115 protein-coding genes, 4 pseudogenes and 5 other annotated features (2 of these 124 running past the window's edge) are annotated in these 115,343 nt (G+C 36.2%); of the genes and pseudogenes, 26 read left to right on the plus strand and 93 right to left on the minus strand.

The window, feature by feature from the left end; all coding sequences use genetic code 11:
- On the plus strand, positions 1-617 hold the 3' portion of the coding sequence (fhuB, locus tag ACX9TM_RS22945) for a Fe(3+)-hydroxamate ABC transporter permease FhuB (protein WP_065382222.1). The gene continues 1,420 nt to the left of window position 1, outside the view; the window shows 617 of its 2,037 coding nt (coding positions 1,421-2,037); its start codon lies beyond the left edge, outside the window; it ends in the stop codon at positions 615-617.
- A 186-nt stretch (positions 618-803) separates the two neighbouring features.
- On the opposite strand, the gene ACX9TM_RS22950 is transcribed toward fhuB, so the two are convergent.
- Complete coding sequence (locus tag ACX9TM_RS22950) at positions 804-1,703, minus strand: tetratricopeptide repeat protein (protein ID WP_065382221.1); 900 nt, start codon at positions 1,701-1,703, stop codon at positions 804-806.
- Between the two features lie 153 nt (positions 1,704-1,856).
- Between ACX9TM_RS22950 and ACX9TM_RS22955 the strand changes: the two genes are divergently transcribed.
- Entirely contained in the window at positions 1,857-2,360 is a 504-nt protein-coding gene (locus ACX9TM_RS22955; protein ID WP_065382220.1) for a DinB family protein, read from the plus strand.
- A 64-nt stretch (positions 2,361-2,424) separates the two neighbouring features.
- On the opposite strand, the gene ACX9TM_RS22960 is transcribed toward ACX9TM_RS22955, so the two are convergent.
- The 7 genes from ACX9TM_RS22960 to ACX9TM_RS22990 form a co-directional block, all read right to left on the minus strand.
- Complete coding sequence (locus ACX9TM_RS22960; RefSeq protein WP_065382219.1) at positions 2,425-3,117, minus strand: ABC transporter permease; 693 nt, start codon at positions 3,115-3,117, stop codon at positions 2,425-2,427.
- A 24-nt stretch (positions 3,118-3,141) separates the two neighbouring features.
- On the minus strand, positions 3,142-4,011 hold the full coding sequence (locus tag ACX9TM_RS22965) for a DUF4097 family beta strand repeat-containing protein (RefSeq protein WP_065382218.1): 870 nt from the start codon (positions 4,009-4,011) through the stop codon (positions 3,142-3,144).
- Between the two features lie 37 nt (positions 4,012-4,048).
- The gene (locus ACX9TM_RS22970) at positions 4,049-4,753 is read right to left on the minus strand and encodes an ABC transporter permease (RefSeq protein ID WP_000475536.1); all 705 of its coding nucleotides are present in this window, start codon (positions 4,751-4,753) and stop codon (positions 4,049-4,051) included.
- Positions 4,754-4,787: 34 nt separating this feature from the next.
- A complete protein-coding gene (locus tag ACX9TM_RS22975) occupies positions 4,788-4,949 on the minus strand; it encodes a hypothetical protein (protein ID WP_000931815.1) in 162 nt (53 codons plus the stop codon).
- Positions 4,942-5,865 carry an ABC transporter ATP-binding protein gene (locus ACX9TM_RS22980; protein WP_065382217.1) on the minus strand — a complete coding sequence of 308 codons (924 nt, stop codon included), beginning with the start codon at positions 5,863-5,865 and terminating at the stop codon, positions 4,942-4,944. The genes ACX9TM_RS22975 and ACX9TM_RS22980 overlap by 8 nt, the downstream gene beginning before the upstream one ends.
- Positions 5,866-5,990: 125 nt before the next feature.
- Entirely contained in the window at positions 5,991-6,926 is a 936-nt protein-coding gene (locus ACX9TM_RS22985) for a HAMP domain-containing histidine kinase (RefSeq protein WP_065382216.1), read from the minus strand.
- 1 nt (position 6,927) lies between these two features.
- Positions 6,928-7,620 (minus strand): response regulator transcription factor, encoded by a 693-nt coding sequence (locus ACX9TM_RS22990; RefSeq protein WP_000018035.1) that lies wholly within the window; start codon positions 7,618-7,620, stop codon positions 6,928-6,930.
- A gap of 168 nt (positions 7,621-7,788) precedes the next feature.
- On the opposite strand from ACX9TM_RS22990, the gene ACX9TM_RS22995 reads away from it, so the two are divergent.
- Together ACX9TM_RS22995 and ACX9TM_RS23000 are read left to right on the plus strand one after the other, a co-directional pair.
- Positions 7,789-7,962: a hypothetical protein gene (locus tag ACX9TM_RS22995; RefSeq protein ID WP_001293578.1), complete on the plus strand. Its 174-nt coding sequence runs from the start codon at positions 7,789-7,791 to the stop codon at positions 7,960-7,962.
- Positions 7,963-8,157 carry a YwbE family protein gene (locus ACX9TM_RS23000; protein ID WP_065382215.1) on the plus strand — a complete coding sequence of 65 codons (195 nt, stop codon included), beginning with the start codon at positions 7,963-7,965 and terminating at the stop codon, positions 8,155-8,157.
- Positions 8,158-8,195: 38 nt separating this feature from the next.
- Here ACX9TM_RS23000 and ACX9TM_RS23005 read toward each other — a convergent pair whose 3' ends face one another.
- Positions 8,196-9,395 (minus strand): class I SAM-dependent rRNA methyltransferase, encoded by a 1,200-nt coding sequence (locus ACX9TM_RS23005; RefSeq protein WP_065382214.1) that lies wholly within the window; start codon positions 9,393-9,395, stop codon positions 8,196-8,198.
- A 295-nt stretch (positions 9,396-9,690) separates the two neighbouring features.
- Here ACX9TM_RS23005 and isdG point away from each other — a divergent pair, with 295 nt between their 5' ends.
- Positions 9,691-10,014 carry a heme oxygenase gene (gene isdG, locus ACX9TM_RS23010; RefSeq protein WP_000587818.1) on the plus strand — a complete coding sequence of 108 codons (324 nt, stop codon included), beginning with the start codon at positions 9,691-9,693 and terminating at the stop codon, positions 10,012-10,014.
- Positions 10,015-10,086: 72 nt separating this feature from the next.
- On the opposite strand, the gene srtB is transcribed toward isdG, so the two are convergent.
- The 13 genes from srtB to zapA all read right to left on the minus strand — a co-directional run bounded on the left by srtB (position 10,087) and on the right by zapA (position 25,877).
- A complete protein-coding gene (gene srtB, locus ACX9TM_RS23015; protein ID WP_001086126.1) occupies positions 10,087-10,851 on the minus strand; it encodes a class B sortase in 765 nt (254 codons plus the stop codon).
- A 32-nt stretch (positions 10,852-10,883) separates the two neighbouring features.
- On the minus strand, positions 10,884-11,654 hold the full coding sequence (locus tag ACX9TM_RS23020; protein ID WP_000403758.1) for an ABC transporter ATP-binding protein: 771 nt from the start codon (positions 11,652-11,654) through the stop codon (positions 10,884-10,886).
- A complete protein-coding gene (locus ACX9TM_RS23025; protein WP_001036848.1) occupies positions 11,644-12,627 on the minus strand; it encodes a FecCD family ABC transporter permease in 984 nt (327 codons plus the stop codon). Before ACX9TM_RS23025 ends, ACX9TM_RS23020 begins: the two co-directional genes overlap by 11 nt.
- 27 nt (positions 12,628-12,654) lie before the next feature.
- The gene (gene isdE, locus ACX9TM_RS23030; protein WP_002182955.1) at positions 12,655-13,536 is read right to left on the minus strand and encodes a heme ABC transporter substrate-binding protein IsdE; all 882 of its coding nucleotides are present in this window, start codon (positions 13,534-13,536) and stop codon (positions 12,655-12,657) included.
- Positions 13,537-13,605: 69 nt separating this feature from the next.
- Positions 13,606-16,506: an NEAT domain-containing protein gene (locus ACX9TM_RS23035; protein WP_202837900.1), complete on the minus strand. Its 2,901-nt coding sequence runs from the start codon at positions 16,504-16,506 to the stop codon at positions 13,606-13,608.
- Positions 16,507-16,530: 24 nt separating this feature from the next.
- Positions 16,531-16,989 (minus strand): NEAT domain-containing protein, encoded by a 459-nt coding sequence (locus ACX9TM_RS23040; protein ID WP_000476164.1) that lies wholly within the window; start codon positions 16,987-16,989, stop codon positions 16,531-16,533.
- Positions 16,990-17,012: 23 nt separating this feature from the next.
- Complete coding sequence (isdC, locus tag ACX9TM_RS23045) at positions 17,013-17,726, minus strand: heme uptake protein IsdC (RefSeq protein WP_000757944.1); 714 nt, start codon at positions 17,724-17,726, stop codon at positions 17,013-17,015.
- 496 nt (positions 17,727-18,222) lie between these two features.
- Entirely contained in the window at positions 18,223-19,548 is a 1,326-nt protein-coding gene (gene brnQ6 / locus ACX9TM_RS23050; RefSeq protein WP_000842635.1) for a branched-chain amino acid transport system II carrier protein BrnQ6, read from the minus strand.
- Positions 19,549-19,663: 115 nt separating this feature from the next.
- Positions 19,664-19,919, minus strand: a binding site (T-box leader).
- Positions 19,920-20,027: 108 nt separating this feature from the next.
- Complete coding sequence (locus ACX9TM_RS23055; protein ID WP_000700729.1) at positions 20,028-20,717, minus strand: 23S rRNA pseudouridine(2604) synthase RluF; 690 nt, start codon at positions 20,715-20,717, stop codon at positions 20,028-20,030.
- A gap of 195 nt (positions 20,718-20,912) precedes the next feature.
- Positions 20,913-23,273 carry an endonuclease MutS2 gene (locus ACX9TM_RS23060; protein ID WP_000893715.1) on the minus strand — a complete coding sequence of 787 codons (2,361 nt, stop codon included), beginning with the start codon at positions 23,271-23,273 and terminating at the stop codon, positions 20,913-20,915.
- Between the two features lie 19 nt (positions 23,274-23,292).
- Complete coding sequence (gene polX, locus ACX9TM_RS23065; protein WP_000867532.1) at positions 23,293-25,011, minus strand: DNA polymerase/3'-5' exonuclease PolX; 1,719 nt, start codon at positions 25,009-25,011, stop codon at positions 23,293-23,295.
- 55 nt (positions 25,012-25,066) lie between these two features.
- Positions 25,067-25,606 carry a CvpA family protein gene (locus tag ACX9TM_RS23070; protein ID WP_000565409.1) on the minus strand — a complete coding sequence of 180 codons (540 nt, stop codon included), beginning with the start codon at positions 25,604-25,606 and terminating at the stop codon, positions 25,067-25,069.
- Position 25,607: 1 nt separating this feature from the next.
- Positions 25,608-25,877: a cell division protein ZapA gene (zapA, locus tag ACX9TM_RS23075; RefSeq protein ID WP_000082701.1), complete on the minus strand. Its 270-nt coding sequence runs from the start codon at positions 25,875-25,877 to the stop codon at positions 25,608-25,610.
- A 124-nt stretch (positions 25,878-26,001) separates the two neighbouring features.
- Here zapA and rnhC point away from each other — a divergent pair, with 124 nt between their 5' ends.
- Positions 26,002-26,937, plus strand: coding sequence for a ribonuclease HIII (gene rnhC, locus ACX9TM_RS23080; protein WP_065381898.1), 936 nt, complete (start codon positions 26,002-26,004; stop codon positions 26,935-26,937).
- A 168-nt stretch (positions 26,938-27,105) separates the two neighbouring features.
- Here the strand turns inward: rnhC and ACX9TM_RS23085 are convergent, their stop codons facing one another.
- From ACX9TM_RS23085 to ACX9TM_RS23110, 6 genes are all read right to left on the minus strand, one after another.
- Positions 27,106-27,240, minus strand: a complete 135-nt coding sequence (locus ACX9TM_RS23085; RefSeq protein WP_000039591.1) for a YuzL family protein — start codon at positions 27,238-27,240, stop codon at positions 27,106-27,108.
- Between the two features lie 82 nt (positions 27,241-27,322).
- Positions 27,323-28,225 carry an SDR family oxidoreductase gene (locus ACX9TM_RS23090; RefSeq protein WP_000503910.1) on the minus strand — a complete coding sequence of 301 codons (903 nt, stop codon included), beginning with the start codon at positions 28,223-28,225 and terminating at the stop codon, positions 27,323-27,325.
- Positions 28,226-28,402: 177 nt separating this feature from the next.
- Positions 28,403-29,794 (minus strand): asparagine--tRNA ligase, encoded by a 1,392-nt coding sequence (gene asnS, locus ACX9TM_RS23095; protein WP_065381897.1) that lies wholly within the window; start codon positions 29,792-29,794, stop codon positions 28,403-28,405.
- Between the two features lie 52 nt (positions 29,795-29,846).
- Positions 29,847-30,098 (minus strand) — a binding site (T-box leader).
- 154 nt (positions 30,099-30,252) lie between these two features.
- Positions 30,253-32,673, minus strand: coding sequence for a phenylalanine--tRNA ligase subunit beta (gene pheT, locus ACX9TM_RS23100; RefSeq protein ID WP_000498186.1), 2,421 nt, complete (start codon positions 32,671-32,673; stop codon positions 30,253-30,255).
- A gap of 18 nt (positions 32,674-32,691) precedes the next feature.
- A complete protein-coding gene (gene pheS / locus ACX9TM_RS23105; RefSeq protein WP_000388219.1) occupies positions 32,692-33,726 on the minus strand; it encodes a phenylalanine--tRNA ligase subunit alpha in 1,035 nt (344 codons plus the stop codon).
- A gap of 44 nt (positions 33,727-33,770) precedes the next feature.
- Positions 33,771-33,999, minus strand: a binding site (T-box leader).
- A gap of 48 nt (positions 34,000-34,047) precedes the next feature.
- The gene (locus ACX9TM_RS23110; RefSeq protein ID WP_002026395.1) at positions 34,048-34,845 is read right to left on the minus strand and encodes a TrmH family RNA methyltransferase; all 798 of its coding nucleotides are present in this window, start codon (positions 34,843-34,845) and stop codon (positions 34,048-34,050) included.
- 82 nt (positions 34,846-34,927) lie between these two features.
- Here ACX9TM_RS23110 and sspI point away from each other — a divergent pair, with 82 nt between their 5' ends.
- From sspI to ACX9TM_RS23130, 4 genes and pseudogenes are all read left to right on the plus strand, one after another.
- Complete coding sequence (gene sspI, locus ACX9TM_RS23115) at positions 34,928-35,137, plus strand: small acid-soluble spore protein SspI (protein ID WP_000009509.1); 210 nt, start codon at positions 34,928-34,930, stop codon at positions 35,135-35,137.
- Positions 35,138-35,313: 176 nt separating this feature from the next.
- Complete coding sequence (locus ACX9TM_RS23120; RefSeq protein WP_000554786.1) at positions 35,314-35,871, plus strand: HD domain-containing protein; 558 nt, start codon at positions 35,314-35,316, stop codon at positions 35,869-35,871.
- Positions 35,872-35,945: 74 nt separating this feature from the next.
- A pseudogene (locus ACX9TM_RS23125) lies at positions 35,946-36,026 on the plus strand (CPBP family intramembrane glutamic endopeptidase); the annotation flags it as partial.
- A gap of 58 nt (positions 36,027-36,084) precedes the next feature.
- Positions 36,085-36,240 (plus strand): annotated as a pseudogene (locus ACX9TM_RS23130) (DNA-binding protein); the annotation flags it as partial.
- A 37-nt stretch (positions 36,241-36,277) separates the two neighbouring features.
- Here ACX9TM_RS23130 and ACX9TM_RS23135 read toward each other — a convergent pair.
- Both ACX9TM_RS23135 and ACX9TM_RS23140 read right to left on the minus strand, forming a co-directional pair.
- Positions 36,278-38,077, minus strand: a complete 1,800-nt coding sequence (locus ACX9TM_RS23135; RefSeq protein WP_000095295.1) for a DHA2 family efflux MFS transporter permease subunit — start codon at positions 38,075-38,077, stop codon at positions 36,278-36,280.
- 12 nt (positions 38,078-38,089) lie between these two features.
- Complete coding sequence (locus tag ACX9TM_RS23140) at positions 38,090-38,743, minus strand: HlyD family secretion protein (protein ID WP_001071419.1); 654 nt, start codon at positions 38,741-38,743, stop codon at positions 38,090-38,092.
- Between the two features lie 297 nt (positions 38,744-39,040).
- On the opposite strand from ACX9TM_RS23140, the gene ACX9TM_RS23145 reads away from it, so the two are divergent.
- Positions 39,041-39,658, plus strand: a complete 618-nt coding sequence (locus ACX9TM_RS23145; RefSeq protein ID WP_000023672.1) for a TetR/AcrR family transcriptional regulator — start codon at positions 39,041-39,043, stop codon at positions 39,656-39,658.
- Positions 39,659-39,698: 40 nt separating this feature from the next.
- Here the strand turns inward: ACX9TM_RS23145 and ACX9TM_RS23150 are convergent, their stop codons facing one another.
- The 7 genes from ACX9TM_RS23150 to ytxC form a co-directional block, all read right to left on the minus strand.
- Complete coding sequence (locus ACX9TM_RS23150) at positions 39,699-40,784, minus strand: M42 family metallopeptidase (RefSeq protein WP_000163555.1); 1,086 nt, start codon at positions 40,782-40,784, stop codon at positions 39,699-39,701.
- Positions 40,785-40,854: 70 nt separating this feature from the next.
- Complete coding sequence (locus ACX9TM_RS23155; RefSeq protein ID WP_000365050.1) at positions 40,855-41,346, minus strand: dUTP diphosphatase; 492 nt, start codon at positions 41,344-41,346, stop codon at positions 40,855-40,857.
- A 441-nt stretch (positions 41,347-41,787) separates the two neighbouring features.
- Positions 41,788-42,144 carry a 50S ribosomal protein L20 gene (gene rplT, locus ACX9TM_RS23160; protein WP_001138362.1) on the minus strand — a complete coding sequence of 119 codons (357 nt, stop codon included), beginning with the start codon at positions 42,142-42,144 and terminating at the stop codon, positions 41,788-41,790.
- A 37-nt stretch (positions 42,145-42,181) separates the two neighbouring features.
- Positions 42,182-42,382: a 50S ribosomal protein L35 gene (rpmI, locus tag ACX9TM_RS23165; RefSeq protein ID WP_001125945.1), complete on the minus strand. Its 201-nt coding sequence runs from the start codon at positions 42,380-42,382 to the stop codon at positions 42,182-42,184.
- Positions 42,383-42,403: 21 nt separating this feature from the next.
- The gene (gene infC, locus ACX9TM_RS23170; RefSeq protein WP_000973215.1) at positions 42,404-42,907 is read right to left on the minus strand and encodes a translation initiation factor IF-3; all 504 of its coding nucleotides are present in this window, start codon (positions 42,905-42,907) and stop codon (positions 42,404-42,406) included.
- A gap of 63 nt (positions 42,908-42,970) precedes the next feature.
- Positions 42,971-43,091 (minus strand) — a sequence feature (ribosomal protein L20 leader region).
- A gap of 210 nt (positions 43,092-43,301) precedes the next feature.
- On the minus strand, positions 43,302-45,239 hold the full coding sequence (gene thrS / locus ACX9TM_RS23175) for a threonine--tRNA ligase (RefSeq protein WP_000786083.1): 1,938 nt from the start codon (positions 45,237-45,239) through the stop codon (positions 43,302-43,304).
- A gap of 47 nt (positions 45,240-45,286) precedes the next feature.
- Positions 45,287-45,515, minus strand: a binding site (T-box leader).
- Between the two features lie 31 nt (positions 45,516-45,546).
- A complete protein-coding gene (ytxC, locus tag ACX9TM_RS23180) occupies positions 45,547-46,428 on the minus strand; it encodes a putative sporulation protein YtxC (protein ID WP_000569629.1) in 882 nt (293 codons plus the stop codon).
- A 234-nt stretch (positions 46,429-46,662) separates the two neighbouring features.
- On the opposite strand from ytxC, the gene ACX9TM_RS23185 reads away from it, so the two are divergent.
- Entirely contained in the window at positions 46,663-46,860 is a 198-nt protein-coding gene (locus ACX9TM_RS23185; protein WP_000464456.1) for a DUF4177 domain-containing protein, read from the plus strand.
- 31 nt (positions 46,861-46,891) lie between these two features.
- Here ACX9TM_RS23185 and dnaI read toward each other — a convergent pair whose 3' ends face one another.
- The 17 genes from dnaI to ACX9TM_RS23270 form a co-directional block, all read right to left on the minus strand.
- On the minus strand, positions 46,892-47,830 hold the full coding sequence (gene dnaI, locus ACX9TM_RS23190; RefSeq protein WP_000400104.1) for a primosomal protein DnaI: 939 nt from the start codon (positions 47,828-47,830) through the stop codon (positions 46,892-46,894).
- A 33-nt stretch (positions 47,831-47,863) separates the two neighbouring features.
- Positions 47,864-49,273, minus strand: a complete 1,410-nt coding sequence (locus ACX9TM_RS23195) for a replication initiation and membrane attachment family protein (RefSeq protein WP_065381896.1) — start codon at positions 49,271-49,273, stop codon at positions 47,864-47,866.
- A gap of 152 nt (positions 49,274-49,425) precedes the next feature.
- Positions 49,426-49,887 carry a transcriptional regulator NrdR gene (gene nrdR / locus ACX9TM_RS23200; protein WP_001203687.1) on the minus strand — a complete coding sequence of 154 codons (462 nt, stop codon included), beginning with the start codon at positions 49,885-49,887 and terminating at the stop codon, positions 49,426-49,428.
- Between the two features lie 283 nt (positions 49,888-50,170).
- Complete coding sequence (speD, locus tag ACX9TM_RS23205; RefSeq protein ID WP_002003660.1) at positions 50,171-50,554, minus strand: adenosylmethionine decarboxylase; 384 nt, start codon at positions 50,552-50,554, stop codon at positions 50,171-50,173.
- A 390-nt stretch (positions 50,555-50,944) separates the two neighbouring features.
- The gene (locus ACX9TM_RS23210; protein WP_000198974.1) at positions 50,945-51,973 is read right to left on the minus strand and encodes a glyceraldehyde-3-phosphate dehydrogenase; all 1,029 of its coding nucleotides are present in this window, start codon (positions 51,971-51,973) and stop codon (positions 50,945-50,947) included.
- Between the two features lie 109 nt (positions 51,974-52,082).
- Positions 52,083-52,685, minus strand: a complete 603-nt coding sequence (gene coaE / locus ACX9TM_RS23215) for a dephospho-CoA kinase (RefSeq protein ID WP_000219314.1) — start codon at positions 52,683-52,685, stop codon at positions 52,083-52,085.
- 51 nt (positions 52,686-52,736) lie between these two features.
- Entirely contained in the window at positions 52,737-53,369 is a 633-nt protein-coding gene (gene ytaF / locus ACX9TM_RS23220; protein ID WP_000281747.1) for a sporulation membrane protein YtaF, read from the minus strand.
- Between the two features lie 72 nt (positions 53,370-53,441).
- Positions 53,442-54,272, minus strand: a complete 831-nt coding sequence (gene mutM, locus ACX9TM_RS23225) for a DNA-formamidopyrimidine glycosylase (protein ID WP_001114478.1) — start codon at positions 54,270-54,272, stop codon at positions 53,442-53,444.
- A gap of 12 nt (positions 54,273-54,284) precedes the next feature.
- The gene (polA, locus tag ACX9TM_RS23230; protein ID WP_000412825.1) at positions 54,285-56,918 is read right to left on the minus strand and encodes a DNA polymerase I; all 2,634 of its coding nucleotides are present in this window, start codon (positions 56,916-56,918) and stop codon (positions 54,285-54,287) included.
- Between the two features lie 285 nt (positions 56,919-57,203).
- Positions 57,204-58,967: a sensory box histidine kinase PhoR gene (gene phoR, locus ACX9TM_RS23235; protein ID WP_001032102.1), complete on the minus strand. Its 1,764-nt coding sequence runs from the start codon at positions 58,965-58,967 to the stop codon at positions 57,204-57,206.
- Positions 58,960-59,679 carry a two-component system response regulator PhoP gene (phoP, locus tag ACX9TM_RS23240; protein ID WP_001065220.1) on the minus strand — a complete coding sequence of 240 codons (720 nt, stop codon included), beginning with the start codon at positions 59,677-59,679 and terminating at the stop codon, positions 58,960-58,962. Before phoP ends, phoR begins: the two co-directional genes overlap by 8 nt.
- Positions 59,680-59,841: 162 nt before the next feature.
- Positions 59,842-60,078: a hypothetical protein gene (locus ACX9TM_RS23245; protein WP_016125934.1), complete on the minus strand. Its 237-nt coding sequence runs from the start codon at positions 60,076-60,078 to the stop codon at positions 59,842-59,844.
- Positions 60,079-60,356: 278 nt separating this feature from the next.
- Entirely contained in the window at positions 60,357-60,830 is a 474-nt protein-coding gene (locus tag ACX9TM_RS23250) for a MaoC family dehydratase (RefSeq protein ID WP_000914180.1), read from the minus strand.
- Between the two features lie 215 nt (positions 60,831-61,045).
- Entirely contained in the window at positions 61,046-61,984 is a 939-nt protein-coding gene (mdh, locus tag ACX9TM_RS23255) for a malate dehydrogenase (RefSeq protein ID WP_000153230.1), read from the minus strand.
- A gap of 19 nt (positions 61,985-62,003) precedes the next feature.
- Positions 62,004-63,296 (minus strand): NADP-dependent isocitrate dehydrogenase, encoded by a 1,293-nt coding sequence (icd, locus tag ACX9TM_RS23260; protein WP_000206898.1) that lies wholly within the window; start codon positions 63,294-63,296, stop codon positions 62,004-62,006.
- A gap of 160 nt (positions 63,297-63,456) precedes the next feature.
- Complete coding sequence (gene citZ / locus ACX9TM_RS23265) at positions 63,457-64,605, minus strand: citrate synthase (protein ID WP_000503652.1); 1,149 nt, start codon at positions 64,603-64,605, stop codon at positions 63,457-63,459.
- 387 nt (positions 64,606-64,992) lie between these two features.
- Positions 64,993-65,454 (minus strand): DUF441 domain-containing protein, encoded by a 462-nt coding sequence (locus ACX9TM_RS23270; RefSeq protein ID WP_000625507.1) that lies wholly within the window; start codon positions 65,452-65,454, stop codon positions 64,993-64,995.
- Positions 65,455-65,873: 419 nt separating this feature from the next.
- Here ACX9TM_RS23270 and ytvI point away from each other — a divergent pair, with 419 nt between their 5' ends.
- Positions 65,874-66,992: a sporulation integral membrane protein YtvI gene (gene ytvI / locus ACX9TM_RS23275; protein WP_001081388.1), complete on the plus strand. Its 1,119-nt coding sequence runs from the start codon at positions 65,874-65,876 to the stop codon at positions 66,990-66,992.
- A 633-nt stretch (positions 66,993-67,625) separates the two neighbouring features.
- Here the strand turns inward: ytvI and ACX9TM_RS23280 are convergent.
- From ACX9TM_RS23280 to dnaE, 8 genes are all read right to left on the minus strand, one after another.
- Entirely contained in the window at positions 67,626-68,015 is a 390-nt protein-coding gene (locus tag ACX9TM_RS23280) for an FxsA family protein (protein ID WP_000871628.1), read from the minus strand.
- A gap of 195 nt (positions 68,016-68,210) precedes the next feature.
- Complete coding sequence (pyk, locus tag ACX9TM_RS23285) at positions 68,211-69,968, minus strand: pyruvate kinase (protein ID WP_001232673.1); 1,758 nt, start codon at positions 69,966-69,968, stop codon at positions 68,211-68,213.
- A gap of 53 nt (positions 69,969-70,021) precedes the next feature.
- The gene (gene pfkA, locus ACX9TM_RS23290) at positions 70,022-70,981 is read right to left on the minus strand and encodes a 6-phosphofructokinase (RefSeq protein ID WP_000821157.1); all 960 of its coding nucleotides are present in this window, start codon (positions 70,979-70,981) and stop codon (positions 70,022-70,024) included.
- Between the two features lie 128 nt (positions 70,982-71,109).
- Positions 71,110-72,084, minus strand: coding sequence for an acetyl-CoA carboxylase carboxyl transferase subunit alpha (gene accA / locus ACX9TM_RS23295; RefSeq protein WP_000818804.1), 975 nt, complete (start codon positions 72,082-72,084; stop codon positions 71,110-71,112).
- The gene (gene accD / locus ACX9TM_RS23300; RefSeq protein ID WP_000942856.1) at positions 72,072-72,941 is read right to left on the minus strand and encodes an acetyl-CoA carboxylase, carboxyltransferase subunit beta; all 870 of its coding nucleotides are present in this window, start codon (positions 72,939-72,941) and stop codon (positions 72,072-72,074) included. The genes accA and accD overlap by 13 nt, the downstream gene beginning before the upstream one ends.
- A gap of 185 nt (positions 72,942-73,126) precedes the next feature.
- Positions 73,127-73,771: a FadR/GntR family transcriptional regulator gene (locus tag ACX9TM_RS23305; RefSeq protein WP_000204448.1), complete on the minus strand. Its 645-nt coding sequence runs from the start codon at positions 73,769-73,771 to the stop codon at positions 73,127-73,129.
- Positions 73,772-73,785: 14 nt separating this feature from the next.
- Positions 73,786-74,994: an NADP-dependent malic enzyme gene (ystJ, locus tag ACX9TM_RS23310; RefSeq protein ID WP_161508111.1), complete on the minus strand. Its 1,209-nt coding sequence runs from the start codon at positions 74,992-74,994 to the stop codon at positions 73,786-73,788.
- A 133-nt stretch (positions 74,995-75,127) separates the two neighbouring features.
- Positions 75,128-78,454, minus strand: a complete 3,327-nt coding sequence (gene dnaE, locus ACX9TM_RS23315; protein WP_000673728.1) for a DNA polymerase III subunit alpha — start codon at positions 78,452-78,454, stop codon at positions 75,128-75,130.
- Positions 78,455-78,496: 42 nt separating this feature from the next.
- Here dnaE and ACX9TM_RS23320 point away from each other — a divergent pair, with 42 nt between their 5' ends.
- Both ACX9TM_RS23320 and ytrI read left to right on the plus strand, forming a co-directional pair.
- The gene (locus ACX9TM_RS23320) at positions 78,497-78,910 is read left to right on the plus strand and encodes a YtrH family sporulation protein (protein ID WP_002005839.1); all 414 of its coding nucleotides are present in this window, start codon (positions 78,497-78,499) and stop codon (positions 78,908-78,910) included.
- Positions 78,907-79,410, plus strand: a complete 504-nt coding sequence (gene ytrI, locus ACX9TM_RS23325; protein ID WP_001265736.1) for a sporulation membrane protein YtrI — start codon at positions 78,907-78,909, stop codon at positions 79,408-79,410. Before ACX9TM_RS23320 ends, ytrI begins: the two co-directional genes overlap by 4 nt.
- Before the next feature lie 51 nt (positions 79,411-79,461).
- Here ytrI and ACX9TM_RS23330 read toward each other — a convergent pair whose 3' ends face one another.
- Complete coding sequence (locus ACX9TM_RS23330; protein ID WP_000545136.1) at positions 79,462-80,394, minus strand: DHH family phosphoesterase; 933 nt, start codon at positions 80,392-80,394, stop codon at positions 79,462-79,464.
- 159 nt (positions 80,395-80,553) lie between these two features.
- Here ACX9TM_RS23330 and ACX9TM_RS23335 point away from each other — a divergent pair, with 159 nt between their 5' ends.
- Positions 80,554-80,859: a YtpI family protein gene (locus ACX9TM_RS23335; RefSeq protein ID WP_001144776.1), complete on the plus strand. Its 306-nt coding sequence runs from the start codon at positions 80,554-80,556 to the stop codon at positions 80,857-80,859.
- A 7-nt stretch (positions 80,860-80,866) separates the two neighbouring features.
- Here the strand turns inward: ACX9TM_RS23335 and ACX9TM_RS23340 are convergent, their stop codons facing one another.
- Positions 80,867-81,130 (minus strand): DUF3949 domain-containing protein, encoded by a 264-nt coding sequence (locus ACX9TM_RS23340; protein WP_000093045.1) that lies wholly within the window; start codon positions 81,128-81,130, stop codon positions 80,867-80,869.
- A gap of 210 nt (positions 81,131-81,340) precedes the next feature.
- The gene (locus tag ACX9TM_RS23345) at positions 81,341-82,654 is read right to left on the minus strand and encodes a CBS domain-containing protein (RefSeq protein WP_000201572.1); all 1,314 of its coding nucleotides are present in this window, start codon (positions 82,652-82,654) and stop codon (positions 81,341-81,343) included.
- Positions 82,655-82,898: 244 nt separating this feature from the next.
- Between ACX9TM_RS23345 and ACX9TM_RS23350 the strand changes: the two genes are divergently transcribed.
- On the plus strand, positions 82,899-83,060 hold the full coding sequence (locus tag ACX9TM_RS23350) for a hypothetical protein (protein WP_000976303.1): 162 nt from the start codon (positions 82,899-82,901) through the stop codon (positions 83,058-83,060).
- A 40-nt stretch (positions 83,061-83,100) separates the two neighbouring features.
- Here ACX9TM_RS23350 and ACX9TM_RS23355 read toward each other — a convergent pair whose 3' ends face one another.
- A complete protein-coding gene (locus ACX9TM_RS23355; RefSeq protein ID WP_000868919.1) occupies positions 83,101-83,784 on the minus strand; it encodes a metal-dependent hydrolase in 684 nt (227 codons plus the stop codon).
- Positions 83,785-83,933: 149 nt separating this feature from the next.
- Here ACX9TM_RS23355 and pepQ point away from each other — a divergent pair, with 149 nt between their 5' ends.
- Positions 83,934-85,031: a Xaa-Pro dipeptidase gene (gene pepQ / locus ACX9TM_RS23360; RefSeq protein ID WP_000994026.1), complete on the plus strand. Its 1,098-nt coding sequence runs from the start codon at positions 83,934-83,936 to the stop codon at positions 85,029-85,031.
- A gap of 31 nt (positions 85,032-85,062) precedes the next feature.
- On the opposite strand, the gene ACX9TM_RS23365 is transcribed toward pepQ, so the two are convergent.
- Positions 85,063-85,428 carry a DUF3221 domain-containing protein gene (locus ACX9TM_RS23365; RefSeq protein WP_001079376.1) on the minus strand — a complete coding sequence of 122 codons (366 nt, stop codon included), beginning with the start codon at positions 85,426-85,428 and terminating at the stop codon, positions 85,063-85,065.
- 20 nt (positions 85,429-85,448) lie between these two features.
- The gene (locus tag ACX9TM_RS23370; RefSeq protein ID WP_000816721.1) at positions 85,449-85,823 is read right to left on the minus strand and encodes a hypothetical protein; all 375 of its coding nucleotides are present in this window, start codon (positions 85,821-85,823) and stop codon (positions 85,449-85,451) included.
- A 93-nt stretch (positions 85,824-85,916) separates the two neighbouring features.
- Between ACX9TM_RS23370 and ACX9TM_RS23375 the strand changes: the two genes are divergently transcribed.
- Positions 85,917-86,744, plus strand: coding sequence for a DUF2785 domain-containing protein (locus ACX9TM_RS23375; RefSeq protein ID WP_000941475.1), 828 nt, complete (start codon positions 85,917-85,919; stop codon positions 86,742-86,744).
- Positions 86,745-86,758: 14 nt separating this feature from the next.
- Here the strand turns inward: ACX9TM_RS23375 and ACX9TM_RS23380 are convergent, their stop codons facing one another.
- From ACX9TM_RS23380 to ACX9TM_RS23415, 8 genes and pseudogenes are all read right to left on the minus strand, one after another.
- On the minus strand, positions 86,759-86,965 hold the full coding sequence (locus ACX9TM_RS23380; RefSeq protein WP_001248908.1) for a hypothetical protein: 207 nt from the start codon (positions 86,963-86,965) through the stop codon (positions 86,759-86,761).
- 63 nt (positions 86,966-87,028) lie between these two features.
- A pseudogene (locus tag ACX9TM_RS23385) lies at positions 87,029-87,169 on the minus strand (anti sigma factor C-terminal domain-containing protein); the annotation flags it as partial.
- A gap of 228 nt (positions 87,170-87,397) precedes the next feature.
- On the minus strand, positions 87,398-87,742 hold the full coding sequence (locus ACX9TM_RS23390; protein ID WP_063220476.1) for a DUF6176 family protein: 345 nt from the start codon (positions 87,740-87,742) through the stop codon (positions 87,398-87,400).
- Between the two features lie 2 nt (positions 87,743-87,744).
- Positions 87,745-88,533 carry a GNAT family N-acetyltransferase gene (locus ACX9TM_RS23395; RefSeq protein WP_063220475.1) on the minus strand — a complete coding sequence of 263 codons (789 nt, stop codon included), beginning with the start codon at positions 88,531-88,533 and terminating at the stop codon, positions 87,745-87,747.
- Positions 88,530-88,862, minus strand: a complete 333-nt coding sequence (locus ACX9TM_RS23400; RefSeq protein WP_000450925.1) for a cupin domain-containing protein — start codon at positions 88,860-88,862, stop codon at positions 88,530-88,532. The genes ACX9TM_RS23395 and ACX9TM_RS23400 overlap by 4 nt, the downstream gene beginning before the upstream one ends.
- A 44-nt stretch (positions 88,863-88,906) precedes the next feature.
- The gene (locus ACX9TM_RS23405) at positions 88,907-89,329 is read right to left on the minus strand and encodes a hypothetical protein (protein ID WP_000534935.1); all 423 of its coding nucleotides are present in this window, start codon (positions 89,327-89,329) and stop codon (positions 88,907-88,909) included.
- A gap of 140 nt (positions 89,330-89,469) precedes the next feature.
- Entirely contained in the window at positions 89,470-90,603 is a 1,134-nt protein-coding gene (gene ald / locus ACX9TM_RS23410) for an alanine dehydrogenase (RefSeq protein ID WP_001219403.1), read from the minus strand.
- A 214-nt stretch (positions 90,604-90,817) separates the two neighbouring features.
- Complete coding sequence (locus ACX9TM_RS23415; RefSeq protein WP_002024902.1) at positions 90,818-91,609, minus strand: SDR family oxidoreductase; 792 nt, start codon at positions 91,607-91,609, stop codon at positions 90,818-90,820.
- A 147-nt stretch (positions 91,610-91,756) separates the two neighbouring features.
- Between ACX9TM_RS23415 and ACX9TM_RS23420 the strand changes: the two genes are divergently transcribed.
- Positions 91,757-92,215 carry a universal stress protein gene (locus ACX9TM_RS23420; protein WP_001066673.1) on the plus strand — a complete coding sequence of 153 codons (459 nt, stop codon included), beginning with the start codon at positions 91,757-91,759 and terminating at the stop codon, positions 92,213-92,215.
- Positions 92,216-92,256: 41 nt separating this feature from the next.
- Here the strand turns inward: ACX9TM_RS23420 and ACX9TM_RS23425 are convergent, their stop codons facing one another.
- On the minus strand, positions 92,257-92,952 hold the full coding sequence (locus ACX9TM_RS23425) for a hypothetical protein (protein WP_001252877.1): 696 nt from the start codon (positions 92,950-92,952) through the stop codon (positions 92,257-92,259).
- 95 nt (positions 92,953-93,047) lie between these two features.
- Here ACX9TM_RS23425 and ACX9TM_RS23430 point away from each other — a divergent pair, with 95 nt between their 5' ends.
- Positions 93,048-93,227 carry a hypothetical protein gene (locus ACX9TM_RS23430; protein ID WP_000342760.1) on the plus strand — a complete coding sequence of 60 codons (180 nt, stop codon included), beginning with the start codon at positions 93,048-93,050 and terminating at the stop codon, positions 93,225-93,227.
- Between the two features lie 43 nt (positions 93,228-93,270).
- Here the strand turns inward: ACX9TM_RS23430 and ACX9TM_RS23435 are convergent, their stop codons facing one another.
- From ACX9TM_RS23435 to ACX9TM_RS23445, 3 genes are all read right to left on the minus strand, one after another.
- A complete protein-coding gene (locus ACX9TM_RS23435; RefSeq protein ID WP_000725032.1) occupies positions 93,271-93,624 on the minus strand; it encodes a DUF3139 domain-containing protein in 354 nt (117 codons plus the stop codon).
- A gap of 98 nt (positions 93,625-93,722) precedes the next feature.
- Positions 93,723-95,111, minus strand: a complete 1,389-nt coding sequence (gene argH, locus ACX9TM_RS23440; RefSeq protein WP_000041246.1) for an argininosuccinate lyase — start codon at positions 95,109-95,111, stop codon at positions 93,723-93,725.
- A complete protein-coding gene (locus ACX9TM_RS23445; RefSeq protein ID WP_000412315.1) occupies positions 95,108-96,313 on the minus strand; it encodes an argininosuccinate synthase in 1,206 nt (401 codons plus the stop codon). Before ACX9TM_RS23445 ends, argH begins: the two co-directional genes overlap by 4 nt.
- A gap of 166 nt (positions 96,314-96,479) precedes the next feature.
- Here ACX9TM_RS23445 and ACX9TM_RS23450 point away from each other — a divergent pair, with 166 nt between their 5' ends.
- Positions 96,480-96,797 (plus strand): hypothetical protein, encoded by a 318-nt coding sequence (locus tag ACX9TM_RS23450; protein ID WP_000417218.1) that lies wholly within the window; start codon positions 96,480-96,482, stop codon positions 96,795-96,797.
- A 14-nt stretch (positions 96,798-96,811) separates the two neighbouring features.
- On the opposite strand, the pseudogene ACX9TM_RS23455 reads toward ACX9TM_RS23450, so the two are convergent.
- Positions 96,812-97,017 (minus strand): annotated as a pseudogene (locus ACX9TM_RS23455) (hypothetical protein).
- A gap of 854 nt (positions 97,018-97,871) precedes the next feature.
- Between ACX9TM_RS23455 and ACX9TM_RS23460 the strand changes: the two are divergent.
- Entirely contained in the window at positions 97,872-98,534 is a 663-nt protein-coding gene (locus tag ACX9TM_RS23460; RefSeq protein WP_001244515.1) for a YitT family protein, read from the plus strand.
- A 31-nt stretch (positions 98,535-98,565) separates the two neighbouring features.
- Here the strand turns inward: ACX9TM_RS23460 and ACX9TM_RS23465 are convergent, their stop codons facing one another.
- The gene (locus tag ACX9TM_RS23465) at positions 98,566-99,399 is read right to left on the minus strand and encodes an EcsC family protein (protein ID WP_001256850.1); all 834 of its coding nucleotides are present in this window, start codon (positions 99,397-99,399) and stop codon (positions 98,566-98,568) included.
- A gap of 137 nt (positions 99,400-99,536) precedes the next feature.
- Between ACX9TM_RS23465 and ACX9TM_RS23470 the strand changes: the two genes are divergently transcribed.
- The gene (locus ACX9TM_RS23470) at positions 99,537-100,172 is read left to right on the plus strand and encodes a DUF1796 family putative cysteine peptidase (RefSeq protein ID WP_001053729.1); all 636 of its coding nucleotides are present in this window, start codon (positions 99,537-99,539) and stop codon (positions 100,170-100,172) included.
- Positions 100,173-100,242: 70 nt separating this feature from the next.
- The gene (locus tag ACX9TM_RS23475) at positions 100,243-100,677 is read left to right on the plus strand and encodes an NUDIX hydrolase (RefSeq protein WP_065381857.1); all 435 of its coding nucleotides are present in this window, start codon (positions 100,243-100,245) and stop codon (positions 100,675-100,677) included.
- A 23-nt stretch (positions 100,678-100,700) separates the two neighbouring features.
- Here the strand turns inward: ACX9TM_RS23475 and ackA are convergent, their stop codons facing one another.
- From ackA to ACX9TM_RS23505, 6 genes are all read right to left on the minus strand, one after another.
- A complete protein-coding gene (ackA, locus tag ACX9TM_RS23480; RefSeq protein WP_000034575.1) occupies positions 100,701-101,894 on the minus strand; it encodes an acetate kinase in 1,194 nt (397 codons plus the stop codon).
- Positions 101,895-102,193: 299 nt separating this feature from the next.
- Positions 102,194-103,180: a class I SAM-dependent methyltransferase gene (locus tag ACX9TM_RS23485; RefSeq protein WP_000084367.1), complete on the minus strand. Its 987-nt coding sequence runs from the start codon at positions 103,178-103,180 to the stop codon at positions 102,194-102,196.
- A 198-nt stretch (positions 103,181-103,378) separates the two neighbouring features.
- Complete coding sequence (gene tpx / locus ACX9TM_RS23490) at positions 103,379-103,879, minus strand: thiol peroxidase (RefSeq protein ID WP_000024529.1); 501 nt, start codon at positions 103,877-103,879, stop codon at positions 103,379-103,381.
- A 116-nt stretch (positions 103,880-103,995) separates the two neighbouring features.
- The gene (locus ACX9TM_RS23495; RefSeq protein ID WP_065381856.1) at positions 103,996-108,123 is read right to left on the minus strand and encodes a right-handed parallel beta-helix repeat-containing protein; all 4,128 of its coding nucleotides are present in this window, start codon (positions 108,121-108,123) and stop codon (positions 103,996-103,998) included.
- A gap of 137 nt (positions 108,124-108,260) precedes the next feature.
- The gene (gene ytfJ, locus ACX9TM_RS23500) at positions 108,261-108,656 is read right to left on the minus strand and encodes a GerW family sporulation protein (RefSeq protein WP_000350003.1); all 396 of its coding nucleotides are present in this window, start codon (positions 108,654-108,656) and stop codon (positions 108,261-108,263) included.
- 12 nt (positions 108,657-108,668) lie between these two features.
- Positions 108,669-109,304: a DUF2953 domain-containing protein gene (locus tag ACX9TM_RS23505; protein WP_065381855.1), complete on the minus strand. Its 636-nt coding sequence runs from the start codon at positions 109,302-109,304 to the stop codon at positions 108,669-108,671.
- A 205-nt stretch (positions 109,305-109,509) separates the two neighbouring features.
- On the opposite strand from ACX9TM_RS23505, the gene ACX9TM_RS23510 reads away from it, so the two are divergent.
- The gene (locus tag ACX9TM_RS23510; RefSeq protein WP_000785177.1) at positions 109,510-110,313 is read left to right on the plus strand and encodes an NAD kinase; all 804 of its coding nucleotides are present in this window, start codon (positions 109,510-109,512) and stop codon (positions 110,311-110,313) included.
- Positions 110,314-110,465: 152 nt separating this feature from the next.
- Here the strand turns inward: ACX9TM_RS23510 and ACX9TM_RS23515 are convergent, their stop codons facing one another.
- The 5 genes from ACX9TM_RS23515 to thiI form a co-directional block, all read right to left on the minus strand.
- Complete coding sequence (locus tag ACX9TM_RS23515) at positions 110,466-112,034, minus strand: amidohydrolase (protein ID WP_065381854.1); 1,569 nt, start codon at positions 112,032-112,034, stop codon at positions 110,466-110,468.
- A gap of 71 nt (positions 112,035-112,105) precedes the next feature.
- Positions 112,106-112,537, minus strand: coding sequence for a VOC family protein (locus ACX9TM_RS23520; protein WP_000600348.1), 432 nt, complete (start codon positions 112,535-112,537; stop codon positions 112,106-112,108).
- Positions 112,538-112,639: 102 nt separating this feature from the next.
- A complete protein-coding gene (gene mbcS, locus ACX9TM_RS23525) occupies positions 112,640-114,226 on the minus strand; it encodes an acyl-CoA synthetase MbcS (RefSeq protein WP_000817773.1) in 1,587 nt (528 codons plus the stop codon).
- A gap of 197 nt (positions 114,227-114,423) precedes the next feature.
- Positions 114,424-114,621: an alpha/beta-type small acid-soluble spore protein gene (locus ACX9TM_RS23530; RefSeq protein WP_000091640.1), complete on the minus strand. Its 198-nt coding sequence runs from the start codon at positions 114,619-114,621 to the stop codon at positions 114,424-114,426.
- A gap of 80 nt (positions 114,622-114,701) precedes the next feature.
- Positions 114,702-115,343 carry the 3' portion of a tRNA uracil 4-sulfurtransferase ThiI gene (gene thiI / locus ACX9TM_RS23535; RefSeq protein WP_000922337.1) on the minus strand. Its footprint extends 573 nt past the window's final position, so the window shows 642 of its 1,215 coding nt (coding positions 574-1,215); the start codon falls outside the window, past its right edge; it ends in the stop codon at positions 114,702-114,704.

Consider the following 115,343-nt stretch of genomic DNA (forward strand, 5'->3'; position numbering starts at 1 on the left):
TTGCAGTTGGAATTGTCCTCTTCTTCTCTTGGAAATCAGGATTTAGTCCAACAGCTCTCGCTTTAATAGGGATTGGTATTTCTGCGCTTGGCTCAGCAATTATTCAAATCTTTATCGTTAGAGCCAATTTGAATGTTGCCGCTGCTTTAACATGGTTATCTGGCAGTACGTATGCAAGAGGGTGGAATCACTTAGAAAATATCATTCTATATCCATCTCTAATTCTTGTATTCATTATCTTTTTCTTAATAAAACAACTTGACGTTCTCGTACTGGGAGACGATTTAGCAACTGGACTTGGGCAACCAGTAAATAAAACACGTCTTGCTCTAATTGTGCTAGCGACACTACTTGCGTCAGTAAATATCGCTGCTGTCGGTACAATTGCCTTTTTAGGCCTTGTCGCACCTCACTTAGCAAGAATTGTTGTTGGTATGAACCATCAAAGACTATTCGTTTGCTCAGCACTGTTTGGAGCAATTCTTATTTCCATTGCTGACTTACTCGGCCGAACAATTGCATATCCGAAAGAAATTCCTTCTGGTCTTGTCGTCGCTGTACTTGGAGCACCTTATTTCTTATGGTTGATGAGGAAGAGTGGGAAGAAAGTTAATTAAAAAGGAGGCTTCTTGTTAGAAGCCTCCTTTTTAATTAACTTTCTTTAGTGGGGGTTTTCTTCATCCCCGCTAATTATTAGCCCACACCAATCGGGCTTTTATGAGCAGTGAATCTCCCACCTAACTTCTTTGCTCCAGCCGAATCTTGAGGTGGAAGTTTTACTGTCCGACGAATAGCCGGATAAATTACTCTGATCTCACTAATTTCACAGATTCAGTACTCCCCATAAACTCATGATATACAGTTAATGTGTTCTCCTCAATTTTCAAATCAGCCTTATGCTTTATTTCCCCCACTAAAAATACAAGCTCTACAGAAATAATCCCTTGGTCCACACTTAATATTCGAAAGTCTCCTATAGTAGTCCCTTTCCCAAAAATATTATGTTCCATAAATTCTCCGCCTGTTTTCTCACTATTAATAGATTCTATTTCCAACCCAACTGGCCTGTCTGTACTTTCTGATGACATCCAAGACCCTTTTAACTTTCCAATATCAGCCTCTTTTTTCTTTTCATTTTTTAACTCTTCCTCTTTTTCCTTAACTTCTGCTTGTTGAGTTAGTAAGCCATTGATTTGCTTATTCAGCTCTTCGGCCCGTTGATTTTCCGAAATAAATTGTTGATTTTGGCCAGTATCGTTAACAATTTTATTTACTATCCCTTTAGCCTCTTCATACTTTTTATCATTCTTTAACTTCTCTGCCTTTTCCAATTGGCCTATATATTGACCTTTTAACTCTTTATGCTCTATGAGCGAATCTTTTTGTTCTTTCGCTTGACTTTGAAGGATTGCGGAACCATCTTTCATCTTTTCTACTTCTTGAAACAAACCTATTGCTTGTTCTATATTTCCACTCGATTTCTCTTTTATCGAACTTATCATCTTAGTAGTTTGGTCTTTTAATACCTTTGCTTCTTTATCATCCTTTTTCTCTTCTAATGCTAGCTCAAATGATGCTACTGCCGTGTCATATTCTTTACTCGCTAACGCCAATTTCCCTTGATCCATTGCTTTTTTATAGGTTTCATTGCTACATCCTACCATTAAAAATAAAATTATGATTCCTAAAATCAATCTTTTCATAATATCCCCCTAAATTAATATAATTCTATATACACTCAATAGTATCATAAAATTTATATATAAAATTTTAAATACCATCATTAAAACATAAAGGGAACTTGTCATTTCTTCTCGAACTTAATCTATGAACATAAGTAGAGGGGGATAACAATAATGTACCAAACAATTGAAGGCTTCTTGCAATCATGGACATACGAAGCAGAGTCTACTCAGAAATTACTTGATTCATTAACCGATGCATCTTTATCACAGGAAATTGCACCTGGACATTGGACGTTAGGCAGAGTTGCTTGGCATATCGTGACGGCAATTCCTGTTATACTATCTGGCACAGGGCTAAAGTTTGAAGGCGAAACGAAAGATTATCCTGTTCCTACTTCTGCAAAAACAATTGCAGATGAGTACCGTAAAGTGAACGCGGCTTTTGTTGAAGCACTTCAAAGCGAATGGACTGATAAAGATTTAGCAACTATTAATGACTTCTTTGGTCGCCCTATGCCGAATTCTATATTTTTAATGACACTTATTAATCATCAAAATCATCACCGCGGGCAAATGACGGTTTTAATGCGACAAGCCGGCTTAACAGTTCCTGGCGTATATGGTCCCGCAAAAGAAGAATGGGCTACGGCTGGAATGGAAGCTCCTAAAATGTAACAACAGAAAAAGACAAGGTGTTTACACATCTTGTCTTTTTCTGTAACTTGTTTCATGTGAAACTTTATATTGCATCTTCCCTCTCAATATTTTTAATTCCATAATAAGCAATCGCCACACCAATCACTGCAAATGCGAATTGAAGAGGAAGAAAGGTCGCTATAGGAAATATTGGTGGGTTATTAATTGCGATTAGCACAACGATAATAGACGAAACAATAGTAGTTGGCACTGAACGTTTACGCATTCCGAAGTATAGAGGAATTAAGCTTATTCCCGCAGTGGCAATGGCTAAAGGAACGAGATTTATCCCTTCTTGAATCAATTGATCTACTGCGAATGAATTAGGAAGAATCGAAAAATAACTATCTATTCCAATGAAAATTCCCACTACAAAAATATTAGATAAAATAACTGTTATGAATGTTAATATTGCTGTAATAGCCAACTTACTAATCATTATTTTCTTTCGATTAATTGGATAAGAAAACATCAATAATATTGTTTTGTTTTTATATTCATCAATTATTAACTTAGCTATTAGTACAGCACCAAAAATAATAAATGTTGCTCTCACTATTGAACTAGCCATTAACAAAATGGCCTGCGGATCTCTTATTTCTGGATCTCCCTCTATTTGAGAAACGATGCTAACAAAAATCAATAATGCCAGTATAGCAAAATTTGCAATTACTGCTCTCTTCACGTACCAGCCAAGTTTAATTTTCTTCAGTTCTAGCTTCATAAGACGTAGCATGATAGTCCTCCCTCCTCCTAAGACTTAATCAATATAAATGACCCCTGTCTTACTTAAAATCTCCACTTTGTTTTTTGCATCACCAATCGTTCCTACTTTTATTTTTTCTGTACTTTTATCTTTCTTAAGTCCTTTTAAATCTACTATTACGTCAGCCGAATTACTTTTAGCCATAAGCTTCAATGATGCCGGGACACCTTTATACCGTACGCCAATATCCCCTGATTTTGTTTCTATAAATAATGATTTTCCTTCTATCATATCTTTCAGCAATACTTCCCCAGATGTTGAAGTGATGTTCATATTTGAGTTACTTACATTTGTGATATAGTTATCACCAGTCGTAGACTTTATATTTAATTCTTGTACTGAACTATCTTTTACAACTAACTCTCCACTTTGCGATATGAATTCACCTTTCTCGGCTGTTAGTCCTACAATCATTCCATCCCCAGATTTGCCTTTCGTCACGATACTTTTTACTACTATATCTCTTATTTTCACATCACCTGATTTATTATTTAATACAATTTTATCTATTTCTTTCTTCGGAATAGCTATACATATACTATTCTTCTTCCTAAACGTAAAACCATTAAAAAATTTGTTCGCCTCTTGTTTTTGCTTAACCATAATTTTATTTTCATCATTTTCTATTTTGACAGGATCTATCTCTTTATCCGCTTGTTCACCTTGAGCAGAAATTACTATTTTATTAGCGTCTGTACTTTTAAACTCAAGATTCCAATTTTCATTGTCTACTTCTATTGCTTTTATATTATTTATATCAAAAGACTTTTCTTTCTTAAAATCTTTCCCCTGAAATACCTTAATACCAAAAACTACACTAGCAATTGTAATGAATAATATTGCAATTACTATCATTTTTTTCACTATTCATACCCCAGTTCGTTTTTGTTTTAAGCTTGCTTCACGCCACATCTATCTTGTCAATTTTACGAAACGATAGATAGCTAATGAAAATTCCTAATAAACAGAGCACGATTGGGATAGCTATAAAATCAAACATACTTACTTGACCATTTCCAGGACCAACGTTACTGTTCATCATCATCCCAATTATTACTGCAGAAGTAATCGTTGTCGGTGTTGATTTCTTTCTCATTCCAAAAAATAAAGGAATTAAACTAATACCAGATATCATAAATGCACTTATAATAGTAGCTGGAACGATAGCTATTATTTCCCCCATCGTAACAGGCGTTTCAAGTAGTCCCATTATTGGATTCATACAGAATATGAGCAAACTAATAATGAAAGTAGCGATAATCGTGCTCACAAAACAAAAACAAAAAACAATTGTTAATTTCGCACTCATTAGCATTTTCCTTTGCAGTGGATACATAAATAGTAGCTGTATTGTTTTGTTCTTGTATTCATCGATCACTAAACGTGATAAAATAACCGATGCAAAAATAATAAATGTAATTCTAATAAGAATATTTGCTAAAGACATGTATTCCATATAGCTAGAGAACATCAAATCATCCTCTACCTTAGATCCCCACGCCATAAGGCTTACTGCAGCGAAAATTGCTATAATACAAATTGCTACCCCTTTAAAGTAACTAGATAATTTATGTTTCTTCCATTCGAGCTTCATTAATTTAAACATATAAATTACGCCTCCATTCTTTATATACCTGTCTCTACGCTGCTAACATTCTAATTCCAGCAGTAACGAAGCTTAACATTCCTATCACTAGTACACTGAACAACCATTTCCGCCCTGGTTTTCTATAATATAAAATTCCACTTATTAGCATTACGATAAATCCACTTACCAGGTTCAGCCACAGTCCATTAAGCATGAATACCTTCTCCATCCATTACATTTAAGAAATATTCTTCTAAGGAACTATGTTTCTTATTAATACTTTCAATTTCCACATCGTTCATAATAAGTGCTTTTGAAATGGCCTGCTGAGACGCTAACGTATCATAAACCCGAATCATGTTTCCACTCATTATTTTGTAGTTTTTTATACCAAGTTTATCTTCTAAAATATAAGTTGCACGTTTCACATCAGGAACAGTGATTTCAATATACTCTGTTTGTTTTCCGTTAATACTCTTCATTGAAACTTCTTTTATTAGTTTTCCATTTTGAATCACACCAATTGTATCCGCCATTAGTTCCACCTCACCTAAAATATGACTAGAAACTAATAATGTAATGCCATATTCTTTGCAGAGCATTTTAAATAAGTCTCGTAACTCTTTAATACCAATTGGATCTAAACCGTTAATGGGTTCATCTAAAATGAGCAATTCTGGCTTTGTCACGATTGCTCTTGCAATACCGAGTCGTTGTTTCATTCCTAATGAAAAATCTTTTACTTTTTTATTATCTATCCCTTGTAGTTTCACTAAATGTAAAGCATGGTCAATTGCATTTTTATCGTAGTAGCCCATATATTCACAATGTAGGTCTAAGTTTTCTTTCGCCGTTAATTTATCATAAAAGATTGGGTATTCAATAATTGTCCCCATTCTTTTTAATACTTCATAAGATGTATCTGTTAATTTCTCACCGAAGATTTCAATATCACCACTCGTCGGTTTTATTAAATTTGTAATCATTTTCATAATCGTTGTTTTACCAGCACCGTTTGGTCCTAAAAAACCGTAAATTTCTCCTTTTTTCACATGCATGTTAACACCGGAAATAACTTCTTTCCCTTTAAACACTTTCGTTAACTGATTTGTTTTTAATATATATGTCATGTTACTTTCCCCTTTCGCAATACTCTATATTTCTATAATAGACAACGGAAATCTCTTTTTTCTTACCCGTTTCTTACAAATTCCTTACGCTGAAAAAAAGCTTGTAGAATCTACTGCTCTACAAGCTAAAACTGTATCTTTGTTAATACAATTGTAAAAATTGTTTTTTCATACGGTTTACTAGAAAGATGGATTTTCCCGTCCATCGCTTCCACAAGCCGTTTCGTAATCGTTAATCCGAGACCACTTCCTTGGTACAATCTATTTCTTGAATCTTCAAGTGTGTACATACGCTCAAACACTTTATCAATATGAGATTCATCAATCCCTTTTCCTTTATCCCATACATCTATATACACGCCCGTGTCATCATCTCTTAACGTCATACCGAGTGCCTTTCCATCGTCTCCATATGTAATTGCATTTGATATTAAATTATTCAATACCCTACCTAATACTTCTACATTTCCAAGTGCGTATATATTTCTTTCTGGTATATCAATATGAACCTGAAAACCTTTCGTCGTCACTAAATCATAAAATGATAAAATCTTCTCGCGGCATACTTCATTCATATTTACTTTTGTCATTTCAATTGCTTTGTCACCAGATTCTAATTTTGCCAAGTCAAAAAACTTATGAATTAACTCCATCACTTCTAGTGTTTTCGTATGCACTTTTTCAAGTAATATTTGTTGTTCTTCTTTATTTATCGTTTTATCCTTATTTAACATTTCTGTATATCCAAGAATAACTGTTAGTGGTGTTTTCAAGTCATGCGAAATATTTGAAAGCATTTTTCTCATCGAAATTTCTACTTTTGCATGACCTGCATTCGTTTTCTGTTTTGCATCTAATAATTGATTAATTGCCACTAATAATTTTTGCAATTCTAGATCATCTGTCATAACGAGTAACGTCTCGCCTGTTTTGTCATTTACAATACTTTCTAACTTTTCATATGTGTATCGTAAATTTTCACTACTATTTTTTCTCATTCTATATTGCATATAAATAACACATAACAATATAAAAATAATACCTATTAACAAATTGACCATATTACATCACTTCCAACTTATAGCCGATGCCCCATAACGTTTTAATATATTCTGGATTAGATGGATCACTTTCGATTTTCTCACGCAATCTTCTCATATGAACATTAATAACGTTATCGTCACCGTAATACTCTTCATTCCAAACTAACGTATATATTTGAGCTTTCGTAAATACACGATTTTGGTTCTTTACGAATAGCTTTAAAATCTCAAATTCTTTTAAAGTAAGTTTGAGAGACTTCCCGTTTTTTTCAACTGTAAAATTAATTGGATCAATTGTTAAATCACCAATTTGAATCATCTTTTCTGTTGTTTCTGTAGCCGAATATTTCGTAGACCTCCGAATACCCGCTTTTACACGTGCAGCTAATTCAATCATAGAAAACGGCTTACAAATGTAATCATCTGCTCCAAGTCCTAATCCAACAGCTTTATCAACATCTGTATCTTTTGCCGACATCATTAAAATCGGAACAGCACTTTTTTCTCGAATGATTCGTACAACTTCTAAGCCATCTAGCTTTGGCATCATAATGTCAAGGATAATCAAATCAAATGAACCTTTTAAATATGTGTTCACGCCTTCCTCTCCATCAGACGCAATTGTTACTTGAAAACCCTCTTTTATTAAATACTTTTCCACCATCTCTTGAATTGAGATATCATCTTCAACTAATAAAATATGATGTGACATATGTCTATCCCCTTTTTACAAACGTTAACAATCCAATTGTATCGTAACTACTACAGACTGGAAACAATTATATGAATTTTCAAACCAACTTCCCTTCCTTCCTTAACAATGATATGATGAAATTCACTACGATTGTTCATAATTAACTTTATATAAAGGAGACTTATCATGTCAGAAAACAAAAAAGTAAGCTTAGCTGATTTAATGCGCGAACAACTTGCTAAGAAAAAGCAAGGAAATGGAAATGGTCAAAATGCAAAAAATCAAAGCCAAGAAACGAAAAAATTACAAAACCAACAAACAAAGAAAACAAACAACCAACGTAGACGTACAGGTGTGTAAATGAACGGACAAAAACGTTCTAATATCACGCCCGGTCTTGAAGTTGATATTGTATTAAAACAAGATCAACGAACAGGCAAATTAACACGTGGAATTGTAAAAGATATTTTAACAAACTCCCCTTCCCATCCGCATGGCATTAAAGTGCGATTGCAGGACGGACAAGTCGGTAGAGTACAAAATATCTTTCAATAAGAAAAGGAGCTCAAGTAAACTCGAGCTCCTTTTCTTTATTAACCTTTAATTTTCTCGATGAAAACTACTTTTAAGTAGTCTCCTTCTTTAAATTGATCAATGGTACGGAAATCTTCTGGTAAAGAATGTTCTTCTAATATTTTATATTTGCCATTCATTTCTTTAAAGGCTGTATCGATAAAGCCTTTAAACTTTTTCATATCGAATGCGCTACAATTTGTAGAAGCAACGATAATACCGTTATTTTCTGTAATAGCAATTGTTTCTTTTAATAAATTTTTATAATCTTTTGCTGCACTAAATGTATATTTTTTTGAGCGGGCGAAGCTTGGAGGATCAAGTACGACCATATCAAATTTCATCTTTTTCTTAGCTGCATATTTGAAGTAAAGAAATACATCTTCTACAATAATATCTTGTGCTTCATAATCAACTTCATTTACACTAAACTGCTCAATCGTTTTACTTAAACTACGATTTGCAAGGTCAACACTCGTCGTTTTACTTGCTCTGCCAAGCGCTGCAAATACAGAGAAAGCACCTGTATAAGAGAACATATTTAACACTGTTCTTCCCTTTGCATATTTATCACGAATTTGTTTTCGAACGTTACGTTGATCTAAAAATACACCAACCATTGCCCCATCATTTAAATAAACCGCAAAGTTCACACCGTTCTCTTTTACGATAAGTGGGAACTCGCCGCGCTCTCCTGCTACGAAATCATCACCCTCAATATATTTCCCTTTCGTATCAAAACGCTTTTTCTCATAAATACCTTTAAAGTTTGCTACTTTTTGAAGAGCGGCTATAATCTCATCTCTGAAAGTGTAAATCCCTTCACTATACCAACTTACTACGTAGTAGCCATCATAATAATCGATAATTAGTCCTCCAAGACCATCACCTTCACCATTCACCACACGGAATGCTGTCGTATCACTTGATTTATAAAATTGCTTTCGTTTATGTAGGGCAGATTTGATTTTACTTTCAAAGAAAGATTGATTAATTTGTTCACTCTCTTTTCTCGTTAAAATCCAGCCGTATCCTTTATTTTGCTTTCCATAATAACCTTTTCCGACAAAGTTGTTCTTCTCATCTACTACTTTGATGATTGTTCCTTCTTCACGAACATCATTTAAATTTTGAATCGCATCTTTTAAAATAAGCGGATATCCACTTTTAATTTCTTTTATAAATTTCGGTTTTATTTTTACAGTTACTTCTAATCGCATATAATAACTTCCTTTCCATTTGCATGCTTTCTCTACAGGAAGCATTTGAAAAACGAGACTGAAAAAACAGCCTCGTTTCACTATACCATATTATTGCTTTGCTAGTACAACTAGCTCATTCTCGCACTTAACCGCCACATATTTACTACGTTTTGAAATGAAAATCTCACTGTCCAAAATAATAGAAAAAAACTTATATATTTCACATTTACCATTGACAATGATAATGATTTTCATTATCATTTGATGTATATGAGTTCTTGAAAATATAGCTACATTTATAGGAGGAATAAACATGATTATTGTTACAAATACAGCTAAAATTACAAAGGGAAATGGGCATAAATTAATTGAGCGTTTTAATAAAGTAGGTAAAGTTGAAACGATGCCAGGCTTTTTAGGTCTAGAAGTTCTTTTAACACAAAATACAGTTGATTATGATGAAGTAACAATTAGCACTCGCTGGAATGCAAAAGAAGATTTCCAAGGTTGGACAAAGAGCGCTGCATTTAAAGATGCTCACTCACATCAAGGCGGAATGCCAGAATATATTCTTGATAATAAAATTGCTTACTATGATGTAAAAGTTGTACGTATGCCAATGGCTGCAGCACAGTAAGAACAGTCCTTTTTTAAAGTATAGAATATGAGAAGCGTTATCTATCACTTCTCATATTCTATACTTTTTTCTTTAATTTCTTTTTACTAATTTTGCGTGTACAACTAGCCTTCCAGCCTCTGGATCAAGAGCATAATCACAAGTAGAAAGTGTTACGATTTCATCATTAGCCGTCAATTCCGTATCCGTTTTGTACAGTGATTTTTCTTGAATTTCCTTTAAGAACGATGCATATGCTGCATCATTTCCAAAATCCGTTTCAATGTAATAAAAGTCCGTTGTTGTCGTGTATACTGAAAAAACTTCAACGTCGTATCCTTCAAATAATGTATCGTAATATAATTTACGATGAGACATAAAAAAGTCTTCATCCAACATTTTTTTTAAACTACCAAACATAGAACCATCTTTCATACGATGGCCATATAAAATCGTATTTCGATTTTGAGATTTCACATCATTACGATGGTCCATAAAAATGCTTCCCGCTCTCATATCTTCACCTTTATAATTACGAAATAAATAGTAATCATTATCTTTTGCTTGAACGATTGGATAATTAATTTGTGTATCATCCATCGTAATCCATCCGACTATCTCTGGATTAATTTTCTGGAGATCCTGAAACTGTTTACGTACCTCTCCATTTTCTGATTTTTCTTCCATTGGACTTCTTTTATAAATATGTTGTGCCTCAGCCATTACTTTACGATTTTCATAATAATCCATGAAAATCCCGCCCAACTCATACATTGAATAGAAAAAGATTCCTAAAAACACAATTGTAAGTATGCGTTGAAAAAAAGAATTCTTTTTCCGTCCTTTCTTACTATTCAAATTATCACCTCAAAACGGATTATGCTCAGCCTTTAGATTCCCATAGGTACCATGTACAATCCGGTATCTTCATCCTGCTTTACAATGACATCTACACCATATATTGCTTTAACCATTTCTTCTGTTATTACATCATTAGGAATACCTTTCGTAATAATTTCTCCATCTTTCATAACGATAATATGGTCGCTATAACGAATGGCTTGATTAATATCATGTAATACCATTACAATCGTTAGTCCATGCACTTCATTTAACTCTTTCACTAACTCTAATATTTCTAACTGATAGTAAATATCTAAATATGTGGTCGGCTCATCTAAGAAGAGCATTGGTGTATTTTGAGCTAATGTCATCGCGATCCAAACTCGCTGCCTCTCTCCACCAGATAAAGCATAAATTGGCTTATCACGCTTACTTTGTAAATTCGTACATACTAGTGCACGCTCAATCGCTTCTCTATCTTCATCTGTTTGCGGAGAGAATATATTTTTATATGGCATACGCCCGAAGCTTATTAGCTTTTCCACTGTAATATCTGCTGGAGCCTCATTTTGTTGATGGACAACTGCTAGCTTTCTAGCAAACTCTTTCGGTTTATATTCACCAATCGCTTTCCCATCAAGTATTACTTCTCCACTGCTAGGAGCGTGGTTTCTAGACATGACACTAAGTAATGTTGATTTCCCACATCCATTCGGTCCAATGATTGTTGTAATTTTCCCAATTTCTATTTCACTACTAACAGACTTTAAACGATTTGTTACGTTATCGTATGAAAAGGTTACATTTTTAATTTCCATGAACTTTATCACTCTTTCTAAGCAAAAATATTAAGAATGGACCACCAATAACCGCCATAATTGTTGCTGCTGGAATTTCGTTAGGTGGCACAATTAACCTTCCAATTGTATCTGCCGTCAAAATTAATAACGCCCCTGCAAGCGCAGAAAATGGAATTAATACTTTATGGTCTGAACCGACTAATTGTCTTGAAATATGCGGAACTAGTAATCCTACAAAAGCAATAACACCTGCAATCGCTGTTGATACTGCCGCTAAGAGTACTGCAATGGCAGAAATAATAAGACGAACTCTCGTCACGTGCAAGCCTAAGTTTTTCGCAGTCTTATCTTGTAGCGATAATAAGTTACACCAAGCTCCTACGAACAGAGCAAGAATAAGACCAATCGTTCCATAAGTCACCATTATTTCTACATCGCCCCACGTCTTCATTGTTATATTAGAAGTCGTCGTTTGCTTAATACTCTTAATAAAATACCCACAAATCGTAACGAATGATTCATTTAATCCAGTAAACATTGCATTAATGGCAATACCAATTAAAATAATGCGAAGCGGGCTTAATCCTGATTTCCATGAAAACGAATAAACGAGATAACATGCAAGCGCACCACCTAAAAAGGCGAATACGGGTGTCCAGAAAAAGAATTGCGGAAACAACGTAATAATAACGAGTGTCATAAAACTTGCTCCTGAAGATATACCGATTACCCCAGCATCGGCGAGTGGATTTTTCATAACAGCTTGAAAAAGCACACCTGAAACAGCGAGAGCCGCTCCAGTGAACAACGCAATAATAATACGCGGGAAACGTAAATCTTTAATGACTTCAACATCTTCATTTCCACCTGTAAATATCCCTTGTACAAGTTCAACAATACCTACTTCTAAACTCCCTTTCATCGCTGACAATGATGTCATAACAATAAGCAATGCAGTAACAATGAGGAAACTCCAAGTTTTTTTATTCATTCTACTCTTCCTTTATATTAAAATGCATCACGGATACATCATTTTTTTCAATTCATCTAACGCTTCAATTGCTGCTAAATTGCCTGTCGTTCCAAATAAACGCTCTTCTAAATCGTAAACACGGTTATTTTTAACCGCAGCAAAGTGTTTCCAAATATCATTTGTTTTAAATTCTTTATCAAACATTTTTACAACTTCATCAGGCATACCATGAGCTGCTCGTAAAATAATATCTGGATCAGCTTTCTTTAAATACTCTGTATTAGAAGCTAAATATTCTACTTGTTCACCTTGCACAATATTTTTACCACCTAGTTGTTTCACTAAATCTCCAATATAAGAATGCTCTGTTGCTACTAAATAACTTCCCGGCACACCTAATAAAATAAGCACTGTCGGTTCTTTCTTTCCTTTTACTTCTTTTTGAATGCTAGCAACCTTTTTATCTAATTTAGTTACTACTGCTTCGGCCTGTTTTTCACGCCCATATTTCTTACCTAAATCGCTAATAGAACTTTGCATATTTTTCAAACTCGTTAAATCTAAAAAGTTTGCTTTCATACCCACACCATCAAAAACTGGCTTTAATTCATATTCAAGTGTTGTCACAGATAACACTTCTGAAGGCTTTAATGACTTTACCTTTTCCATATCTGGACTCATTGGATTCCCAACTTCAGGTAAACCTTTATATCGCTTCGGTAAAGTTTTAGAGCTTGTTGGAACGCCAACTAAATCTACTTCTAACGCATCCATAATTTCAGTAACAGCCACTGTTGTTGCAACAACGCGCTCTTTACTCTCACTCTTTACCTGCTTTGCTGTTTCTTTTTTTGGTGATGAGCACCCAGCTATACTCATTAACAAAATGATAGCCATTAGTACACTTGCAATTTTCTTCACTCTCAATCACCACTCCTTTCCATACAATATGAAACAAGTCTTGATGCACGCGAATATGCATCAAGACTCCAAAAATTACAATCTACCTGCTCTATATTTACGAACTAGTAAAGCAAGTGAACCTAGCAGTAACACCATATATAAACCAAGTTGTGCTGTATCTGCAGTTTTTGAGTTTTTCTCTTTTTTCGAATCATTTTTTGTATCTTCTTTTTTCTTCTGACCATCTGCATTTCGGTTAAAATCAGGAGTACCTACTGTTTTTACATTATCTACTTTCGGTGTAGTCACTGGATTTTTCGGTTCATTTTTCGGTTCCTCTTTAAGAGTTCCTAACGCGCCGATATTATTTGTATCAAATTGAATTTGCACATCGTAGAAATGATGGTAGTTCATCTCATCGATGTCTACCTTTACTTTTGCGTTTAATTTTTTAAATAGATCTTCTACTTCAAACTGTACTACTCGCGTATTTACATTTTTATCTTCGCTTACTACTTTCGCATCAGCGAATAGTTCATTGTTTTCCGTTTGGAATTTCGTAATCCACGCACTATTTTTCAGCGTCATCTCAATATATTTTTTACCATCTTTTACGATTAATTTCGCTGGATTTACAACATAGTCATTCATCTTTGAAATCTCATCTGCTTTATCTTTTAATACTTTAAATGTAATATCATATTGGCCATCTACTAAATTTTTCGGATCAACTATTACTTTCGGGTTATTATTTCCACCTTGGTTGTTGTTTCCGCCTTGGTTGTCGTTTCCGCCTTGGTTGTCGTTTCCGCCTTGGTTGTCGTTTCCGCCTTGGTTGTCGTTTCCGCCTTGGTTCCCTAAGGCTTTAATACTGTCTTGATCAAATACAAATTGAACATCATAGAAATGGTGATAATTCATTGAATCAATATCTACTTTTACTTTTGCATTTAATTTTTTAGACAAATCGTTTACTTCTACTTCTACTACTCTTGTATTTTGTTCTTTATTTTCACTTAACACTTTTGCATTAACGAAAGAACCATTTTTCTCAAATTCAAATTTCGTAATCCATGTACTATTTGTTAATGTAAACGATACGTATTTCTTACCATCTTTTACTTTTAATACACCTGGGCTTTTTGTGTATGTGTTCATCATTGAGATTTCATCTGTTTGATCTTTTAACACTTTAAAGCCAATTCTGTATTCACCATCTTTAAGAGCTTTTGGATCAATTGTTGTGTTATTATCTTGGTTATCATTTCCACCTTGGTTGTTGTTTCCACCTTGGTTGTTGTTTTCACCTTGGTTGTTGTTTCCACCTTGGTTGTTGTTTTCACCTTGGTTGTTGTTTCCACCTTGGTTGTTGTTTCCACCTTGGTTGTTGTTTCCACCTTGGTTGTTGTTTTCACCTTGGTTGTTGTTTTCACCTTGGTTGTTGTTTTCACCTTGGTTATCTAACGACTTAATGCTACCTTTATCAAATGCAAATTGAATATCGTAAAAATGGTGATAATTCATTGAATCGATATCTACTTTTACTTTTGCATTTAACTTTTTCGATAAATCTGGTACTTCTACTTCCACTAGGCGTGTATCAGTTTTTTTATCTTCACTTATTACATTTGCATCAACAAACGAACTATTTTTCTCAAATTCAAATTTTGTAATCCAAGAACTGTTCGTTAACGTAAATGATACATACTTCTTACCATCTTTTACTTTTAGCACACCTGGACTTTTTGTATATGTGTTCATCATTGAAATTTCGTCTGTTTGATCTTTTAATGCCTTAAAATTGATGCTGTATTCACCATCTTTAATTGTTTCAGCATCTGGTTTTTTATTTTCATCTGGTTTTTCTACTTCTGGTTTTTCTGCTTCCGGTTTTTCTGCTTCCGGTTTTTCTACTTCTGGTTTTTCTGCTTCCGGTTTTTCTACTTCTGGTTTTTCTGCTTCCGGTTTTTCTGCTTCCGGTTTTTCTGCTTCCGGTTTTTCTGCTTCCGGTTTTTCTACTTCTGGTTTTTTCTCTTCATTTTTAATTTGTTCAAGTTTATCTTGTTCAAATAAAAGTTGTACATCATGCATTTGCTTATAATTTCTTGATGCCATTTCGATAAATACTTTTGTATTTAGTTTTTTAGATAAATCGTTTACTTCAAACTCTACTACTCTTGTATCTTTTTCCTTATCCTCACTCACTACTTTTGCATCAACAAATGCGCCATCTTTTTCCGTTTGGAAATTTTTAATTAATGAGCTACTTTTTAGTGTTACAATTGCTTTTTTCTTACCGTTTTCTACTTTTAATACTCCTGGATTTACCATGTAACTATTCATCTTAGATTCTTCATCTGTTTGATCTTTTAACACTTTAAATGGAATGCTGTACGCACCATCTGTAATTGTGTTAGAATTTGGTTGTTGATCTGGGTCAGGCTTTTGGTCGGGCTTCTGACCTGGATCGGTAGTTTCATTTGGATCTGGCTTATTAGCTGGGTCCTCTTTTTCATTTGGTTTTTCTACATGAATTGGTGTAATGCTATTTTGATCAAATGCAATACGAACGTCGTACTCATGATGATAATTTAAAAAATCAATATCTACTTTTACTTTTGCATTTAATACCTTCTCTACATCTTCTACATCAAATTCTACTACTCTTGTATCTTTTTCTTTATCTTCACTAATTACATTTGTCGCAACTAGCTTACCTGCTTTTTCTGTTTCAAATTTCGTAATCCATGAACTATTTGTTAATGTAAAGGATACTTTCTTTTTCCCATCCTTCACTTTTAAAGTTCCCGGACTTACTGAATATTGATTCATCATCGATTCTTCATCTGATGTATCTTTTAAAACTTTGAAGCCAATTGAATATTCACCGTCAGCCAACTTGGTAGCTGCTTGAACTGCAAGTGGTTGTAATGTTGATACGAATGTAAATATCATTAAAAACATAGCAACAATAATTTTTGTATACCTGTTCAATGGAACGACTCTCCCTTTTGAAAATTATTTAATACTGTTCCCATCAAATACAAAGCGAATATCATACGAAGCATTATAATTAATAATTGGAATATTAATTTTCACCTTGCCATTTAGTTTTTTTGACAAGTCAGCAACTTCAAATTCTACAACTCTAGTATTATCTTTTTTGTTTTCACTTAACACGGTTGTTTCTACAAATTGACCATCTTTTTCTACTTGGAAACTTTTAATAGAAGCACTATCTTTCACTTTAAATGAAACATATTGTTTTCCATTTTTAACTGTTAATGTTGCTGGGCTTTCAAAATAACTATTCATTCTAGACGATTCATCTTTATCGCCTTTCCATACAGTAAAAGCAATATTATATTTTCCATCAGCTAGTTTTGTAGCAGCCTTTGCATCTTGTAAACCTAGTGTTGCGATAAATGTAAATAAAACAGCAAATACGGCAATAATCATTTTAAATTGTTTAAACATATATTCATCACCCTTCAAAAGATTTATTTACTCAATTTCACTTTACGAATTAAGAAAGCACCTGAAATAAGAATTAACACTGCAAACAATCCAATACGTGCTTCATCGCCTGTTTTTGGGTTATCTGTTTTTTCAGCTTTTCCATTTTCATTTTTTGTTTCTTTATTCACTTCTTTAGCTGTTTCCTTACTCTCTACTTTTGTTTTCTCTTCTTTTACTTGTGTATCTGTTTTCGCTTGATCATTATTTTTTGTTGTAGCAGCTACGCCATTATCGCCACCTACAGCTTTTACATTTGCATCAAAAGCAAAACGAATTGTGTAGTGGTGGTCATAGTTTGCACTTGGTACAACAACATGAATTTTTACAGCTGCCGGTTTGGATAAATCATCTACTTTAAACTCTACTGTTCTTTTATCTGCCGATTCATCTTTATTAACAACTTTCGCATCAACAAAATTTCCGTTCTCTGGTGCTTTAAATTCTGTAATCCAAGCACTATGATTCATCGGAACTTGTACTCTCATCTCACCGTTTTTCACTATTAATTTTGCCGGCTTTTCAAAATAGTCATTTGCCATTGAAGCTGAATCATTTTCCGCTTTTTGAATTACGTAATTAATATCGTAAGTACCATCAGCTAGTTTTGCTGAAGCATTCCCGTATGGCATTACAAGAAAAGCTAGCATACATACGAACGTTATAATAAAAGCGGGTAATACAGAAACCTTTTTCATTTTTCTTGTTTCCTCCTTGGTTATCTTTCATTTCACTTTTTCCGAAAATGATAATTATTCTCAATTCGTAAGAAAAAAATAATCTCTTCTACCTATTATTTAATTAGCATTCTTTTATGTAACATAAGCTTTATTGATTATCATTCTCATTGAATATTAAAAATAATATCTCACCCTATTCCTTATACGAAGGCATAGAAACTGAGAAAAAATTCTAAAACGTATTTATTGATTATCATTCTCAATGTAAGTCAAAAAAAATAAACTTTCTCTTCTCCTCTTCTCTTCTTTCACCTCTTCCCATAACAACACTATAGTTATAGAAACCCCGTTTCCCTCACTTCCCTTCCAATATTTCCACAACTAAGTCAATCTTAGCCTACTCATAAATTTTTTGTCAACTATATTACGTATAAAATTTTTAATATCTAAATTTCTCTATATGCGGCTTTTTTTACAAAAAAAGAGACTTTCTATTATAGAAAGCCTCTTTTCTCTATTTTTCTACAGCAATTTCCTGCTTTTGAAACTTAGAAACTATATAACCAAATCCTATACCGATTATACCTGGAACTAACCAACCAATTCCTACACTATATAATGGAATCTTATCTAAAATAGGTGCTAGCGCTGCAATTTGAAGGTTTGCATTGTGTAACCCATCAAAGAAACTTATTGCAAATGCTCCTACAATCCCGCCCACATACATCGCTAATGGAAGACGAACGTAGTTTTCAACAAGTGATAATACGATAAGTACGATTCCAATTGGATAAATTGCGATTAAGATTGGTAATGCTAATGCATTTAACTGAGTTAACCCAAGGTTTGCTACCATAAATGCTAATACACAGAAAATGAAAACGACTTTTTGATAAGAAAGCTTTGGTAATAAGGAAGAGAAGTAATCACCACAAGCTGCAACAATACCTACAGAAGTTGTTAAACATGCTGCTGTAATTGCGATCCCTAGTAATAAAGTTCCGTAGCTACCAAATAAATGATTCACGACATTTGTTAAAATAATTCCTCCGTTTGCGCCCATTCCAAGTGACACACTAGAAGCTCCAAGATAAGCAAGTGCTAAATACACAAGTAGTAGACCAAGCGCTGCAATAAATCCTGCAAAGATTGTTACTTTTGCAATACTGTTTTTATTTGTAATTCCTTTTTCTTTTAACGCATGAATTACAACATTTCCGAATACCAGTGCTGCAAGTCCATCTAAAGTTAAATATCCATCAATAAATCCTTTAAAGAGAGGAGCACTATACGCTTCTGTCGGTGCACCAAATTCTCCAATTGGTGTAATAAGTGCTTTACCTACGATAATTGCAATAACAGCCAATAATATTGGAGTTAGCACTTTACCAATACGACCCACTAATTTCGAAGGATTTAAAGCTAAATAGAAAGTGACTGCAAAGAAAATAAGTGTAAAGATAACAAGTGGATATGACTGACCAGCTATCTCACTTGGTAAAAACGGTGCAATACTCATCTCATAAGCTACTGTTCCTGTACGCGGCACACTTACGAATACGCCTAAACATAAATAAATTGCAGTGATAAAAACAAGTGCGAATATAGGATGTACACGTCCTGCTAGCTCATTAATATCTCCCTTTAAAGCTATAACAATTACTCCTAATAAAGGTAGTCCAACGCCTGTTACGATAAAACCAAACAACGCAATCCATACGTCTGTTCCAGCGCCTTGTCCTAATGCTGGTGGAAAAATCATATTACCCGCACCAAAAAACAGTGCAAATAACATTAAACTTATTGCAAACATCTCTGAAAACTTTAAAGATGATTTCATTTCTACTAACCTCCTAAAATAATAAATTAACAAAATATTCTGAATTAAAATCCGTCATATATCCTCTTTCAAGCATACTTCCCCGTAAAAGAACGCAAAAAACACCCGTCCCTAATAAAGGGACGAGTGTTGAAATCGTGGTTCCACCCTTATTCTAATAAAATGAATTTATAACGAAATAAGCTCATTTTATAGCTCGTGTAAATTGATAACGGTTTTATCCGCCAAGAATTACAATGCATCATGTATGCAGTTCACTCTTGAAGTTTAGAGGTGGTAAGCTTGTCTTTTCGTATTAGGAAGCTCACAGCCTAAGGCTTCCCTCTCTGAGAATCGTAAAATACAACTCATGTCCTCATCATTACTTTTATAAAATATCTTGTCGAAACTTGTTGTTTTTTATTATATGGGCTATTTTTTAAAAAATCAATAGTTTTATTTTTTCTGACAAAAAAATATAGGGAGAAAATTTTTCCTCCCTATAACTGCCCTATTAAAATTTCTAACTCTTCAGCTGTAACGCTCCGCCACTTTCCAACTTCAAGCTCATTTAGCTCTATATTCATAATGCGTACTCGCTTTAGCTTTATTACAGTAAATCCGAAAGCACGACTCATTCTACGAATTTGCCTGTTCATTCCTTGCGTTAAAACGATACGAAATGTTGATTGATCGACTCTTGTCACTTTGCACGGCTTCGTCATTCCATCTTTAATCTTTACACCGCGGGACATCTCATCAATAAACCAGTCCGTAAAAGGTTTATCGACTGTGACAACATATTCTTTCTCGTGCTCATGATCACCGTGTAAAATTTGATTCGCAATGCCGCCGTCATTCGTTAATAAAATAAGTCCTTCTGATGCTTTATCTAATCGCCCAACTGGAAAGATTCGCTCTGGGTAATTGATATAATCAATAATATTATCTTCAATATGATCGGCTGCTGTACAAGTAATTCCGACTGGTTTATGAAATGCGATATACACTTTTTCTTTCTCTTCTTTTACAATAACTTGCCCATCAATCGTTACCCTATCACCATCGCTTACGAGTGCACCGTGCGTACATATTTCGCCGTTAATAGCCACGCGTCCAGCTTTAATAAGGCGATCTGTTTCACGTCTGGAGCATGATTTTGCTTCGCTTATGTATTGGTTGATTTTCATGTTCTATTCCTTTTCACATATATTAAAAGCGTCAATCTATGGCAATATCATTTTGCCACGATTGACGCTTTTTCACCTCGCAAAAACAACTAAATAAATAACCCCAATCACCAAAAATATTCCACAACAAGCTAACAATACTTTTGCAAGTTTGTCCATAAACATATAATGGTTTCCCCTTTGTTTCGTTGTTTTCTATTTTAATTCGACAACTGTTACGCCTAGGCCTCCCTCGCCCATGTCACCGTAACGGAAGGTTTTTACACCGCGATGCTTCTTCAAGTAATCTTGTACACCTTGGCGAAGTGCTCCTGTCCCTTTACCGTGAATAATTGATACGCGAGGATAGCTTGCAAGCTGGGCATCGTCTAAGTATTTCTCAACGCGCGCCATTGCATTTTCAAATCGTTCACCACGAAGGTCAAGTTCTAATGAAACATGATAGTCTCTACCTTTTACCGTTGCAACTGCTTTTTTCTCTGTTTGCTTCGGTGTGTTAATGTATTCCATATTAGATTCTTTCACTTTCATCTTCAGAATACCGATTTGTACGCTCCACTCTGTATCGCTTACTTTTTCAAGTAGTTGACCTTTTTGACCGAACGTTAATACTTTCACTTCATCACCTGCACGTAACTGTTGTTTCGGTGCAGTGTTTTTCACATTTACTTTTTGTTTCTTAACAAGCTCTGGCGCTGCGCCTTCTAGACGACTCTTCGCTTCAATTAGCTCGTGGTCTTTCACATTTGCAAGCTGTGCTTTACGCAATTGACGAAGTTCTTGAATAATGCCTTCTGCTTCTTTCTTTGCAGCTTCGACTTTTTCTTCTCCTTCTTTTTGCGCTTTTAATAATCGTTCGTCGCGATCTTCGTTAAATTCAATAATTTGACGTTGTAATTCACGATGCAGTTTTTCAGATTGTTTGCGAAGCGCTTCTGCTTCGTTCCAGTCACGCTCTGCGTTCTTCTGGCTTTCTTCTAACTTCGCAATCATATTTTCAATTTTATTCGTATCTGTACTAATGTGATTGCGTGCTTGCTCAATAACGCGATCAGATAATCCAAGACGTTTCGAAATTTCAAAGGCATTACTACGTCCTGGTACACCGATTAATAATTTATAAGTTGGACTTAATGTATTTACATCAAACTCAACACTCGCATTAATAACTTGCTCACGGTTATATCCGTATGCTTTTAATTCTGGATAATGCGTCGTTGCAACAACGCGAGCACCGCGATTACATACTTCATCTAAAATTGAAATGGCAAGTGCAGCCCCTTCTTGCGGGTCTGTTCCAGCACCTAATTCATCGAATAAAACTAAGCTTTCAAAATCAGCTTTTTCTAAAATATCAACGATGTTCACCATATGTGAGGAGAACGTACTTAAACTCTGTTCAATCGATTGCTCATCACCGATATCAGCAAAGATATTTTTGAATACACAAATCTCTGACTCATCCATTACTGGAATGTGAAGGCCAGATTGCGCCATTAACACACAAATACCAACTGTTTTCAGCGTAACTGTTTTACCACCTGTATTCGGTCCTGTAATAACAATTGTCGTGAAATCTTTACCTAACATAATGTTATTTGGCACGATTATTTCTGGATCGATAAGCGGATGGCGAGCTTGTCTTAAGTCCATGTAACGCTCGTTATTTACAATCGGCTTTGTCGCTTTAATTCGCTTCGCATAAAAAGCTTTCGCAAAGATGAAATCAAGATTTGCAACTACTTCTACGTTTGATAAAACGATATCCGCTTCTACTGCCACTTCTTCTGTTAACATTAATAAGATGCGTTCGATTTCTTGTTTTTCTTTCACACGTGCTTCTTGCAGTGCATTATTTAATTCTACAATGACTTGTGGCTCAATAAATAACGTTTGTCCAGAAGCCGATTGATCGTGAACAATACCACCATATACGCCGCGATATTCTTGTTTTACTGGGATTACGTAACGTTCGTTACGAATCGTTACAATCGAATCAGACAGCATCTTTTGCGCGTTTGAAGAGCGCGTCATATTTTCTAACTTTTCACGAATACGACTTTCCGCAGTACGAATTTGAGTACGAATACCACGCAGTTTATCACTTGCGCTATCGACTACTTCACCGCCGTCACCGATGCAATTTGTAATTTTCTTTTCTAAATCATATAAAGATACAATTTGAGCGACGTGAGTTTCTAAAATCGGAAGCTCGACACCGTTATCAGCCATATCTTCAATGAAGCGTTTCATATTACGACTACCATACATCGTATTTGCAATATCAAGTAATTCATTTGGACTTAACATACTCCCAATTTTTGCACGCTTCACATTTGAGCGAATATCCGTAATACCACCTAATGGTGCACTACCTTTTAAACGAATAACTTTCGCTGCTTCATCCGTTGTATCTTGCATTTCTACAATTTCTTCAAAATCAGTGCTCGGCACTAAATGCTTCACTTTGTCACGACCAAGTGAAGATGCTGTATGTTCAAGTAATTGTTCTTTTACTTTATTGTATTCTAATACACGCAACGTTCTTTCTAACATGTTGCAGGTCCCCCTTGTATTACTTATTACGTTTAATATAGTCTAATAAACGTTCAATATCCCACGTGTTAATCACGTTATCTTTTTGAATCCAACCTTTACGTGCTGCTGCTACACCTGTTTCCATATCTTCTAACATTTCAAGCGTATGAGCATCCGTATTAATCGCTACTTTCACACCAGCATCTTGTGCTTGTTTTAATAATTTCGCGCTTAAATCTAGACGGTTCGGATTCGCATTTAATTCTAAAACTGTATTTGTCTCTTTTGCTAGTTCAATTAATAAATCTGTATCTACATCATAACCCTCACGACGCCCGAGAAGACGTCCTGTAGGATGGGCAATCATTGTGACATGTTTATTCTCAAGTGCAGTACGTAGACGCTTCATAATCGTTTCACGGTCTTGTGAGAAGCTAGAGTGAATCGCTCCAATGACATAATCTAATTCTGCTAATACTTCATCATCAAAATCAAGCGAGGCATCTGGTAAAATGTCCATTTCAATTCCGCGTAAAATTGTAATGTCTGGATACTTTTCATTCATACGTTCAATTTCTTTCGCTTGCTCACGAAGACGCTCTTTTGTTAAACCGTTCGCCACTTTTAAGTATTGCGAGTGATCAGTAATCGCCATAAACTTATATCCACGAGCACGGCACGCTTGTACCATTTCTTCAATAGAAAAAGCACCGTCACTCCAAGTTGTATGCATATGTAAATCACCTTGTATATCGGAAAACTGAATTAAGTTCGGATACTCTTTAATTAATTCAATTTCTTTTCCATCTTCACGCACTTCTGGCGGAATAAATGGCAAACCGAAATGAGCAAAGAAGTCTTCTTCAGTCTCAAATGTTTTCACTTCACCTGTTTCCAAGTTCTCTACACCGTACTCACTAATTTTCTCGCCTTTATCTTTTGCGATTTGACGCATTTTTACGTTATGATCTTTTGATCCTGTGAAATGGTGAAGAGTTGTAATAAACTCTTCTGGTTTTACTAAACGGAAATCAATTGAAATATCATATTCATATTGAAGACGGACAGAAACTTTTGTATCTCCACTTGCTATTACTTCAATCATATTATCAAATTGTAGTAAATGCTCACGTACCGCTGCTGGTTCTGTTGTTGCAATGATAAAATCTAAATCTTTCACTGTTTCACGAACACGGCGCAAACTACCAGCGCGAGAGAAACGAATTACTTCAGCAATATTCGACAATTTCTCCTCTATTTCCCCGGCAATAGGCAATACCATCGCAATTGGTAAACGCTCTGGACGAGAGCCTACTTGATCGATTGCTTCTAATATTTTCTCTTCTGTCTTCTTACCGAAACCTGCTAAAGCTTGTACTTTATTTTCCTCACAAACAGCTTTTAGCGATTCCATATCAACAACACCAAGTTCTTTGTATAACTTAGCTACCTTCTTACCACCAAGACCTGGTAGTTTTAATAACGGCAATAAGCTACTTGGTACTTCTTTTTCAAGTTCTTGTAATACTTCAGATGTTCCCGATTCTATATATTCTTGAATAACTGCTGCTGTTCCTTTTCCGATGCCCGGAATCTTCGTGAAATCTTCAATCTCAGAAAGACTACGATCATCACTTTCTAATGCTGCTGCCGCTTTACGAAATGCAGATATTTTAAATGGATTCGCGCCCTTTAATTCCATAAAAAGCCCGATTGTCTCTAATAATTTGATAACTTGTTTTTTATTTACTTTCATCATTGCCCCGCCTTTCTTTCATAGAAAAAAACTTCTCTTTCCGAAAAAAGAGAAGTTATACTCTGCTACCTGTCTGCCATAGTTCCTTCACCTTTTCAGATAGAATCGGTGTATCGTCTACAATTATTTTGCTAATTGATGATTTTTGTAATGGTGTTTGTACTTGTTCAATCGGAAGAATGTTTCCAATGATAATTAAGACAAACAAAATAATATATACTTCTAAAAATCCGAGGATTGCCCCCGCAAACGCATTTACTTGCTTTAAAACCGGTATTTCTGCAAACATATTTAACAAATTACCAAGTAATGAAAGTGCAATTTTAGTAATAATAAACAATATGATAAACGCAAGCGCTTGATAAAATACTGTCTCAATATTATTTGCATCAATCCATTCTGGAACAGATACGTTTTTATCAAATGGATACGGAATAAATTTCGCAAGTGCTGGCGCTAAATCTTTACAGTACCAGTATGCAACAAGGTATGCGATAATAAAGCTTGTTAACTTTACAAGTTGCAGAATAAACCCTCTGCGTAAGCCGAGGAAAAATCCCATAACAAGCAGTAAAATGATAATAATATCAATCATGTTATTCCATTCCTTTTTTTGTCATACTTTCTTTCAATTTCTCATGTTCTTCTTTTAATTTTATGTAATCGTGTATGACGTTTACCGCCGTCAATACCGCTAGTCTACTCGTGTCAAGCGAAGGATTCTTGGCATTGAGTTCGCGCATTTTATCATCCACAATCGCTGCTACCATGCGGATATGACTTGTACTTTCATCGCCAACAACTGAATATTGCTGACCATAGATTTCTACATTAATTCGACTTTTCTTTCCCTTTTGTTGTGACAACTCACCGGCCTCCAATCACGTACAGAATCCTAAAGTTTATCATACCATGAACCTTCATAATATGGAAACAGAAAGAACAATCCGATATGATAAAAATAACAATATAAAAAAAGGGGCGACCATTATGTCAAATTCTATCGTAATTCAAACAAATTCTACAGTAATTGAAGACATGAAACAACAATATAAACATTCGCTTAGCCCGAAAACTCCGCAAGGCGGGATCTTCATGGCAAAGGTACCATCTTGCACGATTACAGCGTATAAATCTGGAAAAGTAATGTTCCAAGGAGGCCGCGCTGAAGCAGAAGCTTCTCGTTGGCAAACTGTCTCTCAAACACCGAAAACAGCTGTAAAAAAATCTGTCGATTCACACCGTTATGCACCGCCTGCTTCCATCGGTACAATGTCTATTGTAGGGTCTGATGAAGTTGGTACGGGAGATTTCTTTGGACCAATGACAGTCGTTGCTGTATATGTGGATGCAAAGCAAATTCCACTACTAAAAGAACTTGGTGTAAAAGACTCTAAAAACTTAAATGACGATCAAATTACTGCCATTGCGAAACAACTTCTACACGTTGTTCCTTATAGCTCTCTTGTCCTTCATAACGAAAAATATAACGAGCTATTTGATAAAGGAAACAACCAAGGTAAGTTAAAAGCCTTGCTACACAATAAAGCTATTACAAACTTATTAGCTAAAATGGCACCTACAAAACCTGAAGGCGTCTTAATCGACCAATTCACACAACCTGATACATACTACAAATATTTAGCAAAACAAAAACAGGTACAGCGTGAAAATGTTTATTTCGCAACGAAAGGCGAAAGCGTCCATTTAGCAGTAGCCGCCGCCTCCATTTTAGCTCGTTACTCATTCGTAAAACAATTTAACGAACTAAGCAAAAAAGCTGGTATGCCCCTTCCAAAAGGTGCAGGTAAACAAGTTGATATCGCCGCCGCTAAATTAATTCAAAAGCTTGGTAAAGAACGATTACCTGAGTTTGTGAAACTGCATTTCGCTAATACGGAGAAGGCGCTTCGCTTATTAAGATAGTATCGACAAAAACAGGAGCCTACAAACTCCTGTTTTTTGTTTCATGTGTTCTCGATTCAATGTAATTGCATTTACTATTTTCCTCTTCTAACTATATCGCTAAATTAACTCATTTTTAGTAATTCCCCTATAAAAAAGGAGAGCCGCCAAGACTCTCCCTTTTTTATATTAGCTTCGTTTCTGCTTCTTATTTGATGAAGATACTTTATGAGAACCCGTTTCATGTGTTGTTGTCCCTTGTCCTTCCACTTCTGGAGAACCTAGGATTGATCTTGAATGGTCTTTTTTCACTTTTTTACTCATTGCACTCACCCCCAAGGTTACTTTTTACTTAAGGGTAAAAAACTATTCAACATAATAATCTGAACATATACTCGCTACTCTTTTACTCTCGTGTTTGGTTTTCGCTTATGTCCCATAGCCGCTTTGCTGCATCCTTATCCAAGGCAGCTTCAGACATTTCCCCTACTTGTTTATCGGCATAGTAATAACCACTCTGATTAGTAAATCCAGTTGATTCTGCTAGCCATACTAAAGTTTCAGCACCTTTCTCCGGCGTACGGGAGAAAGGTTTCATTGCTGCCATAGTTAAGCGAGCAGCTAGACCATTATCCTGGTTAAAATTTGTATTCACTAGCCCCGGGTCAAAGCTATAAGCACTAACACCCGTTCCCTCCAACCGCTGTGCCAATTCAGAGGTGAATAAAATGTTAGCTAGTTTTGTTTGTGCATAACGCATTGTAGGACCGCCCATGAACTTCTTAATACCGCGATACAGTTGTTCTGCATCTAGATCATCGAAATCAATTCCCTTTTTAGCCATTTTATGACCGTGAGATGCAGTGGTAATGACGCGAGCAGGAGCACTTTCTTTTAAACGCTCCAACAACAAATCTGTAAGTAAGAATGGACCTAAATGGTTTACCGCCCAGGTCATCTCCAAACCGTCCTCTGTAATTTGTCTTGTTTGAAATAAAGCACCCGCATTATTTACTAATATATCAATTCTCGGACATCTTTCTAAAATATCGGTAGCTACCTGGCGTATAGATTGTTGGGAAGACATATCAGCGAAAAATATATCTACCACTGCATTCCCATCCGTTATATTTTCAAGTTGAGTCATAACATCATTCGCTTTTGCTTCATTACGTGCAATGATTCCTAGCTTAGCACCGCTTTTTGCAAACATCTTAGCTGCCGCTAATCCAATACCACTTGTTGCACCAGTGATTACTATATACTTGTCACGCAATGTCCACTTTGTATGACTTGGAATTTCCCCCATTGTATAAAAACCCCTTCCCTATATAAATGTCGCATTCGTTTTACTTATATATGAAGTGGGAATTGAACTATGAACAACATCTTTTCTAGTCGTGAAATACTTTATAAAGTTCAGGTTGCAATTACAACCTTTCTCAATAAAAAGAGCGAGAGCAGTTGCTCTCGCTTTTTTTATATCTTAAAACTCAGAAGAACCTGGAGTTCTTGGGAATGGAATTACGTCACGGATGTTAGCCATGCCAGTGATGTACATTAGGAAGCGCTCGAAACCTAGACCGAATCCAGCGTGTTTTGTACCGCCGTATTTTCTAAGTTCTAAGTACCACCAGTAGTCCTCTTCGTTCATACCTAATTCTTTAATTCTGTCTACTAAAACGTCCATTCTTTCTTCACGTTGACTTCCGCCGATTAATTCGCCGATGCCAGGAACTAGAAGGTCAGTAGCAGCTACTGTTTTACCGTCTTCATTCAAACGCATGTAGAATGCTTTAATGTCTTTCGGATAGTCAGTTACGAATACAGGGCGTTTGAAGATTTCTTCTGATAAGTATCTTTCGTGCTCTGTTTGTAAGTCAATTCCCCATTCTACTGGGTATTTGAAGTCAGCACCTGATTCTTGAAGTACTTTAATTGCTTCTGTATAAGTGATGCGACCGAAGTCTGAGTTAATTACGTTGTTCATGCGCTCAAGAACTGTTTTATCAACGAAGCTGTTGAAGAATTCCATTTCTTCTGGTGCATGCTCTAATACGTATTTCATTGCATATTTCAGCATATCTTCTGTAAGGTTCATTACATCCCCTAGTTCCGCGAATGCAATCTCAGGCTCAACCATCCAGAACTCAGCAGCGTGGCGAGTTGTGTTTGAGTTTTCTGCACGGAATGTAGGTCCGAATGTGTATACATCACGGAATGCTAATGCATAAGCTTCAGCGTTCAGCTGTCCACTTACTGTTAAGTTTGTTTCTTTACCGAAGAAGTCTTTTGACTCATCAGCTTTTCCGTCTTCACCTTTTGGTAGGTTATTTAAATCTTGCGTTGTTACGCGGAACATTTCGCCAGCACCTTCTGTATCACTACCAGTGATGATAGGTGTATGAACATGTACGAATCCACGCTCTTGGAAGAATTGGTGAATCGCAAATGCTGCGATAGAACGTACGCGGAACGTTGCAGAGAATGCATTTGTTCTTGGACGTAAGTGAGCGATTGTACGTAAGTATTCAAATGTATGACGTTTCTTTTGAAGTGGGTAATCAGAATCTGATAAGCCCTCGATATCAATTTTTTCTGCTTTAATTTCAAATGGTTGCTTCGCTCCAGGCGTTGCAATTACTTTACCTTCTACTTTAACTGAAGAGCTAAGTGGAAGTTTTGCAATTTCTTTGAAGTTCTCTAATTCTGTATCGAAAACGATTTGAACGCTTTTGAAGAAGCTACCGTCGTTTAATTCGATGAAACCAAATGCTTTTGAATCACGTAAGTTACGAATCCACCCTGATACTTGTACTGTTTGATCTGCATACTTTTCTGTATCTCTATACAGACTTTTTACTAATGTGTTTTCCATAGTGAAATTCTCCTTTGCTCATATATTTAAATACAAAAAAACCTTTCATCCATAAAGGGACGAAAGGTTAAACTTCGCGGTACCACCCAATTTGTCATAAAGACCAACTTTAACTCGTATGTAATACATACTTCCCGGTTTGTAACAGGCCGGATTCCCGTCTAAGTCTACTCTTGAATACAAGATTCAATTTCGGTTAGCAACTCCAAGGTGTTCTTCACATATACCGCCTCATCAGGCTCTCACCGTCCCTGACTCGCTTTGGATTATAGTATATACTACTTTTCCTTATCATCGTCTTTCATTTTGTTAAACTAAAATTAATGTACTACATTCGAGAGAAAGATGCAAGGTGTCGGAAAATATATGAGCGATTTTTGTAATATATCGACTTACCGACAGTGTCCGACAACTAACCCAATAAAAAAATTGCCGGAATATATCCGGCAATTTTCTAATTACTTACGTAACTCCGCACCGAATTTCTCTTCTACCGTTGTTAGTACACGGTTATGTGCTTCTGTTACTTCTTCGTCTGTTAATGTACGTTCTGCATCGAAGTAAGTCATAGAGAATGCAAGTGATTTCTTGCCTTCTTCCATTTTTTCACCTTCGTATAAGTCGAATAGTGTTACGTCTTTCAGAAGTTCTCCGCCAGCTTCAGCAATGACTTGCTTCATTTCACCAGCTTTTGTTTCTTTTGTTACTACAACAGCCATGTCACGTGTCATAGATGGGAAACGTGGAATTGCTGCGTAGTAAGTTTCTTCAGCGTCTGCACCGAATACTTTTACAAGAGATAATTCAAATACGAATGTATTTTTCACATCTAATTGTTTTTCTGCTTCTGGGTGCAATTGACCGATGAAACCAATTACTTCGCCATCTAATACGATGTCAGCTGTACGGCCTGGGTGCATACCTTCACGTTTTGCTGGTGCATATGTGATTTGGTTTGCAACGCCAAGTACGTCGAATAGTCCTTCTAGTACACCTTTCACAACGAAGAAGTCTACTACTTTCTTCTCACCTTGCCATGCATGGTGAAGAGCAAGACCTGTCATAACACCTGCAAGATGTTGTTCTTCTTTCGGAAGTTCTCCTTCTTCTGTCGGTAAGAAGATAGAACCTACTTCGTATAAAGCAACGCTGTCGTTTTTACGAGCGACATTGTATGAAACTGCTTCTAGTAATTGCGGTACTAAGCTTAAACGAAGTTGGCTACGTTCTTCACTCATTGGAAGTGCAAGACCTACAGGCGCCTTTTCATTTGGCTCAACCATATATTGTTTCGCTTTATCAGCGCTTGTTAATGAATATGTGATTGCTTCATATAAACCAGCACCCTCTAAGAAGCGGCGTACTTTACGACGTTTCGTTTGTGCTGATGTTAATTTACCACGAGTCATCGTTCCAGAAGGTAATGTAACTGGAATGTGGTCATAACCATATAGACGGCCCACTTCTTCTACTAAGTCTTCTGAAATTGTAATATCAGGACGACGTGCTGGTACATTCACGTGGAATGTTCCTTCTACTTCTGTGAATGGGAATTTCAAGTTTGTGAACATTGTACCCATTTCACTCGCAGAAATATTTGTACCTAATACACGGTTTACTTTTTCAGCAGTAACAGATACTGTACGCTCTTGTACTTGTAAGTTGTCAGCTTCTACTACACCTTCAAGTGCTTCACCGCCAGCATATTTCGCCATTAAAGCAGCTGCGTGTTGAATTGCTTCAAATGTACGTGTTGGGTCGATTCCTTTTTCGAAACGTGCACTTGATTCACTACGAAGACCTAAGTCTTTTGATGTACGACGTACTGTTTGACCTGCAAAGTATGCAGACTCAATTAGAACGTTTACTGTCTCATTTGTAACTTCAGAATCCGCCCCGCCCATTACACCAGCAACAGCTAAAGCTTTCGTGCCGTTTGTAATTACAAGGTGGTGGCTTTGTAATGTACGCTCTTGATCATCTAACGTTTCAATTTTTTCGCCTTCTTTTGCAAGACGAACAACGATTTCTTTTGAACCTAATTTATCGTAATCGAATGCATGTAACGGTTGACCGTATTCCATTAAAATGTAGTTTGTAATATCAACTACGTTGCTAATTGGACGAATGCCAGCTGCCATAAGACGAGTTTGCATCCACATTGGTGATGGACCAATCTTTACGTTTTTAACCATTTTTGCAATGTATAATGGGTTTTCTTCTTTCGCTTCTACACTTACAGAAATATAATCAGAAGTTTTTTCTGCTGTTTCTTGTAAGTCGATAGCTGGAAGTTTTACTTCGCGGCCATAAATAGCAGCTACTTCGTAAGCAACACCTAACATGTTTAAGCAATCTGCACGGTTTGGTGTTAAGCCAAGCTCAAGTACTTCATCGTGTAAGTTTAAAATTTCAAGTGCATCTGCACCAACTTCAGCGTCACTTGGGAAGATGAAGATACCATCTGCGTATTCTTTTGAAACTAACTTTCCATCAATACCAAGCTCTTGAAGAGCACAAACCATACCGTGAGAAGCTTCACCGCGTAGTTTTGCTTTTTTGATTTTGAAGTTACCAGGAAGTACAGCTCCAACTTTTGCAACTGGTACTTTTAAACCTTTTGCAATGTTAGCAGCTCCACAAATAATTTGAACTGGCTCTTCTTCACCGATATCGATTAAGCATTTGCTTAATTTATCAGCTTCTGGGTGTTTTTCACATTCTAATACGTGACCAACTACAACACCTTTTACACCTTTATTTAATACTTCAACGCCTTCTACTTCAATACCACTTTTCGTGATTTTGTCTGCTAGTTCTTGTGCTGTTACATCTTTAATATCTACATACTCTTGTAACCAACGATATGATACGAACATACTTATCCTCTCCTTCCCTTACGCTCGTTTGAATTGTTGTAAGAAACGTACATCATTTGTATAGAAATGACGAATGTCATCTACTCCGTATTTCAACATTGCGATACGCTCTGCGCCCATACCGAATGCGAAACCTTGATATTCTTTTGAATCATAACCAGCCATTTCAAGTACGTTCGGGTGAACCATACCTGCGCCTAGAATTTCAATCCAGCCAGTTCCTTTACAAGTGCCGCAACCTTTGCCATGACACATCATACAAGAAATATCCATCTCTACAGATGGCTCTGTGAATGGGAAGAAACTTGGACGAAGACGGATTTCACGATCTTCACCGAACATCTTTTTCACGAATACTTGCAGTGTACCTTTTAAGTCACTCATACGAATGTTTTTATCAATTACAAGACCTTCAATTTGCATGAACTGATGTGAATGCGTCGCATCGTCGTCATCACGGCGATACACTTTACCAGGACAAATAATTTTAATTGGGCCTTTTTCTTTATTATTTTCCATCGTACGTGCTTGCACAGAAGATGTATGTGTACGTAGTAACGTTTCTTCTGTGATGTAGAATGTATCTTGCATATCACGCGCTGGGTGATCTTTCGGTAAGTTTAGTGCTTCGAAGTTGTAGTAGTCTTTTTCTACTTCTGTTCCTTCAGCTACTTCATAACCCATACCGATGAATACATCTTCAATTTGCTCAACAACAGCCGTTAACGGATGGTGACAACCTGTTTCAACAGGACGACCTGGCAATGTAACATCAATTGTTTCAGTAGCTAATTTCGCTTCAATTACTGCTTTTTCTAAGTTACTAATTTTGTCGTCTAGACGCGTTTGAATCGCTTCACGTACTTCATTTACTAATGCTCCCATACGTGGACGCTCTTCTGCTGATAATTTTCCCATGCCGCGTAATACTTCTGTAATTGGACCTTTTTTTCCTAAATACGCTACGCGTACGTCGTTTAAGCCTTTCAGCTCTTTCGCTTCTTCAATAAGCTCTAACGCTTTTTGCTTTAGCTCTTTTAAACGTGCTTCCATTTTGGAACCCTCCTAATTTTAAAAATAAAAAAACCTCGCTCCCAAAAAGGGACGAGGTAAATTCGCGGTACCACCCTAAATTGACAGAACATGTCTGCCCACTCATTAGTTATAACGATCAATTCTGACCGGAACGCCTTTACATATACATGGTCCTGGCGTCAACTCCAGAGGTGAATTCACTTTCGTCTACCATAAGAATGCTTTCAGTCTACGACATTCTCTCCCTATATGGCGATTTTGTAAGCTACTCTTCTCTATCAACGTTTTTCGTTATTTAACTTTTAATATAATGTACTTCAACTTATTATAAGAAGTTTTTTATTTGTTCGCAACCGGGCTTTGCAAATAATACGTTAAAATCCCTGCTGCAACCGCAACATTTAATGATTCTGCCCCGCCGTAAATCGGAATATACAAGTTTTGATCCGTTTTTGCAAGAATTTCTTGGCGTACGCCATTTCCTTCATTTCCTACAATTAATGCAAAACTGCCAGCCGGCGTTACTTCACCATACGGAACTCCATTTTCAAGAGCTGTTCCATATACAGGAACGTTATTTTCTTTTAACTTGTCTACCCATTCTTCTAAGTTCCCTTTTACAATTGGTAAGTGGAAAATAGAGCCTTGTGTAGAGCGGAGTACTTTACTATTGTAAACATCAACACAACCTTCTCCAAGCACAACGGCGTGAATACCAGCTGCATCAGCTGTACGAATAATTGTTCCTAAATTACCTGGGTCTTGCAGGCCATCTAATAAAAGGAATTTCCCATCAGTAAGAGCTACTTCTTTCTCATGCTTCTCACAAACAGCAAATACACCTTGCGTCGTTTCTGTTTCACGAAGTATTTTTACAATCGCCTCAGGTACGATGTACATTTCCACATCATTAACTGTCCAATCTTTCGGAAGGTCTGTCTGATCTGAAACGATAAGTTCTGTTACAATTCCTGTCTTCAAAGCTTCCTCGACTAAGTGGAATCCTTCTACAAAAAATAAACCTTTTTTATCGCGTTCTTTTTTCGTTTGCAGCTTTTTCCACTGCTTTACACGCGGATTTTGTACTGAATCAATGTTTTTCATAATATGTATTTCCCTCTCTTCTTGTCTTATCATTATAGCCTATTTTTCATACATATTTACATAAAAAAGAACAAAAACTAACGTCAGTTTCAATTCTGAAGAAGAGGTGAAAGCAATGAGTTTTAATTTACGCGGTGCCGTATTAGCGAATGTATCTGGAAATTCACAAGATCAATTACAAGAAACAATCGTCGATGCAATTCAAAGCGGTGAAGAAAAAATGCTTCCAGGTCTTGGCGTTTTATTTGAAGTCATTTGGAAAAACGCTGATGAAAATGAAAAGCACGAAATGTTAGAAACACTAGAGCAAGGATTAAAAAAATAAGCAATTTGAAAATCACCTTTGCATAAGCTAAGGTGATTTTTTTGCAGAAAATTTTTTTCTTCTCCTAAACATTTCTACTTTACTAACGAACTATGATGGAGTACAATGTTCAAAATACATTTAAACCGATCGATTTTTCTTCATATACACCATAAGATAAAAGGAGTGAATGTTTTATGCACCGTATTACGCTTGAACAAATTTTTAAACACCACATTACACAAAAATACGTAAACCGTTCTGGAATGGTCCACGCGATCGCTGTCGCTTACCATGCGTTTCACCTAGCCAAAAAGCATCACGCCTCAGTCGATGCTGCCACAAAAGCTGGCTTCCTTCATGATATCGGACATCATACGTGGTACACAGGCGGCGAATGGGATTATGACTTATATAAAAAGAATGATATCCATGCAATTAAAGGCGCTGAAAGAGCACATAAATTACTTATTAGATTAGGAGAACATCCAAAACTAGCAAAAGAAATTTCTATTGCAATTCTTCTTCATACAGATTCTTTCTTAGTGGAACAAGAAATTGAAAGAACATCTCTTCAAAATATTATTAAATGGGCAGACGAAGCAGATGAAGAACCGGGCGGAGCGCATCATTATCGAACAATTTCTTATGAAAAAGCACTTAAAGCAATTCAGCAATTAGATCGATTGGTAGAGCGTGAATTGCAAATAGAGCAAGCAAAATTGAATAACAAGACAGAACATAGTTATCAATGAGAAAGAGGCATCACTACAGGGTGATACCTCTTTTATTATTTTATGGAAAATACACCTTTATATGTAATATTTAAATATTACGCCTGAAAACAAAATCCATTATTCCAGCTATGTTATTTCATATTATCAATAATATGTTAGCATTCTTAGGATAAAGAGAGGTATCATGATGATACCTCTCTTTACTCTTTTTATAACAACTTCTTTATACTAATTTTAATTTCTTTAATTGTCTTATTAGCGAGGATAAATGGATTACAAGCACAATGTAAAAGTATACACAACATAGGATTTATTATTTTTATTGCGGGACTACTGGGGGTTATTTTCTGGGTTCTCATGTCTGCAGGTGATTCATTCTATATCTAATTGAATCCTTGTATAAGAAAACAAAAAAGCAGGGAAATTAATTCCCTGCTTTTCTATTTGGTTTATTGCCTGATTGTAAGAAGAACGATAACACCCAAGCGATACCTGCAAGTATCGTTGCGATTAAGAAGGCATCGTTAATACCGTTAATTGCAGATAGTTTTGAAATTTGTCCATATAATAGTTGTGTGCTCATCGCGTCTCCTGCTTGAGCTGATCCAGCTAAGGCCGCTAAGCTTTGACCCATGCCGTGTACTTTATCAACTAAAATTGGGTTTGATGTTGTTAACATGTTGCCGTAATCTGCTACGTGGGCAGTTGTTTGTTGCGTCATAAGTGTAATTAAAATCGCTGTTCCAATTGAACCAGCTACTTGTCTTGACGTATTTTGCGTTGCTGTACCGTGAGAAATTAATTTCATCGGCAGCGCGTTCATACCAGCTGTCATAATTGGCATCATAATGAATGACATACCAATTGAACGTATAATATAATCCGTCATAATAACGCTATACGGCGTATCCATCGATAATTTTGTAAATTCATATGTCGCATACGTCGTAATTGCCAATCCAATTATCGCTAATGGACGAATACCATATTTATCGAATAATTTACCCGCTACTGGTCCCATGATCCCCATAATTAATGATCCTGGAAGAAGTAGTAAACCAGATTCAATTGGCGTAAAGCCACGAATGTTTTGCAGATATACTGGAAGCAATAACATACCTCCGAATAATGCCATCGTAACGATTGCATTAATTACTAAAGTAAAAGTAAATACTGGATATTTAAATACTTGTAAATCAAGCATTTTATTGTCCGTTGTTAACTCTCTCCAAATAAATAACGCTAAACCAATTACACCGATAACAAGTGAAATAATGACTTCTGCACTAGTCCAACTATTATTTCCAGCTTCACTAAATCCGTACAATAAGCTTCCTAGTCCAATACTTGAACTAACCACACCGAATATATCTAATTTCGTTTTAGACACCGGCTGAGCTAGTGTAAAGAATTTTAAAGATAGGAACGTAATAATTAAACCAATAATAAACATCGCATAGAACATTAAGTTCCAGCTATAGTTTTCAATCACCCAACCTGTTACAGTTGGTCCGATAGCTGGTGCTAAAATCATCGCTACACCTAGTAATCCCATCGCCGCTCCGCGTTTATGAGGCGGGAATAACGTCATGAAGATATTCATACCAACCGGCATTAAAATACCCGCACCAACTGCTTGAATTACGCGACCTGTCATCATCATTGTAAAGTTTCCTGAAGTAGCACAAATGATAGATCCTACCGTGAAGAATAACATTGCTGCTACGAATAATTTACGATACGTAAATCGTGAAACTAAAAAGGCACTAATCGGTACTAAAATACCATTTACAAGCATGAAGCCTGTAATTAACCATTGTGCTGTTGAAGTTGATACATTAAATTCATTCATTAACGGAGGTAATGCAACATTAATGATTGTTTGGTTTAAAATAGAAACGAACATGCCTAGAATTAATACAGCTACAACTGCTTTTACGTTCACATTCTCTACAGGCATAGACATTTGTTTTTTCGGCACTTCTTTTTCTTGTTTTACTTCTTCTTGCTTTCCTGTTTCTAACTCAACTACATTAGAAATTTCCGATTCTTGCTTTCGTTCAATTTCTTTCTCTTCTGTTTCAACTTTACTTACTTCTATTTTACTTACGGCTGGGACTTGTTCTTCTCCCATTTTCGTTTTTTTCTTTCGTAAAAGACGATTTACAAGGAAGAAGACGATTATACAAAATAGTGCATATCCTGCAATTACAATTGAGGACATCTCATCTCCCCCTTACTTATGAATACGAACTGTCACATTCATGCCAGGAACAATATTTACTGATTTGCTATGATCTAAAGAAATTTTAACTGGTACTACTTGTGTTACTTTCGTATAGTTCGCTGTTGCGTTGCTTGATGGCAACATAGAGAATGTATTCGCTGTTGTTAAGCCAACTTGTTCTACTTTTCCTGTTAACGTTGTATCTGGGTATGCATCTACATACACATCTACATCTTGACCTTTTTGAACATCATCAACATCTGTTTCTTCAATGTTTGCTGTTACCCATAAATTGTTCATATCAAATGCATAAGCAATCGGGCTACCCGCTCCAACGAAAGCATTTGTTGTCGCGTTTGATTGTACAACTGTTGCATTTTGTGGAATTGTTACATCTACTGTTTGTTCTCCATTAGCTGCCGCTACAGTAACAGTACCTAATTTATCGTTCTCATTATAATTTTTTCCTACTTCAGCTTTCCAGTCAGTTAGTTTACCTGCTACTGGTGAAGCAACCGGAATTACCTTTCCATCAATCTTTGCATTGTCTGTTTTTAAGTAATTTTCCGTTTGATTGTAATAGTAATAACCGCCAATACCGCCGCCAACTAGTACAATTAATGTGATAATGTTGATAATTACCATTCTTCGAAACTGATTCATTGCATTCCTCTCCTTATATCGCATATAATTTTTTTCTAAACTATTTATGTCCTTATTGTTTAGATTGTTTAATTGTTAATTATATTAACCTTTTAACAAAAAAATCACACCATCTGCAGCGTAAATCGAAATTTATCTACCTGCGAGCGGTGCTGATTTCTGAAGGACTATCGTTTATAATTATAAATAATTATTTTGAATCTACAACCGACAATTCACGTATGAAATGTCGTTTAAACAACAATATAATACCAATATGTTGTTTAAGTATAGAAAATTAAACGAGGGGAAATAAAAATGTCTATTAAAAATACAAATGATCCACGTGTAAAACGGACGAGACAACTCATACAGGATGCTTTTGTCGCTTTAGTAGGCGAAAAAGGCTTTGAAAATGTAACTGTGCAACATATCGCAGAACGCGCTCCTGTAAACCGCGCTACATTTTATAGCCATTACCACGATAAATATGACTTACTAGACAAAAGCATTGAAGAAATGTTAGAAAAGCTAACTGAAGTAATTAAACCGAGAAATAGAAATAAAGAAGATTTCCAACTAACATTTGATTCGCCACATCCAAGTTTTTTGGCCTTGTTCGAACATATTGCAGAAAACACTAACTTCTATAACGTCATGCTTGGTGATAAAGCTGCTGGAAACTATACGTATAAGATGATGAAAGCAATTCAAACGCATTTAACATTAAGCCTCTCTATTTCACAACCTAACGATGAAAAACTAATGGTTCCACGCGATATTCTCATTAGTTATGTTACTGGTGCCCACCTAGGAATGATTATGTCATGGCTAAAAAGAGGGATGATATATACCCCGCATTTTATGGCGATGCAATTAACTCGTTTAATTATTTTAGGGGCTCATACTGCTGCAGGATTAGAAAGACCTTTTTAAAACATAAAAAAGCGAAGGAGAAGCTCCTTCGCTTTTTCTATTAATTAAATGTAATGTTATGTACAGCCTCTTTATCAAGACGTTTAATAACTTCTACAATTAACTTCACTGCATTTTCATAATCATCACGATGTAACATTGCCGCATGAGAATGGATATAGCGCGTTGCAATTGTAATTGCCATAGAAGGAATACCATTTACAGCAATGTGAATCGCACCCGCATCCGTTCCTCCGCCTGCTACTGAATCATATTGATACGGGATTTGTAATTCATCAGCAACATCAACTACGAAATCACGTAAACCTGTATGTCCAATAACAGAAGCATCATATAAAATGATTTGTGGTCCATCGCCCATTTTACTTTGTGCTTCTTTTGACGTTACACCCGGTGTATCTCCAGCGATACCAACATCTACTGCGAACGCGATATCTGGTTTAATATAATTCGCAGATGTTTTTGCGCCACGAAGACCAACTTCTTCTTGTACAGTTCCAACGCCATATACAACGTTTGGATGCTTTTCATCTTTTAATTGTTTTAATACGTCAATTGCAATTGCACAACCGATTCGGTTATCCCATGCTTTTGCAAGTAACATTTTTTCATTCTTCATCACTTGGAATTCAAAGTAAGGTACAACTTGATCTCCTGGTCGTACGCCCCACTCCATCGCTTCTTCTTGGCTAGAAGCACCGATATCGATGAACATGTCTTTAATTTCAACTGGCTTTTTACGAGCTTCTGGAGGTAAAATGTGCGGTGGTTTTGAACCAATTACACCTGTTACATCTCCTTTACGCGTTACAATCGTCACGCGTTGCGCAAGCATAACTTGTGACCACCAGCCACCAACCGTTTGGAAGCGAAGGAAACCTTTGTCATCGATTTGTGTAATCATAAATCCAACTTCATCTAAATGACCTGCAACCATAATTTTCGGGCCGTTTTCTTCCCCTACTTTTTTCGCAACTAAACTCCCTAAATTATCAGTAGAAAGTTCGTCCGCAAACGGCTCAATATATTTCTTCATTACTTCACGTGGTTCACGCTCATTACCAGCAATACCACGTGCATCTGTTAATTCTTTTAGCATTGTCAATGTCGCGTCTAATTTTGTCATTGCCAACACCCTCCTTTTTCTTCAGTCAATTCATTATACAATAATTAAATTGAAATATTCAAAAATTAAATTAGTATCCTTGTGTTTGACGCTGATGATTTACTTCATTTTTATCTAAATATGCTTTTTCAATCTCTTCTTGTTCAAATTCAAGTGCTTGTCCAAGTCGAAGATAGCTCGTAAATAATTCAATATAGTTTGTAATAGATGGTTGATCTGTAAAACGAATTACTTTCGCATATGTGTCTAAGAAAATTTCCACTTGTGTTTTATTCGTCTGTGCACATTTATAGAATAGGAAGTTTTTATCAATACCTAAATCAATTCCGATTGATAAAATAAAATGCAAACCATCTACGTATTCTTCTAATATTACTTCACGTTCTGATGCTGGTTTGTTGCTCCAATATTTAAAACAACGTGTTTCATTTGCAAGTTCTCCAATTTCTACAAGAAGAGCTAACATTTTTTCTTTTAACAATTTTTTCGGTTGTAAGTCATGTTCTTTTGCAATACGGTCATCTAATTCTTTTTGTAATTTAAATAGTTGTAGTAAGTCCATTCTATTGTCCTCCTCCAACATCGCATTTTACGCAACAATGTTGTTTCATCTCAAAGTTCATTATTATGTTTCAGTTCTTATGAATAAGTCAGCTATCTAACTCTTTATAAAATAGCTTGTCCTTAATTTACAAATACGTTTCAGTCATCGCTCTTAAATTGTTCATCTGATGAAAGTTCCATATCATCTTTCCATTATAGCAGTGTCGTTTCAGCTAGGAAAGATACTCTTCTTTCCAAACGAGCAGAATTGAAAAAAGCCAGGAGTATTCTCCTGACTTTATATGTATATTCTTCTATACTGCTATAACTTTTATATTGATTTTGTCATATTGATAACAACATAGCCGTTAATCTTTAGAATTTCTTTCACTTCTAACTTCTATTTGAATACAAATAAAAAACCTTAGAAGAAAATTCTTCTAAGGTTTCAACTAATTAATTAGTTAATGTTGTTTTTTGCAACTGTTGCTAATTCAGCGAAAGCTTTTTCGTCATGAACAGCTAAGTCAGCAAGCATCTTACGGTTAACTTCGATGCCAGCATTTTTAAGACCGTGCATTAAGCGGCTGTAAGAAAGACCATTCATACGAGCTGCTGCGTTGATACGTGTAATCCATAATTTACGGAAGTCACGTTTCTTTTGACGGCGGTCACGGAATGCATACATTAGAGATTTCATAACCTGTTGGTTAGCAACCTTGAATAATGTATTTTTTGAACCGTAGTAACCTTTTGCTAATTTAATTACTTTTTTACGACGTTGACGAGTAACTGTACCACCTTTTACTCTTGGCATAATATTACCTCCTAATTGTTCTATATATCAGCCGAACTTATTTTAAGTTGTCAAGCATTTGACGAATGCGTTTGAAGTCACCAGCGCTTACTACACCAGCTTTACGTAGTTTACGTTTAGCTTTTGTAGATTTGTTAGCGAATAAATGGCTTGTGTAAGCGTGAGAACGTTTCAGTTTACCTGATCCAGTCTTTTTGAAACGCTTTGCAGCGCCGCGATGAGTTTTTTGTTTAGGCATAGGTATTTCCTCCTCTATCTATTACTTATCGTTTTTCGGTGCTAAAACTAAGAACATACTGCGTCCTTCCATTTTAGGCTTAGATTCAACTGTGCTAACTTCAGCACAAGCTTCTGAGAAGCGATCTAAAACACGTTGACCGATTTCTTTATGAGTAATGGCACGTCCTTTAAAGCGAATTGATGCTTTAACCTTGTCGCCTTTCTCTAAAAACTTGATAGCATTACGAAGTTTTGTGTTAAAGTCGTGTTCATCAATTGTTGGACTTAAACGAACTTCTTTCATGCTAATTACTTTTTGATTTTTGCGCTGCTCTTTTTCTTTCTTCTGTTGCTCAAAGCGGAATTTACCGTAGTCCATAATGCGGCATACTGGCGGTTTCGCATTTGGAGCAACTAATACTAAATCAAGATTAAGATTTGCAGCTAAGTCTAAAGCGTCATTACGAGACTTGATTCCAAGTTGATCGCCATTTGCGCCAACTAAACGTACTTCACGTGCACGAATTTGCTCGTTAATCATCATATCCTTGCTAATAGTAAGCCACCTCCAAGGTTTTCTCAGAACATATTTTGTAGTCATAGAACCCGAACAAAAAAAGTGCGGGCATACGACACCCACACTTGTAAAATCTTAAGTAAGAAATACATTTACCTGTTAACTGCGAATGCGTCCATCAGGTGAGAAGCGGGTGCTTCTACTTGTTCCACAAAACAATATTCTATTATCCTTGATGAGTTTATCATAGGACATGACGTCTGTCAAGAAGACGCGATGTGTTTTACTAACAACAAGAAATATTGTAACAAACAACTAACATACTTGCAATACTTTTTTATGATAAGTGTTACATGGTTATTTTTTCTAATTTTTCTCAAGTATATTACATAAAAAAGCCGCGGTATACCGCGGCTTTTTCTTATCGTTTTCCTTCTACTTTAATCATGTCAACAAAAGCATCTAATGCGATTGTTTCTGATTTTTGTTCACCATATTTACGTACGTTTACGCCGTTTTCAGTTACTTCATTGTCACCTACTACAAGCATGTACGGAATTTTTTGCATTTGTGCTTCACGGATTTTGTAACCGATCTTCTCTTCACGAGTGTCTAATTCAACACGGATACCAGCACGACGCAATTCGTCTTGTACTTTCTTCGCATAGTCTAAATGTACTTGCGGAGAAACTGGAATTACTTGTACTTGAACTGGAGCTAACCATGTTGGGAATGCACCTTTGTATTCTTCAATTAAGAAGGCTACAAAACGTTCCATAGTTGATACAACACCACGGTGAATTACAACTGGACGATGTTGTTTACCGTCTTCACCAACGTATGATAATTCAAAGCGTTCTGGAAGCAAGAAGTCTAATTGTACAGTTGAAAGTGTTTCGTCTTTTCCAAGAGCAGTACGAACTTGAACGTCAAGTTTTGGACCGTAGAATGCCGCTTCACCTTCAGCTTCATAGTAATCAAGACCCATTTCATCCATAGCTTCTTTTAACATACCTTGTGCTTTTTCCCACATCTCATCATCCGCATAATACTTTTTAGTATCTGCTGGGTCGCGGTAAGATAGACGGAATGAGTAGTTCTCTAAACCGAAATCTTTGTACACTTCTAGAGTTAAGTTTACAACACGTTTTAACTCTTCTTTAATTTGATCTGGACGAACGAAAATATGCGCATCGTTTAAAGTCATTCCGCGTACACGTTGTAATCCAGATAACGCACCTGACATTTCATAACGGTGCATTGTTCCAAGTTCCGCAATACGGATTGGTAATTCACGGTAGCTGTGAATATCATTTTTATAAACCATCATATGATGAGGACAGTTCATTGGACGAAGAACTAATTCTTCGTTATCCATTTCCATTGATGGGAACATGCCATCACGGTAGTGGTTCCAGTGACCAGAAGTTTCATAAAGCTCTCTGCTTCCTAGTACTGGAGTATATACGTGATCATAGCCTAAGCTTGCTTCTTTATCAACGATATAACGCTCGATAATACGACGAATTGTTGCACCCTTTGGTAACCAAAGTGGTAAACCTTGTCCTACTTTTTGGCTATTAGTAAATAGTTTTAATTCTTTACCTAATTTACGGTGATCGCGCTCTTTCGCTTCTTCAAGCATACGTAAGTGCTCATCTAATTCCGCTTTTTTAACGAATGCAGTACCGTAAATACGTTGTAGCATTTTATTATTGCTATCGCCGCGCCAGTAAGCACCTGCAACGCTTAATAATTTAAACACTTTAATTTTCCCTGTAGATGGAAGGTGAACACCACGACAAAGGTCGAAGAATTCGCCTTGCTCATAGATTGAAATAACTGCATCTTCTGGAAGATCGTTAATTAAATCTAATTTTAACTCATCGCCGATTTCTTCAAAGCGACGAATTGCTTCTGCACGTGGTACTTCATGACGAACGATTTCTAAGTTCTCGTTCACGATTTTTTGCATTTCTTTTTCGATTTTCTTGAAGTCTTCAACTGTAATTGCTTCTTCCATATCAATATCGTAGTAGAAGCCATTTTCAATTACTGGACCAATGCCGAGCTCAACCTTAACATCTTTATATAAACGTTTTAACGCTTGTGCTAAAAGGTGGGCTGTTGAATGGCGTAAAATATATAGGCCATCTTCAGAATCTAATGTAATGATAGAAACTGCACCATCTTCTTCGATTGGTGTAACAAGATCGATCATCTCATCGTTTAATTTTCCAGCTACAGCTTTTTTCTTTAAGCCTGGGCTAATAGAAGCTGCGATTTCTTCAGTTGTTACGCCTTTTGGAAACTCCTTCACAGCTCCATCAGGGAAAGTAATTTTAACTACATCTGCCATCACTGGTCACTCCTCTTTTTCTCAAAATAAAAAACACTCATCCCGTAAAAAGGGACGAGTGTTGAATTCGTGGTTCCACCCTTGTTCCAATTAACATAATTGTTAATTGCTCAAGTTCAACATAACGGTGTTGTCCGTTAGCAATTACTAGAAAAACCGTTCACTGCTAAAGTTTAGAGGTGGTAAGTAATAATCCCGTACTAGGAAGCTCACACCCTAAGGCTTCCCTCTCTGAAAATCGTAGAAAACTACTCATGTCCTCATCATGACATTTCAATATATTTCATTTATGTAGGTAATTATATGCTCAAAAACTTAGAAAATCAAGGGCGTTACCTTTATTTTTTAAATTTTTCACATTGCGCTCAAAATCATGTAATCCATGTAATTGGACCCGTTCTTGGAACACATTTCGCAAAGTAATAATCATATTATGGTCTTGTTCTTTCGTATATAAATAAATCTTTTTAGGCGAAATAGAAAGAAGCGGCGCAATTACTTTCGTATCAATATATACATCATTTTGCTTTAATAATTCCTCATCTATATATTGGACCAACTTCTCCTGTTTTAAACGTCTACCTTTATCATCATAAAAGATAAAGCTTTCATCAAAAATAAGATGCACGCAAGACAAACGTGATTTACGGCTACTTACTTGTTGCCGAAGCGTCTCAATGAACATTTGGTATTCTTGCTCCATCTTATATTCATCAATTGCCACTTCCGCAAGTTTAGCCACCATTTCCCTATATGTACGAAGACGAAAACGGATATATGATGAAAACGAGAATGAGAGCGGATCACAAAGCCAATTATTTAAAGAAGACTTAATATATGACTCAAATGCGTTACGCGTTAAATCCTGAGCTACACCTTTTCTTCTTCCCTTTAAAATCTCATGTGCCATGTGCAATATTTGATGACACTCTTCTTGTTCTTCATAAAAAAACTTTTCTTTTAAAATCGTATAAATCCACTCATTTTGTTTCACATTCACAATGAAATACACCATTACTGGCAATAAGATTTTTTCAATATAATTCGATTCACGTACTGGTATGTGAATCACCACTTTTTGTTCCTGTAAATACACACTCGTTTCCTTATATAACACTTCCGCTCTTTTCAGCAATTGTCTATATACGTGCATAGCATCATTTTTTTCTTCGAAGCAAATTTCAATCACTTTTGTCCCCCCTTTTATCCCCGCTCTAAAGGACTGTATCTATACGTTACAAATCCTATAAGAGTCCGTCCCGCGTGAATTTCACTCTTAGTAGAATCACATTTCCTATCGTTAGAAAATCCACTCAATATGGCTTGCTAATTTTATATATATTAAGGGAGGGAGAAAAAAATGATACAAGCTACTATGAATTTTTATTGTATACTTTACTTATCAATAAAAGGGGGTATCTGAATGTTTGAATATAAATTCGTAAAAGTCGAATTACATTGGGGGTTCACTCGCTCAAAACCAGCTGAAGACTACCAAGAAATTATTCAAGAACATGCTAGAGATGGCTGGAGGTTCGTACAGATTGTTGCCCCTACGTTTGGCAGTTCTGGACAACCTGAATATTTCGACCTCATATTTGAAAAGAAAATATCACTATAATACAAAAGAGCAAGCTTCTCAGCTTGCTCTTTTACTTATGACGACGGTTTTTCCCACCAATCGGAATTGGTTTCGCTAAATATTTAATTCGTTCCATAATACGTGCTGCCTTCATTTCTTCAGCCTCGCCACGCTGCGTATACGTTAAATGGTGTTCCAGTTGTTTAAAATCAAAATTAGACGTAAAGAACGTCGGTAAGTTTTCTAACATACGGAATTGTAAGATTGCACCGAGTACATCGTCACGGACAAAGCTTGACATCGCTTCTGCCCCGATATCATCTAACATTAAAACTTGTACGCGTTTAACCGCATCAATCTTCTCACCAATCGAATTATCTTGAATTGAACTTTTAATTTCACGTAAAAATTCCGGGAAGTATACGAGCATCGAACTTATTTTCTTTCGAGCAAGCTCGTTCGCTATTGCTCCTAACAAATACGTTTTTCCTACACCAAATTTACCGTACAAATATAAACCTTGTGCTTTTTTACCTGGTTCATATGTACTTAAAAATTCATTCGCTGCACCAATCGCATCGATACGTGCATTTAAATCAGAAGGATCTAAGTTTTCCATAGTTGCCTGTAAAATATCCGTTGGCATATATACACTTTGAACAAGTTTTTCATATTTCTTTCTCTCGTCATGCGCTACTTTTCTAACGCAGCGATCGTATTGAATATCAATCATCTTCCCTTGAATAACAAGCTTTGGCTCGTACCCTTGTAGCATATTTTTACATGAGCCTAAATCCGGACAATCCACGCAACCTACACTTTGTCCAATATATTCATATAACTTCACAAGACTGCGCTCAATCATAGAAGTCGTTACTTCACCCTTATGTTCATCTATAAATTCTTTCACACGCGGATGCGCCATTACTTCTGCCTTTAATACTTCATATCTATTTTTAAAGTTTTCATTTTCCATTAATTTTGCAAATGAATTTTGAATATGCTCCATTTTCTCACCTCAAAGAGCGTTCATTCTCTTCTATTAATCACGCTTATATTTTTTTAACACTTCTTCTAGTCGTTTTCGTTCATCTTCTAGCGTACTTGCATCTTTTTCTACACTTACATCTTTCTTCACTGTTTCTTTCTCTTGTTCTTTCGGCTCTTCTTCCTTAAGCCAATCTGGCACCATTTCTTTCCGCACCGTTTTCTTCGCCGTACGGCCTTTTTTCTTCGTCTCAGCCCACTCTTGATATTGACGGTTCTCTTCTTTCGCTAACGCCATCGCGTCCGCTACTGTACCGACCTTTTTACGTGCCCAATGCCCAGCAATCTTCTCGACATACGTTTTCGCAAGTTTCATATCTGAGCGTAGCATAACGTAATAAATAAGTACATTCACAACTCCTGGTGTCAATTTTTGATTAATCATGACATCTTCAACGATCTGCAAGTCCGCTTTCGTTGCCTCTGCACCACCAGAAATCTCTTTCAATAGTTGTTTTGGTGAGATTTCCTCTAGCTGCTTTATTAACATCTCCTCTTGGGATGAAGGCTCTTTCTCTTTCATCGTACGTGCAACATGAGGCTGTACTCTTTCACTTAATACCGGTAATGCTTGACCATTTTCAAATTGATACCAATCGCGCGCTCCTTTTCTAAGCCTTTCCATATCAATTGTTTGCATCTCTGTCACTGCACCAAGAACGATATTTTGCATCGATAACACATCTACACCATACACGTAAGCAAGTGTTATAACGCAGTCTCTCACTTGATCTGTAATCGCCTTTTTAGGAACAAGAGCGGACAATCCATCTACAAATAAAGAGAAATCAAAGAAATCATTCCAAACTTTCGGAGCGTCTCCCTTCTCGTTACTTGGCATAGTTGTCGTTTTTGGAATACGAAGGTCTTCTTGCGCATGCTCAAGTTGTCCTGGATTAAACGAACCAAACACATCATTGAAAGAACGCGTAACATTTTCATAAGAAGCAAAATCAAATTCTTCTTCTAAGAAATATTGCTTTACTTGATTATATTTTGTCCTGCTCAATCGATTGTATAAAAAGATACTTAAAACAATATCATCAAAAAACTGCTTCGGAGATAAAGGTGGTTGCAACTCATATATGAACATTCGAATATCTTTTTCTTTCTTAATATATACCTTCAAAAGCCCAATTGCCTCTAACTTTACTCGTTCCTCATATACTTCAGGAAGTTGCATTTGCATAGTCACCATAAGGGAATGATGCGTATTCTCTTTTCCAAATACACGATCTTGCTCAAGCTCTCCCCATAGTGTCATGTATAAGCTAAAAGCTCTACTACCTATTAACGGCTGATACAACATCGTTAACACTTTTCGGTCGTAATTGTGCAGTAGTCCTTTCGCACTTACTTTATAACGATCAATCGGCAATAGCTCCATCCATGACTGTTTTTCCATTCTTGCTTTTCCTTTCTCTCATCCAATCTATCCTCTACTTCATTCTTTCTATCTTCATTATATAAATTCTTAGTGAAAAAGAGCTATTAGCTTGCGCTTCTAGCTCTCTTATCCTATTACTTACGGTATGTAAAGAGAATAAAATACAACTTCTACTCTCTTTCTTTTTGCAGTATATCTTTTAATTCTTCAATAAATACATTTAAATCTTTAAATTGACGATATACAGAAGCAAAACGTACGTAAGCAACATCATCAATATCGCGAAGTTCTTCCATAACAATTTCACCAATCATATCACTTTTCACTTCTGATATACCTAAATTACGCAGTTCACGTTCCACGCTTTGTGTTACTTCTTCTAATTGTCTTAAAGATACTGGTCTTTTTTCACACGCTTTAATTAAACCGCGTAAAATCTTTTCTTTATTAAACTCTTCTCGTGTGCCTTCTTTTTTTACAACGATAAGAGGTGACTCTTCTACCCTTTCAAAGGTCGTAAAGCGACTTAAGCAGCTTTCACACTCTCTCCTTCTTCGAATAGAGCGCCCCTCGTCTACCGGACGCGAATCTAACACTCTTGTACCATTATGAGAACAGGATGGACAACGCAATTCATTCACTCCTTTACACTATACTCTTTATTTTTCTCTACTCACTTCACCTAAAATATATATACAATATTATATAACTCATTCTAACTCTCTTACCACTTTAAGTTCCAGCGCATCACTTTATCATCTCATCCTTAAAAATAAGATGGTATATAGGGCACTACCTCATTTGCAAGAGTCCAATTTATTCAACTAACGAGTACGTTATATTTTCCCTTTTTTATAAACTAAAAAAGAGGTGCATTATACACCTCTTTACATTTTAAATCAATTATGTTCTTTTTTAAAGAGCTTTTGTTTCTCTCTGCTTAATTTCGAAGCTACCAGTGCCTCGAGGAAGCTCGATGCTCTCACGCGTTTTCGCGTTTAAACCTTCTGCAATATATTCTGCAGCAACATTTGGATCAATACGATCCCCACAAGTATAAACATCAATACTTGCGTAACCGTGCTCCGGAAAGCTATGAATTGTTAAATGTGATTCTGAGATAATTACTACTCCACTTACACCTTGTGGTGCAAATTTATGGAAAGCAACCTCACGCACTTCAGCACCAGCTCTTAGTGCTGCATCCACAAATAATTGTTCAATATACGGCATGTCATTAAGCTTGTCGAAATCGCAATCCCAAAGTTCAGCGATCACGTGACGACCCATCGTATCCATAGTATCCATTCTACAGTTCCCCCTTGTAAATTTATTCTAACTGTTCGAATTGAAAACTAATTTGCAATTTGGCTTGCTCCACTACCACGGGGGAAAGTTAGTCCAGAGAGGTCCTAACCCTTTAAGTAGTGACTACGTACCTCAGCTCTTAAGTTTACGAGTGTTAGTATACTTTGTTTATTTTCATTTTGCAACAACAGTTTTTTCGATTTTCTGTCATATTTTCCTCTTTACTTTTCCCTAAAAAAAATAAACGATTCACAAATGCAGTAATCACAACGTTTCGTGGTATGTCCACTTTTTAAAATATACTTATATAATTTTTTTCCTTTTCAGAAAAAATTAAAAAAAGAGGGCAAATATCGCCTTGCCCTCTCCTCCCTTATTCACTTAAATGTGTTGCACATTTTCTTGTTTCGCTAACTCTTCAACAACTAACGTTACAAGATCTACAACACGACGAGAGTAACCCCACTCGTTATCATACCAAGCAAGTACTTTCACTTTACGATCACCCATTACCATTGTAGATAAACCATCGATAATAGCTGAGTGTGTATTTGTATTAAAGTCGATAGATACTAAAGGCTCTTCGCTGAATTCTACAATACCTTTTAACGCACCGTTTGCAACAGTTTTGAATGCATCGTTAATAGCTTCAACTGTCACATCGCGTTTTACATCTACTACTAAATCAACAAGAGACACGTTTGGTGTTGGTACACGAAGTGCCATACCATGAAGTTTTCCGTTTAAATGTGGAAGAACTTTTGCTAGCGCTTTCGCAGCACCTGTCGTTGTCGGAATGATTGATTGTCCGCAAGCACGTGCTCTTCTTAAATCTTTATGTGGGTTATCAATATTTTTTTGGTCATTTGTATAAGCGTGAACTGTCGTCATTAAACCGTTTTCAATTCCAAACTGCTCATCTAACACCTTCACAACAGGCGCTAAACAATTTGTTGTACAAGATGCATTTGAAATAACAGTATGTTTTGTAATATCTAATTGGTCTTCGTTCACACCAACTACAATTGTTACATCTTCATTTTTACCAGGCGCTGTTAAAATAACTTTTTTCGCTCCAGCTTCAACGTGAAGAATTGCTTTTTCTTTCGAATTAAATTTACCAGTTGCTTCAATTACAACTTCAACACCTAAATCTGTCCAAGGCAATTCCTTTGGATCGCGGTTGTTTAAAAGGCGAATCATTTTTCCATCAACTAATAAGTGATCTTCAAATGCTTCTACTGTTCCGTCAAACTTGCCATGAACTGTATCATATTTAATTAAGTGTGCTAACGTTTCAGATGGATAGCTTGCATTGATTGCTACAATTTCGAATGCGCTTTCTTTTATTGCTTGACGAAATACCATTCTCCCAATACGTCCAAATCCATTAATTGCCACACGAGTCATAATATGTTATCCCCCTTGAATGCGTTATACTATTTATCTCCAATCCCAATAATAGTATAACACAAAAAGGGGATATGTCACTAAGCATTTTCATTAATTTCACAATTTTTTAGTCAATAATGTTCCACTTTTTTAAAATTACCTGCAATTGTGTTTTCGTTCCCATAATTGTGCCATCATTATTTATCACTTCATCTGCATTTTTCACTTTTTCTTCTAACGGCATTTGAGATTGAATACGAGCTGTTGCTTCTTCTTCTAAAAAGTTATTTCGTTTCATTAAACGTTCTAATTGCGTATGCGGCTTAACCGCTACAACTAAAATGCGGTCAACGAGACTTGTTAATTTGCTTTCAAATAAGAGAGGAATATCTAACACAACCGCTTGCATACCTTCTTTTATGTACATTTCCTTTTGCCTATTCATTTCCTCACGCACTGCAGGATGAACAATTTTATTTAACTGCAATCGTTTTTCTTCATTATAGAAAACGACACTTCCTAGTTTTGGACGATCTAGTTCTCCATCCTCTTGTAACACTTCCGTTCCAAATACTTCTACTATTTTGTTATATGCTGGTTTTCCTCGCTCTACAACTTCTCTTGCGATAATATCTGCATCAATAACTGGTATGCTCAGTTCACGAAACATTTGAGACACTGTACTTTTTCCGCTTGCAATGCCTCCCGTTAATCCAATTACTACTGTCATAATAATCCTCCTCATAATAAAAGGCGCGAAACTAATGTTCCACGCCCATACTTACATTTTCCAAATTCCAATAATGATGAGTAATACTCCAGGCAGGAATGTAAATTTTTGTAACCACTTCATATTTGATAAAACCGTTCCAAGTTTCATTCCAATAAATAAAAACAAAGAACTCATAACTGCAACTAATATCGCCATCATAGCGGGTGCATACCCTAATAAAGATGCACCAATTCCGGCACCAAATGAATCTACAGAAAGAGCTATACCAAGAAGTAATGCTTCTCCTGCAGAAATGGTGCCTGATTTATCAAAATCTGCAACAGTCGGTTTCCGTAAAATTTGAATCACTAGGCCTAGCGAGGCAATCTCTAATTTCCAGACCTTCTCCTCTTGCTTCGGTTCTTCTTTTCTCTCACTTCGAAAAAATTGATATAATACCCAAATCCCTATTCCAATAAGAACAAGCCCACCGATACGCGTTGCGATAACAGGTGAAAATACTTTCGCGATCATATGTCCAATTCCCATTGAAACAAGCATAACAGCCGCTGAACACATTCCGATAATTATAATTGATCTTAGTGGAATTCTTACGCTTCTTAAACCATATGTTAGCCCTACACTACAGCTATCTAAGCTTAATGTAAAAGCTAATAAAATAAGAGATAAATAAAGGTACATCGGTAAGCTCCTCCCTTATACATAGCTCTGCTGTATGTATATGACAAATGCCTATCCGATGTTATCTCTTTTCTATATTCTAGGCTGACAAATTGGGCAGTAATGCGTTCCTCGCCCGCCAACAACTGTTTTTTCTAATATCGTACCACAAGTTACGCACGGCTCTCCTTTTTTCCCATATACATTTAGGAGTTCTTGGAACGAACCAATTTGCCCTTGTGAGTTGATATACGTCCGAATTGTACTTCCGCCACGCTTTACTGCTTCGCCTAGCGTTGTAACGGTAGCCTCATAAATTCGCTCAATTTCTTCTACTGTTAAAGACGAAGCTTCTCGTTCTGGATGGATTTGAGAACGGAATAAAACTTCATCTACATATATATTTCCAAGCCCTACTAAAAGACGCTGGTCCAGTAGCACAACTTTTATTTTACGATTTGTCTTTTGTAATCTTTCTTGTAAATACTGCGGTGTCATTTCAGCATCAAATGGCTCCGGACCTAAGTCAGCAAGAGGCATTTGGTTCATTTCTTCACCTTTCTTAAAGAGATGCATCGTACCAAACTTTCTCACATCTTTATAATGTAATTCCGTTCCATCTGTAAATAAGAAACGGACGTGCGTATGTTTATCAATCGGCTCATCCTCTTGATGTAATAAAAACTTACCTTCCATACGCAAATGTGAAACAATGACATAATTCGTTACATATAAAAGCAAAAACTTTCCTCTTCGCTTTATATTTTCAATCTTCTCGCCTTTTAGCATTTCTTTAAAGATTTCTGCATCATCCGGTCGTTTCACTATTTTTGGATAAGTAACAATAACATCTTCAATCGTTTTTCCTGTTACAAGATTTTCAAGTGTCCGTCTGACGTTTTCAACCTCTGGTAATTCAGGCATTTCATCACTTCCTTATTTTGCGTCGTACCAAGTTGGACCGTAAGAATAATCAACTTTCAGCGGAACTGCAAGTTCAATCGCATGTTCCATTACTTCAGGTACAAGCTGCTCTAATTTTTCGATTTCTTCTTTTGGTGCTTCAAATATTAATTCATCGTGTACTTGCAGAAGAAGACGCGCTTGTAATCCTTCTTCTTCTAAACGATCTGCCATAATAATCATCGCTTTTTTAATAATATCTGCTGCAGTACCTTGAATTGGTGTATTCATCGCTGTACGCTCAGCGAAGCTACGCAAGTTAAAATTACGACTCGTAATTTCTGGAATATAACGGCGACGATTTAATAATGTAGCTACATATCCTTTTTGTTTCGCATCTTTTACGATGTCCTCCATGTATTCTTGTACACCAGGGAAACTTTCTAAATACTTTTCAATAAATTCCGCTGCTGCTTTTCTTGTAATTCCTAAGTTTTGTGAAAGACCATAATCACTAATACCATACACAATTCCGAAGTTAACAGCTTTCGCTTGTCGTCTCATATTTGAAGTTACTTCATCTTTTTCAACGCCAAATACATCCATAGCTGTTTTCGTATGAATATCCATGTCATGTTGGAACGCTTCAACTAGCCCTTTATCATTTGCAATATGAGCTAATACACGCAGTTCGATTTGTGAATAATCAGCCGCATACATAATCCATCCTTCTTCTGATGGAACAAATGCCTGACGAATCTTTCTTCCTTCTTCTAATCGAATCGGGATATTTTGCAAGTTCGGATCCGTTGAACTTAATCGACCTGTTTGCGTTAACACTTGATTAAAGCGAGTATGAATTTTAGATGAATCTTCATGTACAACTTTCAGTAAACCTTCAATGTAAGTTGAATTTAGTTTCCCTAATTGACGATAATGTAAAATATTTGGAATAATTTCATGGTGATTCATAAGCTTATCTAGTACATCAGCTGACGTAGAATAACCTGTTTTCGTCTTTTTAATAACCGGTAAGTTTAAGTTCTCAAACAGAATAACACCAAGCTGCTTCGGTGAATTAATATTAAACTCTGTTCCCGCAAGCTTATAGATTTCCTGTTCCATTTCCTTTAATCTACCCGCAAGTTCTTCTCCCATATTACGAAGACGCTCTGTATCAACTTTTACACCCTTTACTTCCATATCAGCTAATACACGTGCAAGCGGCAATTCTAACTCTGTAAACAGTTCATATTGCTCATTCTTCTTTAACTCTTCAACGAATGTTTGCTTTACATCATATAATACATGCACTTTACGAGCCACATGCTCCGCGACTACCTTTAACTCTGGAACAGCACGTTTCGCACCTTTTCCGTAAACTTCTTCATCTGATTTCACAGCATGCGTTTCTTTCATTTTCGCTACAGTACGGAAATCTTTATCTGTATCAGCCGGGTCAAGTAAATAAGCAGCGATTAATAGATCAAAGTCAATCCCTTGCATATCTATCCCATTCCATTTCAGTGCAACGATTGCACGCTTCGCATCAAATGTATGCTTTCTCATCTCTCCATCTGCAAGCCACTCTTTAAAAGCATCTGACTTAAGAGCAATGTCTGTCTGAATAAAGTAACATCCATTTTCATTTTGAATACCGAAACCTTGAATGTCTGCTTTATGATAGTTATCTTCTTGTACTTCAACGATAAGCGCACTATCTTGCTGAAGCATTTCTTCTGTAACTTCTTCCACAATATCAAATGTAATATCATCTAATTCAGCTGGAGCTGTTTCTTCTGGCGTAACGCCTAATTTATTTAAAAGAGATGTAAATCCTAAACTCTCGAACATTGGAATGACATCACTTGCTTCATATCCTTTATACGCCATATCATCCACATGAACTGTAATCGGCGCATCTGTAATAATAGTTGCAAGATCCTTACTCATAAGAGCTTGTTCTTTATTTTCTTCCAGTTTTTCTTTTAATTTCTTCCCACTTACTTGATCTAGATTTTCATACACTTCTTCAACCGTTCCAAACTGTGTTAACAATTTAATCGCCGTTTTTTCACCAACTCCTGGTACACCCGGAATATTATCTGATTGGTCTCCCATTAAACCTTTCATATCGATAATTTGCTTTGGTGATAAGCTGTATTTTTCAAATAAAGCTTCTTTCGTATATTCATCCACTTCTGTAATCCCTTTTCGCGGAATACATACAAGCGTGTTATCAGAAACAAGTTGAAGTAAATCTTTATCTCCTGAAATAACTTTTACACTCGCCCCTTGCTCACTCGCTTCTTTCGCTAACGTTCCCATGATGTCATCCGCTTCATAATTTTCTAATTCATAACGCGGTACATTGAACGCATCCAGCATCTCACGAATAAACGGGAACTGCTCTGATAATTCAGGTGGAGTCTTTTGACGTCCTCCTTTATACTCACTATACGTTTTATGACGGAACGTTGTTTTGCCTGCATCAAACGCCACTAACATATGAGTTGGCTTTTCTTCCTCTAATATTCTCATTAACATCATTGTAAAACCGTAAATTGCGTTCGTATGTATACCTTTGTCGTTATTTAAAAGCGGTAGTGCAAAGAAAGCACGATACGCGATATTATTACCATCTACTAATACGACCTTTTTTTCCAAAATTGAAACCTCCCCATACAAATTTGAAATGATTTTTTTCACAGAAAAAAACCGTTCCTTTCCTCTCTCTATATTAACATGACTAATAGAGAGAAGAAAAATAACGGCTATTTTCTTTCATATATAAAACAGACTTATATTGGCATAAAGGGAAGTGACGAGAACAGCTTAACTATTCTCGTCCAAAATTACTCCTTGGATGAAGGGGTTTTCATGTATTATATTAACAGAGCTTTATTAATATTTAATTAAGCCATTGTTAATATATTGTAAACATCCTTCATCCTATTTTTCAGTTGCTGATTTCGGTAAAACAACTGTAAACGTTGTCCCTTCTCCAACTTCACTATCTACTGTAATCGTACCTTGATGCGCCTCAACTAAATGCTTTACGATCGACAATCCAAGGCCGGTACCACCAGTATTTCTACTTCTTGCTTTATCCACCCGGTAGAAACGTTCAAAAATACGCGGAATTTCCTCTTTACTAATACCAATTCCAGTATCCGATACTTTTATATAAGCATTATATTTATCTTCCGCTAACTCTACTGAAACAACGCCTCCAGCCGGTGTATATACGATTGCGTTATTAATTAAATTAATAAAGATTTGTTTCAAACGACTTGGATCTCCAATAACAGAGGCACGTTTTAATACATTAACTTGTAAAGAGATTTCTTTTTCTCCTGCTTTATTATCAAGTACCATATGAATATCTTCAAGCAGCCCCTTCATATCAACGGTTCCCATATTTAATTTAAATCCTTGTTGTTCGATCTTCGACAAATCTAATAAATCTTCAATTAATCCTTGCATGCGCTCACTTTCTTTTAAAATAATGTGCAAGAAATGTTCGCAGAATTTTTTATTATCCATCGCTCCGTCTAAGAGTGTTTCTGAAAAACCTTTAATAGAAGTAATCGGTGTCTTTAATTCATGAGAAACATTCGCTAAAAAGTCTTTTCTCATTTGTTCTAATTTCTTTAACTCTGTTATGTCATGGAATACGAGAACAATCCCTTTCCATTCATGGTTTGTCCCGATAATCGGCGCTCCATATACTTCGAAATGCTTCCGTTCAATTCCAAGTGGCAATAACATTTGTTTACGCACTTTCACTTCTGTCATAAAGATTTCTTCTACAAGCTCAATAATTTCTGTATGATGAAACGATTCATAATATAAGCGATCTAAATATTCTTCATCTGTTACGTGGAAAGTTTCCTTATAAGAGCGGTTTACAAGGTTTATATATCCTCGGCTATCAATTAAAATCATTCCGCTTCCCATATTTTCAATTAACGTATGCAGACGATCTTGCTGCATTTCTTGTTCAAGTGTCATCTCTTGTAAATTTCGAGCTAAAATATTAATCGCTTTACTCAGCATTCCAGTTTCATCCGAATGACTTTCGTATGCACGTGCTTTATAATTGCCCTTTGCCAATTCAATTGCAACTTTCGTAACCGATTCAATTGGCCTAATATATTGCCCTGTAATTTTCATACCTAAAAATACAACTACGAGACAAGCAATGACAAATCCGATAATTAATAATCCCCACGTTTTTTGATGTACGTCTCTTAAAGGATCAATTATACTTTTCACCAAAATGTATCCTTGTTTTCCTTCTACATCTTGAACGAACACCGCATGATAAAATTCATTCTTTCGATCCGTTTCTTTCGTAATCACTTTACTTCGTTGTTTTGCCACTTCCGAAGAAAGTTCTTTAATCGTCTCTGGACTAAATGCCAATTCTTGTCCTTTTCTATATTGAACTTTCTTTTTTTCATCCAAAAATACGATAGAAGCTGGTATTTTTTCTTCTAACTTTTCAAATATGTATGGGTTTTTTAAGACATTATCAAAACCTTGCTCTTCTGCTAACGTCGCAACATACTCTGTCTCTTTTACCATTCTCTCTTTAGCATGATCTATATAGTAGTTTTCAAACACAGTTTCTAGTAATAAACCTAGTCCAACTAAAATAAATACAATAAGAGAAACAAATGTAAAAAGAAGCCTGGAACGAAATTTATTCATTCCCTTTTGGCTCCTCTAATTTATATCCTAAACCACGTATCGTTTTAATGTACGTCGGTTTTTTCGTATTTTGTTCAATTTTATCGCGCAAATGGCTAATATGAACATCAACAATTCGTGTATCACCAGCAAAATCGTAATTCCATACAGCACTTAGTAATTGATCACGTGTCAACACGCGACTTTTATTTTTCGCAAGATACACAAGTAGTTCAAATTCTTTTGGTGTTAATTCAAGCTTTCTTCCTTGGAAATAAGCCTCATAAAATTCCGGTAAAATTTTAAGTTCTGCAATTGTGATGCTATCTTCATCTGGCGCTTCTGCAACTTGTTCTTCTTGTTGTAATTTCGTACGACGCAAAATCGCCTTCACACGAGCAACAACTTCTCTTGGACTAAATGGCTTTGTCATATAATCATCCGCCCCAAGTTCAAGGCCTAGCACCTTATCAAACTCATCATCTTTTGCCGTTAACATTAAAATTGGCGTCATAACGCGCTGCAATCGTAATTCTTTACACACTTCCATACCATCCATTTTCGGAAGCATTAAATCTAATATAATTAAATCTGGGCGTTCTGTTGTCGCTTTTTGAAGCGCCATTTCTCCATCCATCGCTGTTATAACTTCAAACCCAGCTTGTTGTAAATTAAATTCGATTAAAGTTAAGATAAATTCCTCATCATCAACTACTAAAATACGATTGTTCATTCTTTTCCTCCAAGTTATAGACTTGAAACCTTCTTCATCCTAGTATTTTCCCCGTTATTCTCATCATACTAGAAAACAAGGTCCCTCTCAATATAATTGTCTATTCATGGATATCGTTTGTGTAGAATTGAGAAAATAGAAGTAATTACGATTCACCTGCAACTACACAGGATTTTGCCAAACTTTATAGATTGCTCTCTCTTCTTTAAAGCTCACTTCCGTATGAACTATAAAATCTTGATTTTGTGCTAGGAAAAACGAAAGAGCATACGCTATTTTATAATCTGGTGTTTCATATCCATCAAATACTCTCCCGTACATTTCATTCGCAACCCCGTCTACCCACACTTCAGCTTCTCTTACCGTTTCAAAGATCACGTCTTCTCTTTTCCACCTCACCTAAAAAACCACTCCTTTAATTGACTTCAATTACCGATAATTATATTATTAATCTTAATATATAAATTAATAATATAAAGAGGTCTATTATGCGACTAATACTATCCATTCTATCTTTAGCAGTCACATGTATCCTTACTTTTAACGCTCCGAGCTGGGATACGATTAAAACGGGGTGCTCAGAATTTGCTGAAGGGTTCAAAGAAGGGTTCTTCAACTAAAAATAGCGCTAGCATCCTTATTAAAGGTATGCTAGCGCTATTCATATTTTCATCTTTTTAAAAATTATCTAATGCTTTTTCCATAATAGAAACTGATTTAAAAGGTGGCGTTACTGTTAATGAACCTTTCACAACAGTTTCTCCTTTTTCATCATGAGCAGATACAAGCATATCAATTGTATGTTCCTCCTCAGAAACAGCCACAACTTCAAAGTGGATTTGTAACGTTTCATAATGGTGAACATGTTTCACGAATGTAAGGTCCTTTCTCGTAATATGACTTCCTGGACCCGGTAAATATTTCGTAACCGCCGTTGTAATCATTCCCGTTAGCATAATGCTTGGTACAATCGGCTTTTCATACGGAGTTTGGGATGCGTAATCATGCTGAATATATAATGGATTGGCATCATTCGTTAACCCTAAGTACAATAACAAATCTTTATCCTCAATTTTTTCAGTGATAGATAATTTCTCTCCTACTGTAATTTCATCCATTTTACGACCAATTTGAACTTTTTTCTTTAACATGTTACAACCCCCTCCGATTTTTTCACCTTATTACCCTACTAAAAGCGATACCTTATCCGAAATTTACTATGATGAGGGCAATGTATAGTATAAATCTACAGTTTCATTATAGGATATTACAAATGATAGCGTTTTCATATTATTTCAAAAAAACAATTCGGTAAATAGTAGAAAAAGATTCGGAATCCCGAATCTTTTTCACTACTATTCAATTATTAAACAAGAACTTTCATTACATTACGTACAGATTCTACAGAGCGATCTAACGCTTCTTTTTCATCTGCAAGAAGTTCTAATTCAATAATTTTTTCAATTCCGTTACCACCTAGAATTACTGGTACCCCTAAGTAAAGGTCACTATAACCATACTCACCTTCAAGGTACGCAATAGCTGGTAATATACGGCGTTGATCTTTTAAGATTGCTTCTGTCATTTCAACTAAAGAAGCTGCTGGTGCGTAATATGCACTACCGTTTCCTAATAAGCCTACAATCTCACCGCCACCTTTACGTGTACGTTCTACGATTGCTTCTAAACGCTCTTTCGGAATTAACGTTTCTAACGGAATACCGCCTGCATAAGAATAACGCACAAGAGGTACCATGTCGTCACCGTGTCCGCCAAGAACAAATCCTGTAATGTCTTTTACAGAAAGATTTAATTCTTGTGCGATGAATGTACGGAAACGAGCTGTATCTAATACACCCGATTGGCCGATTACACGCTCTTTCGGGAATCCTGCTTCTTTAAATACAGAATATGTCATTGCATCAACTGGATTTGTTAACACAACAATAATTGCATTTGGTGAATGTTTTGCAATGTCGCGCGTAATACTTTTCATAATTTTAGAGTTTGTTGCTACTAAGTCATCACGGCTCATACCAGGCTTACGTGCAATACCTGCTGTAATAACGACAACGTCAGAATCAGCAGTATCTGCGTAATCAGATGTTCCAATAATGTTAGCATCAAAACCTTGTACTGGGCTCGCTTCTAACATATCTAACGCTTTCCCTTTTGTTGGATTTTCCAGTTGTGGAATGTCCACTAATACAACATCTGCAAGTTCTTTTTGTGCTAATAAGAATGCCGTTGTTGCTCCTGTAAATCCTGCACCGATGACTGAAACCTTCTTGCGTTTGATTGTCATAATTTACCCCCCGCTTTAATTATGCGTTTTTGATTATCGCTACATCCATGTTTTTAATAAGTTCATTAGCGAACTCAGAACATTTCACTTCTGTTGCACCTTCCATTAAGCGTGCGAAATCATAAGTTACTACTTTTGAAGCAATTGTTTTCTCAACAGAAGCAGTTACTAATTTCGCAGCTTCGTTCCATCCTAAGTGTTCTAATAATAATACACCTGAAAGAAGAACAGAAGATGGATTTACTTTATCTAAACCTGCATATTTTGGAGCTGTACCGTGTGTAGCTTCAAAGATAGCATGTCCAGTCACATAGTTAATGTTTGCACCAGGTGCAATACCAATTCCACCTACTTGTGCAGCAAGTGCATCAGAGATATAGTCACCATTTAAGTTCATTGTTGCAACAACATCGAACTCACGTGGACGAGTTAAAATTTGTTGTAAGAAGATGTCTGCAATAGAATCTTTTACGATGATTTTTCCAGCCACTTCAGCGTCTGCCATCGCTTTATTCGCTGCATCTTTACCATCTTTTTCAACAATGCGATCATATTCAGCCCAAGTAAATACTTTGTCGCCGAATTCTTGTTCCGCTACTTCGTAACCCCAGTTTTTGAAAGCACCTTCTGTAAATTTCATAATGTTTCCTTTATGAACTAATGTAACAGAAGAGCGTTTTTCGTTAATTGCATATTGAATTGCAGCACGAACAAGACGCTTTGTCCCTTCTTCTGAAATTGGCTTAATACCAATACCAGATGTTTCTGGGAAGCGGATTTTATTAACACCCATTGCTTCTTTTAAGAAAGCAAGAACTTTTTCTGCTTCTGGAGATCCTTGCGCATATTCAATTCCAGCATAAATGTCTTCTGTATTTTCACGGAAAATAACCATATCAGTATCTTCCGGACGTTTTACAGGTGAAGGAACACCTTCAAAATAACGAACTGGACGTAGACATACATATAAATCTAATTCTTGACGAAGTGCTACGTTTAGAGAACGAATACCACCGCCAACTGGAGTTGTAAGTGGACCTTTAATCGCGATTAAATATTCACGAATTAAGTTTAAAGTTTCTTCTGGTAACCACTCGCCTGTTTGGTTGAATGCTTTTTCCCCTGCAAGCACTTCTTTCCAAACGATTTTCTTCTCACCATCATAAGCTTTTTCAACTGCTGCTTCTAGTACGCGAGATGCAGCTGCCCAAATATCAGGACCAATTCCATCTCCCTCGATAAATGGAATAATCGGATTGTTTGGTACATTCATAACACCATTAGTTACAGTAATTTTTTCACCTGTCGTCAATGTGATAACCCCCATGTTTGAAATTTCATATGTATGAAACTGAGGGAATAACCCCTCAGTTCAAACCGTTAGTCAAATTAAAATATTCTAATCATTACATCTTTCCGAAAAAATCAGACTTTTGAAAGCGTATTTTCACTATCAAAATAGTGTTATTCGCTTATCGTTGTGCAATTGGAACATACACTTGATGCGTTGGTCCATTATAATCAGCACGCGGACGAATTAAACGGTTGTTTTCATATTGTTCTAGAATATGAGCTAACCAGCCTGACATACGGCTAATTGCAAAAATAGGTGTAAATAAGTCATGGTCAATTCCTAAACAATGGTATACAGAAGCTGAATAGAAATCAACATTTGGTGGAAGACCTTTTTCTTTTGTTACAATGTCTTCAATTTTGATAGACATATTATACCATTTCTCTTCTCCTAAAAGCACGCATAATCTCTTAGACATTTCACGTAAGTGTTTTGCACGTGGATCACCCTGCTCATACACACGGTGGCCAAAGCCCATGATTTTCACTTTATTTTGAAGAGCATTATGAATATATGACTCTACATTTTCTTCTTCACCAATCTCAGTTAACATCTTCATTACATTTTCATTTGCCCCACCGTGAAGAGGACCTTTTAATGCACCGATTGCTGCTGTAATACCAGAATATACATCTGAAAGTGTAGCTACGCAAACACGTGCAGTAAATGTAGAAGCGTTTAACTCATGATCTGCATGAAGTACAAGCGCCTTATCAAAAGCTTCAATTTCAACTTCATTTGGCTCGCGATCATTTAACATGTACAAGAAGTTTGCAGCTAATGATAAATCCTTTCTTGGCTCAACAATATCTAAACCTTTACGGATTCTCGCGTAAGCAGCAACTAAAGTTCCTACTTGCGCCTGTAATTTAACCGCTTTCAAATAATTGGACTTTTCGTCCATAATTTCAGCGCTCTCATCGTATAATGATAGCATGGAAATTGCAGTTCGTAAAACAGACATCGGATGTGCAATTTTTAAATCTACTTGTTTCAAATATGTTAAAATCTCACCTGGAACTTTATAGTATTCTGATACAATTTCATTAAATTCTGCTAGTTCTTTTTCATTAGGAAGCTTGCGGTGCCATAATAAGTACACTACTTCTTCAAACGTAGCATTCTCAGCTAAATCATCAATATTATACCCAACATAAGTTAATGTATCATCAATAATAGAGCTCACAGATGATGTTGTTGCTACTACCCCTTCTAAACCTCGAATAACAGTCATGACATTCTCTCCTTTTCCTGAAAATTCTCCCAACCTTGCTCCTTATATCTATTTGCTCCCCTTATGAATTATGAACGCCCGTTCACTCTTTAGGCAAGCAAAATGCACGATCATGCAAATTTGTTGCGATGTTCCCCTCTTATTGTCCATTGTTTACATGGAAAGCATGAGCGTGAATGTCTCCCCGAATCCTCACGCTCAAAACAACAAGTTAGTGAGGAAAATACATTCCGAAGAGTTTTATGATAAAAACAACATAAAACAATATCATTATAAAATTGTTTTATGTTGTTTTTATTTTATCTGGTGTAAAGTCTCTGCTGTTATGTAACTTTTCAAAGTTTCTAATCCTATTATAAACAATTATCTGACTTTTGTGAACAGAAAGAATTCAAAAATTTTATATTACTATAAAATTCCTTATTTAAACATTTGTATAATACTCATAACCGCATAGGCAATTCCAGCCCCAATTAACGGACCAACAGCAACCCCATTAAATAGCGCAACCGCTATAATTGTCCCAAAAACAAGCGCAGTTGTAATGTGGGGATCCGTTGTCAACAATTGTACGCCGCCTTTCGCTAACAAAGCGACCGCTACACCTGAAGCTAAAGCAATCCACGCATAATAAGATTTTGCCGCTTCTCCAAGTTGTTTAAAACCTATTTCCCCCGTCGCAATCGGTACGAGCACCGCTATTGTAATGACCGTTACACCTAGGTTAATTCCTTTCGTTTGTAAATAAGGAAAGACCTTATCTCCTAAAAACGTAAACTTCAATAAAAATAACACACCAATAGCCACAGTAAGCGATTGGTTTTTCGCAATAAGTCCTATAATAAGTAGTATGAATAAAAATAACGTTGACTGACTAATCATGTTTGCACTTCCTTTCTGAAAATAATGAACTCATTTCCAAACAAAAATACCTTTAAACCTATCGTTATACATGATATATCGATGCCTATTCAACATGAATCACTTCATTTTTTATGTATTTTAAAATGATAAATTGAGACTTTCACCATAAAAATTTAAGCGTGTATACATTTTAAAAAACAGACGTCTCTTCTTTCTTTTCTAATTAGAAACAGGTAAAATAAAAAGAAGAGAAAATGAAGTTTTTACCATATAGTAGAAGCATCAACACCAAGCTTTCACAGTCACTCACATACTGAAAAAGCAGGAAAAATCCATCATTCCACTATAACATAAAGTGAAACTTTAATCAGTGGGGCACACTCGTTATAAGTTGAACGAATTAGGATAATCCAAATTGGAATGGGAGGTATACATCTTTGAACCGAAACTTACTATATATGATATTGCGACTCATATTTGTCATTGTAGCAACGGTAGCTGGGTTCTATGTATTACTATACATGTCAGGGCTTATCTATCCTTTTATTATCGCTTTTGCATTTGCTTATTTGATTAATCCTGTCGTCAATTTCCTTAATCAAAAACTACAATTTCCTCGCGCACTAGCAGTACTCGTTAGCTTAATTCTCGTATTTGGAGCTATCGTTGGACTTGTTACATATCTTGTGACTGAAGCAATATCTGCCACAACATACTTACTACAACTTGTTACAGTAAAGTTTCCAGATATCGTTACATTCGCTCAGCAATTTGCACTTAATCATATTATGCCTCTCTACGATGATTTAATCTCTAAATTTAATCATCTTGGAGAACCACAGCGCTATACAATTACACAAAACATTCAAAACTTAGGAACAGAAGCGACAACACAAATGAAAGAACTTTTAACCGCCATTATAAGCGGGTTAACGAATTTCATTAGTGCACTGCCAACAACTTTAACTGTCCTTGTATTCATTTTATTAGCCACTTTCTTCATTAGTTACGATTGGCACCGTCTTGCTCAGAAAGCAAGAAAATTGCTACCGAATCGTGTACATGGCTATGGAAAAACTATTTTTGTCGACTTAAGAAAAGCTTTGTTTGGTTTTGTGAAAGCACAACTTACACTCGTATCTATGACAACTGTCATTGTACTAATCGGGCTTTTAATATTACGCGTACCATACGCCATTACTATCGCGATTATTACAGGGGTTGTAGATTTACTACCATATTTAGGAACAGGCGCAGTCTTTGTTCCATGGGTTATATACGTATTTTTCACTGGCGATACCGCATTCGCCATTGGTCTTCTCATTTTATACATCGTCGTGATTGTCCAAAGACAAATTATGGAGCCGAAAGTACTTTCATCTAACATCGGTCTCGATCCATTAGCAACACTCGTCGCTCTATTTGTCGGCTTTAAACTTTTTGGCTTTTTAGGATTAATCATCGGCCCAGTCACCTTAGTACTACTTAATACATTACACAAAGCTAATGTCTTCCATGACTTGTGGAAATATATTAAAGGTTCACCTTCAAAATAATAGTTTCTAATTCATACACAACAAAAAACTTACCTGTAATCAGTGGGAAATTCCCACTGATTATTCCTTGTACTTATTTTTCATACTTATTACATAAAACAAGAGAATTGCACTCAAAAAAGATAATTCTCTTGTTTTTTTGCATGAAAAACGCATATTCCGTGGTGTTTTTACATATTTATTCTATTTATTTTATAATTATCATTTACATTTATTACTTTTTATGTAAATGAATAAATATACAAAATAGCATAAAATAAGACTTCAACTAACAATCTCCGCCTTTTTATATGAATTTTTTACACCAATCGTTCCTCTATATAAGAAAGCAAAACTTTAATTTAACAGTGTTTCCCTCCATCTTATTCATCTAAATTAATAGCACTAAAAAATCACAAGTTTAATCGAAGTACACACAAGAGTTCAAACGAAAATTATATAGCAAATATAATAAGCGAACGTTTTGTTCATCCCCACTCATCATTCGCCCCACATTAGACACTTACGAGCAGCCCAGCTTTGAGATAGAAATTCCCCCCCCACAAATAGCGCGGTAAAACAAAGCTTCAATCAGCAAGTTCCTCTCCTTTTACAAGACAAAAAAATAGCACTTAGATTTCTACAATCTAAGTGCTATTTCTGAATAATAATAGTAGAATTCTTTCTAAATTTCCATTCCATCCACTTCATAACAAGCGGCTTCAATAAAGCTCTCGTAATAGGGATCACGCAGATAAACCCTAGCATATCTGTCACATACCCAGGAAGCACTAAGAGAATACCTCCTACAAATACAAAAATACCATCTAGTACCGCCTCACCTGGCATTTCCCCTCTATTCAACTTAGATTGAATCTCTCCAAGCACTTTAAACCCTTGTCTTTTCGCCAAATACACACCTACAACACCTGTAAATACAATCATAGCGAACGTAGACCATAAACCTATTACATGACTTGATCCAATTAAGACCGTAATCTCAATCGCCGGTATTAAAATAAACAAGAATAGTAACCACTTCATAGTTCTACACCTCTCTCACATCTCACTTTTAACGCCCTCACAATGCCTATATACATCATATGAAATATAGATACCCTTTCATATTAAAACCCATAACAAACAGCTTTTAAAAGCAATTCTAGGCGCTTTAAGCTAATTTTATCTCGTTTTTGTGTAAAAAAAAGAGAAGGACTCCGATCCTTCTCTCCGTATTACTTATAGCACTTCCGCATGTCCATTATAAACAATTCCGCGTGCTGCATCAACTGTTACTTCTTGGCCATTTTTTAAAGTTGCTGTTACGCCGTTTACACCAACGATAACAGGAATACCGATTGATACACCTACAACAGCTGCATGGCTTGTTAAGCCACCTTCTTCTACAACTAAAGCTGCAGCTTTTTCGATTGCAGGAATCATATCTTTATCAGTGCTTGTTGTAACAAGGATATCACCTTCGTTTACGTTCGCTACAGCTTCAGCAGCTGTTTTTGCTACAACTACTTTACCTTTTGCAGCTTTACGACCGATTCCTTGTCCTTTAGCAATTTCTTCACCAACAACGTGGATTTTCATTAAGTTTGTTGTACCAGTTTCAGCAACTGGAACACCAGCAGTAATCACTACAGTATCTCCAAGTCCGATTAGGCCTGCATCCATACCTGTTTGAATTGCTGTATCTAACATTTCGTCAGTTGAAGCTGCGCGCTTCTCAGCCATAAATGCTTGTACACCCCAAACAAGTGCAAGACGACGTCCTACTTGCTCGTCAGATGTTACAGCTACGATTGGAGATTTTGGACGGTATTTAGAGATCATTTTCGCAGTATATCCACTTTCTGTTGGAGCTACGATTGCAGCTACATCAAGAGCAAGTGCTGTATGTGCAACAGATTGGCTAATTGCATCTGTAATTGTTGGAGTGAACTCTTTAATACGTTTTTTGAACATATCTTCATATTGTAATGATTTTTCAACACGTACCGCAATGTTAGCCATCATTGTTACTGCTTCTACTGGGTATTGTCCAGCAGCTGTTTCACCTGAAAGCATGATTGCATCTGTACCATCGAAGATTGCGTTAGCTACGTCACTTGCTTCCGCACGAGTTGGACGTGGGTTACGTTGCATAGAATCTAACATTTGTGTTGCAGTAATAACTGGTTTACCTAACACGTTACATTTTTTAATTAGACGTTTTTGTACTAACGGTACTTCTTCTGGTGGAATTTCTACACCCATGTCACCACGAGCTACCATTAAACCGTCAGAAACTTCTAAGATTGAATCGATGTTGTCGATACCTTCTTGGTTTTCGATTTTTGGTACGATTTGGATGTATTGAGCGTTATGCTCTTCTAATAATTCACGGATTTCTAATACGTCAGACGCTTTACGTACGAATGAAGCTGCAATGAAATCAACTTTTTGCTCGATACCGAAGATGATATCTTTTACGTCTTTTTCAGTGATACCAGGAAGCTTAATGCTTACGTTTGGTACGTTAACACCTTTTTTATTTTTTACAGTTCCGCTGTTAAGAACTTTTGTACGGATGTTTCCATCAGCTTTTTCGATTACTTCTAGTTCGATAAGACCGTCATCGATTAGAATACGAGAACCTGGGTCTACATCGTCATAAAGACCAGCATAAGATACAGAGAACTTCTCTGCAGTACCTAATACTTGCTCAGTAGAAAGAACTACTTCTGCACCTGTTACAAGCTCAGCTTGTCCGTCTACGAAGTCGTGAGTACGGATTTCTGGACCTTTTGTATCAAGTAAGATACCAACTGTTTTACCAGTTTTCTTTGAAGCTTCACGAATGTTTTTAATACGAGCTCCGTGCTCTTCATGGCTACCATGAGAGAAGTTTAAACGAGCAACGTTCATACCTGCTTCGATTAATTGCTCTAATTTTTCAATACTTTCACTAGCAGGACCTATAGTACATACAATTTTAGTTTTACGCATATTGCACCTCCGAAAATTATGAAACCGTTCCCAAATATCTGACATTACGCCGATTAGATGGATAATTCTTTAGATAATTGATACATGTCTTTATCGATTGTATGCTTTTGAGCTAACGCTTCGATAATGTCATGATCAACAAGTTTGTTATCTTGAATACCTACACAACGTCCGCCTTTACCAGCAATTAATAATTCAACTGCTCTTGCGCCAAGACGACTTGCTAATACACGGTCTTGTGCACTTGGTGATCCACCACGTTGTACGTGACCTAATACAGTTACACGAGTATCAAAGTTTGTTGCTTCTTCAATGTGCTTACCGATGTCAATTGCACTTCCAACACCTTCAGCTACAACGATAATACTGTGTTTTTTACCACGTTCACTACCACGCTTCAGACGAGCGATAACATCATCCATGTCATACTCTTCTTCTGGAATTAAGATCGTTTCCGCACCATCAGCTAAACCAGCCCATAATGCGATATCACCAGCGTGACGTCCCATTACTTCGATAACATATGTACGTTCATGAGATGTAGCTGTGTCACGAATTTTATCAATTGCATCAATAACAGTGTTTAAAGCTGTATCGAAACCAATTGTGAAGTCTGTTCCAGGGATATCATTGTCGATTGTACCTGGTACACCAACACATGGGAATCCTTGTTCAGTTAATTTTTTAGCGCCTTGGTAAGAACCATCTCCACCAATAACAACAAGTCCTTCGATACCGTGTTTCTTTAATTGCTCGATACCTTTTAGTCGTACTTCTGGATCTTTAAACTCAGGACATCTTGCTGTATATAATTTTGTACCACCGCGGTGGATAATATCGCCAACAGAACCAAGTTCTAATTTTTCAATGTGACCAGAAATTAATCCAGCGTATCCATGGTAAATACCATATACTTCAATATCATGGAAAATCGCTTTACGAACAACTGCACGAATGGCAGCATTCATACCAGGTGAATCTCCACCACTTGTTAATACACCAATACGTTTCATTTGTACTCACCTCATAAAGATTATTTGCCTTATAATAAAATAACACGAAAAAATATAAAAATACAATGGAGAAGATGTGTCTTTTCATAATAAAAACGTGCATTCGCGAAGTGGAACGCACGCTTTTCTTATTTTATCCAAATGGAAGCGTTTGAAAACGAAACTTGCCCAATTTTCATATATTTTTCATAACGTTTTTCGATTAATTCATCTTTCGAAATTCCGTTTAATTGTTCAAAAGTTTTTCGAATCATTAAGTCTATATTTTCTGACTGTTTCAAAATATTACGGTGAGCTCCGCCTCTTGCTTCTGGAATAATTTCGTCAATCACACCTAATTCTTTCAAATCTGCTGCTGTAATTTTCATTGCCTCTGCAGCTTCCTTTGCTTTTCCTGCATCTTTCCAAAGAATTGCCGCTGCACCCTCTGGTGTAATAACAGAATAAGTGGAATTTTCTAGCATATGAATGTAATCTCCAACTCCAAGGCCTAGCGCACCACCACTACCACCTTCGCCGATAACGATACAAATAACAGGTACCGTTAAACCTGCCATTTCAAATAAATTGCGGGCGATAGCTTCACTTTGACCACGTTCTTCAGCAGCTTTACCAGGATAAGCTCCTTTCGTATCAATAAAACAAATAATAGGACGATTGAACTTTTCCGCCTGCTTCATTAAACGTAATGCTTTTCGATATCCTTCTGGATGAGGCATTCCAAAGTTACGGCGAATATTTTCTTTCGTATCTTTTCCGCGCTGATGCCCAATTACAGTTACAGGCATCCCTTTATATTTCGCAATGCCGCCGACAATCGCTGCATCATCGCCAAATAGACGATCTCCATGACATTCGAAAAAATCAGTAAATAAGTGCTCAATATAATCGAGCGTTGTCGGTCGTTCTGCATGACGAGCAATTTGAACACGGTCCCATACTTTCAGATTGCCGTATATATCTTCCTCTAAATTTTCTAGCTTTTCTTCCAAAATACGAATCTCCTCACTGAAGTCCATCTGGCTGTTTTTCGTATAGTCTTTCAGTTCACGAATCTTATTTCTTAGCTCAACAACTGGTTTTTCAAATTCTAGCTCTGCCATACAGCCATTTCCCCTCCTTGATGAACTTCTAAAATCTTGCGAAGTGATTCTCTCATATCATCACGATGCACCACCGCATCTAATTGACCATGATCTAGTAAGAATTCTGCCGTTTGGAAATCTTCTGGTAGTTTCTCACGCACCGTTTGTTCAATTACACGTCTACCAGCAAATCCGATAAGTGCACCTGGTTCTGCAAGATTATAATCACCAAGTGAAGCGAAACTCGCTGAAACCCCGCCCGTCGTTGGGTGAGTCATAACAGAAATAAATAATCCTCCTGCATTACTATGCTTTTTCAAAGCTACGCTTGTTTTTGCCATTTGCATTAAACTTAATATACCTTCTTGCATACGGGCACCACCCGAAGCAGTAAAGATAATAAATGGAACTTGTAAGTCGTACGCCTTTTCAACCGCACGGGCGATTTTTTCTCCTACTACAGAGCCCATGCTCCCCATTCGAAAACGAGAATCCATTACTGCAACAACAACAAGCATGTCATCAATTGTTCCTTCACCAGTTACAACCGCTTCGTTCAATTCAGTCTTCTTACGATCGCTCTCTAGTTTCTCTTCATAACCTGGAAACTCGAGTGGATTTAATGAAACCATTTCTTTGTCATACTCACGGAATGACCCTTCGTCCAATATACTATCAAGACGTTCCCATGCATTCATAGGATGATGATATCCACAATTCACACATACTTTTAAATTTTTTAGAAGTTCTTTCGTATACATGATTTTTTTACATTCCGGACATTTTGTCATAACGCCATCTGGTACATCTTTTCGTACTTGTTCTGAAGGTATTGCAGCGTACTTTTTCTTTTTCACGAATAAATCTCTTAGCACAATTTGACCCCCTTCGTTGAGAGCTAAGGTTAGCGTAAGAAGAAAATGGGGCTAACACCAAAGTTTGATGTTAGCCTTATCTTCTCAATCTGTCTAATAACCTCACTCTTTACGTTTAACTTTAACCGCTAAGCGGTAGAATGTTTGTCATAACGTGTCATGGTCATTTCGACAAATTTTATACATTACGAGTGAAACTGTATATTCTCTACTAATTCATCGTAAATTTTTAGTGCATCATTTTCTTGTTTTTCTTCCAAAGTAGCATAAAGCTTTCTATACATATCGATAGAATCTCTTGAAACTTTACAAGAAAGAGTTGCTACGTAATCATTTACGATCATCCAAATGCGATATAGTAAATAATTATCGACTTGTTCAATAAGTGTTTTAAAGAACGTTTGATGAAGCGTTGGGACTGAGCTTTCATTTCCTTCAAGTACTTGGTGTAATCTACTTAGTACTTTAGAAAACGTTTCTTTCGGTAAATTACATACAATTCGAATCATATCTTTCTCAAGTAATCGTTTCGTTTGTAATAAATCACGAATTGTTTTCTCATCTTGCAATAAGAACGGAGCAATTAATTGTACAAGACCGTTATCATAAAAGTTTCGAATAAACGTCCCTTCACCACGTCTCGTTTCAATCAATCCTACCAGTTCTAAAGCACGCAATGCTTCTCTTACAGAGGAACGTCCTACGTTTAAGCGTGAACTTAACTCACGCTCAGACGGCAAACGATCCCCCGCCACCAAACCATCCTCTTCCATAATGGAACGGATTTTTTTTACAATTTCGAGATATACTTTTGTATTTGATGATGTCAATGGAAATTCCTCGCTTATTCTTTACCAATCAGCGCTAATTGTTTTGTTTTTTCAGCGATCTCATTTGGATCTACTTGACGGCGAGCTACTCCTGTCTCCATTGCTGCTTTTGCAACGTAAGCCGCTACTTGAGGCGCTACACGCGCGTCAAATGGTGCCGGAATGATATAGTCTGCATTTAACTCATCTTCTGCTACAAGCTCAGCAATAGCCTGTACAGCTGCCATCTTCATTTCTTCGTTAATTTGTGTCGCATGTACGTCAAGTGCACCGCGGAAAATACCAGGGAACGCCAGTACATTATTTACTTGGTTCGGGAAGTCAGAACGACCTGTTCCAACAACAGCTGCGCCCGCTGCTTTTGCCAATTCTGGCATAATTTCTGGAACTGGATTCGCCATTGCAAAAATAATCGCATCGTCATTCATTGTACGAACCATCTCTTCTGTTAATGCACCTTCTGCAGATACACCAATGAATACGTCCGCACCTTGTACAACATCAGCTAAAGAACCTTCTATACGATTCTTATTTGTATATTTTGCAACTTCATCCTTCACCGGATTCATACCTGTAGGACGACCATCATAGATTGCGCCTTTACGGTCACACATAATAATGTCGCGTACACCATAGCGATATAAAAGTTTAATAATTGCAATACCTGCTGCACCTGCGCCATTTGCGACAACTTTAATGTCAGACATTTTCTTTCCAACTAATTTCAGTGCATTTACAAGACCTGCTACTGTTACAATAGCTGTTCCGTGTTGATCATCATGGAAGATAGGAATATTTGTTTCTTTTTTCAAACGCTCTTCAATAATGAAGCAGTTTGGTGCTGCGATATCTTCTAAGTTAACGCCGCCAAAAGTTGGCTCCATTAATTTTACAGTTTCAACAATTTTATCTACATCGTTTGTATTTAAGGCAATTGGGAATGCATCTACACCAGCAAAGCTCTTGAATAATACAGCTTTACCTTCCATTACTGGAAGAGATGCTTCAGGTCCAATGTTACCAAGACCAAGTACAGCTGTTCCATCTGTCACAACTGCTACCATATTTCCCTTCATCGTATATTCATATACCTTACTTTTATCGTCATAAATTTCTTTACAAGGTTCTGCAACCCCTGGAGAATATGCAAGACTTAAATCTTTTGCATTTTCTACTTTTACTTTTGATACAGTTTCTAATTTTCCTTGATGCACTTTATGCATGTGAAGTGCTTCTTCACGAAGTGTTGACAAACTATCCACTCTCCTCAAATTATTCTTGCTGATATCAATTTCTCCAAGTGGTCTGACCACGAACACTACTACTATAATAATCGAAGTGTAGGGAAATTGTCCATTATATTTTCACAACTACATTTTCTTCCCCGACAATTTCACGAAGTGCTCCTAAACATTCTTCACTTGGATGAATCGATAAACTCCGAGATAATTGTACCATTTTATGTTCCTTTTCATAATAAATTAGTACTTTCGCAAAACCTGAATAGTCGAACAATATTTTCGTAACCTGATTTAAAAGCTTTTTCTCATACTGAGACGGCAATTTCACGTAAACAGATGCGTCTTTCTTTTCTTCATAAACATCCATTTCCTCTAGCGGATATAGTCCATTTACAATCCATTGCAGCTTATGATTTCTTAGCTCAATCGTACCGTCAACTAAAACAATTGCTCCTTCTTGCAACTTATCCGAGAAATGTATATACGTTTCCGGGAAGAGGACCGCTTCCATTTCATCATTTTGATCACAGAATGTAATAAATGCCATCTTTTGAAACTTTTTCGTACGAATCACTCTCACACTTGTTATATACACAATAGCTCTTTGTACTTTTTTCTTGTGTCGCATCGCCTGAGCGAGAGATGGAATTTCTAATTCTTTCGCTAACTTCACATATTGCGCTGTCGGATAACTTGATAAATAAAAGCCAAGCGCTTCCTTCTCTTTATTTAGTTGTTCAATAAAAGATAACTCTTCTCCTTGTACATATTTTGATTTTGGAACAGCATCTCCTAAATCACGTGCGAGATTCGCGTACTCTAACGCCCCTTTAATACTTTTCCATAAATTCGTTCTCGAAACACCAAAATCGTCAAAACATCCCGACCAGACGAAAGCTTCTAAATTACGCTCCGTTACGAACTTTGACGGCATACGAAGACAAAATTCAAATAAATCTTCGAACATTTTTTTCTCTCGTTCTTCTAATAATGCCGTCACTGTAGCCATTCCAATATTTCGGATCGAAAGTAAACTGTAACGTATCGCATTCCCTTCTATTTGGAAGTTGTAGCCACTCCTCTGAAGAGACGGTGGCAAAACGTGAAAACCTTTCCGCTTCGTTTCTCGTATATACTGTACAATCTTATCTTCATTTCCAATTGCGCTTGATAATAATGCCGTCATAAATTCCAGCGTATAATTCGCTTTCAAATAGGCAAGCTGATATCCGATCATACTGTAAGCTACAGCGTGACTTCGGTTAAAACCGTAATTCGCAAATCTTACAATTAAATCATAAATTTTCTCTGCGGATGTCTCATCATAACCATTTCGCAAACATCCTTGGACGAAATGCTTACGTTCCTGATCTAAAATATCACGATTTTTTTTACTCACCGCACGGCGCAGTAAATCTGCTTCTCCGAGCGAAAAACCAGCTAACTTCGATGCAATTTGCATAATTTGTTCTTGGTATACAATGACGCCGTATGTTCTTTCTAAAATTGGCTTTAAATCCGGATGTAAATATTCAATTTTTCTTTTTCCATGTTTCGATTCAATAAAAGTCGGTATCTGTTCCATCGGTCCTGGTCTGTATAACGAGTTAACAGCTACGATATCTTCAAACTCATTCGGTTTTAACCCGCGAAGTACATTTCGCATACCACCCGACTCAAGCTGGAATACACCTGTTGTATCCCCTCTCCCTAATAATTGGAACGTCTTTTCGTCTTGAAGAGGTAAGTTTCTTATATCGATTTCTTTCCCTGTTTTGTTCGCGATAAATTTTATAATATTTTCAAGTAACGTTAAATTACGTAATCCTAAAAAGTCCATCTTAAGCAAACCAAGTTCTTCTAGCGCATCGGCTGGATATTGCGTAACATAAACATCGTTATGTCCTTCTTGAATTGCTACACTTCCTGTTAGCGGTTCTTGACTCATAATAACACCAGCCGCATGAATAGACGTATGACGTGGTAAACCTTCTACACGTTTTGCGATTTCAAATACACGCTCATGCAGAAGATTCCCTTGTATAAACTCACGAAGTGATTGTGATTCTTCATATGCATCTTTTAACGTTATACCAAGCTTTGATGGAATAAGTTTTGAAAATATATCAATATCTCGCGGCGGAAGCCCCATTACGCGGGCAATGTCTCTAATTGCCGCTTTTGCTGCAAGCGTACCAAACGTTACAATTTGCGCAACACGGAGCTGACCGTATTTATCTTTCACATAGCGAATCATCTCATCACGTCTTACGTCTGGAAAATCAATATCAATATCGGGAAGCGTCACACGTTCAGGATTTAAAAACCTTTCAAATAATAGATCGTATTCAATTGGATCAATATCTGTAATTTCTAATACGTATGAAACGAGTGAACCAGCTGCCGATCCACGACCTGGTCCTGTTAGAATATGATTTTCATGTGCATACTTCATAAAATCCCATACGATGAGGAAATAATCACTAAATCCCATACGAGAAATAACATTTAATTCATGATCCAAACGCTTTATATGCACTTCTTTCGGTTCACCATATCGTTTCCGCAAACCTTCTTCACAAACACGACGCAAGTATATATCACTCGTTTCATTAGACGGAACAGGAAACTTCGGAAGTTGATTTACATGGAACGGTATTTCTACTTGGCAACGCTCTGCAATTTTTATTGTATTTTGGATTGCTTCCGGCGCATGGGAAAATAGTGCTTCCATTTCATCCGATGACTTTAAATAATACTGATCTGTTTTCAGCCTCGGCCTATCTGGATCAGTCATTTTCGTTCCACTTTCAACAGATAGTAAACATTCGTGAACAAGCGCGTCACTTTGATTGATATAGCGCACATCGTTTGTTGCAACGACTGGAATATTAACCCTACTAATAAATTCAGGTAGTTTCTCTTGTAAAAGCAACTCATCTTGAATCGCATGATGCTGCAAACTCATATAAAAATGGCCAAACATATTTTGATACGTGCGAGCTACTTCTTCAGCCTGACTCTCATTGTCTTCTAGTAATAATTGCTCAATTTCGCCATCTTTACCTGGTGAAATTGCAATTAATCCTTTCGCATAATGCGCAAGCCACTTCTTAGGAATACCTTCTTTGGACTTTGTCATAATACTGCTAGAAATCTTTAATAAATTTTGGTAGCCTATTTCATTCTCAGCAAGTAATACAAGCGGATAAGACCTTTCTTCTTCTTCACTAAAAATAGAAGCGGTTAATCCAATAACGGGCTGTATACCATGTTTCTTACATGCTTTATAAAACGGAATAACGCCATACATAACATTTTCATCCGTAATAGCCAGCGATGAAAAACCGAGTTCTTTCGCCCTGACTACAAGCTCATCAATTTTACAAGCACTTTTTAATAAACTAAAAACGGTTTGACATTGTAAATGCACAAACTTCACTGTTGTACCCTCTCTTTACCTATTTGACTACTTTTATTATAGGTGATGAGGAAAGCGGAAATCAAAACATACTTCTTATACTTTGTCCATATATATGAAGAAGAAAGGGGAATGACGATGGATGTAAGAGAACATACTTTTTTCTCTCTGCTTATTATTAGTTATTTTATTGCCTTTGGGGTTATACTTGGCGGTTCATTAATTGGTGGATTTGGTGCGTTTCTTATCGGAAAACCAGCTCTAACTTACATTAATCAATTCGCCCAAAATTTAAGAATTTGGGCACTCGTTGCAGCAATCGGCGGAACATTCGATACCTTTTATAGCTTTGAAAGAAGTTTCTTTGGCGGAGATATGAAAGATATCGTAAAGCAAATTCTCCTTATTTTTTTCGCAACTGGTGGTATGCAAACAGGTCTCATTATTATTAAATGGCTAACGCAGGAACATGTATGAGAGTACCAAGTGCCAATACAGCAAAAAGATGGTACTTAGTATTAGCTGGGGCTGCTGTTGGAGGCGTGTTGAGCTGGTTTATTTTTTTGTACATATACGGTGTTTTTCAAGAAGAACAAGCTAGTAAAATAGCAGAACAAAGAGAAATTATAGAAAAACAAGAAGCAAAGCTCCACGTCCTTCTCGAAGATCAAGAAAAATTGAACACTGAAAATAAACGGCTCTTAACCATTCAAGAGATTAAAATAAAACTTATCAATCGAGAAAAATACGATTTAGACAATCTCACACTCGAAAATATGACTACATCTATCCATAATGACCTCCAACATCTTTTAACGAAAAACATTCAAAGTATCGCAAAAAATAAAGACCTACTTAAAAAGGTAATCGAAAATAAAACGTACAAACATTACGATCGGCTATACCGTTTTAAAGTCGATACAATATCTTTTGATACAGTGCTTGAAATTAGCATTACTATAGAGAAAGAAAAATAAAGAAGGAGGGCTTTAGCGCCGCTCCTTCTTTTCGTTCTAACATATAGTCTCTTATTTACAAATCTCACGTAAATCAGCAAAAAGACGATCCGCTTCTTCCCAAGAAGATGCCTTCGCACCAGAAGCCATCGGATGCCCCCCGCCGTTATATTGCATTGCTAATTTGTTTATAACTGGTCCTTTTGAACGAAGACGAACACGAATTACGTCGTCTTCCTCTAAAAATAGAACCCACGCCTTTAATCCATCAATATTGCCAAGCGCTCCAACAACACCAGATGCTTCAGAAGGAAGTACATCAAACTCTTCTAATACTTCTTTCGTTAATTTAATGTAAGCTGCTCCTTCTTCTACCATCGTAAAGTTTTGTAAAATATAACCGTTTAAACGAGCAATTTTTTCTTTTGTCTTATACATCTCATTGTATAAATCTGTGAATTTCACACCCATGTCAACAAGCTCACTTACGTAACGAAGTGTTTTTGCTGTCGTATTCGGGAATAAGAAACGACCTGTATCTCCAACAATTCCTGCTAAAATAAGGCGGGCTGCTTCTTTTGTTATTTTTAATCCTTTATCTTTTCCATAGTTATAAAACTCATAAATCATTTCACTTGTAGAACTCGCTGTCGTATCTACCCACGTAATATCTCCATATGGATCTTCATTTGGATGATGATCAATTTTAATTAACATCTTCCCTTTTGTATAGCGTTGATCGTCAACACGTTCTTGATTCGCAGTATCACAAACAATAACAAGCGCATTTTCGTATACACTATCTTCAATATCATCCATTACTCGTAAGTATGCTAGTGACGGCTCATTGTACCCAACCGTATAAATATTTTTCTCTGGAAACGATTCTTGTAGAATTGTACCAAGACCACCCTGTGAACCTAACGCATCTGGATCCGGACGCACGTGGCGATGAATAATAATTGTATCAAACTCTTTAATTGCTCCTAAAATTTGCTCATGCATATGTATAATCTCCTTTTTAATCAACTTCTTCACTTTATCCTCCATTATAACGGAAAGTATTTCATACATGCGAACAATTGCTTTATAATAAAAGTTAGAAAGTTTAGATATTTCTTTTTCTTTTCTATTATTTTTCACAAAGCGATGGGAGTGTTCATTATGCCAGTATTAGTCTTCTGTATTATCGTCTCATTTATGTTGTACCTCTTTTACAAAACAAAATACTTTCGTACAAACCGCCCAATGGAGAAAGGTTGGCTCTCAGGAAAATCCGCAATGGCACTCGGTTCATTCGTTTTATTTTTCGGGATAAACCAATTCTTTTTAGAACTTTCAACCGCTCGTATTATCGTTGGTGTTTTATTCGTTCTATTTGGTAGTGCAAGTGTATTTAACGGGTTTCGCCAATACAAACATTTCTTGCCATTAGCAGTTAAAGAAGCTGAAGTCTATGAAGCAACGTAAAAAAGCATCAATATTGTGATGCTTTTTTACGTCCCTTAACTTTCAAAATCATATACGCAACAAACGCAGATGGTATATTAAATGGGTTCCCTTGTACGTGAAAATGTAATTGTTCTTCTCCAAAAGACATTTTTTCATATAGCTCTCGCTGAGATAATCCTGTCTTTTCCTTTTTTTCATGTAAACCTTGTAAATATAAATATTGAATCGGTATCATTACAAGAAAGTAAAATAGTGCGATACTACCAAAAAAGAGTACGGCTGACGACATAATGTATACCACCTCTCACAATTCCATTTTCTTACAATATAATCATAACACAATATACAACTAAATTGAATTATTATTCCGTCTTTTCTCACATTACTTTTCCACTCCATCCCATACATATTTCACTAAAACTCCCATCTAAAATCATACCTTTCAAATTTAAAACAACAAAAAAAGATGGAACAAATCAAAACGATTTGTTCCATCTTTTTATTTATCGATTAACTGAACCATAAGTAATGCTTTTCCAACAACATTACCTTCATGATGCACCTCTACATCGACCTTACCAAATTTACGTCCAATTTCTAATACTTTCGGATGAACAGATACAACATTATCAATTTGAACCGGCTTTACGAAATAAATCGTTAAGTTTTCAACAATTAAATCACTTTTCTTTTGCGCACGAATGACGCGATTTGTCGCTTCTGTCACAATTGTTGCAAATACACCGTACGATAACGTCCCGATTGAGTTCGTCATTTGCGGCGTCACCGAAAATTGATATAGATGCTCATTCTTCGCTTCTTTTGGTGTCATAAATTGATTCGTTACAATATCATCAATGGTTTCTCCAACTTGTGGCTGACGTTGAATCATTTGCAGTGCCTGAAGTACATCTTGACGGCTAATAATACCTTGCAGTTTGTTTCCTTCCTCAACGACAGGAAGTAATTCAATTCCTTCCCACACCATCATACGTGCCGCAGCTGCGACAGACATTTTACCGTTCACTGTAATTGGGTGTTTTGTCATTACTTTATCAATTGGTGTTTCTTTCGCTACTCCGATCATATCTTTTGAAGTTACGATTCCTAGTACTTTGTTACTTTCATCGACAATTGGATATCTTCCGTGCATTGTCTCTTCGTTATATGCATGCCATTGCTGTACTGTATCACTCGGCTTTAAATATAACGTTTCTTCAATTGGCGTTAAAATATCTTCAACGAGTACAATTTCTTTCTTAATAAGTTGGTCATAAATTGCACGATTAATTAACGTTGCGACCGTAAATGTATCGTAGCTACTTGAAATGATCGGCAGCTTTAATTCGTCTGCTAATTTCTTCACATGATCTTCCGTATCAAATCCGCCCGTAATTAATACAGCCGCTCCAGTTTCTAGCGCTAATTCATGTGCATTGGTACGGTTACCAATAATGAGTAAATTCCCAGCTTCTGTATAGCGCATCATCGCTTCTAATTTCATAGCTCCGATTACGAATTTATTTAATGTTTTATGTAGTCCTTCTCTGCCTCCAAGTACTTGACCGTCGACAATGTTAACGACTTCTGCATATGTCAGTTTTTCGATATTCTCTTTCTTCTTTTGTTCAATTCGAATTGTTCCGACACGTTCAATTGTACTAACATATCCTTTATTTTCTGCATCTTTAATTGCACGGTAAGCGGTCCCTTCACTTACACTCAAATCTTTCGCAATTTGTCTTACAGAAATTTTATGGCCTACTGGCAGGCTATTAATATGTTCTAAAATTTGGTTATGCTTGGTAGCCAAATGGTTTCACCATACTTTCTTTTCCCTAAATTCTTCATGTGTTGTACTTTCAGTATACTATATTTTCAAAACTGTTACACTCTCTCTTTGCATACCTGTACTATTTTTTTTATAACAAAATGACGCTTACATTCCACCAGTCATTCTATTACAACAATGTAATGCTATTGTCATCTCATTCGATAGTTCGCCCACTTAATTGCCTATACAATTAAGACAAGAAATAAAACAAAGGAGCGAACACATGATGAAAAAACTTTTAGAGGTTGTAGGTGCTGTATTTTTAGCTTTCGTAGATGGGAAAAAAGTTGCAATGGAATTGAATGAAACACCTGAACAACCACGTACCAAAAGAGAAGAATCACCAAAACAAATACAAGCATTAAAAGCTGTCCTACACACGTAAAAAACCCTTCACTTTTCTTTTCAAATGAAGGGTTTCTTTTCTATAGTGTAATACTTTCTCCAGCTTCTAATACTTTCCCTGTACAATTTTGTAGCTTTTCTACAAATTGATATGGATCTTGTTCAATAACTGGGAACGTATTGTAATGCATCGGTACAACAGTTTTCGCATTAATCCATTTTGCCGCTAGTACAGCATCTTCTGGTCCCATTGTGAAATTATCACCAATTGGTAAAAATGCTAGATCAACTTTATTTAATTCCCCAATTAACTTCATATCAGAGAATAGTGCAGTATCTCCTGCGTGGTATACAGTTTTCTCTTCTGCTGTAAATAAAATACCTGCTGGCATACCTGTATATGTAATCGTCTTATTTTCTTCATCAATATAACTAGAGCCGTGGAATGCTTGTGTAAACTTCACTTTTCCGAAGTCAAATTCATGTGAACCACCAATATGCATCGGGTGTGTATTTACACCTTGCCAACTTAAAAATGTTGCTAGTTCAAATGGCGCTACAACAACTGCATTATTTTTCTTCGCAAGTTCTACTGTATCTCCAACATGATCACCGTGTCCATGCGATAAAAGAATTGCATCCACTTTTACATCTTCAGCTTTTAAATCTGTTTTCGGATTACCTGTTAAAAACGGGTCAATTAAAATAACTTTTTCATTCGCCTCAATTTTCACAACTGAATGTCCATGATAAGATACTTTCATTATTACATTCCTCCCCTGTTCACATTCTCACTTTGTATTCTACATAATTTTTCAATTCCCTGTCTTTTCTAACATCTATTTACTTGTCATAACGCTTTCTTCCGAGTTAAAGTTATATTTGTAATTAAATATCTCGGGGGTGCCAATCGATGAATGCTAGATTAGAAAATTTAATGCAATGGCTAAAAGAAAAAAACGTAGAAGCTGCGTTCTTAACTTCTACACCAAACGTCTTCTACATGACAAACTTCCACTGTGAACCACACGAAAGATTACTTGGTATGTTTGTATTCCAAGAAAAAGAACCTATTTTAATTTGCCCTAAAATGGAAGAAGGTCAAGCACGTAACGCTGGCTGGGCACATGAAATTATCGGATTTACTGATACTGACAGACCATGGGATATGATTGCAAAAGCAATTAAAGACCGCGGCATCAATGCAAATGCAGTTGCAATTGAAAAAGAACATTTAAACGTAGAGCGCTACGAAGAATTAACGAAATTATTCCCAAATGCAGCTTTCAAATCAGCTGAGGAGAAAGTTCGCGAACTTCGTTTAATTAAAGATGAAAAAGAACTTTCTATTTTACGCGAAGCAGCTAAAATGGCGGACTATGCTGTTGAAGTTGGTGTAAATGCAATTAAAGAAGATCGTAGTGAACTAGAAGTATTAGCAATTATTGAACACGAATTAAAAACAAAAGGCATACATAAAATGTCATTTGATACGATGGTATTAGCAGGTGCGAACTCAGCTCTTCCACACGGTATTCCTGGCGCAAACAAAATGAAACGCGGTGATTTCGTACTATTTGATTTAGGCGTAATCATTGACGGTTATTGCTCTGATATTACACGTACAGTGGCATTCGGCGAGATTTCTGAAGAACAAACTCGTATTTACAACACCGTACTTGCTGGACAACTACAAGCAGTTGAAGCATGTAAACCAGGTGTTACACTTGGCGCAATCGACAACGCTGCTCGTTCTGTTATCGCAGATGCAGGTTACGGAGACTTCTTCCCACACCGACTTGGTCACGGACTTGGAATTAGCGTACACGAATATCCAGATGTAAAAGCTGGTAACGAGTCTCCATTAAAAGAAGGTATGGTCTTCACAATCGAACCTGGTATTTACGTACCAAACGTAGGTGGCGTTCGTATTGAAGATGATATTTACATCACAAAAGACGGATCAGAAATTTTAACGAAATTCCCGAAAGAGTTACAATTTGTAAAATAATAGAAAAAGGCAGCGGGAGTGCTGCCTTTTTCTATTTCCCTACTATTTCAAATTTCTCTACAATCATTTTTGCTGGATAACTTTCAAGTATTTGAGAAAACCATACTTTTATTTTATCCCCTGTTTTTAACTGTTTATATGCGTCTTTGTCCTTAAAGCTCAAGACTATATGTGCTGGATGCTCTTTATTCATTTGTTGTTCTATATAATGTTGCAACTCTACTTTTGTTTCAATCGTTTTATCATCGGCAAAAAACATCGTGTCATTTCTTAATATGATATACCCTTCTTTAGGTACTTCTTTTACCGTTACTTGCTCTACTTGTTTTGTATCACACGCTGATAATACGACTAGAAATACACTTAAAAACATAACAATTTTCATATGCCTATTCATTTTTAACTCCTTACTCTAGGCTATTTCAAATTTAACACCATCTTCTCCTCATACTTATCATCCCATTTAATCACAACTTCTATAGGTTCATCTTTAGAGATAGGCGCGCAACTTACACAAGAAGACTTCATTTCAACCTTTGCTCCTCTATGAACTTCTGACGTTTGTGTCATTGTACTAAAGGCTCCATTAACAGCAATCTCTAAGTTTTTAAATTCTGTCTTTCCATCCCCACCCTTATATTGAAACGTAAACATTCCATCTTCACTGTCATCCTTAATATGCCCTTTATATTGTCCAGTCCAACTTGTGCTCTCGCTAGAAAAAGTAAAATACCAAATCGAGCAGCTTCCTAAAAAGAAAATACTAATGAAAAAGAATAACGCTCTCTTCATCATGCCCCTCCATTCAAATGCACTTATTTATTGTCTATTTCTTCCTTCTATTATACTATTAAAATACAGAATTTTCTAAAATAAGGGGTTTATATGTTACAACAACAGTTAGAAGAAATTCGTAATAATAATTACATACTGGATAACACACTTAACATTGATTCTTTAAGTTCCAATATGCTTGAGCAAATTGGCGATACTGATAGCTATTTAAGGGACAAACTCATCTACTCTACTTTTTTTCATCTCATCAAGAAGGAATATCTTTCACACACACAATTACAGAAACTATTATTAGAAAGCATCGGTGAAAAATATTTATTGTATAAGATTCATTCAGATGATGAAGATGCGGTATTTACCCGAGCATTTACAACATTATTAATTGCCCTCATTATTGATGCTGATACAAATCATAATTTCTTATCACAGACTGATATTTCAAATGTAAAAGATCAACTAATTCTATATATGAACAACGAACATGATTTCCGGGGATATGTGCAAAAACACGGCTGGGCACATAGTATCGCTCATGCTTCTGATACATTTGAGGCGCTTGTGAATAGTCCTAAACTGGAAACTTTATATTACGAAGAAATATTACAAACTTTATTAAACAAAGTTTGTGTTCATTCCATCTATTACAAATATGAAGAAGATGAACGTATCGTTTATCCGATTGTCGCAATGCTACAAAATGGCTTAAAGGAAGAAGCACTCATATTAGCCCTTCGTGATTTAGTAGCTCAATTACCCGTTCAAAAACAAACATTACATATTGAATCATACGAGTTTCTATACGGAAATATAAAATCTTTCTTACGCAGCTTATTTTTCAGACTGCGCAAGCTTTCTATATGTGAAGAAACAGAATGCGAAATTGAAAAATTGCTACAAGAACTTCCAAAATATTATTAAAAAAAGAAGGCCACTCAAAAAGTGCCTTCTTCTATTTCACTAATATTTAATTGAAATTTCACGATCCAAACTGAGAAAAGGTGGACAAGAAGCGCAAACGCCATACATGCTCCGCTTAAAAAAGTTAGTATAGGATGCGAATACACGTGCCCCAATCCATAGGATACCGCCACGAAAAACATTGTTATGTAAATATAAATTGCTCCATGTATTTGCCTCATATAAACCTCCTTTTCCCATATTATAACATAAATTTTCTGATTATTCACATTAATTGCTTGTAATCAATATTTCTCAACTGTTACACCTCTTACAGCAGCCTTAATATATGGTGCTCCTTGTAAACTTTGTAAATCCTCTGTTTTGCCTGTTACGACTACACCGTATATTGGTAGGTCTTTTGGTTTGGTGTTTTTTATTTCTTTATCCCGCATTAACGGGCAGTAAGACCTCACATCAAAATTCAGCGGAAGCAAGAAGTTAGATGGGGGATGAACCCCACACTGATTAAAGTTTCACTTTATAGTTTATCCTAAAATATTCTCAGTATCCCTCTTTATTTTCACTTAAAGACATCCAAATGCAGCTTTTATAAATTGTTTCATAATAAAAAGCACATCCATTTTGATGCGCTTCTCTGAAATACTATTCTATTATTTCATCGCGTCCTTCACAACATCTTGAATCATAACGACTTCTGTTTTCATATCAACAGAGGGTGCTTCTTCATCAATACACTCATACCAAAATTCCAAGTGCTTTTTATCAATTTCATAATGAGAATTTTCGACAAGAGCCCCAGCTTCTCCTTGCACAGAATACCAATATAAGTACTCTTCTCCATCTCTTATTTCCCGGAAAATTGTCTCAACGTACATCTTTTCGTCGTTTAATGTCAAAAGTACTTCTTTCATATTGTCATTCAGAAGCTGCATCCATTCATCTACACGATGACTTTTATCTTGTTTCACTTTAAATCTCGTTAACTCCACATTCATTTTTATTCCCCCGTTTTCTTACGTACAAACAATCTATATTCTATTGGATGATAAAAACTTAATTTACTAGCTAATTTTTGCGAAGGAATATTGTCTACATAACAATCCCAGCACGGTATAATATCATTTTGTATGCAATGTTCAATAAACCTTGCTGCAACAGCTTGGGCTAATCCTTTCCCTTGATATGCTTTATGCGTCACAATATCAATTTCAGCAAATCCGTTCCCACTAAATATTGAAACACATTCCGCTACAATCATTCCTTCTAGTTCTATACAAAATCCAAAACCACCGTTTAAAAACGTTTCTTTTGATCCCCAATATTCTTTGTAGTACTCCTCTGTAAATTCACTGCTTCGTTCTATATCTCTTCTATCAATACACTTCACTTCATATGTATTTTTGTTACAATCTCGTTTTCTCTCTTCAAAGGCTACGCTTTGAAATTTCATTCGCGGAATGTTTCGAAGTACATGACTAAAACGTTCTTCTATCATCATTTCCCACTCGTTACTCGAAGAGAACAATGTAAATCTCTTCTCTGTTTTTTCAATAGCCTTTTTTATAAAAGAAAATAAATCTTCGTTATAATTTTGATCATCAGTATCACCAAATAAATAATAAATACCGTTAGCTGTACGAATTAGTCCTGCTGTTAATTTCTCGTTTGCAAAAATCTCACCATCTATCACTTGATCACATACCGCATAAGCAAACGTCGTCGTTTTTGTATGACTTTCTAAAATCGGAAGGATTTTTCTATACTCGACTACGGATAATTTTTTCATAATTGCTCCACTTTAATCGTATCCGCCTCTATATGTTCAAAACAAAGATTTACAGTTCTCTTTAATGCTCTCGTTCTATGAATCTTACATGCTGGAATTAAGATTGAATCATTTGGCTTTAAAACCGCTGTTTCTCCATCTTCAAAATCAATAAGTAATTCTCCCTCTAACACAATAAATAATTCATCCGAATTAGAATGATAGTGCCAATCATATTCACCAGTAAATACAGCGATTCGTAAGCAATGACTGTTTATATTTGAAACGACGAAGTTTTTATGTTGATCTTTAATATCCTTTGTTAATTCTATTAAGTTCACAGTCTCCATCTTTCGTCCCATCCTTTCATTAGTCGTTCTTCTAAAAAACTAACTTAATCTCCACCACCTCCGCAATCTCCTCCACCATCACTTGAGCTACTACAGTCATTGCTACTGTAGTCACCGAATCCACTTGATGAACTTGAAGCGTATGAAGATTTTTTGCTTCTTTTTCTATCTTTTTTACTTTCATGACTAGGCCAAACCTTATCAAATAATATAAAGAATAAGATTCCTTCTACCATAACAAGCATAACGCCAAAAATACCTTCAATAACATTAGGGGTTATCCCCAAACATTTAACCATCCCACATAAAAACACACAAAAAATCACATACAAGAACATACAAATATACCGAAATGTTTTCTCTATTGTAATGACTACTTTTTGTGAAAAAGGTATGTTCTGCTCCTGTTTTTTCTTTATGTACTTTTGTCTCTTTGCTTGCTTTTTCTTCCTCTTTTTACTCCCCATTGAATCCCCTCTTTTTATTATATAATTCTAAATTATCATAATAAAAAATGATTTACACCAATAAATAACAATTATTCACATGTTATTTCCCCATATAAAAAAGACCCTCCTCATAAAGGAAGGTCTCAAATGTATTTCTATTATGATAAAGCAGGAGCTTTTTCAAGTAGCTCTTTCGCATCAGCGTATTGTAAGCCGTGAGCTTCTGCAACTGCTTCGAATGTTACATATCCATCTAATGTGTTAATACCTTTTAGTAATGCAGTGTTGCCTAAGCAAGCTTCTTTGTAGCCCTTGTTAGCAATTTGTACTGCATATGGTACTGTTACGTTTGTTAACGCAAGAGTTGACGTACGTGGAACTGCACCTGGCATATTAGCAACTGCATAATGAACAACGCCATGTTTTTCGTAAGTTGGGTTGTCATGAGTTGTAATACGATCAGTTGTTTCGAAAATACCACCTTGGTCAATCGCGATATCTACAACGACAGAACCTGGTTCCATTGATTGAATCATTTCTTCAGTTACAAGTTTTGGCGCTTTTGCACCCGGAATTAATACTGCTCCAATAACAAGGTCAGATTCTTTAACAGCTTCTGCAATGTTGTATGGATTAGACATTAATGTTTTTACTTGGTTACCGAAAATATCATCTAATTGACGAAGACGTTCTGCACTTAAGTCAATGATTGTTACATCTGCACCTAAACCTACTGCAATCTTAGCTGCGTTTGTACCAGCTTGACCACCGCCAATGATTGTTACTTTGCCGCGTTTTACCCCTGGAACGCCTGCAAGTAAAATACCTTTACCGCCTTTGTTTTTCTCAAGGAATTGTGCACCGATTTGTGCAGACATACGACCAGCCACTTCACTCATAGGTGCAAGTAATGGTAAAGAACGATTGTCTAATTGTACTGTTTCGTATGCGATTGATGCAACTTTGTTATCGATTAATGCTTTCGTTAATTCTGGTTCTGGAGCTAAGTGTAAGTATGTGAATAAGATTAAGCCTTCACGGAAATAGCCGTATTCACTTGCTACTGGCTCTTTTACCTTCATAACCATATCTTGATTCCATGCTTCTTCAGCAGTTTCTACAAGTTTCGCACCAGCTTGTACGTATTCTTCATCTGTAAAGCCAGATCCTAAACCTGCTCCTTTTTGAACAAAAACTTCGTGACCATTTTGTACTAAATGTACTGCTCCCGCTGGCGTCATTGCCACACGGTTTTCATTGTTTTTAATTTCTGTTGGAATACCGATACGCATGATTAGTTCCCCCTTGAGTTATGAAATGACCCCTGAATCATTTTTTAAAGCGCTTTCTACGCTCTTATATTTTAACATAATATCTCAATATTTGACAAAAAAATAACACGAGTTTTCCGATAGATTTAATTTTATATTAAAGGACAGTATTATCCGCACCTCTCAGCACAATGGATAAACTGTCCAATTATTCGAAACTTCATCTTATTTTATTCTATCGATGTCTATGAATAACATCCACTGCACCAGTCACTTCAATAATTGTACCGGTAATCATATCGGAATCGTCCTCACATAAAAACGAAATGGTTCTTGCAATATCTTCACCTGTTCCAGATCTACCAATCGGTGTGTTATGCTCTTTCAGCTGACGTGCTTCTTGAATAGTTGCCTCTTTCATATCGCCAATAATATCACCAGGACATACCATGTTCGCAGTGATACCATACTCCGCTTCTTCATAAGCAACTGTTTTCGTTAATGAAACAAGTCCTACTTTCGCTGCGGCAAAAGCTGAACGATAAATCCATCCCGGTGCACTATCCGCCCCTTGAAATCCGTAATTAATAATACGGCCAAAGTTCTGTTTTCTCATGACCGGAACGACAAGTTTTAATAAATGAAATACCGCTGTTAAATTTCCCTGAATCATTTCATTCCATTCATCTTCTTCATAATCAACTAACTTTTTTCGTTCAAATACATATGGACCAGCATTATTAATTAAAAAGTCAATTTTGCCAAAACGGCTCATCGCTTCTTCTACTATTTTATGTAAATCTTCCTTTTTCGTGACATCCGCTTGCACGAATTGTAGACGCTCTTCCACATCTTTATATGTTTCTTTCATCGTTTCCATAGCCGTGATATCGCTATGGTACGTTACTGTTACTGAATAGCCTTTAGCCAATAACTTTTCTGTTACTTGCTTTCCTAAACCTTTCGTACCGGCTGTAATGAGCGCATGTCTCACAAAACTGCCCCCTTTTAAATTGCTATACTTCATATGTAACAAGTTCTCGCTCCAATTACAACTAAAATGAATTGAAACAGAGTTTTCAAAATTCTGTAACGTTTCTGGCAAGCACGTTACCAAAATTTGTTTTATAATTAAGTTGTAAACAGTTATAAAACAGATTGGGAGGAATTTACTATGAATAATACATATACAAATATTTTAATCGCAGTGGATGGTTCTAAAGAAGCAGAAAAAGCCTTTAAAAAAGCAATTCAAGTCGCAAAGCGCAACAATGCAACATTAACAATTGCTCATATCGTTGATGTAAAAGCATACTCAGCAGTAGAAGCTTATAGCCGTGCAATTGCGGAACGTGCAAATCTATTTGCAGAAGACCTATTAGAAGACTACAAAAAAACTGCGCTTGAAGCTGGTCTTGAAAAAATTGAAACTGTATTAGAATTCGGTAATCCTAAATCAAAAATTTCAAAAGAAATCGCTCCAAACCATAAAGTAGATTTAATTATGTGTGGTGCGACTGGTTTAAATGCTGTTGAGCGTTTCCTAATTGGTAGCGTCTCTGAACATATTATTCGCTATGCGAAATGCGATGTCCTTGTTGTTCGTGGTGATGAAGAGCAAGGTGAGCTTTAATTTATAGATAAAACACCAAGTCCACATAGGCTTGGTGTTTTTCATTTTATAAACTTCACTATAAACAAAAGACATGCTACGACAACAACGGTAATTGCCAACACATAAGGCGGAAGAAACTTCAAAGACCATAATGCCATCATAATCGTCGCAACCGTTAAGTACGTTCGCCTTGCACCTTCTGTCATTTTTTTACGAAATAAGAAAACATACAAATAACCAATTGGCGGCGTAATAAAGCAAAGAACGTATATGATTTTTGATTTTAAATACCACTTTTGTTCTCCAAGTTTCTTTATATCCCCTTCTATTCTCTTATGCTCTTGTTCTTTCGCTTCTTCTACAAGCGGATTTTCCTCTTCTCCTCGCTTTTCTTTCATATAAGGAAGAAAGTGCATAAAAAAATAGTATGCGAATACGAATGCTCCAAATCCAATATTTACTCTTTCTAATGGAATATGTTCACTAAAAAAAGCAGCAGTAAGCACTAAAGACAAACAGTATGTCATCATCCAAAAGGAACGTTTTCTCTTTTTCCGTTCCATTTCTTTTTTGCCTTGTATATCTTTTCTTTTCGAAAGCCATATAGAAATAAAGCAATCTACTACAAATAGAGCAAAAATAAATATCGCAACGTGTACTGTTTCTAAATCCTCAAATGAAAAGATATTTGGGAATGCAACATGTAATACAATGAATGTGTACAAAATTAGCCCTATAAAATAAATACGTCTCATTTTCCATCCCTTTCTTATTTCCTAACATTACGTTAACATACATTTTTTAGAAATAGACGGACAAAATATATATGTGTAAAAAAGGAGGATGCTATATGGATGATTCTGAACGCATTATTTTAGATGTGAACGGCAAAGAAATTGAAATGCTAGATACGATTCGCACTCATTTTAAAGAGAAGCACGGCGTTGAACTAAGTAATGGTGCATTACTTCGTGATTTGATGGATATTGAGTATATTCGAATTACGGAAGATCGACATAAGTATGATTAAAAGAAAACGACTGCAGGCGAATGCCATCAGTCGTTTTCTTTCTTTATTTAAGCTCTTGATGTTTCCCGCCCATACCACCAGACTCATTGCTATCTTGGTGTACAGTTAGTTTATTTGTTTTCGCATCTTTTAAAACTCTATATGTATATGATTCATTTGGTTCATCTTTAAACTGTACATTCATACCATAAGAATCCATTTTGCTATAAAAGGCCGGTTTTATATATAAAATATCACTTTCTTTATATCCTTTATCTTGTAAATGCCACATCGTTGCGATAACCGCTTCTTCTCGCTTTTCTTTTTCACCAACATACATATATTTGTCCAAAAGAAACACTTTAGCATTTGCAATTAAGCTAATTAACAGTACAATGATCAACACTATTTTTTTCATAGACTTCCCCTAAATTGTTATTTTTTACTACATTGTAACTTAAATGCTAGTAAAAAATAAAGTACGCCAGACTTTACTAGACTGGCGTACTTCCCAACTCAATTCTTAATAACTTCTTTCGTTAACCCCTTCGCCTTCTCCAAAGCGTTTTTGATTTGTTCAAACCCAGTCCCGCCAGCACTGTTACGACGCTTTACAGCTGCATATGGTGACAGCACTTCATACAAATCTTCTTCAAATAAGGAGCTCATTTCTTTATATGTTTCAAGAGAGACATCTAATAAATAAATTCCTTTTTGTGTGCAATATAGCACTAACTTTCCAACAATTTCATGAGCTTGACGGAATGGTAGTCCTTTGTTCGCTAAATAGTCAGCAATTTCTGTTGCGTTGGAGAAATCTTGCGTCACAGCTTGCCCCATTTTTTCTTTGTTTACAGTCATCGTTTCAAGCATGCCCGCCATAATATGAAGGCATCCTTCTACTGTTTTAACTGTATCAAACATTCCTTCTTTATCTTCTTGTAAGTCTTTATTGTAAGCGAGCGGTAATCCTTTCATTACTGTGAGTAAACTGAATAAATTACCGTATACTCTGCCTGTTTTACCACGGATTAGTTCCGCCATATCCGGGTTTTTCTTTTGCGGCATAATGCTGCTTCCCGTTGCATATTGATCGCTCATTTCAATAAATTGAAACTCTTGGCTACTCCATAAAATAAGTTCTTCGCAAAAGCGTGATAAGTGCATCATAAGCATAGAGGAGTTACTTAGGAACTCCAGTATGAAATCACGATCGCTTACTGCATCTAAACTATTTTCATAGATTCCATTAAATCCAAGAAGCTCCGCACTATACTCTCGGTCAATGGGGAATGTCGTTCCAGCTAACGCTCCTGCTCCTAATGGCGAAATGTTAATACGTTTTAACGAATCTTCATAACGATTCACATCACGCTCTAACATCCAAAAGTAAGCGAGAATATGATGAGCAAATGAAATCGGCTGGGCACGCTGCAAGTGCGTATAGCCCGGCATAATGGTTTCAATATTATTTTCTGCTTGTTGAACAAGAACAGTTTGCAATTGTTTTGTAGCTTTTATAATATGTTCTACCTTTTCTTTTAAATACAAATGCATATCTGTCGCTACTTGATCATTACGACTTCGGCCAGTGTGAAGTTTTCCTCCTACTTCGCCAATTTGTTCAATTAACATTTTTTCGATGTTTAAATGAATATCTTCTGCTTCTACTGAAAATTGTAGCTTATTCTCTTTTGCTTCTTTCAATAAATATTGAAGACCTATCTTTATTTTCTCTGCTTCTTCTTTCGTCACGATGCCCTGCTTTGCTAGCATCGTGACGTGCGCAATACTTCCTTTTATATCTTGATTTACTAATTGTTGATCGAAGGAGATGGATGCTCCGAACTCTTCAACCCATGCTTCCGCTTCTTCTGTAAAACGTCCGCCCCAAAGTTTGCTCACGCTTCCACCTTCTTTTGATTCACTTGGCTGTATACTTTCGTCGGTAAACCGAATAATGAAATGAATCCAACTGCTGCATCATGATTAAATTCATCTTGAGCAGTATATGTTGCTAATTTTTCATCGTATAAAGAGTATTCAGATTTACGTCCTTCTACAATCGCATGACCTTTAAATAATTTCACACGCACTGTACCTGTTACATTCTTTTGCGTTTCTTGTAAAAATGCATGAAGCGCTTGTTTTAAAGGTGAGAACCATAAACCATTATAAATAAGTTCTGTTATTTTCTGTTCAATCACTGGTTTAAAATGTGCTACTTCTTTTACGTGTGTTAAATCTTCCAACTCTTTATGCGCAGTGATTAACGTCATTGCTGCTGGGCATTCGTATACTTCACGAGATTTAATACCGACAAGACGATTTTCTACGTGATCAATACGTCCAACGCCGTGTTTTCCAGCAAGCGCATTTAACGTTTTAATTAATTCTGCAAGTGAATATGCAGTGCCATTTAAAGTAGTCGGTACGCCTGCTTCAAATCCGATTTCTACAAACTCTGGTTTATTCGGTGTATCTTCTAATGCCAATGTCATCTCATATGCATCTTCTGGCGGCGCTGCCCATGGATCTTCTAAAATTCCACATTCGTTGCTGCGTCCCCATAAGTTTTGATCGATTGAAAACGGGCTATCTAAATTAATCGGAATTGGTACATCGTTTTCTTTTGCATAGGCAATTTCTTCTTCACGTGACCACTTCCATTCACGTACAGGTGCAATCACTTCTAAGTAAGGATTTAATGCTTGAATAGAAACTTCAAAACGAACTTGATCATTTCCTTTCCCTGTACATCCGTGTGCAACTGCAGTTGCGCCTTCTTGTTCTGCGATTTCTACTAATTTCTTCGCAATAAGCGGACGAGATAATGCAGAGACAAGAGGGTATTTCCCTTCGTATAATGTGTGTGCTTGCATCGCCATCAATGCATATTCGTTTGCAAATTCTTCTTGAACATCAATCATATATGATTTAATTGCACCTACTGAAAGTGCCTTTTCTTTTACAAATGCTAAGTCTTTACCTTCCCCTAAGTCTAAACAAAGCGCGATAATATCATAATTCTTCTCTTGTAACCATTTAATTGCAACGGAAGTATCAAGACCTCCGGAATATGCTAATACAACTTTTTTCTTCTCCATTTTGCATCCCCCTAAAGAATAAATATTCATTTTCTTTTATAATAATTCACACTTTACCACCTTTCACAAAATGTATCAAGAGTCATTTTCAAATTTTTTCAAACAATTTCGTCGAACTTCTTTCTGTTTTTATGTACAATATAAGCAGGAAAACGGGGGTGAACTTATGGAAAAGTATTTCTTATACGATGAACATCTAGGAATTGAAATTCCACATTTACAAGAAGACTGGGAAGAAATCCCCGAAAAAATGCAACATGCTATTTTACTAAAATGGGAACAAGTTCGCGGGAAAATTCCTGATCGTATAAAAGAACTTGAGCACTATATTAATACAAAACAACATTATTTAAATAACGAAGAAGACTTCGAAGTTTCTTGTAAACTAAATTCAGAAATTGCCGATCTTGCTTCCATCATTAATGACCTTTGGCTTTGGTATCGACTCACTCAAAATGTATCTGAGGGGAAAGCACACCAATGAAAAAAGCATGCCCCTCAATAACTTTGGGTCATGCTTTTTTTGTCATAACATGATTTACAATATATTTCTTGTGCTGTTTTCGCCAAACATACATCGAATGGACCAACTAATATACTTCTTTCGGCAACTTTACAAAAGCAACAAGCTCTTCTTCATATTGAATTTTTTTCTGACATGAAATGCATATTAATTCTTTTCTTTTGAACATGTCTTTTAGCATACCTTCACTCTCCCCTTCATCTATCTATATTAATATACTCTCATAATAGTTAAGACTTGTAAAAAAATGACACATTCTGAATCGAATGATTCATATACTATGTACAAAAGGAGGTTTAAAAATTATGCGTGCTTTCGTTATTATCACTTTAACTTTTTTAAGTGTGATTAGTTGGGATGCGTTTTTTAAAGATAAAAGTGATGAAAAGAACACAACGGAATAAAACCCTTTTTTTCTTACTTATTGGACAAACCGTTATAAACTGTCCAATCCTCCGAAATAACTTAGGCTTTTCTACAAAAATATTTAAACATAACATTTTTTGTAGATTCCCTCCGTTTATTGTCGGTTTCCATCCGCATACATTTTTTAAAAGTATGATATAATAGTATAAATCTTGAAGGAAGGGATTTTGATATCATGATCGCTCGAAGGAGCATGTGGCATCGTATTGACGAATCATACACGTAGCGTATTTTTCAGCTCAGATACTTTAGTCTAGCGAAAAAAATACGAGAGTGGGGAAATTATGATTGCCCGAAGGATAATTTGGCAAAAAAAAGACTCTTCTTACACATAGCGTTTTGTTTAGGACTTAATTGTTACTAACTAAACAAAACAAAGAAGAGCAGGATTGCTAAATGACGAATCCTACTCCACGTTTTGTTTAGTCGTTTTAAGACTTAAACTAAAACGAAGGTAGGGAGAATTGATGGACGAGAGGATTATTCGTTATTTCTTCAGCGACATATAGCGTAGTTAGTTTTTTCGTAAACTAACTGAAAGCTACATGTGAGCTCGTAGTTAGTTTACAACACAAAAAGGACTACTAACTACGGAAAGAAGGAATAACGATGAGGAACATCCAAAGTCGGCAAATTATTAAAGAAATTTTTATGGTTTTAATCGGTTCATTTATTTTAGCAGCAGCGCTATATCACATTCACTTCCAAAACCACTTAACAGAAGGTGGATTTGTAGGAATTGCACTATTCATTCAAAACTTTTATGATATTTCACCATCTATTTCAACTGTATTAATGGATATCCCAATTATTTTACTGTGCGCTTCATTTTTAGGTAGAAAAATGGTTGGTTATTCATTCCTAGGTTCAATTTCATTCGGAGTATTTTATTCCTTTATGGAAAATTATTCTCCATTTACGGTAGATTTATCAAATAACTTATTTATAGCTGCAGTAGTTGGCGGTGCGTTAGCTGGTATTGGACTCGGTTTTATATTACGATTTGGCGGTGCAACCGGTGGAGACGATATTTTAACAATTGTATTAAGTAAACGAACTCGTTTTACAATTGGGCAAATTTTCTTCGTCTTTGACGCGATTGTTCTTGCGCTTTCATTATATTATTTAAATTGGACAGAAATTGCTTTTACTATTCTTTCGATTGCCGTACAAGCAAAAACATTGGATTTAATTTATTATCCAAAAACAGAAAAAACAGCAGAAAAGCAGCCAGTATCTGTTCCAATGTCCAAAAAACATGCAACGAATTAAAAAAGCGAAAGGCTTCGGCCTCTCGCTTTTTTTATGCTCTTTTTTCTTTCTCGACTATATGGCGCACTTGATAAAATCTATTTGCAAATTCAGTAACGTTTCTTGTTAAACGATAATTCACTGTAGATCCAATTGCCATTCCAATTACCGGTATACCTTGGAATAATTTACGACGAAGAGCATAAATCGAAAATGTCTTCAAAATTTGTTTTAACACAACCTCAGTAGAAGCTGTTTGTAGCACTGCTTCGTCTCCTTCGTAAAAGAACGAATCTTCTTGCTCCAGCTCTTGCAATAAATTGTACCATGCATATTGCTGAAGTCTTCCTGGTAGTAATGACGCATGAAACACCTTTAACGCAAGCATCATTTCATACGGCTTGTTCACATCATGTCCAAATGATGTTGCAATAAGTTGGACTGCCTTCACATTTAACGCGATCATAACCGGAAAATCCGCCGTTAATAATAATAAACCTCCAGCACCTGTTGCCCCGCCTTGTACAAATGAATATAGACGATGACGTGCTGTTTGCTGCTCTGCTATGTATGTTAATTGATCAATAGATAATGCTTTCAAATCTTCAAGCTGTTCAATCGATTCATCAAATAACCTTGATGTTCCTAAAATCCGATTACGTGCATCTAACTGTGCTTGTGAACTTTGAATAAATGCATGCAAATGAAAGAGCCATCCATCTGCTTTCGTGAAGAATTCTTTTCGCTTTTTCTCAGGTAATTTCGCAACTGTAGCATGTAACCATTTATCAAACACTTTTTGAAAATCGGTCGCTTCTTGCTCAACTAATTGCGCTTCCCATTCTTTTATATTGTCTAAAATGGCTTGTTCTCGCTTCGATCGCATCGTAACAACCACCTCGTTCGATTTTTTTCTATTGTAACATATTTCTGCTTATTCTTTGCAAATATGCTTGTCTATCTTTATTCACATACCATTTTTGAATGGCATAAAATATTAACAAAAAGGATGAGATAAATCACATGAATCTATCCGATATAAAAAAAGAATATAATGCGGTATTCAGCTTAGGACAAAACTGCTGGCCTGCTTGGGCATTATATCAATTAGAATTATCACCATTTTTTGGCGTTATTGATTTTATGCTAAGCCCCTCATTAGAAAAAGTGAATGTATTATTACAAAATCGATTTGACCGCTTTTTAAATTTCGAAAATTTATCCTTCATCTCATTTTGGGATGATGATGCAAAATTAAGATTAAGGGACAACCTTTATGAAATTGACTCCTGTCATGACTTTAAAACAGATGTAAACACACCAACTTCTTGGCCTTCTTATACAGAAATTAAGTTAAACTATGAACATCGTATTAATCGTTTTCTAGCTACAATTGAAACGGCAGAATCCATATTATTTATTCGAACTGGAGGAACATATGAAGAAGCATGTTCCCTAGAACAAATTTTATCTCAAATCGTTACACATACATTCTCTGTCCTGTTACTAATTCCTGCCGATATACCAACTATCACCCAAGAAGATTGGGGATTACAACGTATTTGCGTTATGAAATGTCCTATTATGGATGTATACCAATACAATGAAGCATTTTGGAAAGACTTATTTGATGGAATTACAGTTAGACCGCACACTTAAATACACGATACTTTTATCACACCATAGATTATAATCGTCCTTATACAAAACAAATAAGGAGTGATTCTATATGTATCCACGTGCAAAAGCTTTCGGTCTTGCTGTACATCAAGATCGCCTTCTCGTACAAGAATATTATACAGAAGGCGAAATATATTATCGTCCTCTTGGCGGTTCAATTGAACTTGGCGAAAAATCAGTACATACTGTTATTCGGGAGTTTAAAGAAGAGCTTCATACGGAGATAGAAATCACCAATTATTTAGGGTGTTTAGAAAATGTCTTTCATCTCGATGGAGACATTGGTCATGAAATCATTCAACTATATTCTTTGCGTTTATTAGACACGTCACTATATGAAATGAAAATATTAAATATACAAGATGAAGAAACAGTAGCGTATGCGAAATGGATTCCTATTACGGCATTCATTCAGAAAGAAAAAATATTATATCCAGATGGAGTTTTAAAATACATCCAAAAGAAAAAAGACGAAATCCTATAGGATCTCGTCTTTCTTTTCATATATTAACCAATATCTCCAAGACGTAGTACGTCACGAGCAATCATAACTTCTTCGTCAGTTGGAATTACGATAATTTTTACTGGAGAGTGTGGGAAGCTGATGAATGCTTCTTCACCGAATACGTTATTACGTTTTGCATCGAAGTATACGCCCATGTACTCAAGGCCTTCTAATACACGCTCACGAATAATCGCACTGTTTTCACCTACACCAGCTGTGAAGATGATTGCGTCTACACCTTTCATACGAGCAGTGTAAGAACCGATGTATTTGTGGATACGGCTTACGAATACATCAAGTGCTACTTTCGCACGGTGGTCGCCTTCTTCTTCTTTCGCAATGATGTCACGTAGGTCACTAGAGTAACCAGTAAGACCTAACATACCACTCTTCTTGTTTAATACGTTAACTACTTCTTCTACTGTTTGGCCTGTTTTTTCCATGATGTATGGAATTAATGCAGGGTCAAGGTTACCAGAACGTGTACCCATTGTTACACCAGCAAGTGGTGTGAAGCCCATAGAAGTATCGATAGATTTACCGCCTTCTACTGCTGCGATACTTGCACCGTTACCTAAGTGACAAGAAAGTAAGCTTAAGCTTTCAATTGGACGACCTAATAATTCAGCCGCACGCTCAGTTACATATTTATGAGAAGTTCCGTGGAAACCGTATTTACGGATGCCGAATTTTTCATAGTACTCATATGGTAAGCTGTATAGGAATGCAGATTCCGGCATTGTTTGGTGGAATGCTGTATCGAATACTGCTACTGCTGGTACGTTTGGTAATACTTCTTGGAATGCTTTAATACCAACAACGTTTGCTGGGTTATGAAGTGGTGCTAAATCGCTTAATTCTTCGATATCAGCTAATACTTCATCAGTAATTAAAACAGAGTCAGCAAATTTTTCGCCGCCGTGAACAACACGGTGACCGATACCGCCAATCTCATCTAGAGATTTAACGATTCCGTTTTCAGTTAACTTTTTAAGAAGCATATTAACTGCTACTGCGTGATCTGGAATGTTTGTAATTTCTTTTTGTTTTTCGCCATCTACAGTAATAGTGAAGATACTATCTTCTAAACCGATACGTTCTACTAAACCTTTTGTTAATACTGTTTCACTTGGCATTTCAAATAATTGGAATTTTAAGGAAGAGCTTCCTGCGTTAATCGCGATGATTTTTGACATCTAGTCTTTCGCCCCTTTTTCTCTTGGTAGTTGTGTGGATGTTTCCACAAACCGCTCGATTTTATCTGATCAAATTCACCAAATATGAAAACGTTTCATCATTAGCAAATTTTATACTCACGATTTTAATTTAAACATCGTCCGACATATATTTCAAGTGAAAAAATTGTAACACCAAGAAAAAATATATATTACAGATTTCAAAAAAATTCAGTTAAATCTTGTATATATTTAAAAATATGACATATTATATAAAACTGTACTACATGAATCACTAATGCTGTTACATATACCCAGCTTTATTTATGTGTTGCAAACCAAGTATTTAATTGATCCATAATGTCTTCCATCGCCTTCATGTTAGAGAATTTAGGCAACTCCACTAATAACGCCTGTTTTGGCATTGTTACATTAGCGCCTTTCTTTTGGAGAACAAATATACTTTTTGCATTTTTCTCGTTTTTAAACATGGAAACAGGAAGCTGTAATAACCCTTGAATAAAGCATGTTTCTTTAATAAATGCATGTAATTTTGGTGCTTGGTCACTTTCAAAAATGAAGTTTGGTACTAAGAAGAATAAGTAACCGCCCTCTTTCGTATGTTTCACACTTTGTTCAATAAATAAGTGATGGGCATACGACATTCCTTCATCTGCTTTTAATTTATATTCACTTGCACCGATTTCGTTTGGATAATAACCAACCGGTAAGTCTGAAACGACTGCATCAACTGGATCGATATAAAGTGGTGCTAGTCCATCTTGATGGAAGAATTCGATTGCATGCTTTTGTAAATTTGCATTTACTAAAGCAAGTTTAATTAGCACTTCATCCACTTCTACACCAAATCCACTCATTGTTAGTCCTTCTTTGGCGCTATTAAACACTGTAGTCATTAAGTTACCTGTTCCAATTGCAGGATCTAAAACTGTGATCTCGTTTTGACCTTGCATAAATTTATGGAATAAGTAACTCATGAACATTCCAACTGCATCAGGTGTCATTTCGTGATTCGCTTGTACGCCTTCTTTCATTCCTTTTAAGATGGCTAACTGAAATGCTTTACGAATTTCTTCACCTTTATATGTTTCTTCATTAAACGTACTATATTCACGATTCAGCCTTTCAATTGCTGATTCGGATAATTCCTCTTGTAAAATCGCTCCCTCAAACAAGTTATCACCTGTCTCTACAAGCGCCTCTAAATATGTTACATCTAATTCTTTACGTAAAACTACCGCAGAAGAATCAAAAATAGAAAATAATGTTTCTACTGTCTGACTCACGTACATTCCTCCTTCTCTTTTTTACACATAACTTATATCATACCACAAAGTGATTTTTTCCAAAAAGAAAAAGCGACCTCCTGTAAAGAGCTCCCCTTTAGTTATATATGATATAACGTTTTTTCTCATATATCGATGCTGTTACAGAGCAATATATGAGAAAAAACGACCTCTTTATAAGAGGTCATTCTCTTCACATTACTTCGCAGATTTAGCTGCTTCTAATGCTGCTTCATAGTTTGGATGGCTTGTACCTTCGCTTACGTATTCTACGTAAACTACTTTGTCATTGCTATCTACTACGAATACTGCACGAGCAAGTAAACGAAGCTCTTTCATTACTAAGCCGTAAGCTTCACCGAATGAAAGATCGCGGTGGTCAGAAAGTGTTACAACATTTTCTAAACCGTTTGCTGCACACCAGCGTTTTTGAGCGAATGGTAAATCAGCGCTGATTGTTAATACTTTCGCGTTTTCAATACCTGCTGCATCTTGGTTAAAACGACGAGTTTGTGCATCACACACACCTGTGTCGATTGAAGGTACAACACTAATTAATTTCACTTCACCTTTGTATGTTTCTAAACTTACTGGAGATAAGTCGTTTGCTAATACTTGGAAGTTTGGCGCTTGATCGCCAACTTTAACTTCTGTTCCAACTAAAGTCATTGGATTACCTTTAAAAGTTACGTTTGCCACTTGAAAATCCTCCTTTTAATAAAACAAAGTATGTATAGTGTTAATGATAGTCATAATTCTCCTAAAACACAAATAAAACCCACTCAATTTATATATTTTTTTAAAATTACTTTTTCCTAGTGCTCTTGCTGCTGTAAAAGTGCTTGTATATCTTCCACATCAATCATATATTTTTGTTTTTCTATACGATGCTCTACTGGTAAAGTCGCAATACGATAATCTAGATTTTTCATTGCTTGTTCAATAATTTTACGAGCTAAACCTGCATTTCCATATGTTTTATCACGATTTTCATATAGATAAGTAAAATAGTCAACAAGCATATTTCTCGCCTCATCTGACATATGATACTGCTTTTTCATCATGTAATAACCCGCGATCCGTATCATTTCTTCTGGTGTGTAGTCTTCAAATACAAGACGATAATCAAAACGACGGCGTAGCCCTTTATTGCTATCAAGGAATTCTTCCATCTCATCTTCATATCCTGCAACTAACACAATAAATTCACCGCGTCTATCTTCCATTTGTTTTAATAATAATTCCACCGCTATATGTCCTACATCATTGCTCCCTTTATTCGTCAACGTATATGCTTCATCAATAAACAGCGTACCACCCATTGCCTGTTGTAATACATTCGCTGTTTTCTCTTCTGTACCACCTTGAAATTTATCAACTAACCCTTTACGGTCCACTTCAATACAATCACCACGTTCTAAAATCCCAAGCGCTTCATATACCTTCGCAATAATTCGAGCAACCTCAGTCTTTCCTGTCCCGGGATTACCAATTAATGAAATGTGCATTGAAAGTTCACTTATATCCTTACCCTCTTCCTGATAATAAGAAACAAGCTGGATTAATCTTTGGATCTCTTCTTTTACCTTCGTTAAACCAATCAAATCATTTAGGCGATCCATTTGTTCTTGTAATAACTTCTCGTTAATTGGAACAGCTACTTTTTTCTCCCCTTTTTGCTGGAACACTTTTTCAACATCTTCTAAATGAATGGTCGTTAGTACTTCTCTCTTCCTCCACTCACTTCTCGGTAACGCTCTAATTCGATCAGAGTGTAACACTTTCCATTTATCCACCTGTTCTCGAACCATCCGTGCATTCCCAAAATGTTCATCGCGTTTTCTATACAACCCTACAAACTGTTCATACACATATTCTTGCGCTTCTGGTGTTAACTCGTACTGTTTATCTTCTAACAACCTATTTCCAATTTCCATCAACTCATCTGGTGTATAATCCTCGAATTTCATATAAGATACAAAGCGACTTTTCAACCCTGGATTTGAAGCAATAAAGCGCTCCATCTCTTTTTCGTAACCAGCAACTACACATAAAAATTCTCCACGATGATTCTCAAGGGCTGCTAATAAAACATCAATAACTTGGTTACCAAAGTCACGGCCACTATCTTCTACACTCAACGAATAAGCTTCATCAATAAATAAAACGCCACCCATTGCTTCCTCAATATATCCCTTTGTCTTCTCTTCAGAATGTCCAATATACGAACCAACTAAATCTTCACGCTTGACTTCTACAATATGCCCTTTTTCAAGCAATCCGAGCGCTTTATACACTTTGCCAAGTAAACGAGCAATCGTAGTTTTTCCTGTCCCAGGATTCCCATAAAAAACAGTATGTTTCGGCTTTATTTCATCTCCTGAATCAAGTCCGGCAGCTTTACGATAACGACTAATTTCCACATAGTTTATTAACTGTTCGATTTGCTCCTTAACACTGGCCATTCCAACAAAACGATTTAACTCCATCATAATAGCGTCTATGTCAATATCTTCTTCCTGCACTTTCACTTTCTCTACATCTTCTACCTCTTGCTTGTCCTCTTGTTTATTCTCTCCATTGGATTTTATTTTTTGCTGGCTAACCTCTATATATGCTTTACAATTTTCTAATACAGTTGAACTGTTATCCTCAATTTGATAAGCCACTTTGTCTATATCAAAACACTTTATATCTGTGAGATTAACCTTACTTTCAGAAGCAACTCTAATACCTATAAGAGCTTCAGAAATATTACAATTTTGAATCGTCCCTTTTACATTAGAATAGATGTCAATCGCCGGTGATTCTTTCGCTTGAGATATTTCACATTGATTTATCCAAAATTCACTTTCTTTTTCAATTAAAAAAATCTGACTTTCACCAAAATTAAAGTTACTTCTCTTAACATCCAATTGACTCTCTTCACTATAAACCATCGGATATTCAAATTGAGAAATACTACTGTTATAAAACATGATACTACTGTTATTTTTCAAATTCAGTGCATTTCCTTTACAATTTCGAATATAAATTTTCTCGATTGTAGCCTGCCCATTATTGAGCCATAAAGCGGTGCCACCGCAATCATATATCCCACAATCTATAACTCTCAATTTACTTTCGCTTACAATTCCAATCCCTCCTAAAGCGTTGTATATTTGATTTCGTTGTAGCAACGCTTCACTTCTTTCAGAAACCCTTACACAATCTTGTTTAAATTCTGTTAACTTACAATCCTCAATTACAGCAAAGCTATTTTGATTGACCACTACAGCTCCACTTTTTCCATTATGTAAATCACATTGTGTCAGTGTTATCCTACTTTCATTCGCCCAAATCATTGGACGCCCATCATTATGGAAATGACCTATTTCGCAATTATCGAGTATACACTCGCTATCGCTTCTTGCATAAACAGCATTATTGTTACCTTCATGTATTTTACAATTTGTTGATTTCAAATAACTTTGCATACAATAAATCACTGGAGAGCTTTCATTTTGAAATTGAAATATTTCACAATCGTCCAATATCATTTTACTATCATTCTTTAAATAAATAGCATTACTAGTGCCATTATGCATTTTACATTTTCTTACTGTTGGCTGACCTTGATTTACAAATATAACAGGATATTTCTCAGCAGAAAACTGATACAATTCGCAGTCTTCAAACAAACCGCCACCATTTTTCTCAAATAATACTGCATTCATTTGTCCATCATATAATTTACACTTTCTAAATGTAGGATTACCAGCATATACTGCTACAAGTTGATGTTTAAAGTCAAAAATTTCACATTCCTCAACTACTGGACTACTATCTTCTTGTATAGAAAAAGCAGATTTTTGCCCCTCATATATTTTACAGCGCTGAATATGAGCTGTTGCTCCTATAATTTTAAAAGCATTGTTTCCCGCTTTATATATTTCACAATTTTCAATGGTTGGATTGCTATTATTATTTATATTATAAGCATTATCCGCAGTATAACTAACTTTACATTTTTTCCATACAGGTTGACTATCCTCAATCCAAATAGCTGGATATGTTTCACCTAATAAATTAAATATTTCACACTCCTCAACTAACCCTGCACTCTGCTCTTTGAATGTTATCGCATTCGTCTTGCCATCAAACACTCTACACTGCCTTATCGTTGGCTTACTTCTGTGTATATACACCATGCCAATTTTAAAGTTAAATACCTCACAACTTTCGATTATAGGCTGGCTTTCCTCCATATAAATCCCATTGCTTTCTCCATCATGTATATTGCATTTTTTTATCATAGGATCGCTATTCGAAATATATATAACGGAACCTTGCATATGAGATAAGTCACAATTCTCTATACTCGGCTTTCCTCCATTTTTAATACAGATTGCATTACTCGGACTACTATGAATACGACAATTTTTTATATTCGGACTACTTTTCTCTATAAATATAGAAGGGTACGTTTCTCCCTTCATCCGATAAATCTCACAATTTTCTATCGTTCCTTGACTTCCTTCACCAAAATAGATTGCATTTGTATATCCACCCGTTATTTGGCAAGAGTGCATAGATAATATCCCTTGTTTTTTTACCGCTACCCCAGAACCATTCCCAGGATAAATATCACACTCCTGTATCTGGAGAGCCCCAAATTTACAATCGATTAATGCATTATCTTCTGATCCAAGTCTCTTAACTTGAATGCCCTTTATAAACACTTTACCACCATTATCAATGCAAATTGCTTTTTCAAACGCTTCAATGACAGTACTTTGCTTATCTCCTTCACTAATAATATTAATGTCTTTATCAATATATATATTCTCTCGATACCCACCGGGTTTTACTACGATTGTAGTCCCTGATGAAGCACCTTTCACAGCATCCGAAATCGTTTTATATTTAGAAAACAATGCTTTCGACACAACAATTTCTTTCATACTTCAGCCCCACCCCTCTGCAATGTTTCATATGTTTCATTATACATAAACCCACTGCGTAAAAGGGAATATTTTTCCATATAAAATAACAAAAAGAAGGGCATCTATTTCTCCCTTCTTTTTTATAAAGTCACCTTCTAAATTTGAAATTCAGGATCATCTTCTTTTCGTTTATCCATCATTTCTTTCACTTTATCAACAGCTTGTGGCGCTAATTCAATTATTTTATCGATGACGTGTGTTTGTTTATCTAAGTGCAATACTTTCACACCATCTCCATTTATAACAAGAAAGGCAACAGGATTAATAGAAACTCCTCCACCACTTCCCCCGCCAAATGGATGACGGCCTGAATGTTCTACTTTACCAAATTCACTTCCACCAGCAGCAAATCCGAAACTTACTTTCGAAACTGTAAGAATTACGCTTCCATCTGCCGCTTTAATTGGGTCACCAACAATTGTATTTACATCAGTCATTTGTTTTAAATGCTGCATTGCTGTTGTCATTAAACCTTGAATTGGATGGTCCATTCTATATCCCCCCTATGCTTGAACAGATTTTTCTGTCATACCAGATCTTTGTCTTCTCATAAATACGAGTAATTTGACGCCAGTTTTTATAGCGCGGAATATACGAAAAGATGCTGTTAACTCGCATCTTGATGCAAATCCTTTCCCTTGAAAAACTGGGGTAATTTCAAATTCTGGTACGTCGACAATATGCATATATTGTCCGACAACTCCAGCAGCCATACCTTTTGTCCCCCATGCATATCCAGTGACAATTCCAGTACTAGCTGCATCGCCTGCTCCAATTTGTGTATGCCATTTCCAACCATTGATTTTCACTCGTTTGAGAAAATCTTTAACAATAGTATGAACTTCTTGAAGCTTTTTTATCAGTTCACCAATGCTGTCAAGTTGCGCCATAATTTTATTATCGAGTCCGCCGTCCTCTTCAGCTTTTTCGATTTTCTGTCCTGTCTTTTTCTGCTGTTTTTCAATTCTTTCCAACACATCAAATGTATATCGAATCATCCATATTTTCACTTGAAGCAAACATTGCTTTTCCATTTCTGAATATAAAAATGTCACCTTAAGCTTTATTTTCGACAATAGTATAAACAAAATAAAAAGAAGAATTATTATTCCAATTACGAGCCACTTCATACGTATCATCCTTTCACTCCGTACCCATTATCGACAAGTTTATTCATCGTTAAACAGAGTTTTATAAGATTGAATATAAAAATTTTTCTAAAAATAAAAAGGTATTTTGACAATTTATATCGAAATATATTATTTGAACATATCATCAGGGAACGGACTCTAATGATATGTAGCACGAAAAACAGAAAATTTAACTGCAGTGGAGGGATACATAATGGCAGATCGTCGCAATTTATTTTTCTTTTATGGTGATGACAAAGCAACGCTCGTTGAAAAAATGAAACCAATCTATCGTATTTTAGAAGAGAATGGATTTACCATATTAGATCATCCAAAAAATGCAAACGCTATCGTCAGTGTTGGAGATGATGCAACCTTCTTACAAGCCGTTCGTAAAACTGGTTTTAGAGAAGATTGCTTATACGCAGGGATTTCTACGAAAGATGAAATTTCTTTCTACTGCGATTTCCATATTGATCACGTTGATACAGCCCTTCAAGAAATTACAAAAAATGAAATTGAAGTGCGAAAATATCCAACAATTCAAGTAGATGTAGATGGCAGTACATCTTTCCATTGTTTAAATGAGTTCTCATTACGTTCTAGCATTATTAAAACATTCGTTGTAGATGTTCATGTTGATGATTTATATTTCGAAACATTTAGAGGGGACGGTTTAGTGGTTTCTACCCCAACAGGAAGTACTGCTTACAATAAATCATTGCATGGTGCAGTTGTTGACCCGCTTATCCCATGTTTCCAAGTAAGCGAACTAGCATCTTTAAACAACAACACTTACCGTACGCTCGGTTCACCTTTCATTTTAAATCACGAACGTACATTAACTTTAAAACTAAGACCAGACGGTAACGATTATCCTGTTATCGGCATGGATAACGAAGCGCTTAGCATTAAACAAGTGGAAAAAGCTGTTGTACGCTTAAGCGATAAACAAATTAAAACAGTTAAATTAAAAAACAATTCTTTCTGGGAAAAAGTACAGAGAACGTTTTTATAAGATTAAAATAACCGCAGAATTATGAAATTCCATAATTCTGCGGTTATTTATTTCCCCCGATTGACGCGAACAATACTCTCTTACTATCCGGCCGTTATTCTTGTCAGTTTTTGTCGGTAATTCGATATATTCCGAAAACCGCTCATATATTTTTACGCATCTTTTCTATAGACAACTTGGCCATCTATTACGGTCATTTCTGCTTGTACTTCTTTTATTTCTTCTGCCTCAATTTCAAAAATATTGCGGTCTAATATTGTAAAATCTGCTTCATATCCTTTTGCAATTTGCCCTCGCTTCGCTTCTTTTCCGATTGCATAGGCACTTCCTGTTGTAAATAAAGAAACAGCCTCATAAATCGTTAATCTTTCCTCAGGCATATAGCATATACCGTCAATAAAACTTCTACGTGTAACAGCGCTATATATGCCTAGAAACGGATTCACTTGTTCAATAGGAGCATCTGAGCCACCGTTGCAGTGTAATCCTGCCTCCAGTAACGTCTTCCAAGCGTACGCATAACGAAGACGGTGCTCGCCTAGTTTTTCAATGACTGACGGAAAATCTGATGAAAGAAAGACTGGCTGTATATCGATAATGGCTTGCAAGTTTTTCATTCTTTCTATCAACTCTTCACGAGCAAGCTGACAATGAATAATGCGGTCACGCACCCCTTCTGCTGGTGGATATAATTCGAGTGCATCAATGACATATTCAAGCGATAAGTCACCGATAGTATGAATCGCAACTGGCATATGTAGATCTCGTGCTTTCTTTACTAATTCCGCAAGTTCTTCACGTGAGAAAATCGTAACTCCATTTGTTTCCTTCGCATCTTCATACGGTTCACTTAATAATGCTGTTCTTCCGCCAAAAGAACCGTCAGAGAAAATTTTCATTGCTCCAAATTCAATACAATGTTCATTTTCATATTCTTTTCGTTCATGTGCTACTTCATGGTGAACGAGCAAATGGGCTTTAAATGGCATTTCTTTTATAACGTGAGAAAACGCATTATATGTTTTTCTAAAACCACCATAATAATTTAAATCTTCCGTATGCCCGCCAACAAGTCCGTATTTCCAGCAATCTTTAATCGCTGTTTGCAGAGCTCTTTGTAAATAAGCTTCATCAATTTCTGGCTGAACATGTTTAATTAATTCTTGCCCTTGTTCATATAAAAGCCCTGTTAACTTATTTGATGAATCCCTACCAATTTTCCCGCCTTTTGGATCTTCTGCCTTTTCTGTTATATTCGCTTCTTGCAGTATGTATGCATTCACCCATGTAACGTGACGACAAACTCTCTTTAGTAAAATGGGATGTTCTTTCGAAATTTCATCTAAATCACGCGCGTGAACATCTTTCGTATCTGTAAAGTTATTTTCATTCCATCCTTCTCCAATAATCCAAGAGCCCTTTGGAGCTTCTTCCACTCGCTTCTGAACAAGAGTAAGCACTTCGCCATAAGATGTGCAATTTGATAAATCTAAACGAAGCAATCTCTCCCCATGCCCAATAAGGTGCATGTGGCTATCAACGAGACCTGGAATCATCGTTTTGCCTTTTAAATCGTGCAATGTAACCGCGGCATATTGGTTTTCTAACTCTTCTTTACTTCCAATATCAACGATCGTACCGTTTTCAATGTAAACAGCTTCTACTTTTTCATTTTCTTCTCTCATTGTGTAAATGGTGCCGCCATACCAAATTTCTCCCATATATCCCATCTCCTTTATTTTTTATTGTATAAAAAAAAGCACCATTTCAAAACATGGTGCTTTTCTAAAAATTACTTTTGTTCAGTAGTAGATGTTGTAACTTGCCATTCAATATTAAATTTATCTTTTACTTGTCCGTATGCTGGGCTCCAGAATGTTTCTTGAAGTGGCATGATAACTTCTCCACCTTCTTGTAACTTATCGAATACTTCTTTTGCTTTTTCTGCATTACTAATTTGAATTGCGATTGTTACTTGAGATCCGATTGCATGCCCTTGACCTGGGAATGTATCAGAAATCATAAGATCCGTATTACCAATTTTTAAAGTAGCGTGTAAAACGCGCTCTTTCGCTTCAGCTGGAATCGGGTATTCTGGATTTTCAGGCATGTCACCAAAAGTTTGCATAACTTCTACTTTTGCATCTAAAGCCTCTTTATAAAACTGTACAGCTTCTTGCCCACTACCATCTAAAACTAAGTACGGATTAATACCTAAAATCATACGGACACCTCTTTTTTAAATTTATAAAATCGAACTTGTGTTCGTTTTTATTTTATCATTGTTTTACATTTCATTCAACTATTTACTTCACTGTTTTCAAAATTATTTTGACGGAATCTCCATCTCTTGTTTTCTAAGTTCAATACGGCGAATTTTTCCAGAAATCGTTTTTGGTAGTTCATCTACAAATTCAATTTTGCGAGGGTATTTATATGGTGCAGTGAGTTCTTTGACGTGTTGTTGGAGTGTTGGAATTAATGTTTCTTCGTTCTTTTCTATATTCTCTCTTAATACGATAAATGCCTTCACGACACTTCCACGAATTTCATCAGGACTTGCGACAACTGCACATTCTCTTACATAAGGATGTTTTACAAGTGCATCCTCTACTTCAAACGGCCCGATTGTATAACCAGAGCTAATAATGATATCATCGCCGCGCCCTTCAAACCAGAAGTAGCCGTCTTCATCTTTCTTCGCTTTATCACCTGTAATATAATAATCACCGCGGAATTGCATCGCTGTACGTTCATCGTCTTTGTAATATTGTTTAAAGAGGGCCGGCGTTTCAATGTGAACTGCAATATCACCAACTTCGCCTACTTTAACTGGAGTACCTTCCTCATTTACGATATCGACGTGGTTACCTGGCGTTGGTTTCCCCATTGATCCTGGTCTAATATCCATCCCTTTCATTACACCAACAAGTAATGTATTTTCCGTTTGCCCATAGCCGTCTCTCACTGTAATATGAAAGTGCTTTTTGAACGTTTCAATGACTTCTCTATTTAACGGTTCTCCTGCGGATACAGCGCTATGTAATGCCTCTAAATTGTACTGGCTTAAATCTTCTACCTTTGCCATTAATCTATACTCAGTCGGTGTACAACAAAGTACATTCACCTTATTATCGTCTAATAAGTTTAGGTACGTTTTCGGTTCAAACTTACCGTGATATACAAACCCTGTTGCCCCTGATCCTAAAGTTGCTAAAAACGGGCTCCAAATCCACTTTTGCCAGCCTGGACTAGCTGTTGCCCATACAATATCATTCTCTTCAATTCCGAGCCAATTTGGAGCGCTCGTACGTAAATGAGCGTATGCCCACGCATGTGTATGAACGACACCTTTTGGATTTCCTGTCGTTCCTGACGTGTAAGATAAAAAGACCATATCTTCTTTATCTGTCTTCGCCATTTCTAACATGTCACTCTCTGTTTCTAACGCTGTTTTTAAATTAACCCATCCATCTACTGACTGCTCGCTCAGGACAAATTTTCGAAGAGATTCCATCGCTTCTATATCATCAAACTGCCTAATATACGGCTCATAGCTTACTATCGCTTTTACTTCTCCATGTCCAATTCGATATTCTATATCTTTTTTACGTAACATTTCCGAGCTTGGAATTACGACAAATCCTGCTTTAATAGCAGCAATATACGTCATGTACGCTTCAATTAAACGCGGCATCATAATGAGAAGCTTGTCCCCTTTTTGCAAACCACTTTTTATAAAAGCGTTTCCAATTTTATTCGCACCTTGCATTAATTCAGCGTATGTAACTTCCCTTCGATTCCCTTTATCATCTTGCCAAATTAAAGCTAACTTCCCTTTATCACCTGTATATTTCTCTATTTCAGAAACTAAATTATAAGACGGTGGCGCCAACAATTCTTCTCGCTTCATAAAATATCCTCCCTTTTCTTTATGCCTCCTTTATATAATAAAGAATTTTCTGTTAATTTTGAACCCTCTTCTTTTGACAAATTTTTCAGTTCTGTCGAATTAGTAAACGAAATTACATCGACTTACCGACAAATAGCGACACAACACAAAAAAAGAAAGAGCGGGAGAACCCGCTCTTTCTAAGCCATCATATGGGATTATTTTTGGTAACCGCCTAATTGTTGCTCAGCTAGTGAAACTAGACGTTTAGTGATTTCACCACCAACAGAACCGTTAGCGCGAGCTGTTGCATCAGCTCCAAGTTGAACACCAAACTCTTGAGCGATTTCGTATTTCATTTGGTCTAATGCTGATTCAGCACCAGGAACCGCTAATTTATTTGTGCTACGTGACATGTTATATCACCTCCTTGTGAGTATAGAGTGTGATAAATAACATGACTTCATACACGTTTTAGATATGGTAATTTATGGTTTTAGAAAAGTTCTTCAAATTTTTCTTCTTCCGCCACTACTTCTACCGTTTGTAACACCATTGTTTCTTTGTTCGCTACAGCTTCATCGATCAATGGTGTGAAATCGTATTTCGCTTCAAAACGATTTGCTTTTTCACGTTTCGGCTTCGTCGCTGGGCTTGCTGGTGTGAATACAGTACAGCAATCTTCATATGGACGAATTGAAATATCATACGTGCCGATTTCTTCAGCGATTTTAATAATCTCTAATTTATCCATCGTAATAAGCGGACGAATAACTGGGTAGTTTGTTACTTCGTTAATCGTATGCATACTATCTAACGTTTGGCTTGCTACTTGTCCAAGACTTTCACCAGTCGTAATTGCAAGTGCGTTACGCTCCTCAGCAATACGTTCTGTAATACGCATCATCATACGGCGCATAACCGTCATTGAATAGCTAGATGGGATTTCTTTATTAATCGTTTTTTGCACTTCTGTAAACGGAACAAGGTGAAGCGTTACTCGTTTACAATACTTCGTTAACTCTTGCGCTAAATCGATTACTTTTTGTTTTGCACGCTCACTTGTGAAAGGTGGACTATGGAAGTGAACTGCTTCCACAGATACGCCGCGTTTCATCGTTAAGTAAGCTGCTACTGG

This window comes from Bacillus sp. LH1, assembly GCF_057924895.1.

Coding starts and splice junctions, on each gene's coding strand:
- ACX9TM_RS22975 (WP_000931815.1), bottom strand. CDS start 4,949: ATGCTTAATGGACTGTGGCTGAACCTGGTAAGTGGATTTATCGTAATG.
- ACX9TM_RS23005 (WP_065382214.1), bottom strand. CDS start 9,395: ATGCGATTAGAAGTAACTGTAAAAATAAAACCGAAATTTATAAAAGAA.
- ACX9TM_RS23060 (WP_000893715.1), bottom strand. CDS start 23,273: ATGTTAGAAAGAACGTTGCGTGTATTAGAATACAATAAAGTAAAAGAA.
- ACX9TM_RS22960 (WP_065382219.1), bottom strand. CDS start 3,117: ATGCTACGTCTTATGAAGCTAGAACTGAAGAAAATTAAACTTGGCTGG.
- ACX9TM_RS23335 (WP_001144776.1), top strand. CDS start 80,554: ATGCCAGTATTAGTCTTCTGTATTATCGTCTCATTTATGTTGTACCTC.
- ACX9TM_RS22955 (WP_065382220.1), top strand. CDS start 1,857: ATGTACCAAACAATTGAAGGCTTCTTGCAATCATGGACATACGAAGCA.
- ACX9TM_RS23470 (WP_001053729.1), top strand. CDS start 99,537: ATGAATCTATCCGATATAAAAAAAGAATATAATGCGGTATTCAGCTTA.
- brnQ6 (WP_000842635.1), bottom strand. CDS start 19,548: ATGAAATCATCTTTAAAGTTTTCAGAGATGTTTGCAATAAGTTTAATG.
- ACX9TM_RS22985 (WP_065382216.1), bottom strand. CDS start 6,926: ATGGTCAATTTGTTAATAGGTATTATTTTTATATTGTTATGTGTTATT.
- ACX9TM_RS23390 (WP_063220476.1), bottom strand. CDS start 87,742: ATGAATGTGGAGTTAACGAGATTTAAAGTGAAACAAGATAAAAGTCAT.
- ACX9TM_RS23040 (WP_000476164.1), bottom strand. CDS start 16,989: ATGTTTAAACAATTTAAAATGATTATTGCCGTATTTGCTGTTTTATTT.
- ACX9TM_RS23185 (WP_000464456.1), top strand. CDS start 46,663: ATGTTTGAATATAAATTCGTAAAAGTCGAATTACATTGGGGGTTCACT.
- ACX9TM_RS23515 (WP_065381854.1), bottom strand. CDS start 112,034: ATGGGAGAAATTTGGTATGGCGGCACCATTTACACAATGAGAGAAGAA.
- ACX9TM_RS23210 (WP_000198974.1), bottom strand. CDS start 51,973: ATGACTCGTGTGGCAATTAATGGATTTGGACGTATTGGGAGAATGGTA.
- ACX9TM_RS23090 (WP_000503910.1), bottom strand. CDS start 28,225: ATGGGGGAAATTCCAAGTCATACAAAGTGGACATTGCGTGACAAGTAT.
- pfkA (WP_000821157.1), bottom strand. CDS start 70,981: ATGAAACGTATTGGTGTATTAACAAGTGGTGGAGATTCACCTGGTATG.
- ACX9TM_RS23420 (WP_001066673.1), top strand. CDS start 91,757: ATGAATAATACATATACAAATATTTTAATCGCAGTGGATGGTTCTAAA.
- ACX9TM_RS23425 (WP_001252877.1), bottom strand. CDS start 92,952: ATGAGACGTATTTATTTTATAGGGCTAATTTTGTACACATTCATTGTA.
- ACX9TM_RS23395 (WP_063220475.1), bottom strand. CDS start 88,533: ATGAAAAAATTATCCGTAGTCGAGTATAGAAAAATCCTTCCGATTTTA.
- ACX9TM_RS23155 (WP_000365050.1), bottom strand. CDS start 41,346: ATGGACTTACTACAACTATTTAAATTACAAAAAGAATTAGATGACCGT.
- ACX9TM_RS23000 (WP_065382215.1), top strand. CDS start 7,963: ATGAACGGACAAAAACGTTCTAATATCACGCCCGGTCTTGAAGTTGAT.
- ald (WP_001219403.1), bottom strand. CDS start 90,603: ATGCGTATCGGTATTCCAACAGAAATTAAAAACAATGAAAACCGTGTG.
- ytfJ (WP_000350003.1), bottom strand. CDS start 108,656: ATGGACCATCCAATTCAAGGTTTAATGACAACAGCAATGCAGCATTTA.
- ACX9TM_RS23070 (WP_000565409.1), bottom strand. CDS start 25,606: ATGATTGATATTATTATCATTTTACTGCTTGTTATGGGATTTTTCCTC.
- ACX9TM_RS23475 (WP_065381857.1), top strand. CDS start 100,243: ATGTATCCACGTGCAAAAGCTTTCGGTCTTGCTGTACATCAAGATCGC.
- rnhC (WP_065381898.1), top strand. CDS start 26,002: ATGTCAAATTCTATCGTAATTCAAACAAATTCTACAGTAATTGAAGAC.
- ACX9TM_RS23380 (WP_001248908.1), bottom strand. CDS start 86,965: ATGAGGCAAATACATGGAGCAATTTATATTTACATAACAATGTTTTTC.
- ACX9TM_RS23495 (WP_065381856.1), bottom strand. CDS start 108,123: ATGAAAGAAATTGTTGTGTCGAAAGCATTGTTTTCTAAATATAAAACG.
- ACX9TM_RS23195 (WP_065381896.1), bottom strand. CDS start 49,273: ATGGAAAAACAGTCATGGATGGAGCTATTGCCGATTGATCGTTATAAA.
- ACX9TM_RS23445 (WP_000412315.1), bottom strand. CDS start 96,313: ATGGAGAAGAAAAAAGTTGTATTAGCATATTCCGGAGGTCTTGATACT.
- ACX9TM_RS23135 (WP_000095295.1), bottom strand. CDS start 38,077: ATGTCCTCAATTGTAATTGCAGGATATGCACTATTTTGTATAATCGTC.
- ACX9TM_RS23355 (WP_000868919.1), bottom strand. CDS start 83,784: ATGAAAGTATCTTATCATGGACATTCAGTTGTGAAAATTGAGGCGAAT.
- ACX9TM_RS22995 (WP_001293578.1), top strand. CDS start 7,789: ATGTCAGAAAACAAAAAAGTAAGCTTAGCTGATTTAATGCGCGAACAA.
- ACX9TM_RS23400 (WP_000450925.1), bottom strand. CDS start 88,862: ATGGAGACTGTGAACTTAATAGAATTAACAAAGGATATTAAAGATCAA.
- ACX9TM_RS23150 (WP_000163555.1), bottom strand. CDS start 40,784: ATGACAAAATTAGACGCGACATTGACAATGCTAAAAGAATTAACAGAT.
- ACX9TM_RS23520 (WP_000600348.1), bottom strand. CDS start 112,537: ATGATTTTAGGTATTAATCCGTACTTAGTTTTAGATGGTAGTGGGCAA.
- pyk (WP_001232673.1), bottom strand. CDS start 69,968: ATGCGTAAAACTAAAATTGTATGTACTATAGGTCCTGCTAGTGAAAGT.
- ACX9TM_RS23250 (WP_000914180.1), bottom strand. CDS start 60,830: ATGTTAAAGAAAAAAGTTCAAATTGGTCGTAAAATGGATGAAATTACA.
- ACX9TM_RS23350 (WP_000976303.1), top strand. CDS start 82,899: ATGATGAAAAAACTTTTAGAGGTTGTAGGTGCTGTATTTTTAGCTTTC.
- asnS (WP_065381897.1), bottom strand. CDS start 29,794: ATGGAAAACACATTAGTAAAAAGTCTGTATAGAGATACAGAAAAGTAT.
- ACX9TM_RS22970 (WP_000475536.1), bottom strand. CDS start 4,753: ATGTTTAAATTAATGAAGCTCGAATGGAAGAAACATAAATTATCTAGT.
- ACX9TM_RS23460 (WP_001244515.1), top strand. CDS start 97,872: ATGAGGAACATCCAAAGTCGGCAAATTATTAAAGAAATTTTTATGGTT.
- ACX9TM_RS23085 (WP_000039591.1), bottom strand. CDS start 27,240: ATGAGTAAAAAAGTGAAAAAAGACCATTCAAGATCAATCCTAGGTTCT.
- ACX9TM_RS22980 (WP_065382217.1), bottom strand. CDS start 5,865: ATGACATATATATTAAAAACAAATCAGTTAACGAAAGTGTTTAAAGGG.
- ACX9TM_RS23365 (WP_001079376.1), bottom strand. CDS start 85,428: ATGAATAGGCATATGAAAATTGTTATGTTTTTAAGTGTATTTCTAGTC.
- ACX9TM_RS23145 (WP_000023672.1), top strand. CDS start 39,041: ATGTCTATTAAAAATACAAATGATCCACGTGTAAAACGGACGAGACAA.
- ACX9TM_RS23340 (WP_000093045.1), bottom strand. CDS start 81,130: ATGTCGTCAGCCGTACTCTTTTTTGGTAGTATCGCACTATTTTACTTT.
- ACX9TM_RS23505 (WP_065381855.1), bottom strand. CDS start 109,304: ATGATACGTATGAAGTGGCTCGTAATTGGAATAATAATTCTTCTTTTT.
- ACX9TM_RS23140 (WP_001071419.1), bottom strand. CDS start 38,743: ATGAATCAGTTTCGAAGAATGGTAATTATCAACATTATCACATTAATT.
- infC (WP_000973215.1), bottom strand. CDS start 42,907: ATGATGATTAACGAGCAAATTCGTGCACGTGAAGTACGTTTAGTTGGC.
- speD (WP_002003660.1), bottom strand. CDS start 50,554: ATGGATACGATGGGTCGTCACGTGATCGCTGAACTTTGGGATTGCGAT.
- ACX9TM_RS23450 (WP_000417218.1), top strand. CDS start 96,480: ATGGAAAAGTATTTCTTATACGATGAACATCTAGGAATTGAAATTCCA.
- phoR (WP_001032102.1), bottom strand. CDS start 58,967: ATGAATAAATTTCGTTCCAGGCTTCTTTTTACATTTGTTTCTCTTATT.
- isdC (WP_000757944.1), bottom strand. CDS start 17,726: ATGAAAAAGGTTTCTGTATTACCCGCTTTTATTATAACGTTCGTATGT.
- pheS (WP_000388219.1), bottom strand. CDS start 33,726: ATGGAAGCACGTTTAAAAGAGCTAAAGCAAAAAGCGTTAGAGCTTATT.
- polX (WP_000867532.1), bottom strand. CDS start 25,011: ATGAAAGTAAATAAAAAACAAGTTATCAAATTATTAGAGACAATCGGG.
- ACX9TM_RS23270 (WP_000625507.1), bottom strand. CDS start 65,454: ATGATTAGTCAGTCAACGTTATTTTTATTCATACTACTTATTATAGGA.
- ACX9TM_RS23020 (WP_000403758.1), bottom strand. CDS start 11,654: ATGGAAATTAAAAATGTAACCTTTTCATACGATAACGTAACAAATCGT.
- ACX9TM_RS23025 (WP_001036848.1), bottom strand. CDS start 12,627: ATGAATAAAAAAACTTGGAGTTTCCTCATTGTTACTGCATTGCTTATT.
- ytrI (WP_001265736.1), top strand. CDS start 78,907: ATGAGAGTACCAAGTGCCAATACAGCAAAAAGATGGTACTTAGTATTA.
- ACX9TM_RS23465 (WP_001256850.1), bottom strand. CDS start 99,399: ATGCGATCGAAGCGAGAACAAGCCATTTTAGACAATATAAAAGAATGG.
- ytaF (WP_000281747.1), bottom strand. CDS start 53,369: ATGTACCTTTATTTATCTCTTATTTTATTAGCTTTTACATTAAGCTTA.
- isdG (WP_000587818.1), top strand. CDS start 9,691: ATGATTATTGTTACAAATACAGCTAAAATTACAAAGGGAAATGGGCAT.
- ACX9TM_RS23370 (WP_000816721.1), bottom strand. CDS start 85,823: ATGAAGAGAGCGTTATTCTTTTTCATTAGTATTTTCTTTTTAGGAAGC.
- ACX9TM_RS23405 (WP_000534935.1), bottom strand. CDS start 89,329: ATGGGGAGTAAAAAGAGGAAGAAAAAGCAAGCAAAGAGACAAAAGTAC.
- ACX9TM_RS23435 (WP_000725032.1), bottom strand. CDS start 93,624: ATGAAAAAAATAGTGTTGATCATTGTACTGTTAATTAGCTTAATTGCA.
- coaE (WP_000219314.1), bottom strand. CDS start 52,685: ATGACAGTAGTAATTGGATTAACGGGAGGCATTGCAAGCGGAAAAAGT.
- ACX9TM_RS23375 (WP_000941475.1), top strand. CDS start 85,917: ATGTTACAACAACAGTTAGAAGAAATTCGTAATAATAATTACATACTG.
- thrS (WP_000786083.1), bottom strand. CDS start 45,239: ATGGCAGATGTAGTTAAAATTACTTTCCCTGATGGAGCTGTGAAGGAG.
- ackA (WP_000034575.1), bottom strand. CDS start 101,894: ATGTCAAAAATCATCGCGATTAACGCAGGAAGCTCTTCCTTAAAATTC.
- ACX9TM_RS22990 (WP_000018035.1), bottom strand. CDS start 7,620: ATGTCACATCATATTTTATTAGTTGAAGATGATATCTCAATTCAAGAG.
- ACX9TM_RS23530 (WP_000091640.1), bottom strand. CDS start 114,621: ATGTCACGTAGCACAAATAAATTAGCGGTTCCTGGTGCTGAATCAGCA.
- ACX9TM_RS23110 (WP_002026395.1), bottom strand. CDS start 34,845: ATGATAAGACAAGAAGAGAGGGAAATACATATTATGAAAAACATTGAT.
- ACX9TM_RS23430 (WP_000342760.1), top strand. CDS start 93,048: ATGGATGATTCTGAACGCATTATTTTAGATGTGAACGGCAAAGAAATT.
- ACX9TM_RS23055 (WP_000700729.1), bottom strand. CDS start 20,717: ATGAAAATCAACCAATACATAAGCGAAGCAAAATCATGCTCCAGACGT.
- ACX9TM_RS23510 (WP_000785177.1), top strand. CDS start 109,510: ATGGCAGATCGTCGCAATTTATTTTTCTTTTATGGTGATGACAAAGCA.
- ACX9TM_RS22950 (WP_065382221.1), bottom strand. CDS start 1,703: ATGAAAAGATTGATTTTAGGAATCATAATTTTATTTTTAATGGTAGGA.
- mdh (WP_000153230.1), bottom strand. CDS start 61,984: ATGACAATCAAACGCAAGAAGGTTTCAGTCATCGGTGCAGGATTTACA.
- ACX9TM_RS23120 (WP_000554786.1), top strand. CDS start 35,314: ATGCACCGTATTACGCTTGAACAAATTTTTAAACACCACATTACACAA.
- phoP (WP_001065220.1), bottom strand. CDS start 59,679: ATGAACAATCGTATTTTAGTAGTTGATGATGAGGAATTTATCTTAACT.
- mbcS (WP_000817773.1), bottom strand. CDS start 114,226: ATGAAGCGAGAAGAATTGTTGGCGCCACCGTCTTATAATTTAGTTTCT.
- sspI (WP_000009509.1), top strand. CDS start 34,928: ATGAGTTTTAATTTACGCGGTGCCGTATTAGCGAATGTATCTGGAAAT.
- dnaI (WP_000400104.1), bottom strand. CDS start 47,830: ATGGAGCATATTCAAAATTCATTTGCAAAATTAATGGAAAATGAAAAC.
- mutM (WP_001114478.1), bottom strand. CDS start 54,272: ATGCCTGAATTACCAGAGGTTGAAAACGTCAGACGGACACTTGAAAAT.
- ACX9TM_RS23415 (WP_002024902.1), bottom strand. CDS start 91,609: ATGAAGTATAGCAATTTAAAAGGGGGCAGTTTTGTGAGACATGCGCTC.
- ACX9TM_RS23280 (WP_000871628.1), bottom strand. CDS start 68,015: ATGAAGTGGTTACTATTCTTGTTTATTTTAATACCGGCGATTGAGATT.
- pheT (WP_000498186.1), bottom strand. CDS start 32,673: ATGTTCGTATCATATCGTTGGTTACAAGAGTATGTAGATATTAAAGAT.
- rplT (WP_001138362.1), bottom strand. CDS start 42,144: ATGCCAAGAGTAAAAGGTGGTACAGTTACTCGTCAACGTCGTAAAAAA.
- rpmI (WP_001125945.1), bottom strand. CDS start 42,382: ATGCCTAAACAAAAAACTCATCGCGGCGCTGCAAAGCGTTTCAAAAAG.
- ACX9TM_RS23330 (WP_000545136.1), bottom strand. CDS start 80,394: ATGCATGAGCAAATTTTAGGAGCAATTAAAGAGTTTGATACAATTATT.
- pepQ (WP_000994026.1), top strand. CDS start 83,934: ATGAATGCTAGATTAGAAAATTTAATGCAATGGCTAAAAGAAAAAAAC.
- ystJ (WP_161508111.1), bottom strand. CDS start 74,994: ATGCATAAAGTGCATCAAGGAAAATTAGAAACTGTATCAAAAGTAAAA.
- accA (WP_000818804.1), bottom strand. CDS start 72,084: ATGGCAGAGCTAGAATTTGAAAAACCAGTTGTTGAGCTAAGAAATAAG.